We start from the raw sequence: 115,343 nt of genomic DNA on the forward strand, positions 1-115,343 counted from the left end.
GTCCGTCAGAGCCCCGGTCAAGTGGCTTCTATATGCCGATCATCGCTGGCTCTATTGTGGCGGTCAGTGACACCTCATCTGCCGTGTAGTGGTGCAGCTTCATGATTATCCCCAATGTTGTCGATAGCATATTCTAGCGGCCCTCCGCTCAGGATGCAGGCACAGCGGGAAACCTGCTGGAACAGGGCTGTCCGTGAGGTTTTCCACAGGGCAACCCCCAGATTTTGGGGATAACGTGGAAGGATGCCTTCATATCATTCGGCTTTGCTGCCATGATCTGAAATATGACAGCAAGCACCATCCTGCTCTGCCTCGTGATCGCCATCGCTGATGGCGACACGCTGACGTGCTTGGAGAACGGCCATCAGCAGGTCAAGGTCCGGCTTGGCGAAATCGACGCGCCAGAGTCCGGCCAGGCATACGGCGACCGCTCCAAGCAGTCGCTGGCGGCGATCTGTCACCGCAAGCAAGCGATCGTGCGCATCACTGACACTGACCAGTACGGTCGCACGGTCGGGCGGGTAACCTGCGATGGGGTGGATGCCAACGCCGAGCAGGTCCGCACCGGAATGGCTTGGGTCTATGACCAGCATGTGATCGACCGCGGGATGTACCGGCTGCAGGATGAGGCAAGGGCCGCGCGCCGCGGATTGTGGGCGGGGCCGGCGGCAACTCCGCCCTGGTCGTGGCGCCAGCAACAGCGATCCGTCAGCGCCCCGCCTGCCCCTTCGAGGACAACGCCGCCCCGGCAAGCACTCGCCGCCGCGGCATCAGTCGAAGTGCGCGGTAACAAGCGGTCGGGCATCTACCATGTCCCGGGCTGCCGGAACTACCACGACATCAGCCCAAGGAACGTCGAGGCGTTCAGGACTGAGGCCGAAGCACGCGCGGCGGGGTACAGGAAGGCGGGGAACTGTCGGTGAATCGCCCCAGCAGGCCGCAATTTTTATTATTTAAAACAGTTAGTTATAGAGGTTCGTCACTATGCAACAGGCCCCAAAAACAGACGCCTCTAAGCTTGGCGTCTGCGCTGTGCAAACGCACCAGTCTCAACATAAGCACACCTCGGTAGAGTAGACTGTAACAATTGCCAGCCTGTTGATATACCGAAAACGGTATGAGATACTCACCGCCCGATCATTACTCTCTATCTGTTCACAAGTGTGCCGAGGAAGACCTCGATGCTCTCTATGAGCTTGATGAAGATGGCGCAGCGGCGATTGACGTGTTTCTCGAGGAAGCATCCTCGTCACAAGAAATACTCGATCGATTCACTATCCAGGACTACCGCAGTTACTCTACCGATTTCGACTACGACATCAAGAGATGGAAACAGCTGTGGGGTAATTTTGCGTTGTGGAGAGCGCGCCTCTTTGACGTTCCAAACGTCGCTGCAAATCACCGCATCATTTATGCACTTCACCCGATTGAACGCCGCTACTACGTCCTAGGCATCGTTCCGCGAGATTTCGACTATGACTCAGATCATCCGCTCTCGAAGCGCATCATCCGTACTTACGGAGAGCTCGACCTGCCCTGAAGTTGTCCGTCGTATATCAACAAGTGATGCAAGCACAACTTCGAGCCCCAGCACTGTACTGCGGTTCGAAGCCGCCGTAATCCATCCGCGGCAGCGTGAAGGGTGGCGTGACATTCATACCCGCGCTGCTGAACTGGAACAGAATCCGGGCCGGGCGCGTGCGCTCGTTCGCGCGAGACAGCGTCTCGCTGAAACACTGTTCACGGAAACAACGCTTTCCGCACTGAGGCTTCGGAAAGGAATGTCCCAGGCAGAGCTCGCACGTCGGATCGGCTCGTCACAGTCTCGCCTGTCGCGTATAGAAGCAGGTTTGGACGACCCGCGGCGCTCAACTCTTCTCAAGCTGTCCGAGGCGCTCGGCGAAACGCTTGATGTGGTCTCGAGAGCAATCGGTGCGGGCCAAGGAGAACAGAATGGCTGAGCGTCACATTGAGATCGTTTACTGTGATGACATTCGCACGGAGCTTGGAAACAAGCACAGTCTTATGGGCGTGTATCTCGGCGACATGTTTATTGACGTGATGCCGGTCGTTCTACCGAAGCTATGTGCTTGGGTAAATGTCGTAACGCCATTGGAAAGGCCGTTCAGTCGACTACGAGTTCGAGTGTTCCATAACGACGCAGCCATCATCGACTCAGGGGAACTGACCAAGGACGGCGGTCAACTGGAATTCGGCGATGGACTCGACGATTCAATAAAAGGCGAAGATGGGCAGCACTTCATGGCAGTGAACTTCGTTTTCGCGCTTTCCCCGTTCGCAATTGATTCCGAGTCGTCTTTGGTGGTCGTCGCAGAAACAGAAGATGGAGATATGAAGAGCAGGCGGCTGCGCATCAAGAAAGGCGGCGTTGCACCCACTGTCGCAGGAAAGCTCTCAAGCTGATGATGGGCGCCCTGTCGTGCGCAATCAAGAAGCCCGCTCTCGGTGGGCTTTTTTGTCCCTGCTCGGTTTGCCCCGCCCTGCATCTCAGAGTTCCACCCCAACTAAACGCCCCTCGCGGGGCGTTGTCGTTTCTGGGGCCAGCGGCGCAAGCCTACGCGGTCATCTGCGCCTCGCGTGCGGCGGCGTAGCGCCGGGACTCTGCCTTGTCGTCGTGGCCCCATCCAACATCTTTTGCAGTGCAGCCTATGATCTCGTTGGCCTGCTCGGCGATCCACCCAGATGGTGTGGTGCTTCTACCTGGAGGGCGAGGCACTGCAGACATGCGGCGCGCTGCGGTTGCCGCAGGGGTGAAGGTCTACGAGCCGCTTCGCTCGTGAAACTGATATCGCAACCTGAGCGAGGAGACGATCGCCGCCTGACTCACACCACAACGCCCCGCGAGGGGCGTCGTTACGTCTGCCACCGCCAACGAGGTCTCTTTGGTAGTGCGCACCCAGCGGCTGCGTTCATAATCATAGCAAAGCGTGTCATACTTAGCGAAACCATACTTTACTTGGAGATGAACATGGCGGCTGACAAGCTCACCAAAGCTCAGGAATTGGCACAAACCTTTAGTCCAAGCGCCCCCATTGATCAGCAGTCCCTCTTTTCTGGACGGGTCACACAATTGATGGACGTAATCAATGCCGTCAATCAAAAGGGACAACATGCGATTCTGTTCGGTGAGCGTGGTGTCGGTAAAACATCGCTAGCGCGTGTTATCTCCAGCTTAGTGCAGCATTCAGGCTCCATGATCGTCGCTTCGATTAATTGCGATCCAATGATGACGTTCTCGTCGTTGTGGCACAAGGTGCTTGAGGATACATCGGTAACGACGAAGATGTCTCAACTTGGGTTTACTGGAGACATGAAGGTTGAGCGTTCTTCATTGAGTCAGTTTCTTCCGGCAGAGATCACGCCAGATGATGTGAGGCGCCTATTCTCTCGAGTCGGAAAGTGTCTGATCGTAATTGATGAGTTGGATCGCCTTGAGGATGAAGTAGCGACAACACTCCTTGCCGATACAATTAAGACGCTTTCTGATCACGCTATTGATGCCACTCTTCTGTTGGTCGGCGTGGCAGACTCGGTTGACGCACTTATATCAGAGCATCAGTCAATCGAACGCGCCCTGGTCCAAATCCGAATGCCTCGGATGTCGAAGGCAGAACTCTTTGAGATTATTGATAAAGGATTGAGATCCGTAGACATGTCAATAACACCTGACGCAAAGGAGAGAATTGCGGTTATTTCTCAAGGCCTACCGCACTTCACTCACCTGCTATCGCTGTACGCTGCGCAGGATGCCGTCTCAAGTGATGAAAGCAAGATAAAAGTCTCTCATGTTAGAAAGGCGATCGACTCGTCCATGGATAAAGCGCAGCAGTCAATTATCGGCGCATATCACAAAGCAACAAACAGCCCTAGAGAAAACTTGTATCCTCAGGTCCTATTAGCGTGTGCTCTAGCGCCTCAGGACGGACTTGGGTACTTCGCTGCTGTTGAAGTAAGGCCGTACCTAACCAAGATCATGAGAAAGGAATATGATATTCCAGCTTTCTCACAACACCTGAACAAATTCTGCGAGAATGATCGCGGCCCTGTTCTGCAGCGAACAGGTACGGCTCGAAGGTATAGATTTCGGTTTATTAATCCTTTACTACAACCATTTGTGATTATGAATGGGATTAAGAAAGGCCTCATTACAGAATCTGAGGTTGAAACTCCTGTTGCCTAGTGGCAGCAGGATAGTTTTTTGAATGAAGACTGATTGAATTTTGAGCCCGCCGCGCCTTGGGCTCTGATGATGCCTTTTCCATCATCGAAGATTGACGCCATCCAGCACAACTGGATGTGCCGTGAGTTTAATCACACCCCCCCATCTGAGCTACTGCCATAATCATCGCAGGGAAGTGAATTAGACGACGGAGGACTTCATGAACGATGACGATATTTTCAGGGGCATCTCCCCTTCATATGGAGAATCGGCAGATCAAGCAACGGACGACTTCGAGAAAGCAGTGGAAACTCTGATGAAGGAATTTCCTTCTCACGGGGAGGCGTCCATCAAACACCTACTCAAAGCCATATGGGACGATCTGTATCGTGATTCTCGTCAGTTCGTGAATACTGAAAACTTGGTTGAAGAGTACAAAGAAAAATACGGGAGCAGCTAAGTACGCAAGGCGACCGCTGAGTCAATAGCATGCCGTAGCCTTGCACTGCCGGCCCGGTCGCAGTACAAAGCGAGGATGCATAAAGCCATCCTCGCTTTTTCCTTGCTGGCGCCCTTGGCCGCCCACGCCAACTACGCCGAATGCATCCTGGACCGGATGCCCGGAGTTCAGAACGACGCAGCGGCCTACGCTGCCCACCAAGTCTGCCTGTCCGACTTCCCCGGCGGGCTTCAGGCGGTCAAGCAGGGCTCCGGCCGCGGCTTCTTCGGCTTCGACTCAGGCGCCGAATGTACGCTGAAAAAAGCAGGCGACACCCGCAGCCAAAGGGGCGCCGCCATGATCTCGGCGAGTTGCAGGAAGCTGTACGACGAGCCCACGCCAGACTGGGAGAAAGGGGTAATTACCCCTCCTCCCATGCAGCGCTGACCCTAGCTGCGTTCAACCCACTTCACCCCGTCCCATACCGCAACACGGTCACCCACTCGTGATGTGGTGCCGACGGGGCGATTCTGTACAGAAGTCAGAGTCCCCGCCTCCTGCCTCACAAACTCCCCTGTCCTCGTGTTGAACGGTGCCCGCATCGTCACGGGGTTGCCGTCCATGTCGGTTCGCCCGGTATCGTAGTCCGCCACGATGTAGCGATCCTCGCGGGGCGCCTGCTGCCCTCGCAGCGCCTGGAGTTGCGCGATGATCCTGCCCTGGGTCTCCGATCCCTCGGCGCTCAGCAGTTGATCCAGTAGATTGCTTTCCTGCTGATAGCGCGCATTCTGCAGGCGCTGCCCCTCGGCTTCCGCGCCGACACGTTGCTGGTCAAGGCCCAGCCGCTGCCCGGCCAGGTCGGCATCCTGGGTCAGACGCTGCTGGGCGAGCCCCGCCTGCTGTTGCTGACCAATCAACTGCGCAGCAACCTGCCGGCCGCTACGGCTCGGGCCGGTCAGCAGGCCACGGGTAATCTCGTCCTGTGTCGCCCGCCGAGACAGGGCGCCGCCAGCGTTGAAGTTGGCTCCATCGCGGATCGCAGTCATCTCACCGCGAATCGCGTTCGCCCTGGCCATGCGCTCGTTACCGAGGTTCAGGTCGATGCCCCGCGTGAAGGGCTGCGGCAGCGCGTTCGTGCCATCGCCCGAGAACGACATGCGGCCGTTGGCGTCGCGCTGGGCGGTGATGCCGGTACCGCGCACCTGCTGTTCGGCGTTGTAGAAACCCAGGCCCGGCCCGCTGGCGTTGCGCAGGCCGCCGGGCGCTTCCCGCTGCCAAGCCGTGCGATAGGCGTCGCCCGCATCATTGCGCTGCTGCTGGGTCAGGTCTTCGGGCCGGAATCCGGGAAACCCGCGGGCGGGACCGGCTGCAGCCATGCCCTGCGCGGCGCCCCTCCGAGTCTCGTCCGGGTACCCTTGTCGAGCCGGTTCACCACGTCGTTGATCTCGCGGTTCATCGTGCGCATGCGGTTGCGCAGGAACTCGGACTTCGCTTGCGCCTCTTCGACCTTGCGCGCCATGTGCGCGGGCGATCCGTAGAACTCGCGCAGTCCGCGGGCGATCCATGCCGGGCCGACGCGCACGATCGAGTTGGTCAGACCGAGCGGCTGCAACAGCGCAGTGCGAAGGTTCCAGCCCAGGCCGGCGATGGTTGCGCCGCTGCGCAAGTGCCCCAGGGTGCGCTCGAACGCGGTCGTGGCCGGCTGGTCGCCGCGGGCGATGTCTTCCATCGCGCGCTTGATCGCCGTCACCTTCTCGGCGCCGAAGTGCTGGCGCATCGGCGCATCGAGCCGGCGCAGGATCTTGTTGGCGTCGATCAGCCACTCGTGCCACGACAGGTCGTGGATCACCTCGTTCGCGCCTTGGTAGATGCCGTCGAAGGACAGCAGCAGCGGGCGGCTCATCACGCGATCGGCGCGGCCCTTGGTGTAGCTGCGCCGCGTGGTGGCGGCGGTGTAGGCGGCGCGCATCATCTGCTTGGCGCCCTCGGCGTCTGCGTGTGCCGCGGCCTCGCCTGATTGCATCGGGTCGTACTTGATCGGGTAGTAGCCGCCGCGCAGCGACATCGTGCCGCCGTTGGCGGCCTCGATCGTGAAGGGCGCCGGCTCGACCCACTCGGGCTCCTTCCTGATGGGTTTCTTCCCGCTCACGCGCGAGATGACGAGCGCGGTGCAGGCGGCCACCGGCTTCGGCGGCCAGTTCGGCTACAGCGGGCCGGCGGGCCTGCGGTTCTTCTCGGACCTCTACAGGCTCGGCGCGCAAGTCGGCCAGGGCGACTTCGACATGGCCGCCTTCAAGGCCGCGAACAACACCGCGGGCGTGCTCTTCCACTATCCGGCCGGCCAGGTCAATCGCACGGTCGAAGGCACGGCCGCGCTGCTCGAGGGCCGCACCGACAACCCGCTGGCGGTGATCGCCGGCCCGCCGCCACGCAACTAACCCGGTGCGCGTGGTTCGATTCTCCGGGGGTAGCGTGCAGGCTACTCCTGGAGACTCACGCGCATGACCATCTCGACCGAACTCCGCAAGGCCGGCCCTTTCACCGGCAACGGCGTAACGACTGCCTTCCCGTTCTCCTTCAAGGTGTTCGCCGCCTCCGACGTGGCCGTCACGCGAGCCGACACCCTGGGCGCCGAGACTGCGCTCGTTCTCAATTCCGACTTCGCGGTGACGCTCAACCCCGATCAGGACGTCGCGCCCGGCGGCACCGTCACCCTGGCCGCGCCGCTCGCCACCGGCTACCGGCTCGCTGTCACCAGCGTGGTGCCCAACCTGCAGCCGACCGACATCACCAGCAACGGAGGTTTCTATCCGCGCGTCATCGAGGATGCGCTGGACCGGCACGTAGCGCAGATCCAGCAGATCAACGAGAAGGTCGACCGCGCGTTAAGGGTGGCGATTACCTCCCCACTTGGTGACAAAGCGTTGCCATCGCCCATTGCAGGGATGCTAATTGGCTGGAACGAGGGTAACGACGGACTGAAAAACTACGCGCCGATCGGAGGCACCCTGCTTGGGCAGCAACTCGCTGAGGCAGACGGTTCATCGCTCGTCGGGTTTCGGCAAAACGGCGCTGGGGCAGTGCTGCGCACATTGCAGGATAAAGCCCGGGAGCAGGTGAGCGTCATGGATTTCGGCGCGGCGGGGGATGGGGTATCTGATGATACTGCCGCTATTCAAGCTGCAATTGATTTCGCCGCGCCTAAAGGACTCGAAATTCATGTCCCGGCTGGTGCGTTCCTGGTATCTAGCCCGTTGGTATACGAAACTGAAGGGTTCTCCCCCGGATTAAGGATATCCGGAGCCGGGATGCAACGCACCACGATTGTGGCGAATTTCATCGCCCCCGACATGTCCCCTGTCCTTGATATATCAGGGGCGGAAAAAGCGCCATACCTTTATCAACTTGGAGGGCTAATCAGAGGCATCACTTTTACCAAGAAAAATGAGGCGACCAATGTAGCAGGAATCCGGCTTCTCGGATGCTGGTATCTAACAATCGAGGACGTCAGAGTTTTTAACCTCGATGGGGATGGAATTTATACGGAGCTTCGGGATGATCTATCCAATGACTGGGGAGAGCCGAACAATCCGGACGGCTACTCCGTTATTGGGTTGCGCCTAAATAACTGCCTAATGGAAAGTGTCCGATACGGCATCGTACAAGGCAGCGGAATCGGCAGTTCGCAGTGGCACATATTCCAAACCAGAGTCGCAGGCGCGCGACTCGGAGGCATTGTCGTCGCAGGCTATAACTGCAAAATAGAAAAATGCGGATTCGGGCTTAATTCCTTACAGGCGCCTGAGGGGGAAGGATTCAACGTAAAAATAACAAGAGTTGTATCTGCTGCCCCCACAGGAGTAACCATCAGCGACACGGAGTTTGATGCATCAAAAGACAACCACATTATTATTGATCGAACGTCGGGGCTGACGCTAAAGAATAACAGATTTATTACAAGTGATAGGTTCGGCATATCCGTGCCTACACCGAAGGTCCATATCCTGGCTCAAAGCATCAATCGGGAAATGGTATCGTATGGGTGCATGCACCGGATAGATGATAATTTCGGGGCAGTCACACTTTACAGCGGATCCAGTTCGTGCGAAAACTGCGAAATATCTGGCGTCAGGATTGAAAACAACGGCAACCCCTACGTAGGAGTTACCGGATTCCCCGCAGATAGAGGAAACAGGGTTTCTCTCGGAAGTACGCTGCTGCGTTATGGCAACAGAAAACCCACAGTAATTGCTGGATTTAGTAGCTCTGCTTTAACGGCCGGGGTAAACATTGGCGGGAGCTCCGCTGCGCTTTCTTTTGACTCTCTCCTTAATAACGGAGGCATTTATTCAGTAAATTCGTCTTACGACCCCCTGACCGGAGTTTTTACCGCTCCGCTTGATGGCTGCTACATATTCGATGTTTTTATCTGCATCACCATTAGCGCCGATGCTACCGTTAATTTGATTCTTTCCAAGAATGGGAGCGGGGCTGCTTCAAGTAGCGGATTTTCTCGATCTGGATTCAGAACTACGTTTTCGCTCCGTGCAGCTATCGAATTAAAGTCAGGTGACGCTATCCGTGTTCTGGCCAGTCAGTCGCACGGGGGCAATGTAGCACTCCATAATGATCGAAATACGCATGGCTTTTCTGTTTTCCTAGCATAACCCCAGGACTACCGCGGAAATCGCATGAACGCCCCGCCAGTTCCCGCTCCCTCCTGCGGCCAGCACTGGGGCATGGGCGTCGCTCTACCGGGGGCGTCAAGGCCAAAAAACATGCAAACAGGCTTAGTAAGATCAATGAGTATGCCCCTGCCACTGGTGGTGACCAAGGGCGACCAAGTTACAAAAAACATATAACAACACATTGATTTTTATTAATTTCCTCTTAGATTGTGGCTCCAGGTGTCACCGGTTCGATCCCGGTATGTCGCCCCAAATAGAAAAGGGCTGTGGATAGACTTCTATCCACAGCCTTTTTTCGTGCGTCTCATGGCCGCGGCACTACAGCCATCATTGCGGGAGCACCCGCATCCCCCGCCCCAATGCATCCCCCGGAACCCGACTCGCACCCCACCGCGACACTGCTGCCAGCCAGGCACCGGTTGACCGAACGAATTTCTATGCGTCGGGGCGAACAGATGCGAATATGACACGACTACATTGAACATCAGAAAGAAGCAATGACGCGGCCGACTCGATCGTTTACCCGTGTGTTGGTGCAGAACGTGGCCGGGCTGGCGCTGGGAATTGGTGCGGTCGCACTGGCCGCGCTTGCATGGCAGGCGGTGTCCAGTACGCGGGAGGTGGCCGAACGCGATCTCGCCCGCTCGCTGGACCAATCGGTCGAGCGGCTGCGCATATTGATCGATGCGGCGGAAATGACGGTCGACTCGGCCGAACGCGCCGCCAGGACGCTGGCCGTCACCGCCGATACCTTGCGCCCGGCGCTGGAAAACTCGCTGGCCGCCTTCGAGCAGCGCCCGGAACTGAGCTATCTGAGCATCGCATTGCCGCAGAACGGCGAGTACGGCAACCTGGAACGGACCGCCGACGGCCGGGTGCTGCTCTGGCTTCATCCGGGAACGCGGTCGGAGGATCGGGTCACACGCAACTTCATCCTGACGGAGAACGGATTCGCCGCGCATGACCAGCATGCAGCCAATGGCTACGATCCGCGCGAACGCCCTTTCTATCTCGAAGCCTTGGCGGAGCCCGCGCAAGGACGCTGGATACCGGCCTATCAGTGGATCGTGCACAACGGCGATAGCGGCCCGCTCTGGGGATTGAGCTACGTGAAAGCACTGCGGGATCGCGACGGCCAGTTGCTCTGCGTCCTCGATGCCGATTTCGATCTCCCCGCGCTCAACCGCTTTCTGGCCGCCATCGCCACCTCGCAGACGGTACGGCTCCAGATCGTGGAACTGGGGCCGATACCGCGCCTGATCGGCGATCCACTCATCCAGGGAGCCCCGTTGCCGGTGCCAGACGAATTCGCTCCGCTGATCGACTTTCAGGGGAAAACCACCGTCACCCGTCTCGAATCGCAGAACGGCGACTACTGGGCCGCGGCCAATCGCCTCGAACTGGCGGGCGGGCTCACCTGGGTCGTCATCGCGACACACAAGGCCTCCCTCATCGAGGAGCCGCTGCGCACCCAGCTGTACCAGGTCGCGTGCCTGGGCTTGCTGATGGCGATCGGCCTGACACTGATCTCGGCACGCATGGCGAGACGCTTGAGCCGGCCGCTGGCGGAGCTGGAACGCAGCGTCGCGCGGGCGGGACAGGCGGGGACGCCGAACGCGCTCGTCATCGCCCCCGCCTCCAATCACTTCCGCGAAACCCAGCGGCTGGGCGAAGCCCTCAACCACATGGCGATGGCGGTACGGCAGCGCGAGGAACAACTCGCCGTCCAGAACGTCGAGCTGCTCGAAGCCAAGGAGCAGCAGGTGGCCTCGCTTGCATTGAAGGGCGCGATCTTCGACTCCACCGACGTGGCGGTCATCAGCCTGGACCAGGACCTCGTGGTGATCGAATGGAACGCCGCCGCCGAACGCCTGTTCGGCCTGGACCGCGAGCAGGTGCTGGAGCAGCCGGCCCGGCAGGCCATCGCCGCGCCGGACGGCCCCGCGCACTGGGACGAAATGCTGGCCACCAAGGATGCCGGCATGTTCCGCCTGGCAGGCGCACACCACGCATTCGATGCCGAGCTGCGCGCCCTCACGGTGAACCAACACGGACGGCCGATCCATACGCTGTTCATCAACGACATCTCCGCACGCCGCATCGCAGAGCGGCGGCTGCAACAGGAACGCGACTATGTCGACGCGGTGCTCAACAGCCTGCCGGGCGTGTTCTACCACTATGACGAGAACGTGCGCCTGGTGCGCTGGAACCGTAATCTGGAGCGCATCGCAGGCTATACGGCCCAGGAGCTGGCGGGCGCGGACCCGATGATGTTCTACGCCGACGAGGAAAAGGCGCGGGTCGCAAGCGGCATCCGCGAGGTGTTCGAAAAGGGCGAATGCGCGGTCGAGGCCGACTATCTGCTCAAGGATGGACGGCGGATTCCGTACCTGTTTACCGGCGTCCGCTTCGAATACGGTGGACAGCGCGGCTTCGTCGGCGTCGGCTACGACATCGCCGAACGCAAGCGGGCGGAAACCGCGCTGCGGGAAAGCCTCGCCCGCTTCCATGCCGCCGCGCGCGCGACCCGTGACGCGGTGTGGGAATGGGATCTGGTCACGGACGACTTCTGGGTAAGCGACAACGTCCAGACGCTGTTCGGCTACTCCGCAAAAGACATCTCCACGGTCTCGGCATGGGAACGCCACATCCACCCCGACGACCTGGAACGCGTGTCCACGCACATCCGCGCCGTCATCGCCGAGGGCGGACAGACGTGGGAGGATGAATACCGTTTCCGCCGCCTGGACGGCAGTTACGCCGACGTGCGCGACTGCGGCATCGTGCTGCGCGACGTCGCAGGACGGGACGTGCGCATGGTCGGCGCGACGCAGGACATCACCGAACGCAAACAGGCCGAGGCACGCATTCGCCGCCTGGCGATGCACGACGACCTGACGGGCCTTCCGAACCGCAACCTGATCCAGGACCGCATCGCCCAGGCCATCTCCCACGCCCGCCGCAGCGGCAGCCTGCTTGCCGTGCTCTACCTCGACCTGGACCGTTTCAAAGTGGTCAATGACGGCTACGGCCACCTGTTCGGCGATGCCGTGCTGAAGGCCGCCGGCGAACGGCTGCAGCAGCTCGTGCGCGAGAGCGACACCGTGGGCCGCCTCGGCGGCGACGAGTTCCTGATCCTGCTGGCCGACCTGCGCCAGCACACCGATGCCGAGGCCATCGCGCGCAAGATCATCGACGGCCTCGACCGTCCGATCATCGTCCAGGGCCGGAACATCCACCTGTCCGGCAGCATCGGCGTGAGTGTGTTCCCCTGCGACGGCGAGACCGCCGAGGCGCTGATCGAGCACGCCGACATGGCGATGTACCGTGCCAAGGAACTGGGCCGCAATACCTGCCAGTTCTTCACCCACGAGATGAGCAAGGAAACGCAACGCCGCGTCGACCTCGAGACCCGGCTGCGCAATGCCGCGGCGGCGGAGCAACTGCGGCTCGTCTATCAGCCCAAGGTCAACCTGCAGGATGGCCGCATCACCGGCTGCGAGGCGCTGCTGCGCTGGCAGCACCCCGAACTGGGAGCCGTTTCTCCCGGGCATTTCATTCCCATCGCCGAGGACTCCGGCCTGATCGTGCCGATCGGCGACTGGGTGCTGCGCACCGCATGTGCCCAGGCCCGCGCCTGGCTGGACGCCGGCCTGCCGCCATCCAGCGTCGCGGTAAACATATCGGTACGCCAGTTCCTGCAGCAGGACGTGGTCGCCTGGGTGAAGCGCACGCTGCAGGAAACCGGCCTGCCGCCGGCCTGGCTGGAGCTCGAGATCACCGAGAGCCTGATCGCCCAGGACATCGAAAACGTCACGGACACCATAGACCGGCTCAAGGACATCGGCGTGAAACTGTCGATCGACGATTTCGGCACCGGCTATTCGAGCCTCAACTATCTGAAGCGCTTCCGCGTGGATACCCTGAAGATCGACCAGTCCTTCGTGCACAACATGCTTACGCAGACCGAGGACGAAACGATCGTGCGCGCTGTCATTGCGCTTGCTCACAACCTGAAGTTCAAGGTGATCGCCGAAGGCGTCGAGACGAGCGAGCACTGCCACCTGCTGCGCGAACACGGGTGCGACGAGATCCAGGGCTATTATTTCAGCATGCCGCTCTCGGCCGAGGAGTTCGCAGCACTGCTGCGCAGCGGGCGGCGCCTCGAGATGGGCCCACGCGACTGAGGCGCGGGCGGAAGACTCCGCCCGCGCCTCAGTCTCTTTTCCGTCCGATCAGCGCCGGCGTGCCTGGAGCGGGCTGATTTCCTCCTGCTCGATCACGACCTGGTGCCCCGGCCCCACGTCGAACAGCACGTAGAAAGGCTGCTCCGGACGCTTGAACGTCAACGTCGAATCCTCGCCGAGCTTGCCCGCCAGCAGTACCGTTCCATCATGGCCGATCACGTCCATGATCGCGTCCGGCGCGCCTTCGCCATGACCGTAGCCGCCCCGGCAACGCACCGTCGCCTCATCCACGAGTTCGCACTTGGCGATGGGTTCGTGCGCCAAGGCGCCCGAACCCAGCATGGCCAGCAAACCGGCCACCAGCCATTGCCGCACCACGGCGGAACCACCTGCATCACCGATTCGCATGTCCACTCCTTTGCCGATCGAACCACGCCACCGTGGCGGGGGACACCCGCTCCATGCTCCAGGCTGCCTGGTGCACGCTTCCGTCCTTGCCCACCACGGTCAGCCACAACTCGCTGTCGGCCTGAAGATTGGCGGGCAACTGGATCTCGACCTCGCGTTCCCAGCGCGCGCCTTCGAAGGCCATGCCCGCCGCACGCATGGAACGGGGCTTGTTCACCTTGAGGTAGGCATGGCGGATATCCGCATCGCAAGCCTCGCAGAAACGCAGCCGGAAAGCCTTGATCGGCACGTCCATGTCGACCACCTCGGGCGCATTGCGATCCGCCTCGGCCAGGGTGAAGGACCAGGGGCCGAGCGTTCCCTGGATGGCATCCTCGCGCTGCAGCGGCTGGGGCTCCACGCGCAGCAGCGCAATGGCGAACACCGCCACCGTGGCGGCCAGCAACCCCGCCGCCACCCAGCGGCGGGAGCGCGACACGGCAACCGCAGGGGACTGACCGGCATCGTCGCGCGGCCTGTTGCGCGCCGGATTCTCACGCACCGGCGGCTGCCAGGGCCACTTCGGCAGTGCGAACACCAGCGCCAGCGCGGCGATGCTCAGCCAACCCAGCCACAGAGTGATGCCCACCCCGCTGCCCAGCGCTGCGATGCCCTGCGCCAGCGCGACGAACAGCAGCAGCCAGCCCGCCACCCGTGCCATCCGCCGCCAGCCCGGCGCCGGCATCCTGCCCAGCAGGTGCTTGGCATGTCGCTCGGTGGCGAAGGCCAGGGCGCAGAAACCCAGCAGGCTCAGCACCAAAATGGACAGATGCATGCCGCTCAAGGCAAAAACGGGGCTCATGCGCCACCTCCCTGCCCTGCCAGCCAGACCACATATGCAATGCCTGACGTCAGCAGCGTGCCGACGAGCATGCCGCTCCAGGCGCGGCCGTTGCTGCGGGCATGGAATGCCCAGATCACCGCCACGGTATAGGCGGTGAAACTGAGCATGCTGGCCCACAGTAGGGCCTGGGCCTTGGGCGCGGGCCACAACAGCGCCAGCAGCACCGTGGCGGCGGACGCGAGCGCGTAGCCACCCAGCGCGGCAGCCGCCACGCGCGAAGCCACGGACCAGCGATAAGCCGCCGTCAAACTCGTGGATTTCTTCATGCGGCCTCCTTGCCGGGCACGGCCCGGGCATGAATCTCGGTGGGCCGGGCGGCAGGAGCCAGCCGGCGCTGTACCTTGACGGCCATCACGGCGAGGATCGCCGCCAGGCCCCACATCGTCAGGTCGAACCCCGCCAGCCCCCAGTCGCCCGCGGGCAGGGTCTGCCCCAGGTGGCGGTCGGTGGTCAGGGCGTTGAGCACCGGCACGAACGCGTAGGCGGCGCAGGCGGCCCACAGCAACTCGACCCAGGCCCGCCGCAGCGGGCGCGCCTGCGCATAGAACCAGGTCCCCAGCCACACCGCGAACAGGCTGTGCAGTTCCCACGCCGCGCGCTCTGCCAACTCGACCGGCAGCAAGCGGTTGGCGCAGAAATAGGCCGCCACGGCCAGCGGCAGGCCGGCGATGGTGGCGACGTTGAGCGTTTCCACCAAGCGCACCCCCGGATGCTCGCCGCCTTCGCTGCCGCTGGCCAGGTGGTGCCTGCGGCGCTTGACGGTCCACAACACCAGGCCGGTGCCGATCATGGCGCACCCCAACAGCCCGGCGATGAAATACAACCAGCGGCCCCATATGTCGGCGAACAGGCCTTCATGCAGGTTGAGCATCACGCTCTGCGTCAGGGCGGCACTCCCCCCTGTCGGGGGTTCGGGCCCGAGCGATTCACCCGTTTCGGCATGAAAGCGCAGCGTGGGCGGATTCCAGAAATCCACACTGCCGCCAGGCACCCGCGCGACCACGATCTCCGGCGGCTCGCCTTCATGGCGCTCGATGACGATCGATGCCACCTGCCCCCGGCCCCACGCCTCTTCGGCCTGGGCGACGAGAGGCGCAACGGGTACCACAGGCCGGCCGATCGGCGCGTGCGCGTGCTCGCCATGTTCGTGCAGTTCGTCGAAATACGCCGTCCGCGCCGTGGGGCCCGTGCCGTACAGCACATCGCGCCCCGCGGGCATGTAGGTAAACAAGAAGAACACCAGGCCGCTATAGGTGATCATCAGGAAGAAGGGCAAGGCCATCACGCTGATCGCATTGTGCGCATCCAGCCAGCTCCGCTGCCCCTTGCCGGGTCTGAACGTGAAGAAATCCTTGAAGATCTTCTTGTGCGTGATCACGCCACTGACGATGGCCAGCAGCATCAGCATCGTGCAGGCACCGACGATGCGGATCGCCCACTCGTAGGGCAGGTAATGCAGCACATAGTGCATGCGGTACAAACCCCCGCCCCCGGCGGTGTCGCGCGGCTCGGGGCCGGCTGGCAGCATTGCGCCGGTCGCCGGGTCCAGCCGCTCGCTACCGCTCGCGCCCCATTCGTGGCCTGGCTGGGGCATTTCCTCCCAACGGATCGAGAACTCCTGCCAGCCACGGCCGGCGAAGGACTCATGGGGCAGCGTGATGCGCCAGCTGGCGGCCACCGGCGCCACCGTTTCCAGGCGGTTCAGGGCATGGTCGAGCATCGCCGCCCGGTCTTCGGAAACCGGCGCCCGGACCACCAGCCGCTCGGGCTGCATCCACTGGGTGATCTGGTACTGGAAATAGCCTGCCGTGCCGGTGACGAACACGAAGAACAGCACCCACCCCACGATCAGGCCGGACCAGGTGTGCAGCCAGGCCATCGACTGGCGGAAATGTTCCTTCATGCTTGCCCCCATCCATGCGGGGCGCACGCACATGGGAAGAAGAGTTGTCTGTCCATCGATGAATGTCTGAAAAAAGGATGCCGCGGTCGACCACGGCTCCGGGCCAAAAAGGGAACGGGCGGCAACAAGGCCGCCCGTCCGTATGGTGGCTGGCCCCGAACCACAGCAAGCGGCATTCGGGGCCAGTCGTCCTGCACGAGACACCGGGGAGGAAAGCCGCCCTGGCGTTTTTTTGCGTTCTCATAGGGTATGTCGTTTGAGGCGGCAAAAAGCGGACATTTCTTACACGATGTTACATATCTGAAGATATTGACGGCCAGGTGCCGCTCAAATAAAAATAAGAAATATTATCGATAACGAAACAGCAGCACTGGCTGGCCAGCACACCTGCAGTTCTCGAGTTCCGGAGCGTTCCGTGCCCGCAACAGCCCATCCCATTGCCGACCTGTACGCCGAACATCACCGCTGGCTGCGTTCCTGGCTGCGCCAGAAGCTCGGCTGCTCGGACCACGCAGCAGACCTGGCCCAGGACACCTTCGTAAGGCTATTGACCCAGGAGCAACGCGGCACCCCCGTAGAGGCCCTGCGCCAGCCGCAGGCCTATCTGGCCACCGTTGCCCACGGGCTGGTGGTCAATCACTGGCGGCGCCTGGAGATCGAGCGCGCCTGGCTGGAAACACTGTCCAGCCAACCCGAGCCGCTCGCCCCCTCGCCCGAAGAACGCACCCTGCTGCTCGAAGCGCTGTGCGAGCTCGACGCCCTACTCGACCGCCTCAACCCCAAGGCCCGCAGCGCTTTCCTGATGGCGCAGCTGGAAGGCCTGAGCTACATCGAGATCGCCGGGCACCTGGGCGTCTCCGAACGCATGGTCAAGAAATACATGGCCCAGGCCATGCTCCACTGCCTGCAATCGGGCCTCGCCCCGGCATGAAGACCAACCCTGCCCCCGCGCCCGACTTCCAGGTACTGCAACAAGCGGCCGAATGGTTCGCCGTCCTCGGCTCATCGTCGGTCAGCGCCGACCAATGGCAGCGCTGGCAAGCTTGGTGCGAGGCCGACGAACGGCACCGCGCCGCCTGGGCCAGGGTCCAGGCCATCAGCGGCGCCTTCACCAGCCTGCCAACCACCGACAAGAGCGGCGCCCGCCAGACGCTCGACACGGCCTCCGAACGCCAGCGGGTCCGTCGCCAGGCCGCCAAGATGCTGCTCCTGCTGTGCGGTACCGGCAGCCTCGGCTGGATGGCGGCCAGCCGCGCGCCGTGGGCCGAATGGAACGCGGGCTACACCACCGCCACCGGCGAACGGCGCGAAGTCGAACTCGCCGACGGCGGCCGCATCTGGCTCAACACCGCCAGCGCCATGGACGTGGACTACGACACCGGGCGGCGACGCATCCGCCTCCATCGCGGCGAAATCCTCGTCGAAACCGCCCTCGACACGGTCCAGCCGCCGCGCCCCTTCATCGTCGACACCGCCCACGGCCGCCTGCGCGCCCTCGGCACCCGTTTCAGCGTCCAGCGCCGCGAAGACAGCACACAGATCACCGTCTTCGCAGGCACCGTCGAACTCAGCCCCGCCAACGGCGGCTCCCCGCGGGTTCTTGCGGCCGGCCAGCAGAGCCACCTCAACGCAGCCGGCGCCACGCCCGCCGAAACGGCCGGCCACGCCCGCGAAGCCTGGCAACGCGGCCTGCTGCTGGCCGAAGACGTACGCCTGGAAGATTTCATCGCCGAACTCGCCCGCCACCGCCCCGGCTATCTCGGCTGCGCCCCGGAAGCCGCCAACCTGCGCCTCGTCGGCGCCTACGAACTCGCGGACACCGACCGCGTGCTCGCCGCGCTGGAAGCCACCCTGCCCGTGCGCATCCGGCGCATCCTGCCGTGGTGGGTGGTGGTGGAAGCACGGCAGAAAGAATCCGCGCCTCAAGACAGGACGGGGTGACGCGCCATCCGCCGGACCGCTCATCGATGACATCCTGGCGCGCACGCCTTCCGTCGGATTTCTCCATGCACGTCGCCGAAACCATCCTGGGCGGGCTCCAACGCGCGGCGGCAACGCTTGGGCAATCATCCGGCAGGGCGGGCCGGCGCAACGGATGATGGAACATCGGGCCGCAGAAAGCCCCATGCCTGCCGGCCTGGGACGGCCCGGCGAAAAAAATCGCGATCAAGGTTCCCTTTTCGCCTGCCTCGATTGGCTTACCGGATGAAACCCCTTTCATCCAACCGATCCGAGCAAGGCATCCCCATGACTGACTCCCGCCCCGCCGCAGTTCCTGCCCCGCGTACCAAGACCCGCCCCACTCTGATGGCCCTGGCCGTGCGCGGCGCGCTGCTCGGCCTGCCGCTGATCGCCGGCCTCCCCCATGCGATGCCTGCCGCCCAGGCTGCCGAAACCGCCGAAGCACGCCGCTACGACGTGCCGGCCGGGCCGCTGGCGGGCGCCCTGCTCGCCTTCGCCACGCAGGCCGGCATCCAGCTTTCGGCGGATTCCGGCTTCACCAGCGAGTTGAACAGCCCCGGCGTGCGCGGCCGGCACACCCTCGCCGCCGCCCTGGCCACCGTGCTGGCCGGCACCGGGCTGGAGGCCGTTAACCGGGGCGGCAACGAATACACCTTGCGCAGGCTGCCGGCGCGGCAGGGAGAAACGACCCTTGCACCGGTGAAGGTAAGCGCCGGCGCGCTGCTCGACGCCACCACCGAAAACACCGGTTCCTACACCACTGGCAGCATGAGTACGGCCACCAAGCTGCCGCTCTCCATCCGCGAAACCCCGCAGACGGTGACCGTCCTTACCCGCCAGCGGATAGAAGACCAAGGCCTGAACACCCTCAGCGATGCAGTGAAATATACGCCCGGTCTGACAGTGAATAAGTGGGGCGGAGAAAGAGATCGTTTTATTTCACGCGGTTTCGATATCGACAACCTGATGCTCGATGGCCTTCCCGTCACCTATAACTTTGACACTATGTCCACGGGACTATCCATGTACGACAGGGTCGAAGTGGTGCGCGGTGTTTCAGGGCTGATGGAAGGGGTAGGCTCTCCTGGTGGCTCGATCAATCTGGTGCGCAAACGCCCCACCCGGGAATTCCAAGGCTCTGCTAACGCCGCCGCTGGCAGTTGGGACAATTACCAAGTCGGGCTGGATGTCTCCGGGCCACTGACAGCACAAGGCGGCCTGCGAGGCAGGGCGGTAGTGTCCTACCAGGACAAGAACTCCTTCATCGACTACGCCGAGAACAAGCGCAGCCTGCTCTACGGTGTGCTCGAAGGCGATATCGGCGAAAACACGCTGCTGACGCTTGGCGCTTCTTGGAGTCGGGAAGATAACCCCGGAACCTCCTGGATCGGCCTGGGCACCTATCTGGACGGAAGCTTCCTTCCCATCTCTCGCTCGACCCGAATGAGCCCGAGTTGGTCATTTCATGACAAAGAAAGCATGACCGTGTTCACCGAACTGGAACATCGACTCTCGGAAGACTGGAAATCCAAGGTCTCCGCCACATACATGCATAGTGAGCATGATTTTTTATCAACTTCTCTCGGATATTCGGCAGACCATAACCCTTATTTCCGGCTGGCCGGTGCCGGTCAGGCTTATCGATATGATGAAAAGCAGTACAGCCTTGACGGCCTGCTTTCAGGGAATTTCTCGCTATTTGGAAAAAACCACGACCTGCTGCTGGGCGCCAGCCATAGGAAAGTGAAGAATCGTAATCTCGGGGCAAATACCGACTTTTCCGGTAGCAGTTTCGACCCTACCAACTGGGATCCCAGCTCCGTTCCCAAGCCCTCCATTATCTCTGATTGGCACGCCTGGCATCAGTATGTAGACACTGAACAATCTGCCGCATACGTGACAAGCCGATTCACCTTTAGCGATCAGCTAAAACTGATTCTGGGCGGACGTCTGGACTGGTATGAATATGAGGTAGATAATGTCATTATAACCAATAACGCCAGCTACAAAGCCACTCGTGAGTTCACACCCTATGCCGGATTGGTGTACGACCTGAACGATACTTACACGGCCTATATAAGCTGGACTAGGATATTCAAACCTCAAAACTATCAAACGCCAAGCAGTAGCCTGCTCGATCCGCAGGAAGGCTCCAACTATGAAATCGGCCTAAAAGGCGAGTACTTGGACGGAAGGTTGAACGCCAGTTTGGCTGTTTTCCAGTTGGACTTGGAGAACCTTCCCATTTCCTTGTCTACTGCATCTTGTATGGCCGGCCAAGTCTCCTGCTATGTACCTTCAGGAAAAGTAAGAAGCCGAGGCATAGACATAGAACTGAACGGAAGCCTGACCGAAAACTGGCAGATCGGTGCTGGCTACACCTATAACTATGCAAAGGTGCTCGAAAAATCATCCTACAGCCAGACTAACGTCTACATTGCCGGAGATCGCTGGGGGACGAATCTCCCATTGAATCTTTTTAAAGCTTTTACCAACTACAGACTGCCAGGAAAACTGCAAGACTGGAAAATTGGCGGTGGAATCCACACACAAAGCAAGACCCACTCTCCTTATGGAACGAATGGAATAAAGCAAGAAGGCTATACCGTGGCGGACCTATTTGTGAGCCACGCGCTCAACAGAAACACTGAAATATCATTCAAAATCAATAATGTGTTCGACAAAAAATACTATTTCACTATAAGCAGCCCATGGGGATCAAATTTCTTCGGAGATCCGAGAAACTATATAATCTCTGCTAAATATAAATTCTAAGGCCAGTTCCGTAGTTTGGGCTGAACGCAGCGATACCCAGGAAAACACGGCACCGCTCCTGTAGCGCCCCTTCGCAGCCAAAGCCGTCCCGCGCACTGCACACATCAACCACGACGGCACCCGCTTGCGGGCGCCGTTTCCTTCAACACGCGCAGGATGGGGCGCTGCGCGTGTCGCGCCTGCCTTCGTATTCAGACAGACGCCGGACCAGATCGAAAAACGATCCGTCACACGCTCACTATGGCCCATATGCCCACGGATCGATCAGCCCAACGCCGCTGCTCTCGAAATCCCTGGTATTCCCGGTCACGAAGGCAAAGCCATGTTCCAGGGAGATGGCCGCAATCATGGAATCGTTCATGACCATCGGACCGGGAATATGCAATCTGGCGCAAATCAAGGCGGCCTGCTCCGAAAACGGCAGCGCCCGACCGAAAAAATGGCCACCATCAACGCCAGCAAGGATTGCCCGCCTTCTTCCTTTTGCGCGTAGTAGTCCTCTATGGTCTGCAACACGTAGCGCGGCCTTCCCCGGTCCGTGATGAATACCGGTCCGGAAGCAGCCACCGTTTGGTGACCCCGACATCACGGGTGAACTGACGGCTTGAAACAGCGTGGATGGCCATTTTTACCCCCTGCGCATCACCAATGTCTGTACGTTAGGACATTGACTGAATGCATACCTGCGGCCAAGAGAACCGGGATTCGAGCCAGCCGCCTGCACGGGCAACGGTGCTATCATTTGCGAATGATTCTCATGACAAGCCATCTCCCCTCCCGTACCCGAGCGTTGCGGATCGAGCGGCCGGCTTGTCCGGCACGGAGCCTGCCTTGCAGCACAAAGCGACAGAACAAACCCGATTGATCGGCGAACTGTATTCCAGCCATCGCGGCTGGCTGCAGGGCTGGCTGCGCAAGAAGGTCGGCTGCCTGCACCAGGCATCCGACCTGGTGCAGGACACCTTCGTCAAGCTGCTGTCATCCGCCAGCCTGCCGGCGCTGCGCGAGCCGCGCGCCTACCTGCTGGTGATCGCCAGCCATCTGATGATCGATCATTACCGGCGCCGCAAGCTGGAACAGGAAAGCCTGCAAACCATGGCGGTGCTGGCCGAAGATGCGCTGGCCGCCAGCCCCGAGGAGCAGGCCGCGACCCGCCAGTTGCTGGGCGAGACCCTGCGCGTCCTGGCCCGCGAGCTGGACGACAAACCCTACCGGGCCTTTCTGATGGCGCGCGTGGATGGCATGTCCTACGCGGAGATCGCCGCCGCGCTCGGCGTGTCCGAAAGCAGCGTCAAGCAGTACCTGAGCAAAGCCCTGGCGTATTGCCATGCCCGCCTCTACACCCATGACTGACGCGGTGCTGAACGAATCCGCGATCCGCGAACAGGCCGCCGAGTGGATCGTGCGCCTCGACGACGCGCTGGACGACGCCCAGCGCCTGGCCGTGCAGGCGGCCTGCCGGGCGTGGTGCGCGCAGGACGAGCGGCACGCGCGCATCTTCCGCCAGATGCAGCAGATGTGGCAGGCCGCAGCCCAGCCCGCCAAACCGAAACGCGGCCGAAAAACCGCCGCCGCGGCCGGCCTGCTCGCCCTGCTCGTGCTGTGCTGGCTGCTGCCGCTGCAGGCTTGGCTGGCCGACGTGCGCGTAGCGCCGGGCGAACTGCGCCAGGTGACGCTGGAGGATGGCAGCCGCCTGACGCTCGACAGCGGCGCGCGCGTCGATATCCGCTTCGACGGGCAGGTGCGCTCGCTGCATCTGCATGCCGGCCGCGTGCTGGTCGACGTGGCCAAGGACCCGCAAGGCCGCAGCTTCCGCGTCGTCAGCCGCGACGGCACGGCGACGGCGCTGGGCACGCGCTACATCGTCGACCAGCAGGCCGCCGACACGGCGGTCAGCGTGCTGGAATCCTCCGTCGCGGTGGCCAGCCGCGCCCGGCCGGACCATCCGGTGGTCCTGCAGGCCGGACAAACGGTGCGCTATACGCGCGCGGCGCCGGGCAGGCCGGAGGCCCTGGCCCCCGCCGCCACCGACGCGGCCTGGGCAGACGGCCACCTCATCTTCAACGCCACGCCGCTGCCCGAGGTCGTTGCCGAACTGGCGCGCCACCGGCGCGGCATCCTGACCCTGCGCCGGGCCGAGGCGCTGGCCGGGTTGCGTTTCACCGGCATGCTGCCGCTGCAGGACAGCGATGCGGCGCTGCGCATCCTGGCCCGGTCGCTGCCCGTGTCGGTGGAACAGGCCACGCCGTACGTGGTCTGGCTGGCGCCGGAGGAAGCCCGGACGCAAAAATAATTTCACGATGGACTGCCCGATTTTCTCCGGCGCCAGTCATGGAGGTTGAGAAGCGACTTCCATCAACCATCAGGAGTTCATCGTGCATCGTCCTCATCACCACCGGCTGCCCGCGCGGCTGCCGCTGATCGCCCTGTGTCTGGGGCTGGCCGCGCCGGCCTGGGCACAGACCGGCAGCCCCCTGGCGTCCCCGCTTCCCCTGTCCATCTCCGCCCAGCCGCTGGACAAGGCGCTGACCGAACTGGCCGCCAAGACCGGCCTGCTGATCGGCGTGGACAGCAGCCTGCTGGCAGGCAAGCAGGGGCCCGCCCTCGACGGTAGCTATACGCCGGCCACCGCCCTGGACAAGCTGCTGGAAGGCTCCGGCCTGGAGGCGGTGAGCCAGGGCGGCAACGAATACACCTTGCGCAGGCTGCCGGTGCGACAGGGGGAAACGACATTGGCGCCGGTGGCGGTGACGGCCGGGATCGAACGCAGCGCCACCAGCGAAGGCACCGGCAGCTACGCCGCACGGGGCACCACCCTGTTCAAGGGCACCCAGTCGCTGAAGGAAATTCCCCAGTCCGTCACCGTCATCACCCGGCAGCGGATGGACGACCAGGGGCTGGACACGCTGGAAGACGTGCTCGCCAACGCCACCGGCGTCACCTTGCGCCGGCGTGTGGGCGGTGGCAACGACATCATCATCCGCGGCTTCGAGACCAGCACCATCCAGTACGACGGCATGCCGCTGCCGCGCACCTACACCAACGGCAACATGCTGCTGGCCAGTTCCGTCCATCTCGACCGGGTGGAAGTGCTGCGCGGCGCCCAGGGCCTGCTGGAAGGCGCCGGCAGCCCGGCCGGTGCGGTGAATCTGGTGCGCAAGCGGGGCACGGCCGAACGCCGCTTGATGGTGGAAGGCCGCGCCGGCTCGTGGGACAACTACGGCGCCCGCATCGATGCCGGCGGCCCGCTGAACGAAGCCGGCACGCTGCGCGCCCGCGCGGTGCTGGATTACGAGGACAAGAACGCCTACGTGGACAAGGTGTGGGACCGCAACCTGAGCGCCTACGCCGCGCTGGACTTCGATGCCACGCCGGACACCACCCTCGGCCTGGGGCTGGCCCATACCCGCTTCAGAGGCAACAGCAGTATTTACAACGGCCTGCCGCGCCATGCCGACGGCTCCATGCCGGATGTATCCCGCCGCGCCAACATGGACGCCGACTGGAGCGAGTCGACGCGGGAGGAAACCCAGCTCTTTGTCGACTTCGAGCACCGTTTCAATCCGGACTGGAAGCTGAAGGCCAGCGGCATCTACATCGACGAGACCTACGACGGGGCCACCGCCCTGTCCTACTTCCGCCTGATCCCGGTCGGCGGCAACGCGATGACGGCGCCTGGTTTCGCCTACGATTTCGGCGGCCGGAGCAAGGGCCTGGACATCAACCTGAGCGGCGCATTCCAGGCGCTGGGAATCGCCCATGAAATCGTCGTCGGCGGCAGCTACTCCAACCAGGAGCGCGACGACGCCTTCGACGAATACACGAACACCACCATCGACATCTTCGACAGCAAGGCCGACATCACGCCGCTCGGCGCCCGCGCGCTCAACCGCATGCGCGATCTCAGTTCCAAGACCACCCAGCGCGGCCTCTACGGGCTGTGGCGCGGGCACCTCACCGAGCGCGCCACGCTGATCCTGGGCGGCCGTACGAGCTGGTACGACTACCGCAGCGCCATCGTCAATCCGGTCAACGGCGTCATCGTCACCCGTTCCCGGGAAAAGGAAAGCGGCGAATTCACCCCCTACGGCGGTCTGGTCTATGCCCTGACGCCGCAGTGGTCCGCCTATGCCAGCTACGCCGAGATCTTCGAGCCGCAAAGCGTCACCGACGCCGGGCTCAAGGTTCTGCCGCCGATGACCGGCGTCAATTACGAACTGGGCATCAAGGGCGAACTGTTCGACGGCGCGCTCAACACCTCGCTGGCGGTGTTCCGCGTCGACCAGGAAAACCGCGCCATCACCGACTACGAGTCGCCCATGCTCTGCGGCGGCTGGTACTGCTCCCGCGCCGCCGGCAAGGTGCGCAGCCAGGGCGTCGAGCTGGAAGCCCACGGCACGCTGGCGCGCGGCTGGCAACTGAGCGGCGGCTACACTTACAGCCGCAACAAGTACCTCAAGGATGCGGACGAAAGCCTGGTCGGCAAGCCGTTCAACTACGAAACGCCCAGACACATGCTGCGCTTGTGGTCCGACTACCAGTTGGCCGGCGAGTTGGGAAAGTGGCGCATCGGCGCCGGGGTGAACTACCGCAGCAAGCAAGAGACCGACAGCGCCACCATGAAGAACCCGGTGCAGGGCGGCTACGCCGTCTGGAACGCCCGTGTAGCCTACCGGATCGACAAGACCTGGAGCGCCGCGCTCAACGTCGAAAACCTGTTCGACAAGCGCTACTACTCCAACATCAGCGCCAATTACCTGCACAGCTACGTGGGCGAGCCGCGCAACGTCCTGCTGACCGTGCGCGGCAGCTTCTGACTCCCGTTGCGGCAGGCTTGCCCAGATGGCCGCCGCCGGGCGGCCAGTCATGGTGATTTGACACGTTCCGCCCATATCCACAAAAATGAGAACCATTCCCGATATCTGACGCCAGCCACCCCCGCAGGATTCCCCCAGGGGCCAGCCAGCCAACCCCTCCCTGGAGGCATGCTTGAGCCCCCCCAATGCTTCGGAATCCATCTCCGCCCTCTATGCGGAACACCATGGCTGGCTGCAAGGCTGGCTGCGCAAGAAGCTCAACTGCTCCCATCAGGCAGCCGACCTCGCGCACGACACCTTCGTGCGCCTGCTGAGCAAGCAAGAACCCGAAGCCTTGCGCGAACCGCGTGCCTACCTGACGACGGTCGCCCGCGGGCTGCTGATCAACCACTGGCGCCGCCAGGCGCTGGAGCAGGCCTATCTGGAAGAGCTGGCGGCACGCCCGGAAGAAAGCGCGCCTTCGCCCGAGGCACGCAGGCTGATCCTGGAAACTCTGGAAGAAATCGCCCGGCTGCTCGACGGGCTGCCGCCCCGGGTGCGCGAGATATTCCTGCGCTCGCAGCTCGAAGGCGAGACCTATCCAGCCATCGCCACGCAGATGGGCATCAGCGTCAACGTGGTGCAGAAGGCCATGATCCGCGCCACCGCCCACTGCTACAAGGCGCTCTACGGGAGCGGACGATGAACGCCGCGCAGGACGGTCTGCCGGTCGCACCGGGCATCATCGACATTGCCATTCTCTGGTACGTGCGCCAGGCTTCGGGCGAGATGAACGCTAGCGAGCAGGACGAACTCGCCCGCTGGCTGGCCAGGCACCCGGACCACGCCAGGGCATGGCGGCAATTGCAGCGCATGGGCGAGCAACTGCATGGCGGCACGCCGCGCCTGGCGCCTTCCCTCGCCCGCTCCGTCCTCGGACGCCTGCCCGATCTGGAACGGCGCAAGGTGCTGCGCCTGCTGTCCTGGGCCGCGATCGGCGGTACCAGCCTGTATTTCGGCCGCGGCGTGCTGAACGAAGCCGCCTTCCCGGCCGACTACCGCACCGCCGTCGGCGAGCGCCGCGAAGTCCGGCTGGCCGATGGCAGCCTGCTGCAGCTCAACACCGGCAGCGCCGTCGATATCCGCTTCGACGGCAGCACTCGCCGAATCCATCTGCGCCGCGGAGAAATCCAGGTCGTCACGGCCAAGGACCCATCCGGCCGGCCACTCTGGATCGAGGGCCGGGATGGTCGGCTGGCACCGGCCGGCACCCGTTTCACGGTCGATCAGACGGACAGCCACACCTATCTGGGCGTCAGCGAGGGCGCGGTCGACGTCTTCCGCGACGGCAGTGCCGAACCGCAGCGCGTCGGCAGCGGCCAGCAACTGGTTTTCGGCGGCGACGGCAGCAACACCGTCCAGCCCCTCGACGAATCCCGCCACGCCTGGACCGACGGCATGATCAGCGCGGAAAACCGCCGCCTCGACGATCTGCTTGCCGAGCTAGGCCGTTACCGCCCCGGCCACCTGGGCTGCACGCCCGAGGCCGGCGCGCTGCGCATCACCGGTACCTGGCCGCTGCGCGGCGGCGACCCGACCGAAGCCGTGCTCGCCTCACTGGAGCGCCGCCTGCCGATCCGCATCCAGCGCATGACGCGATATTGGGTCAAGGTGTCGCACGGTTGAAAAAGTTGGCAGTTTTTTCCTTTTCGCCGGGCATACCGGATAGAGGCCTGCTGCGCGCCGGCCACCGGTCCAAACCCGACACAAAGGAAAAGCCTTCATGTCCTGCCCGCCCCGCTCCATCCGCCGCACCATGACGCCCGCCGCCCGGGCCTTGTTCGTGGCCTTCCTGGGCGCCTCCGCCGTCCTGGCCCTGCCCACCAGCCCGGCCCATGCCGCCGAAGCCGGCGCCACGGTCGATATCGACATTCCCGCCGGCAGCCTGGACCAAGCGCTGAACCGCCTCGGACGGCAAACCGGCATCCAGCTCGCGGTCAATGCCGAACTCACCGCCGGCCGGCAAAGCCCAGGCGTGAGCGGCCATCACTCCGTCGAAGCCGCCCTGCGCCGCCTGCTGGCCGGCACCGGCCTGGAAGCCGTGCGTGACGGCAGCGGGGAATACACGCTGCGCAAGCTGCCGCCGGCGGTTTCCGGCGAGGCCACGCTGACAGCGGTGACGGTGACGGCCGCCGGCTTCGGCGCCACGACGGAGAATACCGGTGCGTACACCACCGGCAGCGCCAGCACCGCCACCAAGATGAACCTCTCGCTGCGCGAGACGCCGCAGTCGGTCAGCGTGCTGACGCGCCAGCAGATCGACGACCAGAACCTCACCACCCTGGACGACGCAGTGCAGCAGATCACCGGGCTGACCATGCAGAAAGGCTATTACACCGGCGATTCGGGCAGCTTCAGCGCGCGCGGCTTTCCGGTGGCCAATCTGCTGCTCGACGGCGTGCCGACCAGCGCCGGCGCCAACGGCACCTTCAATGCCGACAACGACGCACTGGACATCTACGACCGCGTGGAAGTCGTGCGCGGCGCCACCGGCCTGACTACCGGCGCCGGCACGCCGTCCGCCGCCATCAACCTGGTGCGCAAGCGCCCGACGGCGGAAACCCAGGGCCGTGTCACGCTGAGCGCGGGCAGCTGGGACAACTACCGCGCCATGGTGGATGCCGGCGGCCCGCTCAACCAGGCCGGCACGCTGCGCGGCCGGGTGGTGGCCACCGTGCAGGATGCCGACAAGTTCTACGACGTCGCCCACGACCGCAACCACCAGCTCTACGGCATCCTCGAAGCCGACCTGACGCCCGGGACCACCGCCACCCTCGGTTTCCACTACCGCAAGGTGGACAACGACGGGCTGCTGCCCGGCCTGCCGACCAACCCGGACGGCAGCTTCCTCTCCGGTCTGCGCCGCTCCGCCAATCCCGCCAACGATTTCGACTACTGGAAGCAGACCGACAAGACACTGTTCGCCGAGCTGACCCACCGCTTCGCCAACGACTGGCAGCTCAAGGCGGCGGCGCTGTGGAAGCGCCCCGAGCAGGACATGCTGTTCTCCGGCCTGTACCGCAACGGCGGCGTGCTGCGCCAGAGCACCCAGCACTACCGCCTCGACAACGAGCAGGACAGCTACGACCTCGCCCTCAACGGCCCCTTCTCGCTGTTCGGCCGCACGCATGAACTCATGCTGGGCGCCAGCTACCGCAGCCGCGACAACCTCAATTGGGGCGGCTGGGCAGAGTACAGTTGGACGGCGGCCGGGCCGGCCGTCGATCCGTACGACTGGGATTCGTCGGCCGTGCCCAAGCCGGCCATCGACATGACACGCTGGGCCATCGACAACACCACCCGCCAGAAGGCCGTCTACGCGGCCACCCGGTTGAACCTCGCCGACCCGCTCAAGCTCATCGCCGGCGCGCGCATCAACTGGTACGAGAACGAAAACCACCTGACCGGCGCCAGCTACAAGGTCGACCACGAACTGACGCCCTACCTCGGCGCCATCTACGACGTGAACGACAACCATTCGGCCTACGCGAGCTGGACGGAGATCTTCGAACCCCAGGGCAGCTACGACAGCAGCGGCAAACTGCTCGACCCGATCACCGGCACCAACTACGAAATCGGCCTCAAGGGCGAGTATTTCGGCGGCCGCCTCAACGCCAGCCTGGCCGCATTCCTGATCAAGCAACAGAACCGCGCCACCGACGACCTTGCCGGCCCCAACCCCTGCCCCGGCAGCGCCTGGGGCTACTGCCAGCGTGCATCGGGCGAGGTCGAAAGCAAGGGCGTCGAACTGGAAATCGGTGGCGCCCTGACACCCGACTGGCAGTTGATGGCTGGCTACACCTATGTGTCCGCCAAGTACACCAAGGATGCCGACCGGTCGAACATCGGCAAGCCGTTCGACAGCGACCTGCCGCGCCACCAGCTCAAGCTGTCGTCCAGCTACCGCCTGCCCGGCGAGCTCGCCCGCTGGCGGATCGGCGGCAATCTTTACGCACAGAACCGCATCAAGGCCAGCGACGATTCGCGCATCCGCCACTCCGGCTACACCGTCGTCGGCCTGCATACCGCCTACAGCCTCGACAAGCAGACGGAAATCCGCCTGAACGTCCACAACCTGTTCGACAAGCGCTACTACCAGAACATCGGCTGGAGTACCGGCGGCAACGTCTTCGGTGTGCCGCGCAGCTTCACGCTGACGGCGATGTACAGCTTCTGAGCATGGCGCCCGGCCCCCGCATGCGGAAGCCGGGCCATCCGTATCCGTTGGACCTCCCGCGGCGGCATCCGATCCAAGTTAACGATATTCATTCCTATCTGAAGGAGGTGGCGATATACTCGCGCGGCGATACGCCATCCAACCCGATCACCACGCCCGATGCCCCGTCCGGCGGGCTGACCCGACCGCCATGTATGTCAAGGACGCTTCCTCCTCGCTGGTCTTCACGCTTGCACACCACTACGACGACCTGATCGCCTACCTGTGCCGCAAGCTCGGCTTCGCCCGGGGCAACGCGCGCGCCACCCGCGACCTGGCCCACGAGGCGCTCCACGAAGTCTGCCTGCAACTGCTTCAGGAAGAACCACAGCTCGGTAAGGTGAAGGTGCCGATCGCCTTCCTGCGCACCCTCAGCCAGCGGCGCGCCATCGACGTGCTGCGTCGCGAGGCGGCCTGGAACCGGTTTGCGGCACATGGCGACGACCACCCGGAATTTCTCTCGCACCCCGCGCCGCGCACCAGCGAGGCCGAATGCCGCGTCGAGGCGCGCCAGCAGATCGCCCTGCTCACCCAGGCCATCGAATCCCTGCCGCCGCGCTGCCGCGACGTGTTCGTGCTGCACAAGCTGCACGAATGGCCGCAGGCCGACGTGGCTGCGCACCTCGGCATTTCGGTGAAGGCGGTGGAAAAGCACGTCCGCATCGGGCTGGCCTGCTGCCGGGTCGCCATGGCGGGCTTCCTCGACGATGGCGCCTGAACAGCCATGAACGACACACCAGACAGCCGTCCGCCGCGTAGCGGGGTCGCATTCAAGGCCGGCAACACGGCCCAGGCAGCCCCCCGCGCCGCGCTCGACGACGCGCTCGACACCCACCGCGGCGCCCTGCAGTCGATGTTCCCCATTCCGCCAGCCCGCCCGCAGCGCAAGCGCACGGCCCGCAACGCGGCGGGCACCGCTGCCGCCGTACTGTTGGCCGCCGCCGTGTGGTGGGCCGACCCCGCCTACCGCAGCCAGCGCTTCGACACCGCCATCGGCGAACTGCGCGAAATCGCGCTGGCCGACGGCAGCCGCGTCGTGCTCGATACCGGAAGCGCGGCGCAGGTGAGCTGGCATCTGCGCTCGCGCCGCGTCGAACTGCAGCAGGGCCGGGCTCATTTCGACGTCGCACCCTCCACATTGCGCCCGATGACGGTGGCGGCCGGCGATGCCCGCGTGCGCGTCGTCGGCACACGCTTCGACGTCTGGCGCCATGCCGCGGGCACCCGCGTCACCGTCCAGGAAGGCACGGTCGCGGTGTGGCACGGCGCCCGCGCGCAAGAATCCATCCTGCTGCAGGCCGGTCAGCAGATCCGCCTCGCCAGCGTCCTCCGCCCCGACCAACCCCTGCCGTCCGGCACCCCGGCGGACGCGGCAAGCCTCGGCGCCTGGCAGACGGGCCTGCTCGTGTTCCAGAACACGCCGCTGGACGAAGCCCTGGCCGAAATCCAGCGCTACCGCCAGGCGCCAATCCGGATGCACGGCCGCTTCGGCAGCGACACCAAGGTTTCCGGCGTGTTCGACAGCCGCAACACCGATCAACTGCTCGACCGCCTGCCCGACGTCCTGCCGCTTCAGATCGTGCGCCACCCCAGCGGCGAAGTGGACGTGCTGCGCCGCTGAACGCCCGCGCGGCCCTCCGTCCTTTCCTCTGCTGCGCGAGGCAGAACCCCGTGCCCGCCAGCCTGCGACTTTTTTTCCGAACGAAGGTAGGGGTGGGCAAGCGCCCATACGACATGTGTTCATCACCCACTCACGGCAACGCAGGAGCCTGCATGAACACGGTCCGACCTTTCCACCCCTCGCACCACCAATCCCGCCCGCTGCGCCCGGCGGCGCCCGATCACGCGGCCGCTTTCCGCCTGCATGCACTGGCCCTGGGCTGCGTCATTGCGCTGGGTACGCTGGCCATTGCGCCGCCCGCGCATGCGCAACAGAACGGCGGCACCGAAGCCCGGGCGGTGCTGGCCTTCGACCAGCCCGCGCAGCCGCTTGGCGAAGCCATCAACGCCCTGGCACGCCACGCCCGCGTACAAATCGTCTTTGCCGCCTCGGCCACCGAAGGCTTCACCGCCCCCGCCCTGCGCGGCAGCTACACGCCCCGCCAGGCGCTCGACCGGCTGCTGGCCGGTAGCGGGCTGGTCGCCACGCATGCGGGCGGCTCGTTCATCATCCAGACCCGGCCCCACGCCCCTGAGGCCACGCTCAAGGCAGTGACGGTCAGCGCCCAGCACGACCGCAGCGGCACGACCGAAGGCACCGGCAGCTACACTCAGCGCGGCCCGAGCGGCACCGCCACCGGCCTGGCGCTGAGCCTGCGCGAGACGCCGCAATCGGTCAGTGTGATGACGCGCCAGCGCATGGACGACTTCAAGCTGGAGACGCTCACCGACGTGCTGGAGCAGGCGCCCGGCGTCACGGTGAGCCGGCAGAACGACATGACGACCTTCAACGTGCGCGGTGCCACCGTCAACCTGCAGACCGACGGCGCGCGCCGGACCAGCGCCGGCTGGGGCTGGAACACCCACATCGTGCACACCCTCGACGATCTGGCCGAAATCGACCGCGTCGAGGTCCTCAAGGGATCTTCCGGCCTGATCAACGGCGACGGTGCCTATGGCGCCACCGTCAACCTGATCCGCAAGCGCCCGACGCGTGAGTTCCAGGCCAGCGTCACGGCCGGCGCCGGCAGCTGGGACAACTATCGTCTCGACACGGATGTCGGCGGACCGCTGAATGCCGACGCCAGCCTGCGCGGGCGGCTGGTAGCGGCGCACAAGGAAAGCAAGACCTTCAACGGCAAGGAAACCGACAGCTCGATGCTGTACGGCACGCTGGAGTACGACCTGGGCCCCGATACCCTGGCGAGCGCCGGCCTCACCTGGCGCCAGCGCGAGCAGCGCGGCGCCGGCGGCACCACGCCGATCCAGGGCTTCGACGGCAACGGCAACGCGGTGCCGCGCATGGCCCGCGACTACAACATCGGCGCACCCTGGGCCGGCTACGAGCAGGATTCGCTCAACGCCTTCGCCCGCCTCGAACACCGCTTCGCCAACGGCTGGACGGGCAAGCTGCAAATCACCCACGACGGCATCGAAACCCCCAAGATGCACATCGGCTCGCTGCGCTACGCCCTGCCCGCGGTGACCGGCCAATTCGGGCTGTACAAGGACATCGAGTCGCGCGACCAAAGCCTCATCGTCGATCTGCAAGGCCCCTTCCAACTCTTTGGCCGCGAGCACAAGCTGCTGCTCGGCGCCGGTGCGTCCCGCAGCCGCACCACCTTGCTGCGCGGCGGCCCCCCCGACGCCGCGCTACCGCCAGGTGTCGAGTATGCCCAGGGCGGCAGTGTGATTCCGCAACCCGACGATGCCTTGTCGACCTACTCGAACGACAAATTCAGCAGCAAACGGCGTTATCTCTACGCCGCCAGCCAGCTTTCGCTGGCCGACCCGGTCAAGCTGATCGTCGGCACCCGCGTCAGCAACTACGAACAGAAGGACGTCACCGACATCGGCTGGTACAACTACGATCTGAACGAAAAGGGTGTGGTCACGCCATACGCCGGACTGGTGGTGGACGTGGCCAGGGACATCTCCGTCTACGCCAGCTACGCCAGCATCTACCAGGTGCAGAGCGCCAAGGACGCCAACGAACGCACCCTGGACCCGGAAGAAGGGCTGACCTATGAAGTCGGCGCCAAGGGCGAGTTCTTCGACAAGCGCCTGAACGCCAGCGCCAGCTACTTCTGGATGCGCACCGACAACACGGCCGAGGAGATCGGCCTCAACGACCGGGGGGACTCCATCTACCGGGCGGTCATGGGCACCATCCGGCGCGGCTACGAACTGGAACTGTCCGGCGAACTGGCGCGCGGCTGGCAGGCCCAGGGCAGCTACGTGCAGAACAGCAGCGACCTGGACAGTTCCAGCGCCACACCCAAGCACCAGTTCAAGCTGGGCAGCACCTGGCAATTCACCGGCGGCGCGCTGCGCGGCCTGACGGTAGGCGCCGCCACGCGCTGGCAGAGCGCCATCTCCGTCCAGCGCGGCAACGCCAGGCTCGGCCAGGATGCCTACTGGCTGCTCGACCTGATGGCACGCTACCAGATCGACGAGCGGCTGAGCATCAGCGCCAATCTCAACAACGCGCTCGACAAGAAGTACTTCGCCGGGGTCACCAACTTCAACGCCCAGGGGCTGTTCTACACCTGGGGCGCGCCGCGCAGCTTCACCGCAAGCCTGCGCTACGATTTCTGATGCGCTTGCCGAGGAGCATCCCGGCGCGCGATTTTCCGCGCGCCGCCAAACGCGGCACCCAACCCGGGCAGCAGAAATCTGCCAGCGGCACCTCTTCGAGGTGCCGCATTTCGCCGGACTACGGCGAAGCTTGATACGGCAGGCTTATCAATGATTTAGTCGCATTCAGCATGTGCCGGAGCTTTCCGATGCTCCCGAACGGCAAGGCCACCCACCTCATCAGCGACGAGAACATGGGCAAGCCGCTCCGGCAGCTCGACAAGATCGACACCGAGGGGCTGGAGAGCCACGTCATCGCCTTGGCGATTCACCTGCAATTCGAGTTTTTCACGTTGTACCGGATTCAGGTCATACGTCACGCTGAACAGCTTCTCCCCTCGTGCATCAATACATGTATGTCGCTGTCAGCCCCACGGTCCGGCCCGATGCCACTTGGGCAAAATTGCCAGTCGCTCCGTAGGAGAAACCATAGGTCCGGTAGTCCTTGTCGGTCAGGTTCTTCGCATGGAGCATCAATTCCAGGTCGCTGGTCGGACTCCAGGCCAGCCCGGCATCGACCACGGTGTAGGCGTTCTGGCGCAGGGTATTGGCGCTGTCGAAGTAATGTGCTCCGGTCCGGCGCACTGACAGTTGCGGCCGCAGTACGGTATCACCCACCCGCACATTGCCCTTGGCACCCAGGGTCAAGCCATAGCGGGGAGTCATCGGCACGTCGTTGTGCTTGCAGCCGGTGCAGGCACTGGAATCCTCGAAGCGGCGGAAAGTGGCGTCATTCACAAACCCTCCGGCACTCAGCGTCCACTGCCGGGTGACATCCCATTCTGTGTTGAACTCCACGCCCACCGAACGGGTATCGCCGACATTACGCAAGGTCTGGTTGCCCATATCGCCATCGCCATAGAGCTGCACATCCCTGCTGTCCACACGGTACAGGGCCATGCTGGCGCGCACCGCATCACCGCTAAAGCGCACGCCCGCCTCATAGCTGATCGAGCGTTCTCGGCCATAACCCTTGGCATCGTCCACGCTGGATGGCGCCAGGTTGTAGCCCAACGGCTTGTAGCCCTGAGCCACGTTGATATAGCCGCGCCATTGCGGCGCGAACTGATAACCCGCAGCGATATGACCAAGCCAGGTGTTCTGGCTCGATGACGCCTGGCCCTGGAAGCCATTGCCCATCTGTTCGCCTTCGAAGCGGGTTCTGGCTTCATCACGGGTGAATCGCAGGCCGGTCGTGACATCCGCCTTGGGGGTAAGGTGCCAGGTCACGTCACCGTATGCAGCCAGGGACTCGGTGCGGTTGGTCGATGCGGAATCCACCACCCGGTAGAAGCTGGGCACCACCATGTCGAACTGGTAGCCCCGCGACATATCCACTTCCTGGCGGTACAGGCCGAACACGGCATCCCAAGCGCGTGAAGAGACGCCACCAGTCTCATCCACCCGTGTCGACAGGCGCACTTCCTGGGTATTCTGTTTCCAGTGCTCGGAGAACTGCGGGAAATAAATGTCGATCGGCCAGTGCCGTGACGTATGCACGCGCTGGCTGCTGGCAATCACGTTCAGACGCCACTGGCCGAAATCGTACTGCCCATTGGCAGCAAAGCTGTTGGCGCAACGCTTCTGGTAGTAATCCCGGTAGGCTTCCGGCAGATTCGGCGACACATAGGCCCTGCGGGACTTGTAGTCGTCGAACAGCGTATAGACCTCCTGGTCGCCCGTTGCACAATCTCGCCCGCCACTCAGGCCCAGCTCCCATGGGCTGCCGGTCGGTGCCAAACGCAGCTTGACGTTGCCGGCCCGAGAGCGCACGCCACCCAGCTTGTCGCTGCCGATGACATCGCTGCGAATATCCCCATTGACGTCATTGCCCAACAGCGACACCGAGCCATAGAGCAGATCCTCGACCAGCAGCCCGGATCCCTCGGCCTGCAACTGGTAGCCATCGCGGCTCGATACCCCGGCGCGGGCGGCAAACTGCGCGGTATTGTCCGGCTTGTGAGAAACAATATTGAGGACGCCGCCCTGAGCGCTCTTGCCATACAGCGTACCTTGCGGCCCTTTGAGCAGTTCCACCTGCTCGATGCCCAGTAATGACTGGGCGGCAAAGTTCGGCAGTTGCGGTACGCCATCCACATACACCGTCAGGGCCGGGTTGTAGAAATCCTGCGCCGAAGTCACCCCGCGCAGTGTGATGATCGGGAACAGGAACGTCGCGCTATGCGACATGTACAGCTCGGGAAAGACCCGATCCAGTTCCATGGTCGAACTTACCTGGGCATCATCCAGGGTCAGGCGATCAACCACACCGGCGGCGCCATTGAGTTGATCCAGGGTTTCACCACGCTTGCTGGCTGACACCACGACAGGAGCAAGCGTGCTCACGTCATGTACATCTCGTGCGGCAAAGGCATCAGACTCCTGAGCCTGCGCATGCAGCGGGCCTAGGGTCAGTGCAACGGCCAGGCACACCTGGCGGACTTGCAGGGCAGGCCTCACCCATGCGCCTGAATGTTCCACCGCCACGCCTGCTGACGCTGTGCTGCTGCGATTGTCGCGTGTCGTGATGTCCTTGCTCCCTCCGTGTGTGTGCCGCTTCATCTGAACCACCTTCAATCAATAATAAAAATACGAATGAGATGTAGTCATAAATGAGCTCACAACTACCCCCTGCCAATAGCACTGCGCCGCTTCCTGCCCGGCTGCCCGATACCACGTCCACAACGCAGGCGTGTTCGGAAAAGACCGTGATGGAAACTGACACAGTGACCAAACAGGGGAATGATCACGAAAGCACGCCAGAGCCGCTAACGATTTACGGCAAGAACTTGACGATTCGGGAATATTTTGCGTACCCGCATCCTCAGGCTTGCTGCGCTACAGGCTGGCCTGCAGATCGGCCAATGTTTCGCGCTTACCGGGGGTGGTATTGGTGGACGTGGGCATGGGGCAATCTCCTGACATTGCGTCAATTGCAGCCAGACGTACTGTCAATGTCATTACGCCTTGGCGAATGCCCCAGCGCGCACTGCTTGGGCGAGATGCCGGTATGGCTGCGGAACACCCGGCTGAAGTGGCTGAGGCTGGCAAAGCCACAACTGGCAGCGGTTTCGGTAACGTTGGTGCCGCATTGCAGCAGCGCGACCGCGGCATCCAGGCGGATGCGGGTCAGGCAAGTGTGCACCGTGCAAGCGAACAAGGCCTGAAAACCCGATTGCAGGCGTTTTTCGTTCAGGCCTACGGCGCGCGCCAGGGATTGCACGCTCCAGTCCTGATCGTAGCCTTGCTCCAGCAGCAGGCGGGCTTCCAGCAGACGGGAGCGGTCAGCAGGCACCGGCAGCGGTGTTTGCCGGGGCGCCAGACTGTCACGGAGGAAGCAGGCAATGGCTTCAAATGCCTTGCCACGCAAGTAGATATCTCGCGAGATGCAGGGGCCGGGGCTGGCGCAGCCATAACCCAGTAAATCACTGGCGACACGTTGCAGGCTGCTGGATGCGGGCGTGACCTTGAGCAGTGCGCAAGTGCCACGCGGTTCGTCCGTGCCACCGCAAAGCCGGTGGCGCAGGTCATCCATATGCAGCCCGGTGAGGTCTTCCAGGGCGGTTTGTGGAATGTGGATGCTGAGCATGCGGAACGCGCCATCGGCCTTGGCGTCAAGCACATCCCACCCGGCTGCGGGCTGGGCAGCGGCCATCAGGATGGTCGAGCCTGCCTGGGCGTTGAGTGACGCGCCCTGATCAAAGGCGGTCTGGAGGCGACCTTCAAGCAGGATGTTGAGACTGAAGGCGGCCGGGCCTTCGGCCTCGAAAGCCCATTCACGACGGGGCCGTCCCTGGATGCAGTTGATGTGCAGCCCTTCGCAGGGGCGATACATGTGCATGGCGTGGCGCCAGTCTTCCTGTACGCCTGCCAGCCCTTTCGCTTCGATGGTTCCAGGGTCAAGGGCAGGCTGACCCGAGGCCTTTGCGGTCACTCCCGCCATGAATTTTTCCTGAAAACATCAAATTTTTTCCGTAAACCATTAGCGCAATATGCGCAACAACGGAAATGATATTCGTTCTCAACAATTCTCGCTGATTCCTGCCGTACCGGCAAGACGCAAATCGGCAATCGAGAATGACCCGAACCCTGAACGAGAAGGCCCTGGTGCCGTGGATTGCCTGAAATGTCGAATGCTTCCCACCTGCTGTCACGCCTGAGCGCCTGGCGCGTTCTGCCCGCCATTGCCGGCATCTACATCAGCCAGACGGTCATCACCGCGCTGACCACGCAGGCGCTGCCTTCGCTGCTGCGCGATGCCGGTGCTTCGCTGCAGGTGGCGGGGCTGACCGCGCTGCTGTGGATTCCCTGGGGTATTCGCTTTCTGTGGTCGCCTGCGGTGGAACGCTGGCGCTTGCCTGCCGGACGGCTGGAGCGACGTTCGCGCACACTGGTGCTGGCCGGGCAATGGCTGATCGCTGCCGTATTGCTGCTGCTGGGTGTGGCGGCACTGAACGGGTATTTGTCGCTGGCAGACCATGCCGGGTGGATTCTGGGCGGGCTGCTGGCGGCGGCGCTGGTGGCGGCAACGACGGACGTGGCCAGCGATGGCTTTACGGTCGAGCAACTTGCTGCGCAGCAGCGCGGCTGGGGCAATGTGGCGCAGGTAGGCGGCAGCTATGTGGGCGCCATGATCGGGGCCGGTGGCTTTCTGTTGGTGGCCGGAACACTGGGCTGGCCGCAGGCGCTGTTGGCAGCGGCCCTGGCGATCGTTCTGTTGAGCGTGCCCATGCTGCTGTTGCGCGAACCGCCGCGTGATGCGGCGCTGGCGGTGGATCACCGCCCCGCCCTGCTGCATGCCTTGCGCCGCCCGGAGGTGCGTACGGGGCTGCTGTTGATGCTGTTGTCGAGCATCGGCGTGCGCTTGACGCTGGGCATGTTCGGCCCCTTCCTGCTGGACAAGGGCTTGAGCCTTGAGCAACTGGGCTGGTTGTTCGGTTCGCTGCATATCGGCGCGGGGCTGAGCGGGGCCGTCCTGGGCGGCGTGCTGGTGCGCGCTGTATCCGGCTGGCGAGCGGTATGGATTGCCGTCAGCCTGAAGGCCTGCGTATTGCTGGCACTGACCCTGGCGGCACCTACGGCATCCTTGACGGTGTTGATGGTGCTGGTGGGGCTGATGTTTGCCGCATTGGGTTTTGTCTGGGTGGCCTTGTACTCGGCGCTGATGGGGCTGACCTCACCCTTGCAGTCCGGGGTGGATTTCACCGTGTTCCAGAGCGCCGATGCGCTGCTGGCCATGGCGGGCGGCGTGGCCGGTGGCTGGCTGTCGCAGCATCTGGGCTACAACGTGTGCTTCGCGCTGGCGGCGGCATCGGCCGTGGTGGCGGTGTTTGTCGTGCGGCACAAGGCGCCGGCGCTGGATGCCATGGCAACGAGGCAGGCCGCAGCATGAGCGCAAGCCGTCAACAAACCGTGCCGGGGCCATGGGCCATCATGCGCCCGGTGCGCGGGCAGATCCGCGTTGCCATGCTGTTGTCCGCCCTGGCAGCCACTGCCTCATTGGGTGCATTGTGCGCCCTGGCATGGACCGTACACGCCTTGCTGATGGTGGCGGGTCAATGGCCCTGGCCGGCCCTGCTGCTGGCGGCGGCGCTGACGGTGCTGGCCTATGTGTTGCGGCTGACGGCGTTCAACCAGTCGCACTTTGCCGCCTTCAAGTTGGAAACGCGCTTGCGCAGCGCGCTGTCGGAACACCTGGCACGGGTGCCGCTGGGCTATGTGCAGCAGGCCGGCTCGGGTGCCTTGACCAAGGTGATGATGGATGACGTAAAGGCGCTGCATGTGTTCGTGGCCGACAGCACGCCGCTGTATGCGCGGGCCTATGTGTCGCCGGTGCTGACCTTCGCCTTGCTGTTCTGGCTGGATTGGCGGCTGGCGCTGGCCGCCACGGCGGTGCTGGCCGTCGGCATGGCGGTAGTGTCGCCGGCAACGCGCGGCAGCAGCGCGATGATGCAGCAGTACAACGCGGCGGGCGAGAACGTCAGCCGCGCGGTGGTCGAATACGTACAGGCCATGCCGGTGGTGCGCACCTTCGATATCGGCACCATGACCTTCGGCCGCTATCAGCGGGCACTGGAGGCTTACCGCGACGTGGTGACACGCTGGTATCGCATGGCAGGCGTGTCATCGCGGCTGTCGCAGATCATCCTCAGCCCGCTGCCCACGCTGGCCGTGCTGGCGTGGCTGGGCGCCTGGCTGCTGACGCACGATACGCTGAATGCCGCCACTTGGCTGGCGGTGTTGCTGGTGGGCACCGGCATGGCGGAGTCGCTGCTGCCGATGGTGTCGCTCAAGCATCTGGTCGGCAAGACGCAAATGAGCATTCACCGCATCCATCAAGTGCTGGCGGAGCCGCCTCTGCCCATGCCGGATGAAGCCGCTGCCAGACCGCCCAAGGATGGCAGCGTGCGTTTTGAACAGGTGGGCTTTCGCTACACGGCCGATGGGCCGATGGCGCTGGAAGACGTGAGCTTTGAGGTGCCACAGGGCAGCGTGACGGCGCTGGTTGGGCCGTCCGGCGCGGGCAAGACCACGGTGGCGCGGCTGATCCCGCGCTTCTGGGATGTCAGTGCCGGGCGCATTCTGGTGGGCGGCGTGGATGTACGGCAGATGCTGCCCACCATGCTGATGCAGCAGGTAGCCTTCGTATTCCAGGACACCTTTCTGTTTGCCGACACCATCGCCAACAACATTCGGCTGGGACTGTCGGGCGCAAAAATGGATGAGGTGATGGCCGCCGCCAAAGCCGCCCAGGCACACGACTTCATCATGGCCTTGCCGCAGGGCTACGACACGCAGGCCGGGGAACGCGGCCTGTTCCTGTCCGGTGGGCAGCGCCAGCGCATCACCATTGCACGGGCCATTCTGCAGAACCGGCCCATTCTGGTGCTGGACGAAGCCACCGCCTTTGCCGACCCGGAAAACGAGGCCGCATTGGTGGCGGCGTTGTCGAACCTGATGCGCGACAAGACGGTGCTGATGGTAGCGCACCGGCTATCCACCATCCGCGATGCCGACCAGATTCTGGTATTCGACCGGGGCCGGCTGGCCGAGCGCGGCAAACACGATGCACTGGTGGCGCAAGACGGCGTGTATGCCCGGCTGTGGCGCAACTATGAAACAGCCCGGGACTGGGCACTGACGGCAGGCAAGACAGGAGGGCAGGCATGAGCACACCGCAACCCATGCCGACCATCACCCCCTTGCGCGATACCTGGCGCCAACTGATGACGAGTGCGCGCAGCCGCGCCCCACGATTGCGGGCCAGTCTGATTGGCCTGGCCATCGCTGCCATGCTGCAAGGGCTGGCGCTGGCCTGTCTGATGCCGCTGTTTCAAGCGTTGATGCCCCGGCCGGAGTGGGCAAATGCCCTGCCTTGGCTGGCGGCGATGACGGGCCTGATGCTAGCCAGCATGACCGTGCAATGGTGGTCACAGGGCTTCGACTACCGGGGCGACATGGTGCAGAACACCCATGAGTTGCGCACTGCCCTGGGCGAACAATTGCGCCGGGTGCCGCTGGAGCAGTTGCAGGACAAGCGCGCCGGAGAGGTCAATGCCACCTTGCTCGGCAGCGTGGATGAAAACCTCAGTTATCTGCTGACGGTCGCAGGCATGATGGCCCATGCGCTGATCACGCCGGTGGTCGTGGCGCTGGCGGCACTGTGGTTAGACTGGCGCATGGGTTTGATTCTGTTACTGGTATTCCCGCTGCTGATTCCGCTGTACCGCTGGCGACGCCCGGCCTATGGGCGCGGCATGCGCATGCTGGCCGATGCCAATGCGCGCGCCAGCAGCGACATTCTGGAATACACACAGGGGCTGCCGGTATTTCGTGCGGCCTGTTGCGTGGGCCAGCAGGCGCAGGCCTTGCAGGCCAGCTTCCAGCACCTGGAGACCATCCAAAGCATCGGCCAGAAACGCGGCGCCAAGCCGAACCTGATTCTGGCCTCGGTAATGGAGCTGGCGATCCTGTTGGTAGTGTTTGTCGGCACGCTGTTCGTGGTGCAGGGCTCGATGGCGCTCGCGATTCTGGCGGCGCTGATGGTGATCGTGGTGCGCTTCGCCGAGCCGCTGGCCACCTTCGTGCTCTACGCCAAGGTGATCGACCTGATCGAAGCGGCGTTGGGGAAGATCGACGCCATGCTGTCGATTGCGCCATTGCCACAACAGCAGCCTGCCCAGATGCCGACCACCTTCGAGGTCGCATTCGAGAATGTGACGTTCCGTTACGCCAACACGGATGCGCCCACGCTGGACAGCCTGAATGCCAGGCTGCCAACACACAGCCTGACCGCACTGGTCGGGCCATCCGGATCGGGCAAAACCACGGTGACACGGCTGCTGATGCGCCATGCCGACCCGCAAGCTGGCCGCGTGACCATTGGCGGCGTGGATGTACGCGCCATCGCGCCGGAACAGTTGAATGCCCTGGTGTCGGTGGTATTCCAGGACGTGTACCTGTTCAACGACAGCATCCTGGCCAACATCCGCATGGCAAAGCCCGATGCCAGCGATGCAGAGGTCGAAGCCGCAGCCCGTGCCGCGCATTGTCATGACTTCATCACCCGCCTGCCGGACGGCTATGCCACCCGTGTGGGCGACATTGGCGGGCGGCTATCCGGCGGCGAACGCCAGCGCATCAGTATTGCCCGCGCCATGCTGAAAAACGCGCCCATCGTGATTCTGGACGAGCCGACTGCCGCGCTCGATACCGAAAGCGAAGTGGCGGTGCAAATGGCCATCGACGCACTGGTGCGTGACCGTACGGTGATCGTGATTGCGCATCGTCTGTCCACCATCGCAGCGGCTGACCAGATTCTGGTGATCGATGGTGGCAAAGTGGTTGAAGCAGGACAGCATGAAACGCTACTGGCCCGCGATGGCCGTTATGCCCGGATGTGGCAGGCGCAGCAAAGCGCCAAGCGCTGGCATGCCGCAAGCGTCCAAGCTTAGCTGCTGAAGGCAGCGGGTCCGGCCACAGATTCAAATCGACAAGCCGCGCTGCCTTCCAGCCTCCCATGACACGCCACCGCCGCATATCGTCGCGGCGATCTTCTGTCCCAGCCTCTGTTCGACCACTGGCCGCCACGGCACCACACCGAATCCCTTTGCCCAACCCATTGTCCTGCATGGACCATCAATTCACCGCAGCAGAAAAAATATCTTGATAGCGGACATTTTTCACGGGAACCGTGACCGGCTGCGGACTTCCCCAAGAAATTGACACTTCCTGCAAAAATCCACAACAATGCGAATCGTTCTTAATAGCAAGCCAGTTGCTTGAGTTTCCGGGGACTTCCCTTGAGCCGCACGACCGCATCCGACACGCTTTCCCATCTTTACCGCGAGCACCACGGCTGGCTGCGCGGCTGGCTTCGCCACCGGCTCGGCAATGCCGACGATGCCGCGGATCTCGCCCAAGATGCCTTTCTGCGCGTACTCAAGGCGCGCAACGCCGAATCGATTCGCGAGCCTCGCCATTACCTGACGACCATCGCCAAGGGGCTGGTGGTCGATCTGTTCCGGCGCCGCGCACTCGAAGCCGAGTACCTGGCAGCCCTCGCGCACCTGCCCGAGCCCGAATGGCCCTCGCCGGAAACGCGGGCACTGGCCGTCGAGGCCCTGATCGAGATCGACACCATGCTCGACGGCCTCGGCGAGCGCATCCGTCAGGTTTTCGTGCTTTCACAGTGCGGCGGTTTCACCTATCCGGAGATCGCAATGCGCACCGGCCTTGCCCTGCGCACCGTCAACAAGTACATGGCCGCGGCCATGGAACACTGCTGCCTCTACCGCCTGCGGCAAGCCGCAACGACCGCATGACCCCTGCGGCCGAAACCATCGCCGCCGACGAAGGCGAAGCCATCCGCAGCGCCGCCGCCTGGTTTGCGCGCAAATGCTCGGGCAGCTTCGGCAACGACGAGCATGCCGCCTGGCAGGTCTGGCTGAACGCCTCGGAACTGCACCGCAGCGCCTGGCAGCAAGTCGAAAATGTCCGCACCAGCCTCGGCGGCCTCCCCGGCCATCTCGCAGGTCCGGCCCTGCGCGGCGTCTCCGCCCGCAAGCGGCAGACCTTGCGTACGCTCGCCGTCATCGCCACCGCCGCGCCGCTCGCCTGGCTCGGCTACCGGGCCGCGGCCGCCCAGGGTTTCACCGCCGACCTGCGCACTGCCGTCGGCGAACGCCGGACCCTCGAACTGGCCGACGGCAGCAGCCTGAGCCTCGACACCGACAGCGCCGTCGACGTCGCCTTCGATCAGGAGCGGCGCCTGCTGCGCCTGCGCCGCGGCCGCATCATGGTCACGACCGCCGACGATCCGCAAGCCCGGCTGAACACCAGCGGCCGGCCTTTCCTCGTCGCCACCGCGCACGGCACCTGCGAAGCCCTGGGCACCCGTTTCACCGTGCGCACCGACGCCGTCGGCAGCCAGGTCGCGGTCCTCGACGACATCGTCCGCGTCACACCCAACGCCCACCCCGACCGCCCGCTGATGCTCAACGCCGGCCAGCAGCTGCGCTTCGACGCCACCGGCGGCGGCGCCATCGAGCCCGCCGCCGTGGCCACCGGAACCTGGGCCGGCGGCAGCTTGGTCGCCCTGGACATGCCGTTGGCCGAACTGCTCGCCGAACTCGCCCGCTATCGCCACGGCATCCTCCGCTGCGCTCCGTCGGTCGCCGGCCTGCGGATTTCCGGCGCCTTCCCGCTCGACGACACCGAACGGTCGCTGAAACTGCTGACCGAAACCTTCCCGCTGCAAACCGTCAGCCGCACCCGCTACTGGGTGGAAGTGCATCCAGCCTGACGGCATTGCTTTGCTAGCCGATATCGGGTTGCGGGCGCGCGAACACGTAGCCTGTGCCGCGTCCGCCGCCGGGCGATTTCTTCAGCACGCCCAATTCGAGCAATTGTGTGATGTCGCGCAGCGCGGTGTCAGGCAAGGAACAGCAGGGCGACTCTCTGGCCGGAAAGAAATTTCCGCGCCGCGTGCACTTTTTTTTCCACTGCTTCGGCTCCCCGGTGAACACCCCTGTTTTTCACCGAGGAAAGCCATGTCCATCAACCACCACCAGCCCCCGTTCAAACGCCGCCTCTGCGCCCTGCTCTGCCTCGCCGGCCTGGCCGCGTTGCCACCGGCAACGCACGCCGCCGAACCGGACACGGCCTCCGCTCGGAACGCCCCCCGCGTCTTCGACATTCCTCCTGGCGCCCTCAGCGAAGTGCTTGCCCGCTACGCCGCCAGCGCCGGTGTCGCCCTCTCCTTCGACGCCGCCAGCCTGCGCCAGATCCAGTCGCCGGGGCTGAAGGGGAATTACACCGTGCAGCAGGGTTTCGACCGGCTGCTGGCGGGAAGCAGCCTGGAGGCGGTGCAGACCAGCCCGGGAGACTTTGCCTTGCGCAAATTGCCGCAATCCTGGCCGAGTGAAACCACCCTGTCCACCATCACCGTATCGGGCAAGGGCGCAGGTTCGACGACCGAAGGCAGCGGCTCCTACACCACCTGGTCCACCAGCAGTTCGACGCGTCTGAACCTGACGCCGCAGGAGACGCCGCAGGCGATTACCGTCATGACCCGCCAACGGCTGAACGACCAGAATCTGCGAAATCTCGTTGATGCGCTGGAGGCCGTGCCGGGCATCATCGTCCAGAAAACCTTGATCGGCGAGGGCCAGGACGGTACCGACATCTACGCTCGGGGCTCCCGGCTGCGCAATTACCAGATCGACGGCGTACCAACGTCACTCGCGGTCGGTCCCTTTCTGTCAAACACGGCGGCCTATGACCGCATCGAAGTGGTACGCGGCGCAACCGGCATCATGAACGGGCTGGGATCGCCCGCGGCGACGATCAACCTGATCCGCAAACGCCCGACCGCCACGCCGCAGAAGTCGGTGACCACCCAGGCAGGCAACTGGGATCGCCACGGCGTCGGCATGGACCTCTCCGGCGCGCTGAACGAGAGCGCCACGGCGCGTGGCCGCCTCGTGGCCGACTACGACCGGCAAGGCGCATGGGTGAAGCACTTCGACCAGGAAAACCTCACGCTCTACGGCATCGCCGAATTCGACCTGAGTGATCAAACCCAGCTCACGATCGGCTTCAACCATCTGGACCAGAAAACGGACTCCACCATCCTCGGGAACCCTTTGTTCTATACCAACGGCCAGCGCACCAAACTTTCGCCATCGGACGATGGCACACCCGCATGGAGCTACTACGATCACGAGTCGAACAACCTGTTCGCCTCGCTTGAGCACCGCTTCGGCACGAACTGGGTCGGCAAGGTCGAGTACAGCCAGACACGGTACGAGGACGATGCCCTGACGGTGGGCATCCCGGACTCGGTGGATGCCGCAACGGGCAACGGCGTGGAGGTCTGGCCGTACCGTTGGAGCAGCACAACCCGCCAGAACAACCTGGATGCCTACATGAGCGGCGTGTTCTCGCTGTTCGGGCGCGATCACGAACTGATCGGCGGTGTCACGCTGTCGCGCAGCCGCTCCAGTACCAACCTCTACGACTACGACTGGATGAACTACCCGGCCGACTTCAACCTTCGCGACTGGAAGGACACCGCCCCCGCTCCGGATTTCTTCAGAACAGGCAAGGGAGGTTTCCGCGAACGCCAATACAGTGCGTACCTCAATGCCCGCTTCCAGCTCAGTGATGCCACCAGCCTGTTGCTCGGCGGCCGCAGCGCGCACTGGCAATTGGACGAAGGTTCGGGCAAGCGCACGGAAGACGTGTTTGTCCCGTACGTCGGGCTGGTTCATGCGCTGAACGACATCTGGTCGGTGTACGGCAGCTATACCAAGATCTTCCAGCCGCAGGACGGAGTCGTATTCCTGTACGGCCGTCCCGGTGCCTCGCCCGACCCCGAACAGGGTGAAGGCTACGAAGCGGGCATCAAGGCCAGCCTCAACGACGGCCAGTTGACCACCAACCTTGCAGTGTTCCAGATGGACGTCTCGAACCTGGCCTTCTGGAATCGCGACACCCGCTTTTACGAAGTCCATGGCGAAACCCAGACACGGGGCGTTGAACTCGAAGTGAACGGCAAACTGGCCGAAGGCTGGCAGGCCGGCGCAGGGTACGCCTACGCACGGACCGAGGATGAGAACGGCCAGCGTACGCTCACCCGGCTGCCGCTCCACAACCTGAAGCTGTTCACCACCTACCATCTGCCGGGTGCGTGGAACAAGCTCACGCTGGGCGGGGGCGTCAACTGGCAGAGCACCATCCGCAGTGGCGCCGCCATCGACTACAGGCAGGGCAGCGTTGCGCTGGTCAACCTGATGGCGCGCTACGAGGTCAACCGGAATCTGTCCGTCTCGTTCAACCTGAACAATGCGCTGGACAAGCAATACTTTTCGACGGTCGCCAGCAATTTCGGCACCTTCGGCGCACCGCGCAACTTCATGGCGTCGGCGAAGTACAGCTTCTGATCCAGCCGACCAGAAGACACCCGGCGGCACCTGGCCAAGGTGCCGTTTTTCCTTGGATTCCGGACCATGGTGAAGGATGCGCATCGAACCCGTCCTTCAGCGCAACGTTTCCATACCCTGGCGCCCACCCCATGCACCATGCCCATCGCCTTCCGGAGCGAGCGATTGACTCCCCCGGGCTTCACCAGGAAAATGAGAACGATTATTGATTAAAAAGCCCGCCAAGCCGCCCCTCGGATAGCGGTACAGCCAGCCCCTGCATTTCCCGGAGCGCCCGCTTGAGCACCGCCGCCCCCAACGACCAGACCACCGAGCACACCGTCGCAAGCCTCTACTCCGCACATCACGGCTGGCTGCAGGGCTGGCTTCGGCGAAGGCTGGGCTGCACGCATCAGGCTTCCGATCTCATGCAGGACACCTTCGTCCGTCTGCTCAGGCACGAAACCCTGCCCCGCATCGACGAACCCCGCGCCTACCTCACCACCATCGCCAAAGGCGTGCTGGTGAACTGGTACCGGCGCCAGTCGCTCGAACAAGCCTGGCTGGAAGCCCTTGCCGCGCAGCCCGAGGCGCTGGCGCCGTCCGAGGAAGAGCGCTACCTCATCCTCGATGCCCTGAACGAGCTGGACGCCCTGCTCGACGCCCTGCCGCCGCTCGCCAAGCGCGCCTTCCTGCTCGCCCAGGTGGCCGAATACAAGTACGAGGACATCGCCGCAGAACTCGGCGTTTCGCTCGCCACCGTCAAACGCTACATGCGCCAGGCCTTCCGCCACTGCCTGCAGCACTTCGACGACATCATGGCCGAGCGCTCGTGAAACGCCCGCCCCCCATTTCTCCCATTCCCGCCGACGTGCTGGACGAGGCCGCCGACTGGCTGCTGCTCATGCAGGAAGGCGGCGCCGACCGCGACGCTTTCGAACAATGGCGCGCACGCAGCCCGGAACACGGCCGCGCCTGGGAACGCGCCGAAGCCCTGCTCGGCAAGCTCGGCGCCCTGCCCCCCGCCCTGGCCCTGCCCACGCTCGGCCGCCCCGCTGCGCGGGGGCGCCGGGCCCTGCTGGCCAAGGCCGGCAAACTGGCCGTGCTGCTGGCCCTGCTGCCCGCCGGCTGGAACGGCTGGCGCATGCTGGAGCGCAAGGGACTGGGGGCGGACTACCGTACCGCTGCGGGCGAACAGCGCGAAATCCTGCTGGAAGACGGCACGCGGCTCACGCTCAACACCGCCACCGCCCTCGACGTGCACGCTAGCGACACGGCCCGCAGCATCCTGCTGCGCGCAGGCGAAATCCTCGTCCATACCGGGCACGGCGACACCGCCGGGCGCCCGCTGCACGTCGTCACCCCGCACGGCATCGCCAGCCCCATCGGCACCCGTTTCAGCGTCCGCCTCGACGAGGCCGGCACCCGCGTTGCCGTGCTCGAAGGCCAGGTGCGCATCGCCCCCGCCGCCACGGCGTCCACCCAGATACTGCGACCCGGGGAGCAGCTCCGCTTTGCGCGAGACACGTCCGGCCCCGTCACCCCGGCCGGCGACAACGCCACCGCCTGGACGCGCGGCATGCTGCTGGCCGACGACATGCCACTCGGCGAACTGGTCGCCGAACTGTCGCGCTACCGCATGGGCGTGATCCAGTGCCACGAGGCCGTCGCCGCCCTGCGCATCAGCGGCGCCTTCCCGGTCGGCAGCGCGGCGTCCACCGAGCGCTCGCTGGCGATGCTCGCCGGCACCCACCCGCTGGACATCAGCAGCCGTCTCGGCGGCCTGTGGATCAGCGTCGATCCGCGCAACTGAAGAAAATTTCCGCGTACTGACACTTTCCGCCGCCGTCGGCTGGCAAGCAGGTTGAAGCCCGTTTGCCACCCGAGGAAAACACGCATGTACGCACACCCCCGCAAGCTTGCCCCCACCCCGCTGCAACGCGCCCTGGGCGCCGCCCTGCTGAGCCTGGCCCTGAGCGGCCCCGCGCTCGCGCAAGGCACGCCCGCGGCGCAACCCGCCGCGCAGGCCTTCGAGATTCGGCCCGGCCCGCTGGGCCACAGCCTGGCCACCTTCGCCACCCGCGCGGGCGTGGCCCTGTCCTTCGACCCCGCCCTCACCGACGGCCTGCAAAGCCCCGGCCTGCAAGGCACGCACACCACCGGCGAAGCGCTCGCCAGGCTGCTTGCCGGCAGCGGGCTGGAGGCCATCCTGCGCGCCGACGGCAGCTACACCCTGCGCCACCGCGGCGCCGGCGATACCGCCCTGGCGCCCGTCACGGTGACCGCCGCCGCCGAGCGCAGCGGCATCACCGAAGGCAGCGGCAGCTACACCACGCGCAGCACCGCAGCAGCCACCGGCCTGGATCTTTCGCCGCGCGAGACGCCGCAGTCGGTCAGCGTGGTCACGCGCCAGCGCATCGACGACCAGGGGCTGCAAGACCTGGGCAACATCCTGCTGAACACCACCGGCGTTTCCGCGCAGCAGCTGGACAGCGAACGCACCGTCTTCGCCGCACGCGGCTTCGCCATGTCCGATTTGCAGTACGACGGCATCTCCACCTACTACAAAAGCAATTACGCCATCGGCGAATCGGAACTCGACTCCATTCTCTACGACCGCATCGAAGTCGTGCGCGGCGCCACCGGCCTGCTCGCAGGCTCCGGGGAACCCTCGGCCTCGGCCAACCTCGTGCGCAAGCATGCGGACAGCAAGACCTTCAAGGGCGAAGCGACCCTCGGCCTGGGCTCCTGGAACAACCGGCGCGGCACGCTGGACGTTTCCACGCCGCTCACGCAGGACGGCCGCATCCGGAGCCGGATCGTCGCTGCCCATGAGGACAAGGACGCCTTCTTCGATCGCTACGAGCGCCAGCGCAGCACGTTCTATGGCGTCGTCGATGCCGACCTGACGCCTGCCACCACGCTGAGCGTGGGCGCGAGCTATCAGCACAACGATGCCCAAGGCCTGACCTATGGCGGCGTACCGTCGTGGTACAGCGACGGCACGCCGGCCCGTTTCAGCCGCTCCTTCACGGTGGCCCCCAAATGGAACAGGGAAGAATCCAAGGTGCGCAATGCCTTCGTGAATCTCGATCATCAGTTCGACAATGGCTGGAAAGCCCAATTGCGGCTGATGCGCAGCAAAAGCACCGTGGACAACCAGCGGCTGTTCGTCTGGGGCTTTCCCGACCCGGAGTCGAACCTGATCGCGGATGAGCCGTCCATTGGACGCTTCCCGGGCTACCGCAAGCAAAGCAGCATCGATGCCCGGCTGTCCGGCCCCTTTACGCTGGCGGGGCGCGAGCATGAGGCCATCGTGGGCGTGGCGCATATCGATCACCGGTATGCCTTCGATTGGGTCGGCCCCAGCACCGCCTGGAATTCTCCGCTGGCTATCCATGACTTCGGCTCCGTTGCCGAGCCGAAATGGGACTACAGCACGCGCGAGCTGTCCGAGCGCAATCACACCCGGCAGACGGCGGCCTACGGCGCGCTGCGCCTGTCGCTGGCCGACCCGTTGAAGCTGATCGTGGGCGGGCGCTACACCCGCTACGACCGTGAGGGCGCGGGCTGGGCCTCCAGCGGCGAGTACGACTACAACGCCGAAAAATTCGTACCCTATGCCGGACTGGTGGTCGACCTGAATGCCACGTACTCGGTCTATGGCAGTTACACGAGCATCTTCAACTACCAGGATTACCGCGACCGCAGTGGCGCCTGGCTGGACCCGGTGACGGGCAAGGCCTATGAAACCGGGATCAAGGGCGCATTCCTGGGCGGCAGGCTCAACGCCTCGCTGGCGCTGTTCCGCATCGAGCAGGACAACCTGGCCCAGGAGGATGCCGGCCATCTGATACCGGGCACCGACAGTACCGCCTACTACGGCGCCCAGGGCGCGGTGTCCAAGGGCTTCGAGGCCGAACTGTCCGGCGAATTGAAGCCCGGCTGGCAAGTGGCATTGGGCATTTCCCACTTCTCGGCCAAGGATGCGTCGGACAAGGACGTCAACACCAGCCACCCACGCACGCTGTTGCGCCTGTTCACGACCTACCGCCTGCCCGGCGAATGGCACAGGCTGACGCTGGGCGGCGGCGTCAATTGGCAAAGCCGGGTGTATTACGACAAGGTCGGACCGAATGGCGAACGCCAGCAGCAAGACGCCTACGCGCTCGCCAGCCTGATGGCGAGCTACGACTTCAGCCCGGCACTGTCGCTGCAAATGAACGTGAACAACGTCTTCGACAAGCAATACCAGCGTGCCGTCAACTGGTATGGCCAAACCATCTGGGGAACGCCTCGGGAGTTTCTGGCGACGTTGCGTTATAAATTCTGACTAGCTCCGGGGCCGTCATTCAGGCCGTGTCTCGACCGCCTCATGAACGAACGGCCCCGGCGAAAAACCCGCCGGGGCCATACTGTCCTCCAGTAGCGGCCCCCGTAGCGCTCCTTGACGCCACACCATGTGATGCGCACAATCATGCGCATACTCAGGAGGCTGCCATGGACACCACCAAGCCTTGCATTTCCCCGCGCAAGGGAAGAATTCAGCTGTCGATCAGCCAGGAGGTGCTGGATCGCATCGAGCCCCTGCGCGACGAGGTCAATTTCTCCGCCGAGGCGGAGCATCTGTTCCGCACGATCGCCGAACGCGTCGAGCGCCGGAAATGGGTCGAGCGCAATGCCGGGGCGCTATGCGAACACGGCCGGGCGATTGCACGGACCGGCCTGGCCGGTACCGAGTTCGACAGGATTTGAGCGGGTGCAGTACGGCATCTACCCGAATCCCGGCAGCCATCGCAGGGACATCCCTTTCCTGGTGGTGGTCCAGAATGATCATATTTCCAGCCGGACGGGCGCGTCCGTGGTCATCCCACTGCGCGTCGGCGTAGCGCCCATCGAGGTCATGAATCCCTTGGTCGATGTCCCCGGCCATGGCGCGTTCGTCCTCTCCGCCGATGAAATCTTCGCCATCGACAACACCCGGCTCCGCAACCCTGTGGGCAGCCTTGGCATGGACGACCGGATGAAGATCAAACCCGCAGTCGATCTGGTGATCGGCGATTTCTGAGCCGGCTCGGGCCGGCGGGAGAACCACCGGCCAGGTCCGCTCCTGCAACCCTGAATGCAGCGCAGCCCGCCACCGCTCGCCCTGAGCCTGTTGCAGGCCATGCTCATGCATTCAAGAGCAGCCCGAACGGTATGGGACATCAGCTTCCCGCAGGGCGGGCTCCCAGGCCGAAATCTTCGCGGAAGCGCTCGATCTGGTGCATCCGCTCGTGCAGGATCGTCACGATGCCGATGTCACCATTCGATAACCTGCGCCAGTAGACGAAATGCCGTTCGTAGCGGAAGAAATAACCCTCGATGCCGAACTCGGCCGGAATGGGCCGCGATGGCGTCGCGCGGGTCTCGATGCTATCGAAAACCTCGAACAGGCCGACGATGTAGCGATCGGCCTGCTGAGCGCCCCAGCGGTCGCGTGTGTAGCGGTAGATTTCGTCGATTCGGTAGGACGCCGATTCCTGGACACGGACGGGCACGGTGGCCATGCCGTCAGGCCCGGTTGCGTGCGATCACCTCGGCCGCCGTCAGCGGCTGATAGGACGACTCCGGGGCAGCGTAGGCGTGGGCCAGTTCCGCTTTCAGCCGGTCGAGCGCTTCCCGTTCGGTACGCTCCTTGTCGCGGCGGATGAGGTCCCGCATGTATTCGCTGACGTTCTCGTAGGAACCGTGTTCTCCCACATTCGCGGCGACGAAGTCGCTCAGGGCTCCGCTGAGGCGCACAGTCATGGTCGTAGTCGTAGATCGGGGCATGGCGGCAGTCCTCAAGACCTTGCTGATGTATTCAATATATTCAAAAACGAATACACCGGCAACGATCAGTGGCAATCGGATGCCGGTCGCATCCAGGCAAGGTCTTTGCCTGGAAACTCCTGGAAAATGAGAACGATTATTGATTAAATGTGAGCACGTCAAACCGCGATGCAAAGCACTGGCATCGCCCGCATCGCCTCGGAGAATCCGCTTGAGCACCGCCAGCCCCCAGGATCAGCACGTCGCCGCCCTCTACTCGGCGCACCACAACTGGCTGCGGGCCTGGCTGCGCAAGAAGCTCGGCTGCTCGCACCACGCCGCGGACCTGGTGCAGGACACCTTCGAGCGCGTGCTCAGGACGCAGGCCAACGCCCAAGCGGAGATCCTCCGCGAACCGCGTGCCTACCTGGTCACCGTGGCCAGCCGGCTGGTCGCCAACCATTACCGCCGCCGGACGCTGGAAGACGCCTGGCTGGCCGCGCTGTCACAAATGCCCGAGCCTGTCTCGCCATCGCCGGAAGAACAGTTGCTCATCCTCCACACACTCAACGAAATCGATGCCCTGCTCAACGCGCTGCCGCACAAGGTGCGCACCGCCTTCCTGCTGTCCCAGCTCGAAGGCCTGGGCTACGCCGAGATCGGCGAACGCCTGGGGGTCACCGTGCGCACCGTCAAACGCTACATGGCGCAGGCGTTCGAAGAATGCCTGATGAGCCTCGAATGAGCAGCCCGCCGCTCACCCGCGAGGTCGCGCGCGCCGCCGCCGGCTGGCTGGCGCTGATCCATTCCGGCGAAGCGGGCCCCGCCGATCTGGCGGCCTGTCAGCGCTGGCGCGCCGAGGCACCGGAACACGAACAGGCCTGGCAGCGCGCCGAGCGGCTGGCCGGCATGCTGAGTGGTTTGCCCGGCGCGGCCGGCATGGCCGTGCTGGGCCGCGGCAACCGCGGCGGGCGGCGGCAGTTCGCCAAGACGCTGCTCGTGCTCCTTATCGCCGCCCCGGTCAGCTACGCCACCTGGCGCGCATGGGACGATGGCCTGGTCGGCCAGTTGACCGCCGCCCAGCACACCGCCACGGGCGAGCGCCGCCGCCTGGTGCTGGACGATGGCGGCATCCTGCATCTGAACACCGCTACCGCCGTCGACATCGCCTATGGCGAGGATCGCCGCGAGATCCGCCTGTACGATGGCGAGATCCTGATCGAAACCGCGCCCGATCACGCCCGCACGCCGCCCCGCCCCTTCACCGTGCGCACCGCGCACGGCCGCCTGCGCGCGCTCGGCACGCGTTTCGTGGTGCGCACCGAAGGCGGCGCGGCGGCGGGCAATACTCACCTCACCGTGATCGAAGGCGCGGTCGAGGTTGCACCGCGCCATACCTCGGCCGCCACGCTCGTCGTGCAGGCCGGTGAACAGGCCCGTTTCGGCGCCGCGGCCATCGGCAAGGTCGAGGCCGCCGCCACTCACTCCGGCGACTGGACGCGCGGCCTGCTGGTGGCGGACAAGCTCCGGCTGGCGGATTTCGCCGCCGAACTCGGCCGCCACCGCCCCGGCATCCTGCGCTGCGACCCGGCGGTGGCCGACCTGCGCATCACCGGCGCCTTCCAGCTCGACAACATCGACGCCACGCTGGCCGCCCTGCCCGACACGCTGCCGGTCAGCATCGTCTACCGCACCCGCTGGTGGGTCGGCATCACGGCGCCCAAGGCGGAAAAATAACCCTCGCTTGCCACATCTGCGACGGCAGAAATACCGGCCTTGCCCTCCCCCTGTTCCGCAGGCAGGCCGGAGCAGTATCCCACGGCCCCCTGCCCGCCTCAGGGGGCGCTTTGCCTCCGGAGGTGGGGCGGCGATGAAAAAAGTCTCGGCGGCATGTCCCCTTTCGAAAGTTCGCGTGTCATTGCCCAAGTAGCACCCGGCAAGACTTCACGAAAGGAACACATTCATGCCCCGCAATACCTCGCTTCCCCATGCTCTTCCATTACGCGCCTCTGCGCACCCCCGGCTGCCGGTCAGCCGCCGGCCCAGCCTTGGCGCCTTGTTGCTGGGCATGGCGCTCGCTACCGGCTACGGCACACACGCGGCTGCGCAGACTACCGGCCAGGCGCCATCGTCGCCGCAGACTTACGACATCCCCGCCGGTCCGCTGGCCCAGGCGCTGGCCCGCTTCGCCGCCAGCGCCGGTGTTTCCGTGCAGGCCGACGCACGGCTGGTGGAAGGGCTGCGCACCACTGGCCTGAGCGGCACGCACAGCGCCGCCAGCGGGCTGGCCGGCCTGCTCGCCGGCAGCGGGCTGGAAGCCGTGGAACGCGCCAATGGCACCTATGTGCTGCGCGTGGCCCCCAGGCCCGCACCGGGGGAAGACACCCGGCTGGCGCCTGTGACGGTCAGCGCCGCAGCAGACCGCAGCGGCACCACGGAAGGCAGCGGCAGCTACACCTCCGGCGCAATGAATACCGCTACCCCGCTCAGCCTCTCCATGCGTGAAACGCCGCAATCGGTCAGCGTCGTCACCCGCGACCGCATCGAGGATGGCGGCATGACCACCGTGGAAGATGCGCTGGCCTACACCACCGGCCTCACCATCCTGGCCACCGCCGGCGAGCGCAGCACCTACAGCGCCCGCGGCTTCGGCGTGACCAACATCATGGTGGACGGACTCGCCCTCGGCCACGACTCGGACACCCTGGGTTCGGCCAGCCTGGCGATGTACGACAGGATGGAAGTGGTACGCGGCGCCACCGGCCTGCTCGAAGGCAGCGGCAACCCCTCGGCCTCCATCAACCTCCTGCGCAAGCGCCCCACCGATACCCTGCAAGCCTCGGTATCCGCCTCGGTCGGCCGCTGGGACAACTACCTCGGCACCCTGGACATCGGCGGCCCGTTGAACGAAGCCGGGAGCCTGCGTGCCCGCGCCGTCGTCTCGCTGCAGGACAGCGATACCTTCACCAAGGACTACAGCCATGAACGCCGGCTCTTCTACGGCATCCTGGAAGCGGACCTGAGCGACAGAACCCTGCTGACGCTGGGCGCCTACCACAACACCGAGGACAACCCCGGCGCCGACTGGAACGGTCTGCCCACCCGCAGCGACGGCAGCTTCTACGACTTCAAGCGCTCCGTCCGCGCCAGCCCGTCTTGGTCATACTGGAACAAGGAGAACACCAACGTCTTCGGCGAACTCAAGCACAGCTTCGCCAACGACTGGAGCGTCTCGCTGAAAGGCAGCTACCTCGACAGCAAGCTGGACATGCTGGGTACCTCGCTGATCGCGCGCAGCGCGGCCGATACCTTCACCTACAACGTCGGCAAGTACGATTACCACCACAAGCAGACCTCGGTGGATCTCCGGGCAAGCGGCCCCTTCGCCCTCTTCGGCCGCGAGCATCAACTGGCCATTGGCGCCAATTACCGGCGCAAGGATTACGACGACGGTCCGGGCGGATGGCCCAACGCAGGCTCTTACAACTACAGCTTCGATCCGTCGAACTGGCAGAACACGATTGATCCCCCCGGGCCCGGCATCGACTATGTCTGGAGCCGGGATGTGGAAGAGGTGGAGTACGGCGCCTATGCGACGGCGAAATTCAGCCTCGGCGATCCGCTGAACCTCTTCGTCGGCGGCCGGCTGAGCTGGTTCGAATTGGAGCAGACGATCAAGAGCGGTACCTTCCTCGGCAACACGGCCTACGATGCAAGCTCCGAGTTCACGCCCTATCTTGCGCTGAGCTATGACGTCGACCACCATCACACCGTCTATGGTTCGGTCACCGGCATCTTCAACCCACAGAACTACGCCTCCACCAGCGGCAGCCTGCTGGACCCGGTGGAAGGCACCAACTATGAACTGGGCATCAAAGGGGAATACCTGCAGGGCAGGTTGAACGCCAGTGCGGCGCTCTTCCAGATCAACCAGGAAAACCTGCCGGAAAGTCTGCCGGCCACGAGCTGCCCCACCCTGCCGTCATGCTACGCTGCGGCGGGCGAAGTGCGCAGCCGCGGCATCGAACTGGAACTGTCGGGTAATCTCACCGACAACTGGCGCGCCTTCGCCGGCTACACCTACCAGCAAGCGGAATACGTCGAGGACTCGATGAATGGCAACAGCGGCGACGATTTCAGCACCAATATCCCGCACCGCCTGCTGACGCTCTCCACCCTGTACAAGCTCCCCGGCCGGTTCCAGAATTGGCGCATCGGCGCCTCGGCGCGCATCCAGAGCAAGACCAAGCGCACCATCGCCGGCTACGCCACCGTGCGGCAGAGCGGTTACGGCATCGTCAATCTGATGGCCGGCTACAGCCCGACCAAGAACCTGGATTTCCAGCTCAACATCAACAACGTCTTCGACAAGGAGTACTACCGGTCTGTCGGCTACCCGGACAACGCCAGCCTGTTCGGCGAGCCGCGCAACTTCGTGCTGACCGCCAAGTACAGCTTCTGATTCAGTCAGGGCAGCACAATCAGACGGCGCCGGCCCAGGCGCCGTTTTTCTAATGTGGCTTGCATAGCGGCTCCATGGTCCTCGCGCTTATCGGAGCCACTCACGATTGGTCGCGACGGCGGCTTCGACCCACTGCAAACCACCGCCTCCAGTTGCTGCACGTCGTCGAGGTACCGGCCGATCTCATGGCCGAACGGCCGCTGAACAGACCGCCGCCGGAACGCGGCGTCTTTGACGACGAGGCGGAGACCAGCGACGGCGGAAAGAGATAGCCATGCTGTACATGCTCGATACCGATACCGCCAGCTACCTCATCAAAGGGAAATCTCTGGCGATCGAGAGCCGGCTGGCGGCCCTTGCCCCATCGATGGTCTGCATTTCAGTGATGACCTGATCGAACCGTCTTGGGATATAGCCGCATTGCGCAGGGATTTCGGCTGCCCGGAACAGCCAACAGGGAAATCGCCTGCTTGCGAAGACGATTGACGGTGACAATCTCGACGCATCAAAATAAGAATCGATATCAATACAAAATTACCCTAAGGACCGTTAACGGTCTCCCTGGAGCTTCCCGTGCCCACCGCTCATCCCGTCGCTGAGCTGTACGCCGACCACCACCACTGGCTGCACGCCTGGCTGCGCAAGAAGCTGGGATGCTCGGAGCGCGCGGCGGATCTGGCGCACGATACCTTCGTGCGCCTGCTCGACCGCGAGGGGCTGGTTCGCCCGCAGGAGCCGCGCGCTTTTCTGACAACCATCGCCAAGGGGCTGGTCGCCAACCATTTCCGCCGCCAGAAGATCGAACAGGCCTGGCTGGAAACCCTGGCCCGCCTGCCGCAGGCCGAAGCCCCCTCGCCCGAGGCGCGCACGCTGATCCTGGAAACCCTGATCGCCATCGACCGCCAGCTCGATGCACTCGGCCCGCTGGTACGCCGCGCCTTCCTGCTCTCGCAGCTGGACGGCCTGCCGCAGGCCGAAATCGCCGCCCGCCTGGGCGTCTCCGTGCCGACCGTGAAACGCTACGTCGCCAAGGCATTGGTGGCGTGCTGCTTTGCCGATGCCGACTGAGGCGCAGCGCGCCGGCAACGCTCAGGACATCCGCCTGGAAGCCGCGCTGTGGCTGGTCGAACTGCAGGCCGGCGGCGACGACGCGGAACTGCGCGCGCGCTGGCAGCGCTGGTACGACACTTCCGCCGAGCACCGCCAGGCCTGGGAACGCATCGAAGCCTTCGGTGCCAACCTGCGCCAGCTACCACCCGCACTGGCCCATGCGGCGCTGGCGCCGCGCGCATCGCGCCGGCGCGCGCTGAAGACGCTCGCGGTGCTGCTCGGCGCCGGCGGCGGTGCCTGGATGGTGGCGGAGTCCCACCATCTGCCGGCGCTGGCCGCCGACCTGCGCACCGGTCGCGGCGAACGCCGGCAGATCGCGCTGGAGGATGGCAGCCGGATCCATCTCAACGTCGATACCGCGCTGGACCTGCGCTTCGACGGGCAAGTCCGGCGGCTGGTGCTGCATCAGGGCGAGATTCACATCGTCACCGCGCCCGACCCGCAAGGGCGCCCGTTCTTCGTCGACACCCCGCAGGGCCGCGCCCGTGCGCTGGGTACGCGCTACACCGTGCGCAGCGGCGTGGGCGAGGCGGAAACCCGCGTGGCCGTCCATGCCGGCACGGTCGCCATCGAACCCGCAAGCGGTGAACAGGCCGCCGCCGTCCTGCTTCCCGCCGGCCAGCAGACCCGGTTCACCGCCCAGGCCGTGCAGCCGGCCACGGCCACCCACGAGAAGGACGCCGCGTGGACGCGCGGCATCCTGGTGGCCGAGGACATGCCCCTGCCCGCTTTCACCGCCGAACTGGCCCGCCTCACCGGCCGCGCGCTACGCTGCGATCCGGCGCTGGCGCACCTGACGGTCAGCGGCACCTATCCACTGGCCGATCCCGAGGCCGTGCTCGATCTGCTCGCCGCCGCGCTGCCGGTGCAGCTGGAACGACGCAAGCGCTGGTGGGGGAGCGTGGAAACGCGCCTGTCGCCGGCCTGAGCGCGCACGGGCGATGCCGGCCGGAAAGCGCCGATGGCGGGGGACGCACATTTTTTTGAGCACCTGTGATCCCGATTCCGTTTTCGCGGGGCATGGATAACGAGACCTGCGTTTTCCTGCCCATCCACGAAAGGGGAATTTCATGAAGCAACCCGCGCGTTCCAGCGGCACCGCCCACCACTCTTCCCGCCTGCGCATGCATGCACTGGCACGCACGCTGCGCCACGTAGCGCTGGGCGCAGCCCTGGCTTCCACGCTGCTGCCGGTCGCCCTGCACGCCCAGCAGGAGGAAAGCCGCGCCTACACCATTCCGGCCGGCAGCCTCACCGATGTGTTGAACCGCTTCGGCGTGGAAAGCGGCCTGCTGCTGTCCTTTTCCACCGAACTCACCACGGGCCGCCAGAGCCCCGGCCTGCAGGGCCGCTACACCACGGCCGCCGCGCTGCATGAACTGCTCCGCCAGAGCGGGCTGGAAGCCGTGCCCCAACCCCGCGGCGGCTACCTGCTGCGCCAGGCGCCGGCCTCAGGCAATGCCGAATTGCCCACCCGGCTGGCGGCGGTGCGCGTCCTCGCGCGGCGGGCCGGAGACGGCACCACGGAAGACAGCGGCGCCTACACCAGCCGGGTGACCAGCATCGCCTCGAAGACCGACATGGCCTTCCGCGAGATTCCGCAATCGGTTTCCGTGCTCACCCGCGCGCAGATTGACGACCAGAAGCTGGTCGACATCAACGACGCGCTGAAGCTGATGCCCGGCGTCACCGTGAACCGGATGAACGACAATTCCTTCAACTTCTACTCGCGCGGCTTCCAGATCACCTCGATGCAGGTGGACGGCGGCGCCCCGCTGGCACTCGGCGCCTATACCTATAGCCCATTGCAGGACATGGCGTTCTACGACCGCGTGGAAGTCATGCGCGGCGCCTCTGGCCTGCTCGGCGGCATGGGCGACCCCGGCGGCATCATCAACCTGGCGCGCAAGAAGCCGCTGGCCGAGGCCCGGACCGTGCTGGAACTGTCCGCCGGTAGCTGGGACCACTACCGCGCAATGGCGGACTTCAGCCGCCCATTGACCGAGGACGGCCACATCCGCGGCCGTGCCGTGGTGCTCTACGAGAACCGCGACTACCACCTGGACCACCGCAGCACCGAGCGCCCGGCCTTCTACGGCGTGGTCGAGGCCGACCTGGGTGACGACACCCTGCTCACGCTGGGCGGCAGCTTCAACCGCCGCAAGGAAACCGGCGGTGGCAGCGGCCTGCCGCGCTATGCCGACGGCCGCGCGCTCGATCTCAAGCGCAGCACCAGCCTGACCCAGCCCTGGGCCTACAAGGACAGCGACGAAACCGAGGTATTCGCCCAGCTTGCTCATACCTTCGCCAACGGCTGGGCGCTCAAGCTCAACCTGACCCACAGCGAAACCGACACGGAAGCCAATACCGCCTTCGTCGGCGGCCCGGTCGATCCCGCCACTGGTCTGGGCGTCTGGGCCGGCGGCCACTACGAGTACGAGAACCAGCAGGATCTGGTCGACCTCAACCTCAGCGGCAACTTCAAGCTGTTCGGCCGCACGCACGAACTGCTGGTGGGCGCGGACTGGCAACGTGTGACGAGCCGCTGGGTGGCTTCCACCTTCCCCGGCCACTGGAGCGATCCGGCGGATGTGCTCGACAGTGGCGGCAACTGGAATCCGGACCGCGACGTATCCCTGCGCAACCACCTGCGCTACGGCCCCTGGGGCCAGGAACAGGTCGGTGGCTACGCGGTGCTGCGCCTGCATCCCACCGATCGCCTGCACGTGGTCGCCGGCGTACGCGCCAGCCGCTACGACTTCGACCAGCGCGTTTCCTCCGCGTCCTCGGCCTCGGCGCCGTGGACCACCACCTCCGATCTGCCGTTCACGCTGAAGACCAAGATCACCCCTTACGGCGGGGTGATCTACGATCTGAACGACGCGTGGTCCGCCTACCTGAGCTATGCCGGCATCTACAAGCCCCAATCGCTGATGCTCGCCGGTCCGCCGCCGGGAAGCGGCTCGCTCGATCCGGTCAAGGGCAAGAGCTACGAGGCCGGCCTGAAAGGCGAACTGTACGGCGGCCGCCTCAACGCCACGTTCAGCGTGTTCAACGTCGAACGCACCGGCACCGCCCTGCTCGACGCCCGCTATCCCTCCAACTACGACGCCTGGGCCGGCAACTGCTGCTATCTGCCGCAGGGCAAGGTCACCAGCCGCGGCGTGGACGTGGAGATCGGCGGAGAACTGCTACCCGGTTGGCAGATCGCGCTGGGCTATACCTACAACCGCACGCGCGACGAGAACGCCGGCAACACCTTCAGCACCATCACGCCACGCCATCTGCTCAAGCTGTCCACGGCCTACACGCTGCCGGGCGACTGGTCGCGCTGGAAGGTGGGCGGCAGCGCGCACGTGCAGAGCAGGACCCTGGTCAGCGGCAGCGCCACCATCAATGGCGCCGATCGGGCCTACGACTTCCGTGAGGGCGGCTACGCGGTGGTCAATGCCATGGTGCAGTACCGCCTGGACCCGCAGTGGACGCTGGCGCTCAACGTCAACAACCTGTTCGACCGCGAGTACTACGAGCGCATCGGCGATACCACCAACGGCAACTGGTTCGGCACGCCGCGCAGCGCCATGCTGACGCTGACCTGGCGGCAGTAGGGCACAGGCGGCGGCGCCCGCCGTCCTCCGCCACGTAGAATGGAAGCGCCCCACATGAGCGCGATCAGCATCCGACGCCGGCATACGAGAGGGGTGCCACGGCCTTCACTTGATGCTGCGCAATGCGCGCTGGCAGATGCGCCGGGTGGCGGCAACCGGTTCGTCCCGCAGCCATTGGCCGCAGAGAGCTTGCACCCAGGCGGGCTGGTCCTTTGCCGCGTCGTTGAGCCAGTTCGCCACCGAGTCCTGCACATAGGCCGACGGATCGGCGCGTAGCGGCAGAAGAATCGGCAGGCCGCGCTCGGGACGAAGCTTCAGCGCCGCGATGTGGGCGCACCACACACCGCGCGGGCGCAGTGCCTCGCTGGCGAAGCGGCGCAGGCGCTCGGATGGCGACGCCGTCCACGCCGCCAAGAGCTCGATGGCACCATCCAGTTCCCGCGCCAGATGCGGGCGCACGGCCATCCAGGCCCACTCGCGCACGCCGAAGTGCGCGTCGTCCGCCAAGGGCCGGATGGCGGTCAGCCGGGCGGGCAGATCCAGCCCCGGTTGCATGCCGATCATGAAGCAGGCCCAGCCGCGCACGGTGTCCGACCCATGTTCCCGGCAGCGGTCGATGCCGTTCTCCCCCAAAGCCTGCAGCAGCACTTCGCCGATGCCCGCCATCCGCTTGACGATGCCAAGCCCGCAGGCGGCCTCGGCGACATCCAGCGCCTGTGCCGGCAGGCCGGGAAAGGCCATGCGCAACAGCCGGCCGTGGTCGAGCGCCAGGCATTCGGCCAAGGTGGCGCTCTGTATTTCACCGCTCGACAAGGCATGCAGCACGTCCGCCGGGATGTCCGCCGTCCGGGTCGCGCCCTTGCGTGAAGCCTGTGCGCTCATGCCGCTCTCCCTGCGTTGCCCGCATCCAGGTTATCCGCCACCTTAGCGAGCAGTGCCGCCAGTTGCCCACGCTCGTCTGTCGACAGCTTGCCGAACAGGCCGGCGATCCAGCGGCTGTGCTCGTCGAACAGCCGTCTCGCCATCAGGCTGCCCTTCGCCGTCAGCCGGATGCGCAAGGCACGGCGATCGCCGGGGTCTGCATGGCGCTCGACCAGGGCATCGCGCTCCAGGCCATCGAGCAGCCCCGTGACGGTGGCGCGGGTAACGCCGGCCTGCTCCGCCAGCACGTTCGGAGCCAGTCCACCGCGTGCGGAATCGAGCAGGAACAGCAGCACGAAGCGGCCTTCCGACAAACCATGAGGCGCCAGTCGCGAGGCGCAGTCGCGGTCGATTGCCGCAGTCAGCGAAAGTGCCTGGAAACACAGGCGGATGCCGTCCACATCGGGCAGTCCGCGGCGCTGCGCTTCTCCCAGAAGCGCCTGGTATTTCTGTTCAAGATCCATAATTGAGGCCGGCATATAATATGGCGACTAATCATATTGCGGATACGCTGTGGGGGAAAGGGCCCGCAACACAAGCACGTGCTCTGCGCCGCGCGCCGGCATTGACCCCCGGCACCACACATCGGAGAATGAGAAACATTCTTAACGGCCAGCTACGTCCGCCACCAGCGTCCCAGCCAGAGCCCCACTTCCCGGAGCCCCGCGTGAGTACCGCTGCCCGTCCCGATCCGCTCGACACGCTTTATCGCGACCACCACGGCTGGCTGCAGGGGTGGCTCAAGCGCAAGCTGGGCAATGCCGGCGATGCGGCCGACCTGACGCAGGACACCTTCCTGCGCTTGATGTGCTCGCGCGAAGACACGCCAGAGCGCCAGGCCGGCTGGAAGCTTCGCGAGCCGCGTGCCTATCTGTCGGTGGTGGCCAACCGATTGGTGGCCAATCTGTACCGCCGCCGAAGCCTCGAAGCCGCCTGGCTGGAAGCCCTGGCGCAGCAGCCCGAAGCCCTGATGCCGTCACCCGAGGAGCATCTGCTCATCCTCGAAGCGCTGAACGAACTCGATGCCCTGCTCGACGGTCTGCCGCCCAAGGTCCGCGCGGCCTTCCTGCTGGCCCAGATCGAAGGCCTGGGCTACGCTGAAATCGCCGTGCGCCTTGAGCTCTCGGAGCGCTCGGTCAAACGCTACATGGTGCAGGCCATGGCACGCTGCATCGTGCTCGCGCCATGAATGCCCCGGCACACGTCTCCCCCATGGACGAGCGCATCGCCATTGCCGCAGCGGAGTGGTATTTCCGCCTCCAGGAAGGCGCCTCACCGGACGAGCAGACCGCCTGCGCCGCCTGGCGCGCGGCCGACCCACGCCACGAACTGGCCTGGCAGCGCGCCGAACAGCTGGGCAAGACCCTGGCCGGCCTGCCGCCGCAACTCGCCCTGCCCACCCTCAACCGCAAGCGCGCCAACGGCCGCCGCAACGCCGCCAAGGCCCTGGCGCTGCTGCTGTGCGCCGCGCCGGCCGGCTGGCTGGCGTGGAACAGCCAACCGGCCCGCGAACGGCTCGCCGAACACCGCACCGCCACCGGCCAGCGGCGCGAGATCACCCTGGCCGACGGCACCCGGCTGCACCTCAATACCGCCTCGGCGGTGGACGTGCGCTACGACGCCCACGCCCGCGTGCTGCAACTGCACGCCGGCGAAATCCTGGTCGACACCGCCCTGGACTCCTACAACCCGCCCCGCCCGCTGCGCGTGGAAACCCGCCACGGCGCCGCACACGCGCTGGGCACCCGCTTCACGCTCCGCCAGGAAGCCGATCACACCCGGGTGAGCGTCCTGGCCGGCGCGGTGCGCATCCAGCCCGCCGGCAGCCAGGAACACCTCATCCTGCAACCCGGCCAGCAGGCCCGCTTCACCCAAACCACCCCCGGCACCCCGCAGGACGCCGACCCGCAGGGCGCGGAGTGGACGCGCGGCCTGCTGATCGCCCGCAACATGCGCCTCGGCGACTTTGCCGCCGAACTGGCGCGCCACCGCGCCGGCCTGCTGCGCTGCGATCCGGCGGTGGCCGACCAGCGCATCTCCGGCGCCTTCCAGTTGGACGACACGGACGCCATCCTGGCCAGCCTGCCCCGGGCCATCCCGATACAGGTGCACTACCGCAGCCGCTACTGGGTCACGCTGACCCCGGCCGGCACCAGGCACTGAAAAAAATTTTCTGCGCGCTGTCCCTTTTCGCGGTGCTCGCGTGTGAATGAACGGAAACCCTTTCATCCACACACAGGAAACACCGCAATGCACCAAGCACACGGGCCCGCCTGCCCCACCCGGCTCACCCGCTCCGCACACGCCGTCCGCCACGCTCTGCTGGCGCTGACGTTGCTTACCGCTGGCAGCAGCGTCTTCAGTACCCCGGCCAGCGCCGCCGACACCCGACCCACGGCCGGCCAGGGCCGCATCGCCTACGACCTCGCCGCCGGACCGCTGGAACAGGTGCTCACCGCATTCGCCGCGCGCGCCGGCATCAGCCTCACCATCCCGCCCGCGCTCGTCGCCGGCAAGGCCAGCAACGGCCTGCAAGGCAGCTACGCCATCGAGGACGGACTCGCCCGCATTCTCGCCGGCTCCGGCCTCGAAGCCAGCGGCAGCGGCCGGGCCTATGTGGTCACCGCCCGCCCCGGCGGCGAGGTGCGGCTGGCGCCGGTGACCGTCACCGCGCAAGGCAACCGCGGCGGTGCGACGGAAGGCACCGGCCGCTACACCCCGGCCGGCCCCATCGGCACCGCGACCCCGCTGGGTCTGACGGTCAGGGAAACACCGCAGTCGGTCAGCGTGGTGACCAAGCAGCGCATGGATGATCAGGGGCTGACAACGGTGTCACAGGTCATGGCGCAGGTGCCGGGCATCACCCAGTATTCGCTCGGCACTGAGCGGGCCGGTTTCAACGCGCGCGGCTACGCGATCGACAACTATCAGTTGGATGGCGTGAACACCGCTTCCCATAACGAAGGGCTGGCATCACAAGCCTCCCAGAGCGCGGCCGACATGGCCATCTATGATCGCATCGAGGTACTGCGCGGCGCCTCAGGCCTGATGAGCGGCGCCGGCGATCCGTCGGGTACCATCAACATGGTGCGCAAGAAACCGACCGCCGAATTCCAGGGAGCCATCGAAGGGAGCCTGGGCTCGTGGCGCAACAAACGCGGGATGCTGGACTTGTCCGGCCCGGTCAACCAAGGGCGCAGCCTGCGCGGCCGTTTCGTCGCCGCATGGCAGGACGGCGACAGCTTCATCGACCACTACGGCAACGAGAAAAAAGTATTCTACGGTGTGCTGGAAGCCGATCTGACGGACAGCACTCGCCTCACCGTGGGCGTCGAGCACCAGCGCGGCGAAACGCAGGGTTCTTTCGCCTACCTCGGTTTTCCCTTGTGGTACAGCAACGGCGCACGGACGGACCTGCCACGCGCCTTCAGTCCCGCCAGCCGCGACAATCGCTTCGACAGCCGGACCACGGCCGCCTTCGCCACGCTGGACCAGGCACTGGGCGGCAACTGGAGGCTCAAGGTATCCGCCAACCGTCTGCGCTCATCGCAGTTGGAGGAAGCGATCTACCTCAGCAGCAATTCCAGCTTCGCAGACCCTGTGACTGGCGATGGCCTTTCACTCAACGCAGACCGCCGCAACCACCGTCTGGAGATCGACAGCCTCGACGTGAACGTACGCGGCCCGCTGTCCCTGTTCGGCCGGCAGCACGATCTGGTGTTTGGCGCCGACTACCAGGATTTCACCAACTACACCAAAGGCAGCTTCGACGAAAGCGGACGATACGGCGCAGCAAATCTGCACACCTGGGACCGTTCCGGTACGGGACAGTATGAAGAAACTTTCGTTACGTTCGACAACCCGAGGCGGCAGAAGAGCCTGTATGCTGCGGGCCGCTTCCAGTTGAGCGACCGGCTCAGGCTCATCGCCGGGACCAAGGTCTTCAGCTACGACTCGAACGCCATCACGCAGAACATCGCCGGTTATTACAGCGCCACACCGGCCTCCGAAAACAGCGTATGGACGCCCTACGGCGGGCTGGTCTACGACATCGACGGTACGCACACGGCCTACGCGAGCTATTCGACCATCTACAAACCCCAGACCGCTCAGGATCGATACGGTGCGCTGCTCGACCCACGCGAGGGCGCAAACCATGAAATTGGCCTCAAGAGCGGCTGGCTCGGCGGCCGGCTAAACAGCGCCGTGGCGCTGTACGAGATCAGGCAGGACAACCTGTCCGAGTCCGACCCCGGCTACTTCGTCCCCGGTACCACGAACCGAGCCTCTCGCGCCGTCAAAGGTGCCAAAACCCGAGGTGTCGATGTCGAAGTTTCTGGCGCCCTGACCCATAACTGGAATATCTCGGCCTCGTGGACCTACAGCGAGACGGAAAACGCCAAGGGCGAACGCATCCGCACCATCTTCCCGCGCCACCTAGCTAAGCTGTGGACCACCTATCGCCTGCCCGGCGAGCTCAACAGCCTGACCGTGGGCGGCGGCGTGAACTGGCAGAGCAAAGTGTATTCGACAGTCAGCGCCTGGCAGATCGGCCGCAATCTGTACTGGGAGCAGAAGCCGTACAGCGTTGTCAGCCTGATGGCGCGCTACGACTTCGACGACCAGTTGTCGGCCACGCTGAACGTCAACAACGTGTTCGACAAGAAGTACATCGCCTCGGTATCCGACTGGTGGTACTCCGGCATGTACGGCGCGCCGCGTAGCGTGGCGCTGAATCTGCGTTACAACTTCTGACCGACATACGCGGCACTCCCTTGACGGGTTTCTCACCAACGTGAAGCCCGTCAAGGGTCACACTGCCGCACTTACAAATCCGCACCCGCCCCCCTGCAGACGCCCGCGCCGGCTCCGGCGCCACATCCCGGCACTACTACGGCCCCGGCGCTTTCTCCATCCGCTCCAGCGTATACAGCTCCCCCACCGGGCAACTCACCGGGCGCCCCGCGTCGCGCGCCAGGATGCGCTCCATGCGGCTGAAGGTGCCCGCCGTGGTGGTGTAGCCGATGCGGTCCGCCCAGGCCAGTTCCGGGCATGGCGACGTGAACTTCACCAGGTAGACGCGTCCGGGGCCGTCGTCGATCTGGATGTGATGCTCGTCGATGTAGCTCCAGCCGGACAAGGCGAACGACGGCAGCGAGCGAAGCGTCTCGCCCAGCCGATAGCCGCGCTGCTGCAGCGCCTGGGCGAGATCGACGGGCCCGTCGGCCTTCTCCATCGACGTGCAGGCAGACGACAGCACCAGCAGGACCGCGGCGGCGGCCCTGCCGGCGCGGATCGGGAAGCTCGTACGCATTTCCGCGCTCCTTTGCGTCGGCCGCCCGGTGTTCGACCTGGCAGCCGTTTGACGCTTCTGTTCAAAACATGAAAAATGAGAAGCTTTCTCAATTATAGCCAGCAATGCCTAGACGGCTCAGCCAGCGCCTGCCCGGAGCCTCCGTTTGAGCACCGCCATTCCACCTTCGGACCGCCTCTTCGCCGAACTCTATGCCGACCACCACGGCTGGCTCAACGGCTGGCTGCGACGCAAGCTGGGCAATCAGTTCGACGCCGCCGACCTGGCCCAGGATACCTTCCTGCGCGTGCTGGCCTCCCGCAACGCGGCAGCGATCGAAGAACCGCGCAAGTACCTGGCCACCATCGCGAACGGCTTGGTCGTCGACCGCTTCCGCCGCCTGAGCATCGAAGAGGCCTGGCTGGAAACCCTCGCTGCCCGGCCCGAACCGCTGGCGGTGTCGCCGGAAACCCGCGCCCTGATCCTCGAAACCCTGGTCGCCATCGACCGCATGCTCGACCAGCTCGACACGCGCGCGCGGGAGATCTTCCTGCTCGCGAAGTTCGAGGGCTTGACGTATGCGGCAATCGGCAAGCAGCTCGGAGTCTCGGTAACCACCGTCAAGAAGCACCTGGCCCGCGCCCTGGCGCAATGCCTGATCCTGAGCGAGAGCTGAGATGAGCCGCTGCGCGCTGCCGCGCGACGTACTCGAAGCCGCCGCCCATTGGTACGTCCAGTTGAACGATGAAGCAGCGCGGCCGGACGAGCACGCCGCCTGGGAACGCTGGCTGGCCGCCGACGCCACCCATCGCGAAGCCTGGGAACGCATGCAGGCGCTGGAGCAGCGGCTGAACAGCCTGCCCGGCGACGTCGCGCAAGCCACCCTTGGCACGGCCTCGGCCGCCCGCGCCAAGCGCCGGCGCACGGTCAAGCTGCTGACGCTGCTGCTGTCGGCCGGCACCGTCGGCGCCTTGCTGCCGGACATCGAAACCGGTTGGCGCATCGCCCGTGCCGACCAGCGCACCGGCACCGGCGAGCGGCGGCGCATCGAGCTGGCCGACGGCGGCACACTGGACATCAATACCGCCTCCGCGGTCGACATCGACTACGGCCCCGATCTGCGCCTGCTGCGCCTGCTGAGCGGGGAAATCATGGTGCAGACGGCCAATGACCCGCGCCCCTTCGAAGTGCATATCGAACACGGCGCGATCCGCGCCCTCCGCACGCGCTTCAGCGTCCGCCGCGACGATGGGCAAACCCACATCGCCGTATTCGAACACGCGGTCGAAATCCGCCCCCATACCGGTCCCGTCGTACGCATCGACCACGGGCAACAGACGGCTTTTTCCGCACACGGCGTATCCGCCCCGGCACCGCTCGAACCCGGCGCAGGCGCCTGGCGCGACGGCAAGCTCATCGCCCTTGACCGCCGGCTCGACGACTTCCTGGCCGAACTCGAACGCCATCGCCCCGGCCGCATCGCCTGTGCGCCCGAAGTCGCCGGCCTGCGCCTGTCCGGCACCTTCCGCCTGCACGACACCGATGCCGTGCTCGAAACCATCGCAGAATCGCTACCCGTCAGACTGCGCCACCTGACCCGCTATTGGGTCAAGGTCGAAGCGGCGCGAGAAAAAACGGGATAAGCACTATTTCTTTTCGAGGGGGTTGCTCTTTTTCCATCTCGAACGGCCAACCAGATGGAGGCGCTTTCCGCGCCTTTTTCTATGGCCAATCCGGAAAAGAGGAAATTCTCGTCATGGCACATCCTTTCCCGTCCCACCCGCGTCCGCTGGTCCATGCCCTGCGCGCCGCGCTGCTGGGCCTCGCTCTCGCCGGCCCCACGGCGGCACTGATGAGCACATCGGCCCAGGCACAAACGGCGCCGCGCAACTACCACATTCCAGCCGGCCCGCTCGACCGCGCGCTCACCACCTTTGCCGCCCAGGCCAACATCACCCTCTCCTTCGACGCGTCGCAGACGCGAAACCTGCACGCCCCCGCGCTGAATGGCGGCTATACGCCGGACGCCGGCCTGGCCCGCCTGCTCGCCGGCAGCGGGTTGGAAGCGATTCACCGCGGCGAAGGCAACTACGTGCTACGCAAAGCGACAAGCCCCGCCGCCGCGCCTCCCGATACGCAACTGTCAGCCGTCGTCATCTCCGGCAAGGCGCCGGGCGCCATCACCGAGGGCACCGGCCTCTACACCACCTACTCTTCGAGCAGTTCCACCCGCCTGAACCTCGCGCCGCAGGAGACGCCGCAGTCGCTGACGGTCGTGACGCGCCAGCAGATCGAGGACCGCAACGTGACCACACTGACCGAACTGCTGGACACGGTGCCCGGCGTCCATGTGGCCAAGGAAGGCGTGGGCGACGAGATCTACGGCTACTACGCACGCGGCTTCGAGATCCGCAACTTCGAGATCGATGGTGTGCCGACAAACGACGGGCTGCAGCTCTTCAGCCAGAACCTGGCGATCTATGACCGCGTGGAGATCGTGCGCGGCGCCACCGGCCTGATCAGCGGCATGGGCAACCCGGCCGCCACCATCAACCTGATCCGCAAGCGCCCGACGCTCAAGCCGCAGGCCAGCCTCAGCGTGGAGGCCGGCAACTGGAGCCGCCGCGGCGCAGCTTTCGATGTCTCGGGCAAGCTCAACGACAGCGGCAGCGTGCGCGGCCGGCTGGTGGGCGACGCCAAACGCAGCGGCAACTGGCTGGACCGCTACAAGGAGGAGTCGGGCACGCTCTACGGCATCGCCGAGGCCGATCTGGACGACGCCACGCTGCTGACCGCGGGCTTCAGCCACCAGCGCACTGACATCGACTCCCCGCTGCGCTCCGGCCTGCCAGGCTTCTATGCCGACGGCGGCAGAACCCGCCTTTCCCGCTCCACGAACGCCGCGCCGGGCTGGTCCTACAACGATCAGAAGACGACCAGCGCTTTCGTCTCCGTGGAGCGGGAATGGAGCAATGGTTGGAGCGGCAAGGCCGAGTACACCTACACCGAGGTCGACTACGACTTCGTCGCCACCTACCTCAATGGCGCACTGCAGCGCGACGGCAGCGGCCTCAGCCTGCTGCCCACGCGCTGGAAGGGCAAACCCACGCAGCACAACCTCGATCTGTACCTGACCGGCGCCTTCCGGCTGTTCGGCCGCGAGCATGAGTTGATCGGCGGCCTCACGCTCTCGCGCTACAAAACGAGCGGGCCATCCTACGGCGGCTGGCAGTACGACTACGCCAGTTCGCCCGCCGGCGCCATCGACAACCTGTTCACCTGGGACGGCAGCAATGCCGCGCCGGCCTTCACCGCCAGCGGTGGCTCGTCCACCAAGACCCGCAACAACGCCGCTTACCTGAGCAGCCGCCTCCACCTGTCCGACGACCTCAAGCTCATCCTCGGCACCCGCGTCGTGCGCTGGGAGCAGGACGAACGCAATTGGGGCGACGACGGCAGCGCGAGCCTGGAGTCGTTGCGCGAAAATGTCGTCGTGCCCTACGTGGGCGCCGTGTATGCCCTGAACAAGGAATGGTCGGCCTATGCCAGTGCCACCAAGATTTTCAACCCACAAAGCTCCTGGGTGAAGGACGAGAGCGACAGCACGCTGGACCCGCTCGAAGGCACGGGCTACGAAATCGGCATCAAGGGCGGCCACTTCGGCGGCCGGCTGCAGTCCAGCGCGGCGCTGTTCCACACCAGGCAGGACAACCTCCCCGTGTGGACGGGCGTGGGACTCATCTACTCCGCCGAGCAGGACACCACCTCCAAGGGCATCGAACTCGAAGTCAACGGCGAACTGACCGAGGGCTGGCAACTCGCCGCCGGCTATGCGCATACACGTACCACCGACGCGGACGGCGAGCGCCTCAACACCTTCCTGCCGCGCAACAGCCTGAAGCTGTACACCCGCTACCGCCTGCCCGGCGCCCTCCGGGGCCTGACCGTGGGCGGCGGCCTGCGCTGGCAAAGCAAAACCGGCAGCTACGATGTCTGGCAGGGCAGCCAGACCATCGCCAGCCTGATGGCACGCTACCAGATCGACCGCCACCTCAGCGTCTCGCTCAACGTGGATAACCTGTTCGACCGCACTTACTACAGCTGGCCCGGCAGCTACAGCAACTATGCGGCGCCGCGCAGCACCATGCTTTCCATGAAATACGCCTTCTGATGCGCCGCAGGGGACCGCGCCGAGGGCGGCACCCCCTGCGTCGACACGGTGCATGAACCGCGCAGTGCCAAGCCGGCGGCACCTTCGTCCGTCACTGGATGCAGAGCGAGGGGAAGTGAGCTTCCGGGCAAGAGCGCTTGGTCTAGCTGCTGGGCTGGGAGCCAAGGTCATCCCCGAAACCGTGAAGGTCCGGTGGAACAGCACGAATATTGACTATATCATTACATTTAATGACAATTGGCTTGCGATCCCACGCACGGCCCGTCCATGTCCCCCGTCAGCCACGACCAGAACTTCAAGAACCTGATCCTCGACTACCCGCGCCAGGCACTCGAACTGTTTGCCCCCGAGGAAGCCCGGCATCTCGACGATTCGGTCATCATCACCCCCATCCGCCAGGAACAGCTGAAGGAACGCCTGGGCGACCGCTTCCACGAACTCGACGTGCCGCTGCTCGTCGAATGGCCCGACGGCCGGCGTGAGGCGCTGCTGTTCATCGTCGAGGAAGAAAGCGACCCGGCCCGCTTCTCCATCCACCGCCTGGTCATCTACTGCGCCAGCCTGGCCGAACTGTACGCCACCGACCGCATCATCCCGGTGGTCGTCTTCCTGCGCGGCAGCAAACGTATCTGCCGCCGGCTCGAACTGGGCAGCGAAGAGTTCTCTTTCCTGTCCTTTACCTATCTCAGCTGCATCCTCGGCGACCTGCCGGCCGAAGCGCACCTGCACAGCACCAACCTCGTCGCCCGCCTCAACCTGCCCAACATGCGCCACCCCAGGCGCCTGCGCGTCGAGGTCCACGCCCAGGCCGTGCGCGGCCTGCTCGACCTCGAACCGGACACCGAAAAACGCCTCAAATACATCGACTTCGTCGACATCTACGGAGTGCTCGACGATAATGAAAAACGGATTTACGCGGAACGTTACGCGCAGGAGGATCACACCATGGCCGGATTGACACAACGACTGAGCGAGCGGTTTCTTACCGAAGGCCGGCAGCAAGGGATTCAGCAGGGCATCCTGCAAGGCATGCAGATGGGACGCAGCGAAGGCGAGCTCATCGTGCTGACCCGCCAGCTCACCCGCCGCTTCGGCCCACTCGATGCCGCCGTCAGCGAACGCCTGCAAAAAGCCACGTCCGCCGAACTGGAACAGTGGGCCGACAACTTTGTGGACGCCCGCACGCTGAACGAGGTGTTCGACCAGGGCTGAGCGCCGGTCCAGGCATCGCGGCGCCCTGTGTCTGGCTGCGGGACGCTGCGCAAGAAACGGCCCCGGCGGGTTTTCCGTCCGGGGCCGTTGCGTTCCGGCTCTGGCGTGCCGTCAGAAGTCGTAGCGCAGGCTCACGCTGTAGCTACGCGGTGCGCCCCACATGTAGGTGTTGTACGCAGGGAAGAGCGTGTAGTACTTCTTGTCGAACAGGTTGCGGATGTTGAGCGAAGCCGTCACCTTGTCGTTCACGCGGTAGCTGGCCATGGCATCGAACAGCCAGTAGGCCGGCATGGTGTGTTTGACCGTGCCCTGCACCGGGTTGCGGACGTTATCCCAGGTCTTTGCCTGCCACCGCGCCCCGCCGCCAACGGTCAGACGGTTGAGCACACCGCTGGGCTGGTAGCTGGCAAAGAACGAGAACTGGTCTTCCGGGCTGGTCGTACCGACCTTCTCGTCATGCCTGCGCGAGACGCGGTGCGTGAACCCGCCCTGGAGGCGCCACTGCGGCGTCAGTTCGCCTGACAACTCCAGTTCGTATCCCTTGGTGACGACGCCATCGATGGCGCGGTAGGCGCGCCCGCCGCTGGGGGTGAGCCCACCCGAAAGCTGGGCGTAGTTGTCCTGCTTGAGCCTGAAGATGGCAGCACTGGCGTTCAAGCGCCCGCCAAAGAACTCGCCCTTCAGCCCCGCCTCGTAGTTTTTGCCGACGAGTGGATCGAGCGTCTTTCCCTGCTCGTCCTGAACGGACTGCGGCTTGAAGATATCCGTGTAGCTGGCGTAGGCGGAGAAGGTGTCGTTGATGTCGTACACGACGCCCAGGTACGGGGTGGTCACGCCGCGCTCGCGCATGGTCGTGTCTCCACTTCTGCTGTAGTTGGACACGCGCAGGCCGGTGATGAGCTTGAGGTCATCGCGCAGGTTCCAGCGTGCGGTGGTGTAGAGGCCGTTGTCGCGGGTGGTTTCCTGACGGTAGTCGTAAGGCACCCGTTGCGTCAATTCGGGCACGTCACCGTCCCAGTCGTAATAGTTTGGGAGATTGGTGTAGCCAGCAGGGTCGTAGCTACCCGTGTCTGACCAGCGCCGCTTATTGATACTGGCCCCAAGGACCAGTTCGTGCCGCCGGCCAAGTAGTTGAAATGGCCCGCTTGCGTAGATATCCGCTGCATTGCTGCGTGTTTTTCCAACGTGACTCTCATCCAGAAAATTCGCGCCAGAACCGTCGGCAGGATTCGGATTACCGAAACTGTAAGTGCCCAGGTGAGCCTCTTGGCTGTTGATCTGGTGGTTCAAATGCAGCCTGGCTGACCATTCGTTGTCGAATTGGTGCTCCAGTTTGACGAATGCGGAGCGCGTTTCCTGGATCCACCGGCTCCAGCGCGTGGCTGGATTGAATGAACGCGGCCGGTCGTTGAAATCGCCATTGCTGTCGAAAATTTGGATGCCGGACCAGGTGGAGCCGCGCGGGTCGGTATCCTGATAGTCCGCACCAACGGTCAACAGGGTGCTGGGTGTGAGATCGGCTTCCAGAACGCCATAGAAAACCGGCACCTTGCGCCGGTGGTGGTCAAGGTGCGATTCCGTGTCCTGGTAGGCCGCCACGGCCCGACCGCGCAGACTGCCTGCCTCATTGAGCGGGCCGGACACATCGAGCTCACCCCGGTAGTTGTTCCAGCGCCCGACACTCAGCGCCGCATGGCCCTGAAAGTCGCGCGTGGGCCGCTTGCGTATCAGGTTGATCGTGGCACCGGGTTCGCCGCTGCCATTCACTAGCCCGGTAGAGCCCTTGACCACCTCCACCCGGTCATAAATCGCCATATCGCTGAGCGTATTGCCTGCCGCGTAGGCCGAGTTATAGGGAACAGAAATGCCGTCGTACTGGAAGTTCGCGGAAAAGCCGCGTACGGAATAATCGGGACGCTCGCTGTCGAGTGTGTGAATGGTCAAGCCCGGCGTGTGCTCGATCACCTGGTTGATCGAGTTCAAGCCGAAATCGTCCATTTTCTGCCGGGTGACCACGCTGATGGATTGCGGCGTCTCGCGCAGCGTCAAGCCCAGCTTGGTGGCGCTGCTGCTGGGGCCGGTCTGGGCGTAGCTGCCGGTGCCTTCTGTCGCGCCGTCCCGTGCGGCGGTCACCGTCACCGCCGCCAAGGCCGACTCCTGTCCGGTAACAGTCGAAATCCGGCGCAGCACGAAACCGCCGCCCGGCTGGCGCTCGGCGGCCAGGTCGGTGCCGCGCAGCAGGGTGGCGAAGCCGGTTTCGGCCGAATGGCTGCCTTGCAGTCCCCGCGATTGCAGGCTGGCCGTCCACGCCGGGTCGAACGACAGGGCGACACCGGCCTCGGCGGCGAAGCGGCCAAGCGCGTCGGTCAGCGGGCCGGGGGGAATCCGGTAGCTGCGGGGGGTGCCGGCCGCTTCGGCAGCCGCCGCCGTATCGGCGGCCAGTGCCGCATCCGGCGTCATGGCGCTGATGGCCAGCGCCGCCGTGGCAAGCTGCACGGCCAGCACCAGGGGGCACAGTCCGGGGCGGGCGGGATGGGCCGGGTGGACGGAAAGGGAGGAACGGCATACTGACATGGGAGCCCTCGATGGAACGTTGAACGGGATGCTTCTGTCAGGTAGGCCGAACGAAACGCGAAAAGATGAAAATGATTCTTGTCTTTCTGCGGAGCGCGGGTTGCTGGCCGGGTGGAAGGCGATGGCCGCGCGGCTTTCTTTTGCGCCCTGCCCCCTCTCCGCGAGGGGCGAGGGGCGGATGCGGATGGACTCAGGCCGGCCCGATCCGGACCCAGTAGCGCGTGATGCGGGTCATGCGCAGCGGGAAGGATTGCAGCAGCACACGCAGGGCCTGGTCGGTGTCGTCGATGGGGTAGGCGCCGGAGACGCGGAGGTCGGCTACGGCGGGGTCGCAGACGAGGCGGCCGGGGCGGTAGCGGGCCAGTTCGGCGATGAGGTCGCCGAGGCGTGCGTTGCCGACCACCAGGCTGCCGTGCTCCCACTGTGCGGCGGCGTTGCCGGCGCTTTGCGGCGGCGAGATGGCGGTGGCGGTGAAATGGGCGGATTCGCCGGCCCGCAGTACCTGGGCCTGTTGCCCGTCCCGCGGGCGCAGCTCGACCGCGTGTTCGAGTACCGAAACCTGCGTGCGCTCACCGTGGTGGCGCACGACGAAGCGGGTGCCCAGCGCGCGTACGGTGCCGTGCGCGGTGTGGACGAGGAAGGGCCGCGGATCGTTGGCGGCCTGCAGGTGGGCGGCGGTTTCGACGAGGATTTCGCCGGCCCACAGGGTGATCGTCCGCGCCGCGTCGGTGAAGGCGACGTCCGCCGCGCTGTCGGTGTTGAGGACGATGCGCGAGCCGTCGGCCAGCGCCACGCTGCGCCGTTCACCCACGCCGGTGCGGTAGTCGGCCAGCCAGGGCTGGAGCAGGGCCTGGTCTTCCGCCGCGCGGTACGAGAGCCAGCCGGCGGAGCCGGTGGTGGCGAGCAGGAGGATGCCGCGCAGTATCGTGCGGCGGCCGCGCCCGGCTGCCTGCAGGGTGGGCAGCGCGATGTTGCCAGGCACCCGCTGCATGGCCTGGCGGATGGCGCCGATGCGTTCCCAGGCGCGCTGGTGGTCGGGATGTTGCTGCAGCCAGTCGCGCAGGCCCTGGTGGTCGGCCTCGGTGGCTTCGCCGGAGCATAGCCGCGCGTACCAGGCCACGGCTTGCTTGCGCAGGGTTTGTTCGTCGCGCTGGGAAAGGCCGTTGCCGCTGGTGGCGGGCCCCGCCGTGGCCGGATCGGAAGAGGATTGCGTCATGGCGCCAGCAGGTAGCATTGTTCGATGGCCTGGCACATGTAGTTGCTGACAGTGCGCTTGGTGACGCCGAGCTGGGTGGCGATCTCGGCGTAGGTCAGCCCTTCGAGCTGCGACAGCAGGAAGGCCTGGCGCACCGCCGGCTTCATGCCGTCGAGCATGGTGTCGATGGCGATCAGCGCCTCCAGCATGATGCTGCGTGTTTCCGGGCTGGGTGCCTCCGGTTCCGGCAACGTGGCCAGCACGTCGAGATAGGCTTGCTCCAGGCGCTGCCGGCGGAAGAAATCGGCAACCAGCCCGCGCGCGATCGTGCTCAGGTAGGCGCGCGGCTCCCGCAGCGTTTCGGCTTCGCGCCTCTGCAACACCCGCATGAAGGTGTCCTGCGCCAGATCGGCCGCGTCGCAGGCATTCCCCAGCTTGCCGCGCAGCCAGCCCTGCAGCCAGCCGTGATGGTCTCGATAAAGGGTCTGCAAGTCCTGTGGCGGAGAGGCGTCGACGGGAAGCATGGTTGTGAATGAGCACAAAATGAGAACTGTTCTCATGGTATAGGATGGGCGCCATAAGGCGAAACAGCGCAGCGCGGGAAAAAACCGCCGGGCATTGTCCTTTTTCGAGTCTCGTTCGACCCCCAAGGGAAAACCTGCCCATCGAACGAAAAGGAAAAGCCCATGCAGCACTCGAACCGCCCTCCTCGCCATCACGGCCAGGCCCTCACCCCGCTCCTTGCCGCCTTGCGCCGGACCTGCGTCGGCCTCGCCCTGGCCATGCCTGCTGCACTGCCCGTCCCCGGCCATGCCCAGACGCCGCCGCAGGCCACCAAACGGGCATACGACATCCCCGCCGGCCCGCTCGGCACGGTGTTGAGCCGCTTCGCCGGCGCCGCCGGTGTCGTCCTGTCCTTCGACGCCGGCTTGACGGCAGGCCGCTTGACGGCAGGCCAGGAGAGCCGCGGGCTGCAAGGCAGCTATGGCGTAGCCGAGGGTTTTGCGCGGCTGCTGGGCGGCAGCCGCCTGGAAGGGGTTCGATGTCGAAGTTTCCGGCGAGGTGCTGCCCGACGTGCAACTGACGGCGGGCTACACTTTCAACAGCAACCGGAACGACGTCACCAGCGTGCGCTACCATTCGGTCACGCCCAAGCACCTGTTCAAGCTATGGGGCAACTGGAAGCCGCTGGCCGGCCCCTGGAGCGTGGGCGGCGGGGTGACGGCGCAAAGCAGGCACTACGTCAGCGGCACCGTCAATGCCCTCGACACGGCAACGGGCGAATTCGACGGGCCGAGCCAGGCATTTGCGTTCACGCAAAGCGGATACGCCATATGGAGCGTGCGCATCGGGTATCAGCTCCACCAGAACGCCAGCCTCGCGGTCAACATCAACAACGTATTCGACAAGACATACTACAAGCACGTCGGCAACACGATCGGCGGGAACTGGTATGGCGAGCCGCGCAACGCCATCGTGTCGCTGAGGCTCAAGTACTGAGCCGTCCACAGCGCGACGGGCCTGGCGGAAAAGCCAGGCCACACCGGATCAGCCTGCCGTTCCCGGCTTCATCTGGCTCTGCAGGTAGTTTTGCAGGCCGACCATGCCGATCAGCCGCAGTTGCTGTTCGAGCCAATGGATGTGGTCCTGCTCGGTGTCGAGCAGCAAGGGCATGAGCCTGTCGCGCGTGACGAAATCCTGCTCCTGCTCGCACAGCACGACGATCTCGCGCAACTGCCGGATCACCGCCATCTCCGTGTCCAGGTCGTGCTGCAGCATCTGGGGAACGTCGCGGCTGGTGTTAGCCGGCAGGCGCTGGCCGAGGTCGGGCGTTCCTTCCAGGAACAGAATCCGCTCGATCAACACCTTGGCATGGGTGAGCTCTTCCTGGTGCTCGTGATAGATGCGGTCATAGAGATACAGCAAGCCCATGTCCTGATAGACGTGGGCATGCACGAAATACTGGTCGGATGCCGTCATCTCGTAAGCCAGCATCGTGTTGAGCGCATCGATGATCTTGGTATTGCCTTTCATGGACTCTCCGCCTTGCGTTGTGGCCGGACGCATCGCCCGCACCTTTCCGGGTGCGGAGTTTGAAGCAGAGCAATGCCGTGATCAAGGCAAATTTTCCTTATCCAGCAATGCCTTATGGCGATTTATCGAGATTGCCTCTCATTCCTCGGTCGCGCCTTGGGGAACGCTTATCATTGCCCTCGCCTTCAGCCACCGGTCCTTGCCCTCATCGGGGTGCCAGCCCGCCTGCCTCATGATTGGGCAACACCGTCGAATCCTTTGCCATCATGGGCAGCAGCCACTTATCCACAGTCCCGCTCACAAGTCTGTCCCCATCGGCTGGGGAAAACCCGCACTTCCACCCTGAAGCCGCACGGCATCCGTGCCTGACCGCTTCATTCCCTCCGCTGGCCAAAAAGCGCCATCTCAGGCGATAAAAAAATTTGCTCATGGAATTGTTGCGTTGCACAACAAAGATCGCTATTATTCGAACCGTCTCCTCCACCCTCCTCCTTTGGTGTGGATTTAGGCCCGGACCCTCACGGCGTCCGGGCTTTTTTCTTTTGCGCGTCGCAGCATCCGCTGCATCTCACTCTTCCAGCAGCATCTGCTTCAGATAATCCGGCAGGCCGGACAGCACGAGGGAATCGGTCTCGCGGTCATAATGCACCGCCCCCGAATGCAGCCCGCTGCGATCGAACTCCACCTTCCACTGCTCGCCGCTCGCGCTGAAACGGACCAGCGGGCGAATGGCACGCCTGTTGGGCACAAAGCCGCTCGACAGCCTGGTTTCCGCCGCGTTCAGTACGGCATCCAGGCGCTCGGGCCGCTCGGGGAAGACCTCCTGCGCGAGTTCGCCGAACACCACCGGCTCACCGTTCTCGCCCAACGCGTCGAGATGGGCGTGGGCGCGTTCGAGCAAGGCATCGCGCCGCGCCGGTTCGAGTTCCTGGCGGTCGGCGAACTGGCTCAGCGCCAGTACCAGCTTCTTCGTTTCCTGAACCGCCACCACGACGTCGCTGCAGCCCAGGAAGCGCTTGAAATAGCTGCCGGCCTTGCCCCGCCCGCGCAGGAAGCTCAGGTAGCGCCCATCGCCGCGCTGCCAGGCGCTCAGGTCGATGCGCCCTGCCGCCTGCAGGGACGACAGGTCGAGATGGAGGCTGTCGACGACATCGAGCGATCCCGACACCATACTGCCTTCGGCCTCGCCGATCAGCGCAACCCACAGGCAGTCGGCCTGCGGCTCCTGTACTTGGGCGACCACGATCACGCCGCTCTCTTCCGCCTCTTCCTCGTCGGCGACCGCCTGCAGCCGCTGCGCCAGTTGGTGCGACAAGGCAACGAAATCCGGGCTTTGCCCCAGCAGGTGTTCCCGCAGCCATCGCGGCAAGGGAAAGCGCTCCTCGTCTTCCTCGAAGCAGCCGAAGCCCTTGGCGGAACGGTTCGAGTACTGGCGGCTCAGGCTTTCGACCAGGCGCAGGCCCGCATCGTCGAGCGGGCACGCCACGGCGCGCAGGCCCAGCATGGCGGGGGCGCCCGACGCCTTGCGCAGACGATGGACGATGAGATGGCGAAGCGTGTGTTCGACGGAGGACATGGAGGTGGCTCGCTGCAATCGGGGGCCGCGATTCTCGCATGCCTGCGGCGCTTTCACCGCCCCGGCAGGCCACCTGCCCCGATGTGCCGACATCGCCGGGCATGTGCCGCGCGCACCGGCAGCGCAGGCCGCTCGGCTTGCTGCCTCCCCCCGATTCTGCTATTAAGACGCCTCCACTATTCACCAACCTACGGAAGTTGATTCATGGCTGACGATACACTGCACAAACAATTCCCGCCCTACGTTCCCGCCGCTGGCGAGGAATACATGAGCGAGAAGCAGATCGCCCACTTCCGCGAGATCCTGGGCTCGCTGAAGGGTGAGCTGATGGAAGACATCGAGCGCACCGTGCACACGATGCAGGACGAGGCCACCGTGTTCGCCGACCCCAACGACCGCGCCAGCCAGGAGTCCGACATCGCGCTCGAACTGCGCAACCGCGACCGCGAGCGCAAGCTCATCAAGAAGATCGACGAAGCGCTCGGTCGCCTCAATGGAGGCGAGTATGGCTACTGTGACAGCTGCGGCGTCGAGATCGGCCTGAAGCGCCTGGAAGCCCGTCCGACGGCCACCATGTGCATCGATTGCAAAACGCTGGAAGAAATGCGCGAGCGCCAGGTCGCCAAGTAAGGCCAGCGCCGCAGCACACGACAAAAAAGGACGCCTGGGCGTCCTTTTTTGTCGTTGCCGCTCAAGGCGGGCCGAAGCCCGCCACCAGGCATCAGCCGGCGTTCTCGTTGAGCAGCGCCTTCATGCTCAGGCGGATCTTGCCGCGCTCGTCGGTCTCGAGCACCTTCACGCGCACGACCTGGCCTTCCTTCACATAGTCGGCCACGTTGTTGACGCGCTCGTTGGCGATCTGCGACACGTGCAGCAGCCCGTCACGGCCCGGCATGATGTTCACGATGGCGCCGAAGTCGAGCAGGCGCACGACCGGCCCTTCGTAGACCTTGCCGACTTCGACTTCGGCGGTGATCGCCTCGATCTTCGCCTTCGCGGCCTGGGCGCCCTCGGAGCTGACCGAGGAAATCGTGATCTGGCCGTCGTCCTCGATCTCGATCACGGTACCGGTCTCTTCCTGCAGGCCACGGATCACCGCACCGCCCTTGCCGATCACATCGCGGATCTTCTCGGGGTTGATCTTCATGTTGATCATGCGCGGCGCATACTCGGACACTTCGCCGCGCGAGGTCCCCAGCGATTCCTTCATGATGCTGAGGATGTGCAGCCGGCCGGTCTTGGCCTGCTCCAGCGCAGCCTGCATGATGTCCTTGGTGATGCCCTGGATCTTGATGTCCATCTGCAGGCCGGTGACGCCGTTCTCGGTACCCGCGACCTTGAAGTCCATGTCGCCGAGGTGGTCCTCGTCACCGAGGATGTCGGTCAGCACGGCGAAGCGGTTGCCGTCCTTGATCAGACCCATCGCGATGCCCGCGACGTGGTCCTTCAGCGGAACGCCGGCATCCATCATCGCCAGCGAACCGCCGCAGACGGAAGCCATCGACGACGAACCGTTGGACTCGGTGATCTCGGACACGACACGCACGGTGTACGAAAACTCCTCGGCCTTGGGCAGCATCGCCACCAGCGAGCGCTTGGCCAGGCGGCCATGGCCCACTTCGCGGCGCTTGGTAACGCCGAAGCGACCGGTTTCGCCGGTGCAGAAGGGCGGGAAGTTGTAGTGGAGCAGGAAGCGCTCCTTGTACTCGCCGGCGATGGCGTCGATGATCTGCTCGTCACGGCCGGTGCCCAGCGTGGCGACGACCAGCGCCTGGGTTTCGCCACGCGTGAACAGTGCCGAGCCGTGGGTGCGCGGCAGCACGCCGGTGCGGATCGTGATGGGGCGCACGGTCCGGGTGTCGCGGCCGTCGATGCGCGGCTCGCCGTTCAGGATGCGGCTGCGGACAATGCCCGACTCGATGTTGAAGAAGATATCCTTCACTTCGGTGGACGACAGCGGGGTTTCGCTCTCCTCGGCCAGCGTGGCCGCCACGCGCCTGCGGATCTCGGCCAGGCGGGTCGAGCGCTCCTGCTTGCTGGTGATGCGGAAGGCTTCTTCCATGTCGGCCTTGGCCAGTTCGGTGACGCGGGCGATCAGCGTCTCGTTGGCCGGCGGCGCCTGCCAGTCCCACTCGGGCTTGCCGGCGACTTCGACCAGCTCATTGATGGCCTTGATCGCGACCTGCATCTGCTCGTGGCCGAACACGACCGCGCCCAGCATGACCTGCTCGGGCAGTTCCTGCGCTTCGGATTCGACCATCAGCACCGCGGCCTGCGTGCCGGCGACCACCAGGTTCATCTGGCTGGCCTGCAGTTCGGTCACGGTCGGGTTGAGGATGTACTGGCCGTCGGCATAGCCGACGCGGGCGGCACCGATCGGGCCGTCGAACGGAATGCCGGAGATCGCCAGGGCGGCGGAAGCGCCGATCATCGCCGGGATGTCGGCATCGACTTCCGGATTCAGCGACAGCACGGTCACGATCACCTGGACTTCGTTCATGAAGCCTTCGGGGAAGAGCGGGCGGATCGGACGGTCGATCAGACGCGAAGTCAGGATTTCCTTCTCGGTCGGACGGCCCTCACGCTTGAAGAAGCCCCCGGGGATGCGGCCCGCGGCATAGAACTTCTCGACGTAATCGACGGTGAGCGGGAAGAAATCCTGGCCCGGACGCGCCTCCTTGGCGCCAACCACCGTGGCCAGCACCACGGTCTCGTCCATGTTCACGATGACGGCACCGCCGGCCTGGCGGGCGACTTCCCCGGTTTCGAGGGTGACGGTATGCGCGCCGTAGGCGAAAGTTTTCTTGATAGCGTTCAGCAAGGGAATTCCTTTAACGATGAATGCAGCGAACGACAACTGCGGGCGGCTGCGGATCGAATCATCCCGCCGCAGAACGACCAGCCAGCCCTGGAGGCTTCAAACGACACGAAGCCGGCCGTGCCGCAGGGGCACGCACCGGCTTCGATCGATTACTTCGCCCTGATCGGCGCTGTCGGGCTGGTCATGGACGCAATTACTTGCGCAGGCCCAGACGCTCGATCAGATTGCGATAGCTTTCGGCGTTGCGGCCCTTCAGGTAGTCCAGCAGCTTGCGGCGCTGGCTGACCATCTTCAGCAGGCCGCGGCGGGAGTGGTGATCCTTGCCGTGGGCCTTGAAGTGCGGAGCGAGCCCGTTGATGCGGGCGGTCAGGAGCGCAACCTGGACTTCCGGCGAACCGGTGTCGCCTTGGGCGCGCTGGAAGTCGGAGACGATCTGCGACTTGGATGCGGTGTCAAGAGCCATGTGTGTCTTTACTCGTGTTTTTCTGCCAATCAGAAGCGGCGGATTATACCCAAAGCCGCACCAAAAACTCAATCGATATCATGCGGATGCGCCAAACGCACCCCCGTCGGTGGCAATCAGCCGGCGCGCGGCAAGTCTGCCGCCCTCCTGCCACTGCCCCAGGCCGAGGAAGCCCCGCGGCCCATAGACGCGCACCAGCCCTTCGACGCCCGTCCGGTCCAGCGTCAGGACCCTGCCCTGCAACAGCCCCCGCGCCTGCTCGGCATCGAGACGACACTCGGGGTAGACCGCCACCAGCGCATCGGCCGGCGCCAGCATGCCGTCACGGGCCTCGGGCGCACAGCCTTCCAGTGCATCGAGCGTGACGGCGCCGTCGAGGCCGAACGGCCCGATGCGCGTACGGCGCAAGGCGCACAGATGCGCGCCACAGCCCAGCGCCGAACCGATGTCCATCGCCAGGCTGCGGATGTAGGTGCCCTTGCTGCAGGCCACCCGGATGGTGAAGCGCGTGTCGGCGAAAGCGAGCAGGTCCAGCGCATGGATGCTCACCCTGCGCGCCTCGCGCTCGATCTCGACGCCCGCACGCGCGTATTCGTACAAAGCCTTGCCGTCGCGTTTCAGCGCCGAATACATCGGCGGCACCTGTTCGATGTCGCCGCGAAACCGTCCGAGCACGGCGTCGAGCCGGGCGCGGTCGACGTCGACCGGATGCGTGGCCAGCACCGTGCCGTCCGCATCGCCGCTATCGGTTTCGATACCCAGTTGCACGACCGCCTCGTAGGTCTTGTCGGCATCGAGCAGCATCTGCGAAAACTTGGTCGCCTCGCCGAAGGTCAGCGGCAGCAGCCCGCTGGCCATCGGATCGAGCGTGCCGGTATGCCCCGCCTTGGCGGCATTGAACAGGCGGCGCGCCGCCTGCAGCGCACCGTTCGAACTCATGCCCTGCGGCTTGTCGAGCAGCAGCACACCATCCACGGCACGCCGGACGATCTTGCGCTGCACCTGCTTCGGCCGGCGCGGACGCGCACCGGGCGCGGCGCCCTGTGCCTCAGCGCCTTGCGTTGCCGTCATCGTCCGCCGACCCGGCGGTGTCCTGCCCGGGCTCGTCCCCGTCCTGATGGCGCGCTTCGTCCTCCCGCACCACTTCGTCGATCAGGCGGGACAGGCGCGACCCCTCTTCCACCGAGCGGTCGTAATTGAAATGCAGTTCGGGAATCGTATGGATGCGGATGCGGCGGCCGAGCTCGCGGCGCAAGAAGCCGCTGGCCCGGCGCAAGCCCTTCAGTATCTCGGGCACGTCGCCTTCGCCCGTCATCGAGGTGAAGAACACCTTCGCATGGGCATAGTCGGGGGTGATCTCGACGTCGGTGAGCGTGATGAAGCCGACCCGAGGGTCCTTGACCTCGAGCCGGATCAGCTCGGCCAGCTCGCGGCGGATCTGCTCCACCACGCGCTGGCTGCGGGAGTACTCCTTTGGCATCGCTTACAGAGTCCTCGCCACTTCCTTGATCTCGAACACCTCGAGCTGGTCGCCTTCCTGGATGTCGTTGTAGTTGCGGAGCTGCAGGCCGCACTCGTAACCGAACTTGACTTCCTTGACGTCGTCCTTGAAACGCTTGAGCGATTCGAGCTCGCCGGTCCACAGCACCGTGTGGTTGCGCAGCAGGCGGACGTGGGAACCGCGCTTGACCATGCCTTCGAGCACGTAGCAGCCGGCGATCGAGCCCACCTTGGAGATGGTGAACACCTGGCGGATCTCGACCATGCCGATGACTTCTTCGCGCTTCTCGGGCGCCAGCATGCCGGACAGCGCCGCCTTAACCTCATCCACGGCGTCGTAAATGATGTTGTAGTAGCGGATGTCCACACCGAAGGTTTCGGCCAGCTTGCGCGCACCAGCATCGGCACGGATGCTGAAGCCGAGGATGACCGCCCCCGATGCCTGCGCCAGGTTGACGTCGGATTCGGAAATCGCGCCCACCGCGGCATGGATGACGTTGACCCGGACCTCGTCGGTAGACAGCTTCTGCAGCGACTGCACGAGCGCTTCCTGCGAACCTTGCACGTCGGCCTTGATGATCAGCGGCAGGCTCTTGACCTCGCCCTCGGCCATCTGCTCCATCAGCGTCTCGAGCTTGGCGGCCTGCTGCTTCGCCAGCTTGACGTCGCGGAACTTGCCCTGGCGGAACAGGGCGATTTCGCGCGCCTTGCGCTCATCTGCGAGCGCGATCGCCTCGTCGCCCGCGGCCGGTACGTCCGACAGGCCGAGGATCTCGACCGGAATGGACGGCCCCGCCTCGTCGATCTGCTTGCCGTTCTCGTCGAGCATCGCGCGGATGCGGCCGAAGGTGGCGCCGGCGAGCACCACGTCGCCCTTGCGCAGGGTGCCGGACTGCACCAGCAGCGAGGCCACCGGACCACGCCCCTTGTCGAGGCGCGCTTCGATGATCAGGCCCTTGGCCGGGGCCTCGACCGGCGCGGTGAGCTCCAGCACTTCGGCTTGCAGCAGGATGGCTTCGAGCAGTTCGTCGACGCCCGTGCCCTTCTTCGCCGACACCGGCACGAACATGACGTCGCCGCCGTATTCTTCCGGCACCACGCTTTCGGCGATCAGTTCCTGCTTCACGCGCTCGGGGTTCGCCTCGGGCTTGTCGATCTTGTTGATCGCCACTACCAGCGGCACGCCGGCCGCCTTGGCGTGGTGGATGGCTTCACGCGTCTGCGGCATCACGCCGTCGTCCGCCGCCACCACAAGGATGACGATGTCCGTCGCCTTGGCGCCACGCGCGCGCATCGCCGTGAAGGCTTCGTGGCCCGGGGTATCGAGGAAGGTGACCACGCCGCGCGAGGTCTCGACGTGATACGCGCCGATGTGCTGGGTAATGCCGCCGAATTCGCCCGACGCCACCTTGGCGCGGCGAATGTAGTCGAGCAGCGAGGTCTTGCCGTGGTCGACGTGGCCCATGACGGTGACCACCGGCGCGCGCGGCAGGACTTCGACGTCCTTGTGCTCGTCGCTTTCATCGAGGAAGGCATCCGGATCGTCCAGCTTGGCCGCAAGCGCGGTGTGCCCCATTTCCTCGACGATGATCATCGCCGTATCCTGGTCCAGCACCTGGTTGATCGTGACCATCGTGCCCATCTTCATCAGGGCCTTGATGACCTCGGTGGCCTTCACCGCCATCTTGTGGGCGAGATCCGCCACAGTGATGGTCTCGGGCACGTGCACTTCGCGCACGATCGGTTCGCTCGGCGCCTGGAAGTTGCTGCGGTCGTCCTGCTGGTGGCGGCCATGACGGCCGCCGCCCTTGCCCGCACCGCGCCAGTTGTTGCCGTTCGCGCCCACTTCGCCACGGGTCTTGAGACCGCCGCGGCGCTTGCCGCCGTCCGCATCGCGCGCGGGCGCAGCCGCACCCCGCTTGGCATCCTTGGCCCCCGACTTGTCCTCGGTCTTGGCCGGACGGTGCAGCGTGCCGCTACCGGGCTTGGCCGCAGCCGGTTTGGCGGGCTCTTCCTGCTTCTTCAGCGCCGCGGCGACGCGCGCTTCTTCTTCGGCGCGGCGGGCATCGGCCGCGGCACGCGCCGCTGCCTCGCGCTCCTGGCGAGCGCGGAGGTCGGCCGCCTGGCGCTCTCTGAGCGCGCGCAGGCGATCCTCGTCGCGCTTGCGCGCGGCGACTTCTTCGTCGCTCAGGATTTCGCTGATGGGCAGGGGCTTGGAACGCACGAGCGTGGTTGTGATCTTTGCCGGCGGCGCAGGTACGGCCGCGGCCGCCGGGGCGGATGCTTCGGATTTCGGCTCCGGTTCGGCGGCCTGGACGGGCGCCTGCTCCGGTTCGGGTTCGGGCGCCGGCTGTTCGGCCACCGGCGGCGGAGCGGGCTGCTCCACAGCAGCCGGCTCGGCTTCCTCGGCAGCGGCCTGCTCCACCACTTCGGGCTCGGCCGGCGCAGGTGCCGCGGCGACTTCAGCCACGGGTTCGAGCAGCGGCACTTCGATCTGTTCAGGCAGCTCGGCCGCTTCTTCCACACTTTCTGCGGCATCGAGAACCGGAATGTCGGCAACGGCCTCGTCACGCTTGACGAAAGTGCGCTTCTTGCGCACTTCGACCTGCACCGTACGCGCGCGGCCGGTCGAATCGGTCGCGCGGATTTCCGTCGTCTGCTTGCGGGTCAGGGTGATCTTGCCCTTGGGCTCGGTATCGCCGTGCGAACGGCGCAGGTATTCCAGCAGTCTCGCCTTGTCCTGTTCTGTCAGCAGATCGGTCGGGCCGGATTTGTCGACGCCGGCACGCTTCAACTGCTCGAGCAGCGCCGCGGCCGGCATCTTCAGTTCGCCGGCAAACTGGGTCACGCTCATGTTTTCCATTACTGCCCTCCCATCATTCCTGGAACCAATGGGCGCGCGCAACGGAAATCAGCGCCTTGGCTCTTTCTTCGTCGATCCCGGCCATCTCGACCAGTTCGTCGACCGCGAGGTCGGCGAGGTCGTCGCGGGTGCGGACACCCTGCTGGGCCAGTTTGGCGGCAAGGGACTTCTCCATGCCGTCGAGATTGAGCAGATCGTCGGAGACGTTCTCCAACTGCTCTTCGGTCACGATCGCCTCGGTCAGCAACACGTTGCGTGCGCGGTTGCGCAACTCGTTGACCGTCTCTTCGTCGAAGGCTTCGATCTCGAGCATTTCGGCCAGCGGCACGTAGGCGATTTCTTCCAGGGAGGAGAACCCCTCCTCGATCAGGATGTCGGCGATTTCCTCGTCGACATCCAGTTTTTCCATGAACAGCGCGCGCAGGCCCTGCTGTTCCTGAGCGGTCTTCTCGGCCGACTCCTGCTCGCTCATCAGGTTGATCGTCCAGGCGGTGAGCTCGGAAGCGAGCTTGACGTTCTGGCCGTTGCGGCCTATGGCGATGGCGAGGTTGTTCTCGTCCACCACCACGTCCATCGCATGGGCTTCTTCATCGACCACGATCGACACGACTTCGGCCGGCTGCAGCGCGGCGACGACGAACTGCGCCGGATCGGCGGCCCACACGATGATGTCGATCTGCTCGCCGCCGATCTCGTTGCGCACCGCGGTCACGCGCGAACCGCGCAGGCCGACGCAGGTGCCGATCGGGTCGATGCGCGGGTCGTTCGACTTGACCGCGATCTTGGCGCGCAGGCCGGGATCGCGGGCGCAGGCCTTGATTTCGAGCAGGCCGTCCTCGATCTCGGGCACTTCGAGCTCGAACAGCTTCATCAGGAACTCGGGCGCGGTGCGCGACAGGATCAGTTGCGGGCCACGGGCGCCGCGGTCGATGCGCACCAGGAAGGCCTTGACGCGGTCGCCGACGCGCAGGTTTTCGCGCGGGATCTGCTGGTCGCGCGGCAGCACGGCCTCCATGCGGCCGACCTCGATGATGGCGTTGCCGCGCTCCATGCGCTTGATGGCGCCGGAGACGAGGAATTCCTTGCGCTCGAGGAAGTCGTTCAGGACCTGTTCGCGCTCCGCGTCGCGGATCTTCTGCAGGATGACCTGCTTGGCGGCCTGGGCGCCGATGCGGCCGAAATCGATCGGTTCGAGCGGTTCGGTGACGTACTCGCCGAGCTGGATGCCGGCGTCGATGTCACGCGCATCGATGATGCCCATCTCGGCCTCGTCGTTCGTGACCTCCTCGTCGAGCATGACGATCCAGCGCCGGCACGAGGTGTAGTCGCCCGTCTCGCGGTCGATCGAAACCACCACGTCGGCGTCGTCATGGATGCGCTTCTTGGTTGCGGAGGCCAGCGCGGACTCCAGCGCGGCAAAAACGATGTCCTTGGCGACGTTCTTCTCACGCGCCAACGCATCAACAAGCAGCAGGATCTCGCGGCTCATTTCAGGAAAACCTCCACATCCACAGTCTCAGAATTTAGGTACAAGGCGTGCCTTCTCGATGTCCTCGAAAGGCAGCAGGCGCTCGCCCTTCTCGGTCGTGAGCACCACGGCGCCATCGCGCACACCGCCCAGCACACCGGCAAAATTACGTTGGTTGTCGACCGGCAGCGACAGCCGGATCTGAGCCTCTTCGCCGGCAAAGCGCTCGAAATCCGCCAGTTTTTTCAGCGGACGATCCAGCCCGGGAGAAGACACTTCGAGACGGTCGTAGTCGATGTTCTCGACTTCGAACACGCGCTGCAGCTGGTTGCTCACCGTGGCGCAGTCATCGACGGTGATGCCCCGCTCGATATCGAGGAAGACACGCAACAGACGCCCGCGCGGCGAAAACTCGATGTCCACGAGTTCGTAGCCGAGGCCGGTCACCACCTGTTCGATCAGATTCTCGATTCCTGCTCGCATGCCTTTCTTCCACCCTGCGCGCGATCGCCGCGCACAAATAAAAAATGGGCCTAACGCCCATCAACCCATCGCCCCTGTCCGGAACATGCCGCTGGTCACAACCGAATGGCGGCGCTCGCCCGGCACACCGCCGAAAGACGCGAACGGGCAGAAGCCATCCACCAAAGCCGCAGGATTATAGCGCCAAAACCGACAGCCGGGCAAACCGCCGCAATGCGGCGATCCGGCCCGGCCTGTCACTGAATGTGACGAATCCGCGGCGAAATCAGCGCGCCACGGGCGTGGTGCGATGCATCTTGGGCGGGCGTTTCGCGCGCTCGTCCTTCTGCACCTGCCGCTGCGGTACCGGCAGACCGGCGAGCCGACAGGCGTCGTCCTCGGGCATTTCCATCCACATGCCGCGCTTGAGGCGGGTCGGCAGCTCCACCGCGCCATAGCGCACGCGCATCAGGCGGCTCACGGTCAGCCCGACCGCCTCGAACATGCGCCGCACCTCGCGGTTCCGCCCTTCCGAAATCGTCACCCGATACCAGTGATTGGCCCCCTCGCCGCCTTCGTCCCGCAAGGTATTGAAGCGGGCCGGGCCGTCGGCGAGCTGGATACCCTCGGTCAGGGATGTCGTCTGCTCCTCGCTCAATTCGCCAAGCAGCCGTACCGCGTACTCGCGCTCCAACTCGTAGCGCGGATGCATCAGGCGGTTGGCGAGGTCGCCGTCATTGGTGAACAGCAGCAAGCCGGACGTATTGAAGTCCAGCCGCCCGACCGCCAGCCAGCGCCCCTTGCGCAGCACCGGCAGGCGCTCGAACACGGTCGGACGCCCCTCGGGGTCGTCGCGCGACACGATCTCGCCTTCGGGCTTATGGTAGATGAGCACGCGTGGCGAGCGCTGGGTAAAGCGCAGCGGCACCAGCTTGCCATTGACCTTGACGCGGTCGCCCGGCCCGATCTTCTGCCCGAGCGAGGCCGGCAGGCCATTGACCGAGATACGGCCGGCGATCACCCAGTCCTCGATTTCCCGCCGCGAGGCGACACCGGCCTGGGCCAGCACCTTCTGCAGGCGCTCGGGCTCGGTCAGCGTCGTCGGTGCGTTGCGTCCGCCGCCCTGCCCCTGAGGCCGGGGCCTCGGCGCGCGCTCGCCGCGTTCGGGCTGCCCCAGCGCGGACTTGTGCGCATCCGGCCTGCGCGCGGGATCGCCGCCGCCCGGCCGCCCTCCCGGCTTTCCGCCCCGCGGCGCACGCGGACCGCGCGGATCGGCATTGAGGTGGGCATCGGGATCACGCGGCTGGGCATCCTCGTCGCGTGCATCGCCGTCTCGCGCGGCGCGCGGCCGACGTCCGGGACGGTCGAGAATCTCGATCGCGTCAGATTTCTTCTGCGGGGGGCGGAACGGGCTGTTCGGTTTGCGAGGCATCGACGAGGTCCATGATTTTTTCGATCTCGGTCAGCGCAGGCAGCTCGGTGAGGCTGCGCAGACCCATGTCATCGAGAAAGCGCCGGGTGGTGGCGAATAATGCCGGGCGGCCCGGCGTGTCGCGGTGGCCGACCACATCGACCCAGCCGCGCGATTCCAGCGTCTTCAGTATGTTGGGCGACACCGCCACGCCGCGCACATCCTCGATGTCGCCGCGCGTGACGGGTTGCCGGTAGGCGATGATCGCCAGCGTTTCCATGACCGCCCGCGAGTAGCGCGGCGGCTTTTCTTCCTTCAGCCGGTCCAGATAGACCTGATATCCGGCGCGCGTCTGGAAGCGCCAGCCACTGGCCAGTTGCACGAGCTCGACGCCCCGATCGGCAGCCATCCATTCGGCGCGCAGCTCTTCCAACAGCTTGCGCACCAGTTCCGGCCCCGGATCCTCGTCGAACAGGCGACGCAGCTCCGACACCGGCAACGGTGCCGGCGCGGCAAGCAGAGCGGCCTCGATGACCCTCGACCAGGCCTCAGGCGTCGTCGCGTGCTGCATCGGCCAACTTTACGTAGATCGGCGCAAAGGCCTCGTTCTGGCTCACGTCCACCAGCCTTTCCTTGACCAACTCGAGCACCGCCAGAAAACTCACGACGAGCCCCGCCGCGCCGAGCTTCGCGTCGAACAGCGTATCGAACACGATGAAATTACCACTGCCCAATTTGCGCAGGATAGCCGTCATGTGCTCTCGTACCGAAAGCTGTTCGCGCCCGACACGGTGATGCTGCGTCAGGCGGGCGTTCTTCATGATCCGCAGCCATGCGAGCTGCAAGTCGTGCAGGCTGACCTCGGGCAGGCGCTCGACCACCTTCTCGGCGACGAACACGCCGACCCACTCGAAATCGCGTTCCACGCGCGGCAACATGTCGAGCCGCGCCGCGGCGAGCTTCATACGCTCGTATTCCAGCAGGCGGCGGACCAGTTCGGCGCGCGGGTCTTCCTCTTCCGCATTTTCGCGCGGCGGCCGCGGCAACAGCATGCGCGACTTGATCTCGAGCAGCATCGCCGCCATCAGCAGATACTCGGCCGCGAGTTCCAGATTCGTCGCCCGCATCGCGTCGACATACTCGAGATACTGCGCCGTGAGCGGCGCCATCGGAATGTCGAGCACATCGAGGTTGGCCTTGCGGATCAGGTACAGCAGCAGATCGAGCGGCCCCTCGAAGGCGTCGAGGAACACCTCGAGCGCATCGGGCGGAATATACAGGTCTTTCGGCAGTTCGAGCAGGGGTTCGCCATAGATGCGCACCACGTGCTCGAGCACCCCGGGCGCTTCGACCGGCGCCAGATCCAGCGTCAGGCTCATGGAAACATGCGCCTCAGATACCGACCAGCACGCCGATCAGATACCGGAACCCCGCGATCAGCGGCCACAGGATGGTACCGAGCACCCCTGTGACCAACAGGACGAGCAGGATCGGAAAGCCATAAGGCTCGAGCCGCGCAAAGCCCCAGGCCAGGCGACTCGGCAGCAGGCTGACGGCGATGCGCCCGCCATCCAGTGGCGGAATCGGCAACAGGTTCAGCACCATCAGCACGGCATTGATCTGCATTCCGGCATCGGCCATTTTCATCATCGGCAAGGTGTAAGCGCCGGCCTCGCCCGCCATCGCGATCCGGAACAGGATCGCCCAGCCCAGCGCCATCAGCAGATTCATGAACGGCCCGGCAGCGGCGACCCACAGCATGTCCGCCTTCGGGTTGCGCAGGCGGCCGAAGTTGACCGGTACCGGCTTCGCCCAGCCGAACAGAATGCCACCCGCGCCGAACAGCGCGCTCAGGGCCAGAATGCCCGCCGGCACCAGCACCGTGCCCACCGGATCGATATGGCGCAGCGGATTGAGCGTGATGCGCCCGGCCAGGTCCGCCGTAGGGTCGCCGAAATGGCGGGCGACATAGCCGTGCGCAGCCTCGTGCAGGGTAATGGCGAGCACCACCGGCAGCGCCCAGATCGCCAGCGTCGAAATCAGAGAATCCATGGAAGCATCGGCAGCAAAGCGCGCATTCTAGCAGAGCGCCATCCTGGCACCGTGCTTGCCGGGGCGCTCAATCCGCCTCCAGCCCGAAGGGGCCGAGCGCGCCACAGCCCGCACGCACCAGTTGCGGCGTGCCCGTGGTCAGGTCGATCACCGTCGTCGCCTCGGGGCCGCAATAGCCGGCTTCGATCACGAGATCGACCAGCTTTTCGAGACGCTCGCGGATTTCGTCGGGATCGGTCAGCGGCAGCGCCTCGTCCGGCAGCAGCAGCGTCGAGGTCAGCATCGGACCGTCCAGTTCGGCGAGCAGTGCCGACACCACCGCATGCTCGGGGATGCGCAGGCCGATCGTCTTGCGCTTGGGGTGCAGCACGCGCCGCGGCAGTTCCTTCGTGCCTTCGAGAATGAAGGTATACGCGCCGGGTGTGGTCGCCTTGAGCAAGCGGTACTGGCTGTTGTCCACCCTCGCATAGGTGGCGATCTCGGACAGATCCCGGCACATCAACGTGAAATGATGCCGCTCATCGACGCCGCGAATTCGGCGGATGCGGTCGAGCAGGCTGGCGTCGCCGACCATGCACACCAAGGCGTAGGCCGAATCGGTCGGCAGCACGACCAGCCCGCCACCGCGGATGATCTCGGCGGCCTGGCGGACGAGCCGCGGCTGGGGCTGCTCGGGATGGAGGGAAAAGAACTGGGCCATGGCGATCGTTTTTTCTCAGATGAAGCGCGACCACACTGGCGTGAGGTCGGGCGGAAGGGGATTGCAGCGCCCGACGTCGACCGGGCTTTCTTTTTCGCCGTGGAAATCGGACGCGCGCGATGCGAGCAGACCGCGCTGCCGGGCAACAGTGGCGAAGCGGCGCATCTCGTCTTCGCTGTGCGCACCCGACACGACTTCGATGGCCTCGCCGCCGGCCGCGACGAAGCGGTCGAGCAGGCGGCCCATGTCGGCATTGGACAACCGGTAGCGCGCGGGATGGGCAACAACGGCGATGCCGCCCGCGCCGACGATCCAGCCCACTGCATCCTCGAGCGACGCCCATTCATGCTCGACGAAGCCGGGCTTGCCCCGCACCAGATAGTGATCGAACACCGTCCTGACATCCGGCATCACGCCGCTGGCGACGAGGTGGCGCGCGAAATGGGCGCGGCTGACGAGTGCGGGATTGCGCGCAAACCGGCGCGCGCCTTCGAGCGCGCCGCCGATGCCGGCCGCGGCCAGCGCCTCGCCGATGCGTACAGCGCGCGCGTCGCGCCCCGAGCGGATCTGCCGCAGGCCGGCGACAATGCCGGAGTTCTGCGGATCGATGCCAAGGCCCACGATATGGATCGTTTCATCGGCGAAGGACACCGAGACCTCGACGCCGGGGATGAAGCGCAGCCCGAGCTCGGACGCGGTCGCCGCGGCAACGGCGAGCCCGCCGAGTTCGTCGTGATCGGTCAGCGCGAGCAGTTCGACGCCGTTCGCCTTGGCCCGCCTGACCACATCGGCGGGCTCGAGCCAGCCGTCCGACACGGTGGAATGGCAGTGAAGGTCGGCGTTGAGCGCATGCAACTCGGCGAGTTCCATCTGAAGGCTCCGGAGAAAAGATGTCATGCCCTGTCAGACAGGAAGAACGCCTCGACGATCCCGGCGATCCGCCGGGGCTGGTCGTGGTGCAGATTGTGGCCGGCATCCGCGACCGTGCGCACCTCGATCGAAGCGAAGCAGGCCAATGCCGCCGCATGGTCGTCGTCACTGACGCCGATGCGCTCGCGCAGGCCGGCGTCCTGAGGCTCAATGGCGAGCACCGGTGCCGTCACTCGCCGCCAGCAGGCCTGTGCTTCGGCGCGGCGATAGAGCACCGGATTCACCCGACGGTGCCCGGGGTCGCCGGCAATCCGCCAGCCCTCGCCGTCGGGCTGCGACAGTTCGCCTGCCAGCCAGGCCGAACGGGCATCGTCGAGGCGCGGGTTATCGCGCCGCAGGCGTTCGGCCAGCGCTTCCCGGCTTGGGTAGATGCGCGGCCGTGGTACTTCGGTCAACTCTTCCAGCCATTGCTGATAGCGTCCGGGCGCCTCGGCCGCCTGCCGGTCCGGCAAGCCGAATGCGTCGAGCACCGCCACGCGCTCGACGCGCGAAGGGCGGATGCCCGCATACATCAGCGCGACATTGCCCCCCATGCTGTGCCCGACGAGGCGCACCGGCGCTTCATTCTCCCCTTCGGTGATGCGCAGGATCGCATCGAGGTCGGCGAAGTAATCCGGGTACCAGTAGCCGTCGGCGCCACTCCACGCGCTGCGGCCGAAACCACGCCAGTCGGGCGCGATCACGTGCCAGTCGCCGGCCAATGCATCGACCATGAACTGGAACGAGGCCGACGCATCCATCCAGCCATGCAGCATGTAAAGCCGTGGCGCGCCGTCGCGGCCCCATTCGCGCAGATGCAGACGCACACCACGGATAGACAGGAAACGGGAACGGGAAATCTTCATGGACGAATCATAGCAAAGCCCCCTGGCGCCCCGCCCGGGGCGCCACGATTCGCGACGGCTTGATTATCATTGCCGGACACCCCCTTTTCCGGTCCGACAGGCCTGCCCGATCGATGACTTCTCCGCCGCTTGCCGCCACCCCGATTGCCGAATTTCGCCGCTGCCCCACCTGCAACCGCTGGAGTGGAAAGCGCACGCTCGACGACGACGGCAGCACCGTCCGCCTCGACCCGGCGAACAGCCGCGGCGCGTGCAACGAAGGCCCGTGGCATGGCTCGCTGCGCGGGCCGCGCAACGCTTGCGGACAGTGGCTGCGCTGGATCGAGATCACGCCGAAGTAAGAACGGCTCGCCCCCGCCTCCGCGCAACGTTGCCCTCTAGGCTTCTTCGCTTCCTGCGCTCGCCCCGGCCTCTGCCCGGGCGGCCTCGACCTGGGCGATCATGCGCGCCCGCGATTCCGGTGTTTCCAGGCTGACGCGCCCGAGCGCACCGTCGCGATAATCCTGCAACAGGATCAGAGAAGCCTTTTCCAGATCCAACCCGCCGCCTTTCACGAGGCAGCCTCGTCTGCGCCCGATCGCCTCCACCAGGGCCGGGGCATCCAGCGTCGCGGGGTCGATTCGGTAACGGGCGGCGAGGAGGCTCGGGTAGCGTTCCAGCAGGATGCCGCCGAGAAAGGCCGCGACCTCTTCGTCGATGACCGCGTTGCGGCCAATCGCGTGGCTCGCCGCCAGCATGTAGCCGTCCAGATCGTAGTCGATCTTCGGCCACATCATGCCCGGCGTATCCGTGAGCGTCATGCCCGGCCCCAGGTCCAGCGTCTGCTGGTGCTTGGTGACGGCCGGCTCGTCTCCAACCTTGGCCACCTTGCGCTTGAGCAAGGCATTCATCAGCGTCGACTTGCCCACGTTGGGAATGCCCATGATCATCATGCGCAAAGGCTTTGTGCCATCGTCGCGGTGCGGCGCGAGCTGCCGGCAGAGCGCCGGCACGCGCGCGGCCTCGGACGGATTCCTGGCCGAGATGGAGACCGCCCTCACGCCCGGTTGCCGATTGTAGAAATCCATCCATGCTTGGGTCGCCGCCGGGTCGGCCAGGTCGGACTTGTTCAGCAGTTTCAGGCAAGGGCGGTTACGAAAGCGCCGCAATTCGGCAATCATCGGGTTGCTGCTCGCCTCGGGCAGGCGCGCGTCGGTCACCTCTATGACGACATCGATGGCCGCCATGGCCTCGGCGGCCTTCTTTCGCGCCGAGGCCATATGGCCGGGAAACCACTGAATGGGCATGCTGGAACCACCATGTTTGAAGTGCTCGCATTATCCCACCGCCCGCCCCTTTTCACCGCCTTCCCGCGGCACGGATCCGAGCGATGGAATATTGTGCAACGCACCACGCTTTCCCGCGCCCGTCCTGGCAATCGGCGGCAAGGATTTTTTTCATCTTTCACGCGAAATAAATTCCCCACGCTTCGGAAACCGTGTATCGTGCGGCTTGCAGTCGATTCAAGCAGTGGTTGTTCTGGTGGTTGTCCAGCGTGTTCTACGAGAACGCGTGCCGGTCTGATTCCTCTGGATTACGTTTCTTGATCGTTCCTGCATTTTGGGGCACTACGCCCAGTCATTTTTTATATGGAACGCAAATGAGCACTCAAACCGGTACCGTCAAGTGGTTCAACGACGCCAAGGGCTTCGGCTTCATCACTCCGGAAAACGGTGGCGACGATCTGTTCGCGCACTTCTCTGAAATCCAAAGCAAGGGTTTCAAGAGCCTGGCCGAAAACCAGCGCGTCGAGTTCGAAGTCAAGACCGGCCCGAAGGGCCTGCAGGCGGCCAACATCCGCCCGCTGTAATCGATCCGGCGCCATCGGCGCCGATTGATTCGAATCAGAAACGCGGCCTTGCGCCGCGTTTTTTGCTTTTTCTCTGCGGCTTCTTGTGCCGCCTTCCGCCTGCCCGGCTCCCCCGCCGCTTCCATTCCGCTTCCCTCCCCGCGGCCACGAGCCGCTTTATTCGTTTGCTGCGCCGGAATCGCCGATAATCGCGACTTCGCAGCGCTGCTGCACATCGCCGCCTCCGCGGCCCGACCGCCATGACCGAATCCGCCCGTAACGAACCCGCCAGCCCCGAAGCTGCCCTGCGCTTCGCCGACCTCGACCTGCCCGCCCCTCTTCTGTCCGCACTGGCCGAAGTCGGCTACGAAACGCCGTCGCCGATCCAGGCCGCCTGCATCCCGCAATTGCTGGCCGGGCGCGACATTCTGGGCGAAGCCCAGACCGGCACCGGCAAGACGGCGGCCTTCGCCTTACCCATGCTGGCGCGCCTCGATCTGTCCGACACGCGGCCGCAAGTGCTGGTACTGACGCCCACGCGCGAGTTGGCCATCCAGGTCGCCGAAGCCTTCGCCAAATACGCCCACCACCTGAAGAACTTCCACGTGCTGCCGATCTATGGCGGCCAGAGCATGGTGGTGCAACTGCGCCAGTTGTCGCGCGGCGCCCAGGTCATCGTCGGCACGCCCGGCCGCGTCATGGACCACCTCGAGCGCGAAAGCCTGAAGCTCGACGCCTTGAAGGCGATCGTGCTCGACGAGGCCGACGAAATGCTGCGCATGGGTTTCATCGACGACGTCGAATGGATTCTCGAGCACACGCCGGCAGAGCGCCAAACCGCGCTGTTCTCGGCAACGATGCCGCACGCGATCCGCGACGTCGCCCGCCGCCATTTGCGCGAGCCGGAAGAAATCAGGATCCGCGCCGCCACCGCCACGGTGTCGAAGATCAGCCAGCGCTACTGGCTGGTTCGCGGCGTCGACAAACTCGACGCGCTGACCCGCATCCTCGACGCCGAAGAGAGCTTCGACGCCGCGATCGTCTTTGTGCGCACCAAGATCGCCACCGAGGAACTCGCCGACAAGCTCGCGGCTCGCGGCTATGCGGCGGCGGCGCTCAACGGCGACATGACCCAGGGCCTGCGCGAGCGCGTGATCGAGCAGTTGAAGACCGGCGCGCTCGACATCGTGATCGCCACCGACGTCGCCGCCCGCGGCATCGACGTGCCGCGCGTCAGCCACGTCATCAACTACGACATTCCCTACGATACTGAGGCCTATGTGCACCGGATCGGCCGGACAGGCCGTGCCGGCCGCGAAGGCGTCGCGATCCTCTTCGTCGCACCGCGCGAGACGCGCATGTTGAAGATGATCGAGCGTGCCACGCGCCAGCCGATCACGCCGATCGCCCTTCCGAGCAGCGAGGAAGTCACCAACCTGCGCGTGGCACAGTTCAAGCGCCAGGTGGTCGAGACCGTCGCCGAACAGGAGCTCGGCTTCTACATGGACGTGGTCAATAACCTTGCCGAGGAAAACGAACTCGACGTTCACGAGATCGCTGCCGCGCTTGCCTACCTCGCCCAGCGCGAACGTCCGCTGCAGATCGAGCAATCCGGCCGCGGCTGGGATCTGGCCACCGCCCAACCCGGCAGCGGCGGCCGCGCACCGCGCGAAGAGCACTTCACCACCGGCGCGCCACGGGAGCGCACGCCGCGCCCCAACCGCGACGAAATCCTCGCACGGCGCCGCTCGTTCGCCGACGGAGCGCTGGTACGCTATCGCATCGAGGTCGGTCGCAACCAGGGCGCCAGCCCGAAGGAAATCGTCGGCGCAATTGCGAACGAAGGCGGGATCGAGGGCAAGTTCATCGGCCAGATCCACCTGTTCGACGATTTCTCCACGGTGGAACTCCCCGCCAACCTGCCCGCCGATCTGATGGAAATCCTGAAGCGCACCCGGGTACGGCAGATGCAGTTGAACATCCGCGCGCTCTCGGCAGCGGAAGCCGCGGCAACCCCAGAACGCCGCCGCCCGCCGCGCGACGATGCGCGCGGCAGCGAACACCGCGACGGCGGCTGGCAGAAGAAGCCCGGATCGAAGCCCGCCGAGCCGAAATCTGGTTTCGATCGCCGCCCGGGCCGTCCGGATGGTGGCAGCAGCTACGGCGGCTGGGAACGCGACAGGCCGAAACCGGGCGGCAGCGCGCGCCGCGACGATCGTAGCGGCGCAACTGCGGGCAAGCCTTTTCCACGCTCGCCGGGCGCCTCTTACTCCGCCGGCAAGCCGCGCAAGCGCAGGGACGACTGAAGCCCCGCCCCCGGGCCGTGACCGGCCATGCCGGTCACGTTGCCATATCCGCTGACTGCTTCGCCCTTGCCAATGGCAAGAGGCGCGTGGAGAAACACTCAGGCGCGATCTGCGCCCTGCAGCCACCCCGGCTGGATCTGCACCGTATCCTGGCCGTTGGTCACCCAGACATGGCCATCCTGGATACTGAACTGCAGACGCATCGTGCGCTCGGCCAGTCTGGCCAGCTCGCTGCTCGATTCACGCGCCAATTCGATCACCTGCAGCGAGGACTGGCGTGCCAGCTTCTCCCGCACGCCGTTCCACCACACATCCAGCGCCCGGCCATAGGCCAGCACGACCACCTTGCCGGCACGGCCGCAGGCTTTGCGCACCCATTTTTCGTCGGGCTGGCCGACATCGATCCAACGCTCGATCGCGCCGGTAAGGTCCTTCTGCCACAGGTCCGGCTCATCATCGGCACATAGTCCCTTGCCGAAACCCAGCGCAGGATCCGCGAACAGCGCGAAGGCCAGCAGGCGCACCATCATGCGCTCGTCGGTTTCGGACGGATGGCGGGCAAGCGTCAGGCTGTAGTCGGCGTAGTGGCCGCGGTCCATGTCCGCGATCTGGATCTCCGCCTTGAAAATCGTTGCTTTCAGCGCCATCAGTGCACCTGCCCCTGCGAACGGCTGGCCTGCTGCCAGGCGATGACGGCACGTGCGGCATGCGCCATCACCCTGTCACGCTGCGCCTGTGGGAGTTCACGCGCCAATGCCCCGAACAGGGCCTGGGTCGCCTCCTGCCCCACGCCTTCGGAGGCAAGGCCGTCGGCAAGGCAGCGGATCTGGATGAATGCAAGCGCGTCGGCCACCAGCCGCCAGCCAATCACCGGCATCTCGCGGGTCATCAGGCCGAGCAGGCGCCCGCCGAGTTGGGAAGCCAGACGCAGGGCTTCGTCCCGATCCTGGGTGGCGATGGACGAGTGCCAGAGCGCGAGGTGAACACCCCGCCGCAGCTCGACCTTGAAGTCGATGGCGTTCTCCTCGGCCTGGCCGATGGCCTCGAACTGGCGCAGGAAACGCGCTTCGTCAGGCGCATCCAGCCCGGTTCGCAAGGCACCGATGAGTTCGGTCAGCCCCGGGATGGCAAGAAGGCCGAAAGCCTGGCTCCATGCCACGCCCCACTGATCCATGCCGGACAGCAGCAGCGCGCGGCGCAAGGCTCGAGCCTCGTCATCCGCGCCTGCACAGGCCCAGTCATCGAGTTCGCGGTGCAATTGCGCCACGCCCCGCAGGCGCGCTTCGTCGGCCTCGCCGACACTGAGGCGGAAGACGCGGGCAAAAGCCTCCTGCGCCATGTGCGCGGCCTGGCGCTGGGTCTGGCTGTCGGCATGGACAGCAAGCGGGTCGGGAGAGATCGCGGTATCGTGCGCGCTCATGGTGGCACCGTCGTCGGAAATGGGCGCCCATTGTGCACAGCGACACCGCTCGAATCAATGCGGGCCCGGTCATCGGGCCAGCGCGCCTCAGGCGCGTTCAGGCAATGCTGCGCGCCCACAGAGAGGCCGCCGCGGCGGCCTCCGGACGGGACTCCGCCCCTTCACGGAAGCCATGCAGCATGCGGCGCAAGGCCACGGCATCCTCATCGGTGAAGCCGCGCTTGAAATCGGTCAACAGCAGGCGCGAACGCGTCATCCAGTTGCCCGGCGCATCATCAAGCGCACACCATGCGGCATTGCGATGGTCCGCCTCATGCTGGGCGAGCCACAGCATGGCCTCACGCTCGCGCAGGCCATGCAGCTCCGCGCCATGCTTGGGCAGCATGTGCGGCGTGGCACCGACGATCCGGTGGCGGACATCCTCGGAGAAACGGGCAACCAGTTTCTGCATCGAGAACAGCATGCGCCAGTCCGAGGCGATCACGACGCGGGCCTCTTCGAACTCTCGCACCACTGCCTCGATCAGCGGCAGACAGCGAAAATCTTCGACCTCGCCCCACGGGTGGGTGACGCCGTCGAAATCCATGAAGATGTATGCGTTGTGTGTCATGTTGCACTCTCTATGCCGGTCAGGCGAACGACAGCGGTTCTGAAATGCTGCATTGCAGAATATACTCTAATCCAACAGATCGGCACCTGTCGCTTTCGTCACGAATTGTCGAAAGAATGTTGTCGCAACATGCGCTGACGGATGCGCACGCACCGCACAAAAACCCAACTGCGAGGACTACAGCATGGCCCCCATCATCAATCTGGAAGGCAAGGTCGGCCTGATCACCGGCATCGCCAACGAAAAATCCATTTCCACCGGCGTGGCCGAAGCCTGCGCCCAGGCCGGCGCCAAGCTGATCATCACCTACCAGAACGAAAAGACCCGCGCGTTCATCGAACCGGTGATCCACCGCCTCGGCGTCGAGGATGTGTTCCTGCTCGACGTCACCCAGCCCGAGACCATGGATACGGCCTTCGCGCAGATCGAGGCGCGCCATGGCAAGCTCGATTTCGCCGTGCACAGCATGGCTTTTGCCAAGCGCGACGATCTGCACGGCCGCGTGGTGGATACCTCGGCCGACGGCTTCGCGCTGGCGATGGACGTGTCGACCCACTCCTTCGTACGCCTAGCCAAGAAAGCCGAGCCTCTGCTCGAAAAGGCCGGCGGCGGCGCCCTGGTGACGATGACCTACCTCGGTTCCGAGAAGGTCATCCCCAACTACGGCGTGATGGGCCTGTGCAAGGCCGCGCTCGAGGCCGCCACGCGCTACATGGCGGCGGAGCTCGGCTCCAAGGGCATCCGCGTCAATGCCGTCTCGCCCGGCCCGCTGATGACGCGCGCCGCCTCTGGCATCGCCGGCTTCGACGGCCTGATGGCAGCCGCCGTCGAGCGCTCGCCGATGCACGCCCTCGTCACCCCCGAGGACATCGGCGCACTGACGGCCTTCCTCGTCTCCGATGCCGGCCGGCTGATCAGCGGTGGGGTGCATTTCGTGGATGCCGGGTATAACATCATGGCGTAAGCACGGAGCACGCACATGATCGATCTCGCCGCCGCCAGATCCCAGGTAGGCCGGGCCAGTATCCTGCTGCCGGACCCGGTTCCGGCGCATCCACTGCTCGACGGCAAGCAGGAAATCGGCCGCGGCGAGTATTCGATCGTGCTCGACAAGGGCGACGGCGAGCGGGTCTACAAGATCGTCAGCTCGCCGGCCGACTACTTTCTCTATACGGCGGACGACCGTCCGTGCGGCGAGCATTTTCCGGTCATCCATGCCGATCATGGCATCGTCGGACGTGCGCAGTCGGGCTACCCTCTGCACCTGATCGAAATGGAAAAACTCTACCCGCTGGCCGACGGCTCGCCGGCGGAAGAGCTCGCCCTGCGCCTCATCGACACCTACTGGTCGGCATGCCAGCAGTGGAGCAGGCTCGGCATGGACATGGGGCGAATCGCCCTGTACGACATGGCGATGAACCCCCTGGCCGCGAGCGACAACCTGCAGAAGGCGCTCAAGGCCTTGTCGGACTTCGTCGAGGACTACCAGGTCCTGCCCGACATCCTCAATGCCAACAACCTGATGATGCGAAAGGACGGCACGCTGGTGTTCTCGGACCCCGTCTTCATCGCCTGAAGTCCTGCCGGCACGGGGACGGACCGGCGCGATCCGCGTATCATGGCGCCCCAGCCAGCGCCGACGCGCATGGAGCACGGCCATGCCCCGACACGATCACGACACACATCCTGCCCAACCGCAACCAAGCACGATCGGCATTGCGCGGACGGGCAGTTTCGACGCCCCAGCTTTCGAACGCGCCATCGGCGACCTGCTGCGTGCCAGCGGCATCGATGCGGACTCCTCTCACACCGGCCGCACGGCGCAACGGGTGCGCGAACTGTGGCAGAAACGGCTGCTGGGCGGCTACGATCTGGACCCCGCCGAAGTCCTTGGCGACGGCTTCGCCGATGAGCGCCGCGACATGGTCGTGGTGCGCGGCATCGCCGTGCATGGCGTCTGCCCCCACCACCTCGTGCCCTTCCGCGGCGTCGCCCACGTCGCCTACATCCCGGGCGGGCGCCTGCACGGCTTCGGCCGCATCGCGCGTCTCGTGGATGCGATCGGCCATCGCTTCACCTATCAGGAGTGGATGACGCGCGACATCGCGGATGCGCTGATGCAGCACGGCAAGGCTGCCGGCGCAGCCTGCGTGATCGAAGCCGAACAGCTCTGCCTGCTGCTGGGCGAAGACAGGCGCGGGGATGAACGCGTGGTGACGCAGGCCTTCAGCGGTGAATTCGAGCGTTCCGCCCAGGCACGCAACGAATTCATGCGCGCGATCTCGGGCTGAAGCCGGCAGGCGCCGCCTTCAGAGCGGGCGCAGATCGCGGATACGATGCTGCGCGGTGTCGACCAGCACGACATCGCGCCCTTCGATGACCACCGCGCCACGATAGCGGTCGTCCCCCGACAATGAGTACTCGAAGTCGAAGCCACGGCGAAACACCACATGGCCCAGATCGTCGCGGGCGAGCCGGAGCCCATGCCCGACGACGGTTTCGTCGAGAAACTGCAGGCCCTCGCGCTGACAGGCGCGCCGCGCCGCTTCCAGCCCGGCCTCGCGCGCCTTGAGGCTGTCGAACCAGAACCAGACAATACCGCCCAGCCCCAGCACCGCGATCAGTTCGACGAAAGTCATGTGGCACCTGCCCCGGATCAGGGCAGCATCATGCCACGGATCATGAAGAACAGCATTGCCGCCATCAGCGCCGAAGCCGGCACCGTGACCACCCACGCCGCCGCGATGCGCATCAGCTGCGAGCGCTTCACCAGTTCGCGGCGATACACCTTGCGCAGCCCCTTGCGCTCGACCTTCGAGAAATGCGCCGGGTCCTCGGCCTTTTTCGCGCGCTCCTTCAGGTCGCGCAGCATCTCCCCCTTCTCCTCGATCGAGGCTTTCTCGAAACGGGCGACGAAAGCCTCGATCGCGGCGAGATCCCCTTCGGGGTGATGCGCCTTGATCTCGGCCAGCATGCGGTCGTAGTTGCTCTTCAGGTATTCGCGCAGGAAGCCCACCCCGAGCACACCCCCGACCGCGATATGCGTCGAGCTGACGGGCAGGCCGAACTGGCTCGCCACGATCACGGTCAGCGTGGCCGCCATGGCGATGCAATACGCCCTCATCTGATCGAGCTCGGTGATCTCGGAGCCCACGGTGCGAATCAGCTTGGGGCCGAACAGCGCAAGCCCGAGCGCGATGCCGAGCGCCCCCACCATCATCACCCAGGTCGGGATGAGCGCCGACTTGTGCACCATGCCGTCACTGGTGATGACGTCGACGATCGCGGCAAGCGGCCCGACCGCATTCGACACGTCGTTGGAACCATGCGCAAAACTCAGCAGCGCCGCCGCGGAGATCAGCGGCACGGTGAACAGGCGATTGACGCTCTGCTTGGTATTCGCAAGCTGAGCGCCGCGCGCATTCATCGAACGCCTGGTCAGCATGAATACCGGGATCGCGATCAACGCCCCGTAGATTGCCGCCGCCCCGAAACCGACCGTCCAGACGCGGCTCAGGCCCTTCAGGATCAGGTAGGTACCGAAGGTCCACGCCATCAACCCGACCAGCATCGGCACCGTCTTGCGCGCGGCGGCGGCCATGTCGGGCTGGTAGGTGATGCTGCGCTTGACCAGGTACAGGAAAGCGGCAGCGAAGATGCCGCCCAACACCGGAGAAACGATCCAGCTGGCGACGATGCCCGTCATCGTCGACCAATCGACAATGCGCGTGCCTTCCGCGGCAATGCCGGCGCCGAGCACGGCACCGACGATCGAGTGCGTCGTCGACACCGGCGCACCGACCGCAGTGGCGATATTCAGCCACAGCGCCCCCGCGAGCAGCGCCGCCAGCATGATCCACACGAAAGTATCGGCGTCCGAGATGAGATCGGGATCGATGATGCCGCTGCGGATGGTGCCGACCACCTCGCCGCCGGCGATGAGCGCGCCCGCCGCCTCGAAGATGGCGGCGATGACCAATGCGCCTGCCAGGGTCATCGCCTTGGAACCGACCGCGGGACCGACATTGTTGGCAACGTCGTTGGCCCCGATGTTCATTGCCATGTAGCCGCCCACCATGGCGGCCATGACGAGGATCAGGCTGCCCTCACCGCCGCCGCCACGCACGGCGGCATAGAACATGACCCCGACGATGAAGAGGAGACCGATGCCGAGGCGGAGCACTTCCCCCCGGCCCCGGTGCGTTGCACGTTCGATCTCGCTGATGTGCTGCAGGTCCACGTCGAGTGTTCCGGAATTTGGAAAGGCGCTATTGTTTCAGAAAATTGACAAGCCCCCAAATTCGTATGCTGCGCTGCACATCGGGTTGCGCACTGCAGCGGAACAGCAATCCCGGACCGGCTACAGGCGGTCATACTTGTCCGCCCGGCCACGGGCCAGATCGGCCGGATAGCGTTCAGCGTTGATCGCCATCTTGCGCTGCGCGGCCTCGGCGAGATCCACCTCCAGCACGTCGGCCAGGCGGACGAGATAGAGCAGGACATCCGCCAGTTCCAGCGCCACCGCGTCGCGCACCTCGGGGCTCAGCGCGGCGGACTGCTCGGCCGTCAGCCACTGGAAATGCTCGATCACCTCGCCGGCCTCGCCAGCAAGCGCCATTGCAAGGTTCTTCGGCGTATGGAAGCCGCCCCAGTCACGTTCGGCCGCGAAACGGCGCAGATGATCGCGCAGGACCACGAGCGAATCCGGCTTCATTCGATGCGATGCTCCAGGTCGAAGCCGGCCCCGTCATCGGTGCCGAGCACCTCCACCAGCCACGGCAGCACAGCTTCCAGGCGCTCGGGAAGCACCCAGGGCGGGTTGACGATGAACATGCCGCTGCCGAACATGCCAAAGCCGTCGCGCGGCGGCCGGCGCACGGCCAGGCGCACGTCGAGCCAGCTTTCGGCGCCCAGGTCCGCAAGCCGCGCCGGCAGGCTACGCGCTTCCGGGCGCGCAAGCATGGGATACCACACCGCATAGGTCCCGGTCGGAAAACGCCGAATCGCATCCTTCAGGCAATCGACGACATGGCGGTAGTCATCCTTGACCTCGTACGGCGGATCGATCAGCACCACGGCACGGCGCGACGGCGGCGGCAGCAGCCCCTTCAGCGCGCCGAAGCCGTCCGCCTTGCGGCACTGCACGCGCTCGGATTCGGTGGCGAAAGTACGCACGAGTGACTCGAAATCGGCCGGATGAAGCTCGAACAAGCGCAGGCGGTCCTGGGGCCGGGCCTGCGTCATCGCCAGCGCAGGCGAACCCGGATAGAACAGCAGCCGCCCATGTGGGTTGAACTGGGCGAGCGCCGCACGGTAGGCCGCCAGCGGCTCTGGCAATTCCGTCCGATCCCAGATGCGCGCAGCGCCGGACGCGTACTCGGCAGTCTTGCCGGCCTGCTCGCTATCGAGCGCATAACAGCCGCTCCCCGCGTGGGTATCGATGTAATGCCAGGGCTTGTCCTTGCGGTTGAAGTACGACAGCAGCTCGAGCAGGACGGTATGTTTCAGGACGTCGGCATGATTGCCGGCATGGAAGGCGTGGCGGTAGCTGAGCATGAAGGATATCCGGTTGCGGCACGCATGCTAGCACCGCCCTCGGCAAACCGCTAAACCCAACGGCGAATTCCCCGCCAGATCAGCGACATCGCCGCCTCCAAATGGGTTTGCCCGTGGTTTGCAGGGCATGTCGCACTTGCTATGATGCGCCCCCCAAGCACCGGCGCGCGCCGGCAGGCAGAGACAGCGAGAACACACATGAGCATCTACGCCCTGGGCGATCGCACGCCCCGTTTCGGCGAAGGATCCTGGGTCGCCCACAACGCGACGGTCATCGGCGCGGTAAACGCCGGCCGCGACGTCAGCATCTGGTACAACGTCGTCATCCGCGGCGACAACGATCCGATCACGATCGGCGACGGCAGCAACATCCAGGACGGTTCGGTGCTGCACACCGACACCGGCGTCCCATTGACCATCGGCGCGGGCGTAACCATCGGCCACATGGCGATGCTTCATGGCTGTTCGATCGGCGACGGCAGCCTCATCGGCATCAATGCGGTGATCCTGAACAAAGCGGTGATCGGCAAGAATTGCATCATCGGTGCCAACGCGCTGATCCCCGAAGGCAAGGCCATCCCCGACCGCTCGCTGGTCGTCGGCTCGCCCGGCCGGGTGATCCGCCAATTGTCGGACGCCGAGATCGAGCACCTGAAGTGGAACGCCGGCCACTACGTCGAGAATGCGCGCCTCTACGAAACCGAACTGCGGGCGATCGATCCCGCAACGGTACTCGACAAGCCGTCTCCCTGATCATCGGTGCCGACAAGTAATCCCCGCTTACAGCCCACCGAACCGCGGGCGCGCGAATTGCGGTATATCTGGCGTCCTTTCGAACACGGTCCGGCACTTCCGGGCCGTGCCGCAAACCTGCTCCGGGAGTTCGTCCATGTCGATTCGCCTCTGGCCCTGCATCGCCCTCAGCACCGCCCTCGCCTCGCCCCTCGCGACGTTCCCTGCCCTTGCTGCCGCGCCACAGAACAGCGACACGCAGCAGACGATCGAGTTTTCCGCCAATGCCAGCCAGGCCGCGCCGAACGATCTCGGCGTCGCAACGCTGTATGCCGAGAGCAACGGCAAGAATGCCGCCGCGCTGTCGAAGGAAATCAACCAGCGTATCGGCAAGGCGCTCGACCTTGCACGCGGCTTTGCCAGCGTGAAGGCCCAATCGGGCGGAGTATCGACCTGGCCGGTCTATACGAAAAACGGCCAGGGCCGCATCGACTCGTGGCGCATGCGCTCGGAAATCCGCATCGAGAGCCAGGATCTCGGCGCCTTGTCGGAACTGATCGGCAAGCTGCAATCGGATCTGGCGCTGTCCGGGGTCGCGATGCAGCCTTCGCCGGAAACCCGGCGCAAGATCGTCGACGAAGCCACAGTGAGCGCAATCCAGGCTTTCGACCAGCGCGCGGCACTGATCGCAAAAACGCTGGGCAAGCGCTACCGCATCGTGAACATGTCGATCGGCGATAGCGGCTTCCATCCGCCCATGAAAGTCCGCATGCAGGCGGCGCCCGCGATGATGGCCGATTCCGCCTATGCTCCAGCGCCGCTCGAAGGCGGAGAAAGCGAGCTGGCGGTCAACATCAGTGGCCGCATCGAACTGCTCGACTGAACATCGCCGGCAAAAGCGCGTCGCAATCCAGCCACGAAAGAGGGTCGCAGGCCCTCCGCCGGGCTGGACTCGCCGCACATGCTGAACTATGTTTGCACGCATGACGAAATCGCCGACCCCCAGCATGCGCATGGCCGCCCGTACGGCCAACGGCCGCATGCCGCTGCGGCGCCAATGCGGCGCACTCGCCATCGCCGCATTGGCGGCCGCCATTCTCGCCGGCTGCGGCTCGACGCCGGCACCCCGCTCCCCGGCCGACACGCCGCCGGGCCAGGCACGCAGCAGCACCCCGTATTTCGCTCTCGACGATGAGGCCCATGCACGCGAGATGGTGTTGTTCGCCCTCGGCCTGCTCGACACCGGCTACCGCTTCGGCGGGCGCAATCCCGAAGCAGGCCTGGACTGCAGCGGCATGGTGGCGTGGATCGTGGAGAACATCAGCGGCAAGCGCCTGCCGCACAATGCCGCGCAGATCGCCGACCGCACGCGCCCGATAAAAGTCAGCCAGCTCCAGCCCGGCGACCTGGTGTTCTTCAATACCCTCAAGCGCCGCCACTCGCACATGGGTATCTACATCGGCGAGGGGCGCTTCGTCCATGCGCCGTCCAGCCGTGGCAGCGTCCGCGTGGAGCGGCTGGACAACCGCTACTTCGCGCCGCGCATCGACGGCGCGAGAACGCTGGTCGCATCGAACTGAGATCCGGCGGGGGCCGATACGGCGCCCCCAATCGCATCGTTTTCGTCCTGGCACGCACGGCGGAATGTGTCCGGCGCCGTTCGGACGGGCGCCGAAACACGGCTTACTTCTGCGGCACCTGCACGTAGATTTCTTCCGGCCGCGTCAGGCCGAGCTCGAAACGCGCCCGTTCCTCGATCGCTTCGTTGCCCGACTTGAGATCGCGCACCTCGGCGTCCAGGCCGGCGTTGCGTTGCTCGAGCCGCAGGTTCTCCGCGCGCTGCGCCTGCAGCAGGCGGTCGACCTCCCACACCCGCAGCCAGCCGCCCTTCCCCAGCCAGAGCGGGTACTGCAGCACGACGACGAGGGCGAGAAGAATCAGGATGGGCCAACGCATGATCGGAAAACGGTCTGTGCATGCACGACAAAGGCCGGCGGATCGTCCGCCGGCCTTGCACGTGTCTCAGGTCGGATCGGAACCCGGCTCAGCGCAGGTTGTAGAACGCACGCTTGCCCGGATAGAAGGCCGTGTCACCCAGGTCTTCCTCGATGCGCAGCAGCTGGTTGTACTTGGAGATGCGGTCCGAGCGCGACAGCGAGCCGGTCTTGATCTGCATCGCGCGCAGGCCGACGGCGATGTCGGCGATGGTCGAATCGTCGGTCTCGCCCGAACGATGCGAGATCACCGCGGTGTAGCCGGCCAGCTTGGCCATCTCGACGGCGGCGAAGGTTTCGGTCAGGGTGCCGATCTGGTTGATCTTGATCAGGATCGAGTTGGCCACGCCCTGCTCGATGCCCTGCTCCAGGATCCTGGTGTTGGTCACGAACAAGTCGTCGCCCACCAGTTGCACCTTGTTGCCCAGGCGCTCGGTCAGCAGCTTCCAGCCCGCCCAGTCGCCCTCGGCCATCGCGTCCTCGATCGACACGATCGGGAACTTGTCGCACAGGGTCGCGAGGTAGTCGGTGAAGCCTTCGGCACTCAGCGACAGGCCTTCGCCCTTCAGTTCGTACTTGCCGTCCTTGTAGAACTCGGAAGCGGCGCAGTCCAGCGCCAGCAGCACGTCCTGGCCGGGCACGTAGCCGGCGGCGATGATGGCCTCCTGGATCAGGTTGAGCGCTTCTTCGGTGCCCGACACGTTGGGAGCGAAGCCGCCTTCGTCGCCGACAGTAGTGGGGTAACCCTTGGCATCGACGATCTTCTTCAGGTGATGGAAGATCTCCGCGCCGCAGCGCAGGGCCTCGCGGAAGCTCGTCATGCTGACCGGCATGATCATGCATTCCTGGATGTCCAGGCTGTTGTTGGCGTGCTCGCCGCCGTTGATGACATTCATCATCGGCACCGGCATCACCATCGGGCTGGAACCGCCGAAATAGCGGTACAGCGGCAGGCCGGCTTCCTCGGCAGCGGCCTTGGCCACCGCCATCGACACCGCCAGCATCGCGTTGGCGCCCAGGCGCGACTTGTTCTCGGTGCCGTCGAGCTCGATCAGCGTGCGGTCGATGAAGGCCTGGTCTTCGGCGTCGAGGCCGATGATGGCTTCGGCGATCTCGGTGTTCACGTTCTCCACCGCGCGCAGCACGCCCTTGCCGAGGAAGCGCGACTTGTCGCCGTCACGCAACTCGATCGCCTCGCGCGAACCGGTCGAGGCGCCCGAAGGCACGGCGGCACGGCCCATCACGCCGGACTCCAGCAGCACGTCGGCCTCGACGGTGGGGTTGCCGCGGGAATCGAGAATCTCGCGGGCGATCACATCAACGATTGCACTCATATGTTTGTCCTGTTGCAAGTTACGGATGATTCGAATCGATCACGCGGGGACGTGAACCGGGAGGAAGAATGCTCGCGCCCGATGACCGCCTTGTGAGCGGCGCCAGGCGATAGCGCTTATCAGTCCGTCCGGTACCACCTCCCCTCAAAAGCAGCTCTCAGAGCGTCGCCTCGAGGAAACCTGCGCGCTTCACCAGCGCGTCGATGTCCTTCAGCGTCGCCAGCAAGGCCTTCATCTTCGGCAGCGGCCAGGCGTTAGGGCCGTCGGACAGCGCCTTGGCGGGGTCGGGGTGCGTTTCCATGAACAGGCCCGCCACACCGACCGCGACCGCGGCACGCGCCAGCACCGGCACAAATTCGCGCTGGCCGCCGGAGGCCGTGCCTTGCCCGCCCGGCAATTGCACCGAATGGGTGGCATCGAACACCACCGGACAGCCGGTGTCGCGCATGATCGCCAGCGAACGCATGTCGGAGACGAGGTTGTTGTAGCCGAAGGAGGCGCCGCGCTCGCACACCATGATGGTGTCGGCGCCGCCGTTCGCTTCGCGTGCCTTGTCGGCGACGTTCTTCATGTCGCCCGGGGCGAGGAACTGGCCCTTCTTGATGTTGACCGGCCTGCCGCTGGCGGCCACGGCATGGATGAAATCGGTCTGGCGGCACAGGAAGGCCGGCGTCTGCAATACGTCGGCCACCGCCGCCACCGCCGGGATTTCCTCGATGGTATGCACGTCGGTCAGCACCGGCAGGCCGAGCTGCTGCTTCACCGCTTCGAGCATCTTCAGCCCGGCATCCATGCCATGGCCGCGGAAGCTCTTGCCCGAGCTGCGGTTGGCCTTGTCGTAGGAAGCCTTGAAGATGTACGGGATGCCCAGCTCGCCACAGATCTCCTTCATCTGCCCGGCGATATCCAGGCACATCTGCTCGGACTCGGCCACGCACGGGCCGGCGATAAGGAAAAGGGGCTTGTCGAGACCGGCTTCGAAGCCACACAGGTTCATGCTTCGCTCCTTCAGGCCGCAGCCTGCTTGCGGACAATCGCAGCCTTCACGTAGGCGGTGAACAGCGGGTGCCCTTTGCGCGGATTGGAGGTGAATTCAGGGTGGAACTGGCAGCCCACGAACCACGGATGCACGTCGGCGGGCAGCTCGACCATCTCGCACAAGTCCGTGGCCGGCGCGCGGCCCGCCACCACCAGCCCCTTGTCTTCGAGTGTGGCCAGCAGTGCGTTGTTCACCTCGTAACGGTGGCGGTGGCGCTCCACGATCTCGGCCTCACCGTAGATCGCACGCGCGAGCGAGCCTTCCTTCAGGCGGCATGCCTGGCCGCCGAGGCGCATGGTGCCGCCCAGGTCCGACGCTTCGGTACGCTTCTCGATCTTGCCGCTGCGGTCCTTCCACTCGGTGATGAGACCGATGACCGGATACCGGGTATCGCGCTCGAACTCGGTCGAATGGGCGCCTTCCATGCCCGCCACGTCGCGCGCGAACTCGACCACCGCAAGCTGCATGCCCAGGCAGATGCCCAGGTAAGGCACCTTGTTCTGGCGCGCATGGCGGATCGCGGCGATCTTGCCTTCGGTGCCTCGCTTGCCGAAGCCGCCAGGCACCAGGATGGCATCCATGGCCTCGAGCACGCCGCAGCCGTCTCGCTCGATGTCCTCGGAGTCGATGTAGTGGATGTTGACCTTCGACTCGGTATGCATGGCGGCGTGGTTCAGCGCCTCGATCAGCGACTTGTACGACTCGGTGAGGTCGACGTACTTGCCGACGAAGCCGACGTTGACCGTCTGCTTCGGGTTCTCGAGCGCATGGATCAGCTTCTCCCATACCGACAGATCGGCTGCGCGGGCAAGGATGTCGAGCTTGTGGCAGACGATCTGGTCC

General features: G+C 65.0%; 104 protein-coding genes (1 of these 104 running past the window's edge). 57 read left to right on the plus strand and 47 right to left on the minus strand.

Features of this window, described 5'->3' with window-relative positions:
- Positions 1 to 284: 284 nt before the first annotated feature.
- The 7 genes from C666_RS20255 (at position 285) to C666_RS00990 (ending at position 5,066) form a co-directional block, all read left to right on the plus strand.
- Positions 285 to 923 carry a thermonuclease family protein gene (locus C666_RS20255; protein ID WP_004332624.1) on the plus strand — a complete coding sequence of 213 codons (639 nt, stop codon included), beginning with the start codon at positions 285 to 287 and terminating at the stop codon, positions 921 to 923.
- A gap of 194 nt (positions 924 to 1,117) precedes the next feature.
- On the plus strand, positions 1,118 to 1,540 hold the full coding sequence (locus tag C666_RS00970) for a hypothetical protein (protein WP_004332626.1): 423 nt from the start codon (positions 1,118 to 1,120) through the stop codon (positions 1,538 to 1,540).
- Positions 1,476 to 1,961, plus strand: a complete 486-nt coding sequence (locus tag C666_RS21150; RefSeq protein WP_004332627.1) for a helix-turn-helix transcriptional regulator — start codon at positions 1,476 to 1,478, stop codon at positions 1,959 to 1,961. The genes C666_RS00970 and C666_RS21150 overlap by 65 nt, the downstream gene beginning before the upstream one ends.
- Positions 1,954 to 2,424 (plus strand): hypothetical protein, encoded by a 471-nt coding sequence (locus C666_RS19270; protein ID WP_004332629.1) that lies wholly within the window; start codon positions 1,954 to 1,956, stop codon positions 2,422 to 2,424. The genes C666_RS21150 and C666_RS19270 overlap by 8 nt, the downstream gene beginning before the upstream one ends.
- 565 nt (positions 2,425 to 2,989) lie before the next feature.
- Positions 2,990 to 4,201: an AAA family ATPase gene (locus C666_RS19475; protein WP_157280476.1), complete on the plus strand. Its 1,212-nt coding sequence runs from the start codon at positions 2,990 to 2,992 to the stop codon at positions 4,199 to 4,201.
- A gap of 199 nt (positions 4,202 to 4,400) precedes the next feature.
- A complete protein-coding gene (locus C666_RS00985; RefSeq protein ID WP_004332630.1) occupies positions 4,401 to 4,640 on the plus strand; it encodes a hypothetical protein in 240 nt (79 codons plus the stop codon).
- 75 nt (positions 4,641 to 4,715) lie between these two features.
- Positions 4,716 to 5,066 (plus strand): hypothetical protein, encoded by a 351-nt coding sequence (locus C666_RS00990; protein ID WP_004332631.1) that lies wholly within the window; start codon positions 4,716 to 4,718, stop codon positions 5,064 to 5,066.
- Positions 5,067 to 5,068: 2 nt separating this feature from the next.
- On the opposite strand, the gene C666_RS00995 is transcribed toward C666_RS00990, so the two are convergent.
- Together C666_RS00995 and C666_RS01000 are read right to left on the minus strand one after the other, a co-directional pair.
- A complete protein-coding gene (locus C666_RS00995; protein ID WP_004332632.1) occupies positions 5,069 to 5,995 on the minus strand; it encodes a hypothetical protein in 927 nt (308 codons plus the stop codon).
- Positions 5,941 to 6,768 (minus strand): hypothetical protein, encoded by an 828-nt coding sequence (locus C666_RS01000; protein ID WP_154666191.1) that lies wholly within the window; start codon positions 6,766 to 6,768, stop codon positions 5,941 to 5,943. Before C666_RS01000 ends, C666_RS00995 begins: the two co-directional genes overlap by 55 nt.
- Between C666_RS01000 and C666_RS01005 the strand changes: the two genes are divergently transcribed.
- From C666_RS01005 to C666_RS01020, 3 genes are all read left to right on the plus strand, one after another.
- Positions 6,749 to 7,057: a hypothetical protein gene (locus C666_RS01005; protein ID WP_154666192.1), complete on the plus strand. Its 309-nt coding sequence runs from the start codon at positions 6,749 to 6,751 to the stop codon at positions 7,055 to 7,057. The genes C666_RS01000 and C666_RS01005 overlap by 20 nt on opposite strands.
- A 63-nt stretch (positions 7,058 to 7,120) precedes the next feature.
- Complete coding sequence (locus C666_RS19480; RefSeq protein ID WP_081593351.1) at positions 7,121 to 9,286, plus strand: glycosyl hydrolase family 28-related protein; 2,166 nt, start codon at positions 7,121 to 7,123, stop codon at positions 9,284 to 9,286.
- A 518-nt stretch (positions 9,287 to 9,804) separates the two neighbouring features.
- The gene (locus C666_RS01020; protein ID WP_081593352.1) at positions 9,805 to 13,494 is read left to right on the plus strand and encodes a bifunctional diguanylate cyclase/phosphodiesterase; all 3,690 of its coding nucleotides are present in this window, start codon (positions 9,805 to 9,807) and stop codon (positions 13,492 to 13,494) included.
- Between the two features lie 48 nt (positions 13,495 to 13,542).
- Here the strand turns inward: C666_RS01020 and C666_RS01025 are convergent, their stop codons facing one another.
- Genes C666_RS01025 through C666_RS01040 form a run of 4 tightly spaced genes read right to left on the minus strand, consistent with a single transcriptional unit; the run spans position 13,543 to position 16,688 of the window.
- The gene (locus C666_RS01025) at positions 13,543 to 13,902 is read right to left on the minus strand and encodes a hypothetical protein (RefSeq protein WP_004332639.1); all 360 of its coding nucleotides are present in this window, start codon (positions 13,900 to 13,902) and stop codon (positions 13,543 to 13,545) included.
- Positions 13,889 to 14,743, minus strand: coding sequence for a DUF3325 domain-containing protein (locus C666_RS01030; RefSeq protein ID WP_004332642.1), 855 nt, complete (start codon positions 14,741 to 14,743; stop codon positions 13,889 to 13,891). The genes C666_RS01025 and C666_RS01030 overlap by 14 nt, the downstream gene beginning before the upstream one ends.
- Complete coding sequence (locus tag C666_RS01035; RefSeq protein WP_004332644.1) at positions 14,740 to 15,051, minus strand: hypothetical protein; 312 nt, start codon at positions 15,049 to 15,051, stop codon at positions 14,740 to 14,742. The genes C666_RS01030 and C666_RS01035 overlap by 4 nt, the downstream gene beginning before the upstream one ends.
- Entirely contained in the window at positions 15,048 to 16,688 is a 1,641-nt protein-coding gene (locus tag C666_RS01040) for a PepSY-associated TM helix domain-containing protein (protein ID WP_004332645.1), read from the minus strand. Before C666_RS01040 ends, C666_RS01035 begins: the two co-directional genes overlap by 4 nt.
- A 415-nt stretch (positions 16,689 to 17,103) precedes the next feature.
- Here C666_RS01040 and C666_RS01045 point away from each other — a divergent pair, with 415 nt between their 5' ends.
- The 12 genes from C666_RS01045 to C666_RS01105 all read left to right on the plus strand — a co-directional run bounded on the left by C666_RS01045 (position 17,104) and on the right by C666_RS01105 (position 34,754).
- Positions 17,104 to 17,619: a sigma-70 family RNA polymerase sigma factor gene (locus tag C666_RS01045; protein ID WP_004332647.1), complete on the plus strand. Its 516-nt coding sequence runs from the start codon at positions 17,104 to 17,106 to the stop codon at positions 17,617 to 17,619.
- A complete protein-coding gene (locus tag C666_RS01050; RefSeq protein ID WP_004332648.1) occupies positions 17,616 to 18,629 on the plus strand; it encodes a FecR domain-containing protein in 1,014 nt (337 codons plus the stop codon). Before C666_RS01045 ends, C666_RS01050 begins: the two co-directional genes overlap by 4 nt.
- A 306-nt stretch (positions 18,630 to 18,935) precedes the next feature.
- Positions 18,936 to 21,425, plus strand: coding sequence for a TonB-dependent siderophore receptor (locus C666_RS01055; protein WP_004332650.1), 2,490 nt, complete (start codon positions 18,936 to 18,938; stop codon positions 21,423 to 21,425).
- Positions 21,426 to 22,256: 831 nt separating this feature from the next.
- Complete coding sequence (locus C666_RS01065; RefSeq protein WP_051019853.1) at positions 22,257 to 22,778, plus strand: sigma-70 family RNA polymerase sigma factor; 522 nt, start codon at positions 22,257 to 22,259, stop codon at positions 22,776 to 22,778.
- Complete coding sequence (locus C666_RS01070) at positions 22,753 to 23,718, plus strand: FecR family protein (protein ID WP_028792244.1); 966 nt, start codon at positions 22,753 to 22,755, stop codon at positions 23,716 to 23,718. Before C666_RS01065 ends, C666_RS01070 begins: the two co-directional genes overlap by 26 nt.
- 82 nt (positions 23,719 to 23,800) lie before the next feature.
- Positions 23,801 to 26,242, plus strand: a complete 2,442-nt coding sequence (locus C666_RS01075; protein ID WP_004332657.1) for a TonB-dependent siderophore receptor — start codon at positions 23,801 to 23,803, stop codon at positions 26,240 to 26,242.
- A gap of 172 nt (positions 26,243 to 26,414) precedes the next feature.
- Positions 26,415 to 26,927 (plus strand): sigma-70 family RNA polymerase sigma factor, encoded by a 513-nt coding sequence (locus C666_RS01080; protein WP_004332659.1) that lies wholly within the window; start codon positions 26,415 to 26,417, stop codon positions 26,925 to 26,927.
- Positions 26,924 to 27,907, plus strand: a complete 984-nt coding sequence (locus C666_RS01085) for a FecR domain-containing protein (protein ID WP_004332662.1) — start codon at positions 26,924 to 26,926, stop codon at positions 27,905 to 27,907. Before C666_RS01080 ends, C666_RS01085 begins: the two co-directional genes overlap by 4 nt.
- Before the next feature lie 97 nt (positions 27,908 to 28,004).
- Entirely contained in the window at positions 28,005 to 30,458 is a 2,454-nt protein-coding gene (locus C666_RS01090) for a TonB-dependent siderophore receptor (RefSeq protein ID WP_004332664.1), read from the plus strand.
- Between the two features lie 190 nt (positions 30,459 to 30,648).
- Positions 30,649 to 31,215: an RNA polymerase sigma factor gene (locus C666_RS01095; RefSeq protein WP_004332666.1), complete on the plus strand. Its 567-nt coding sequence runs from the start codon at positions 30,649 to 30,651 to the stop codon at positions 31,213 to 31,215.
- Positions 31,216 to 31,221: 6 nt separating this feature from the next.
- Positions 31,222 to 32,118 carry a FecR family protein gene (locus C666_RS01100; RefSeq protein ID WP_004332668.1) on the plus strand — a complete coding sequence of 299 codons (897 nt, stop codon included), beginning with the start codon at positions 31,222 to 31,224 and terminating at the stop codon, positions 32,116 to 32,118.
- Positions 32,119 to 32,270: 152 nt separating this feature from the next.
- Positions 32,271 to 34,754 (plus strand): TonB-dependent siderophore receptor, encoded by a 2,484-nt coding sequence (locus tag C666_RS01105; RefSeq protein ID WP_004332670.1) that lies wholly within the window; start codon positions 32,271 to 32,273, stop codon positions 34,752 to 34,754.
- A 155-nt stretch (positions 34,755 to 34,909) separates the two neighbouring features.
- Here the strand turns inward: C666_RS01105 and C666_RS21270 are convergent, their stop codons facing one another.
- The 3 genes from C666_RS21270 to C666_RS19275 all read right to left on the minus strand — a co-directional run bounded on the left by C666_RS21270 (position 34,910) and on the right by C666_RS19275 (position 38,736).
- The gene (locus tag C666_RS21270) at positions 34,910 to 35,113 is read right to left on the minus strand and encodes a hypothetical protein (RefSeq protein ID WP_154666194.1); all 204 of its coding nucleotides are present in this window, start codon (positions 35,111 to 35,113) and stop codon (positions 34,910 to 34,912) included.
- A gap of 25 nt (positions 35,114 to 35,138) precedes the next feature.
- Positions 35,139 to 37,139 carry a TonB-dependent receptor gene (locus tag C666_RS01110; RefSeq protein WP_211206695.1) on the minus strand — a complete coding sequence of 667 codons (2,001 nt, stop codon included), beginning with the start codon at positions 37,137 to 37,139 and terminating at the stop codon, positions 35,139 to 35,141.
- Positions 37,140 to 37,722: 583 nt separating this feature from the next.
- Positions 37,723 to 38,736, minus strand: a complete 1,014-nt coding sequence (locus C666_RS19275; RefSeq protein ID WP_004332674.1) for a helix-turn-helix transcriptional regulator — start codon at positions 38,734 to 38,736, stop codon at positions 37,723 to 37,725.
- 183 nt (positions 38,737 to 38,919) lie between these two features.
- On the opposite strand from C666_RS19275, the gene C666_RS01120 reads away from it, so the two are divergent.
- Genes C666_RS01120 through C666_RS01130 form a run of 3 tightly spaced genes read left to right on the plus strand, consistent with a single transcriptional unit; the run spans position 38,920 to position 43,747 of the window.
- Positions 38,920 to 40,185, plus strand: a complete 1,266-nt coding sequence (locus C666_RS01120; protein ID WP_004332676.1) for an MFS transporter — start codon at positions 38,920 to 38,922, stop codon at positions 40,183 to 40,185.
- Positions 40,182 to 41,963, plus strand: a complete 1,782-nt coding sequence (locus C666_RS01125; protein ID WP_211206696.1) for an ABC transporter ATP-binding protein — start codon at positions 40,182 to 40,184, stop codon at positions 41,961 to 41,963. The genes C666_RS01120 and C666_RS01125 overlap by 4 nt, the downstream gene beginning before the upstream one ends.
- Entirely contained in the window at positions 41,960 to 43,747 is a 1,788-nt protein-coding gene (locus C666_RS01130; protein ID WP_004332681.1) for an ABC transporter ATP-binding protein, read from the plus strand. The genes C666_RS01125 and C666_RS01130 overlap by 4 nt, the downstream gene beginning before the upstream one ends.
- A 30-nt stretch (positions 43,748 to 43,777) precedes the next feature.
- Here the strand turns inward: C666_RS01130 and C666_RS19485 are convergent, their stop codons facing one another.
- Positions 43,778 to 43,915 carry a DUF3363 domain-containing protein gene (locus C666_RS19485; protein WP_211206697.1) on the minus strand — a complete coding sequence of 46 codons (138 nt, stop codon included), beginning with the start codon at positions 43,913 to 43,915 and terminating at the stop codon, positions 43,778 to 43,780.
- A gap of 180 nt (positions 43,916 to 44,095) precedes the next feature.
- Between C666_RS19485 and C666_RS01135 the strand changes: the two genes are divergently transcribed.
- Together C666_RS01135 and C666_RS01140 are read left to right on the plus strand one after the other, a co-directional pair.
- A complete protein-coding gene (locus C666_RS01135) occupies positions 44,096 to 44,617 on the plus strand; it encodes a sigma-70 family RNA polymerase sigma factor (RefSeq protein ID WP_004332683.1) in 522 nt (173 codons plus the stop codon).
- Positions 44,614 to 45,597: a FecR domain-containing protein gene (locus C666_RS01140; RefSeq protein ID WP_004332686.1), complete on the plus strand. Its 984-nt coding sequence runs from the start codon at positions 44,614 to 44,616 to the stop codon at positions 45,595 to 45,597. The genes C666_RS01135 and C666_RS01140 overlap by 4 nt, the downstream gene beginning before the upstream one ends.
- Positions 45,598 to 45,610: 13 nt before the next feature.
- Here the strand turns inward: C666_RS01140 and C666_RS20770 are convergent, their stop codons facing one another.
- Positions 45,611 to 45,820, minus strand: coding sequence for a hypothetical protein (locus C666_RS20770; protein WP_081593355.1), 210 nt, complete (start codon positions 45,818 to 45,820; stop codon positions 45,611 to 45,613).
- Positions 45,821 to 45,844: 24 nt separating this feature from the next.
- Between C666_RS20770 and C666_RS01145 the strand changes: the two genes are divergently transcribed.
- The 6 genes from C666_RS01145 (at position 45,845) to C666_RS20280 (ending at position 53,285) form a co-directional block, all read left to right on the plus strand.
- On the plus strand, positions 45,845 to 48,238 hold the full coding sequence (locus C666_RS01145; protein WP_004332689.1) for a TonB-dependent siderophore receptor: 2,394 nt from the start codon (positions 45,845 to 45,847) through the stop codon (positions 48,236 to 48,238).
- Between the two features lie 278 nt (positions 48,239 to 48,516).
- Entirely contained in the window at positions 48,517 to 49,053 is a 537-nt protein-coding gene (locus C666_RS01150) for a sigma-70 family RNA polymerase sigma factor (RefSeq protein ID WP_004332691.1), read from the plus strand.
- Positions 49,050 to 50,030, plus strand: a complete 981-nt coding sequence (locus C666_RS01155) for a FecR domain-containing protein (RefSeq protein WP_004332694.1) — start codon at positions 49,050 to 49,052, stop codon at positions 50,028 to 50,030. The genes C666_RS01150 and C666_RS01155 overlap by 4 nt, the downstream gene beginning before the upstream one ends.
- Positions 50,031 to 50,114: 84 nt before the next feature.
- Positions 50,115 to 52,550 carry a TonB-dependent siderophore receptor gene (locus tag C666_RS01160; RefSeq protein ID WP_004332695.1) on the plus strand — a complete coding sequence of 812 codons (2,436 nt, stop codon included), beginning with the start codon at positions 50,115 to 50,117 and terminating at the stop codon, positions 52,548 to 52,550.
- Positions 52,551 to 52,717: 167 nt separating this feature from the next.
- Complete coding sequence (locus tag C666_RS20275) at positions 52,718 to 52,972, plus strand: type II toxin-antitoxin system CcdA family antitoxin (RefSeq protein ID WP_004332697.1); 255 nt, start codon at positions 52,718 to 52,720, stop codon at positions 52,970 to 52,972.
- A gap of 4 nt (positions 52,973 to 52,976) precedes the next feature.
- A complete protein-coding gene (locus C666_RS20280; RefSeq protein ID WP_004332699.1) occupies positions 52,977 to 53,285 on the plus strand; it encodes a CcdB family protein in 309 nt (102 codons plus the stop codon).
- Between the two features lie 139 nt (positions 53,286 to 53,424).
- Here the strand turns inward: C666_RS20280 and C666_RS01175 are convergent, their stop codons facing one another.
- Both C666_RS01175 and C666_RS01180 read right to left on the minus strand, forming a co-directional pair.
- Positions 53,425 to 53,766 carry a type II toxin-antitoxin system RelE/ParE family toxin gene (locus tag C666_RS01175; RefSeq protein ID WP_004332701.1) on the minus strand — a complete coding sequence of 114 codons (342 nt, stop codon included), beginning with the start codon at positions 53,764 to 53,766 and terminating at the stop codon, positions 53,425 to 53,427.
- Between the two features lie 4 nt (positions 53,767 to 53,770).
- Complete coding sequence (locus tag C666_RS01180; protein ID WP_004332703.1) at positions 53,771 to 54,007, minus strand: ribbon-helix-helix domain-containing protein; 237 nt, start codon at positions 54,005 to 54,007, stop codon at positions 53,771 to 53,773.
- A gap of 235 nt (positions 54,008 to 54,242) precedes the next feature.
- On the opposite strand from C666_RS01180, the gene C666_RS01185 reads away from it, so the two are divergent.
- The 6 genes from C666_RS01185 (at position 54,243) to C666_RS01215 (ending at position 63,190) form a co-directional block, all read left to right on the plus strand.
- Positions 54,243 to 54,755 (plus strand): sigma-70 family RNA polymerase sigma factor, encoded by a 513-nt coding sequence (locus C666_RS01185; protein WP_004332705.1) that lies wholly within the window; start codon positions 54,243 to 54,245, stop codon positions 54,753 to 54,755.
- Entirely contained in the window at positions 54,752 to 55,747 is a 996-nt protein-coding gene (locus tag C666_RS01190; protein ID WP_004332707.1) for a FecR domain-containing protein, read from the plus strand. Before C666_RS01185 ends, C666_RS01190 begins: the two co-directional genes overlap by 4 nt.
- A gap of 226 nt (positions 55,748 to 55,973) precedes the next feature.
- Positions 55,974 to 58,472 carry a TonB-dependent siderophore receptor gene (locus C666_RS01195; RefSeq protein ID WP_211206698.1) on the plus strand — a complete coding sequence of 833 codons (2,499 nt, stop codon included), beginning with the start codon at positions 55,974 to 55,976 and terminating at the stop codon, positions 58,470 to 58,472.
- 573 nt (positions 58,473 to 59,045) lie between these two features.
- Positions 59,046 to 59,540 (plus strand): sigma-70 family RNA polymerase sigma factor, encoded by a 495-nt coding sequence (locus tag C666_RS01205; protein WP_004332714.1) that lies wholly within the window; start codon positions 59,046 to 59,048, stop codon positions 59,538 to 59,540.
- Positions 59,530 to 60,510, plus strand: coding sequence for a FecR domain-containing protein (locus C666_RS01210; protein WP_004332716.1), 981 nt, complete (start codon positions 59,530 to 59,532; stop codon positions 60,508 to 60,510). Before C666_RS01205 ends, C666_RS01210 begins: the two co-directional genes overlap by 11 nt.
- A gap of 142 nt (positions 60,511 to 60,652) precedes the next feature.
- Complete coding sequence (locus C666_RS01215) at positions 60,653 to 63,190, plus strand: TonB-dependent siderophore receptor (RefSeq protein ID WP_004332718.1); 2,538 nt, start codon at positions 60,653 to 60,655, stop codon at positions 63,188 to 63,190.
- 105 nt (positions 63,191 to 63,295) lie between these two features.
- Here C666_RS01215 and C666_RS01220 read toward each other — a convergent pair whose 3' ends face one another.
- A complete protein-coding gene (locus tag C666_RS01220; protein ID WP_004332720.1) occupies positions 63,296 to 64,072 on the minus strand; it encodes a hypothetical protein in 777 nt (258 codons plus the stop codon).
- Positions 64,069 to 64,575, minus strand: coding sequence for a MarR family winged helix-turn-helix transcriptional regulator (locus tag C666_RS01225; RefSeq protein ID WP_004332722.1), 507 nt, complete (start codon positions 64,573 to 64,575; stop codon positions 64,069 to 64,071). Before C666_RS01225 ends, C666_RS01220 begins: the two co-directional genes overlap by 4 nt.
- 203 nt (positions 64,576 to 64,778) lie before the next feature.
- Here C666_RS01225 and C666_RS01230 point away from each other — a divergent pair, with 203 nt between their 5' ends.
- The 3 genes from C666_RS01230 to C666_RS01240 all read left to right on the plus strand — a co-directional run bounded on the left by C666_RS01230 (position 64,779) and on the right by C666_RS01240 (position 68,866).
- Positions 64,779 to 65,300 (plus strand): sigma-70 family RNA polymerase sigma factor, encoded by a 522-nt coding sequence (locus tag C666_RS01230; protein ID WP_004332725.1) that lies wholly within the window; start codon positions 64,779 to 64,781, stop codon positions 65,298 to 65,300.
- Positions 65,297 to 66,274, plus strand: a complete 978-nt coding sequence (locus tag C666_RS01235; protein WP_038000724.1) for a FecR domain-containing protein — start codon at positions 65,297 to 65,299, stop codon at positions 66,272 to 66,274. The genes C666_RS01230 and C666_RS01235 overlap by 4 nt, the downstream gene beginning before the upstream one ends.
- A gap of 87 nt (positions 66,275 to 66,361) precedes the next feature.
- A complete protein-coding gene (locus C666_RS01240; RefSeq protein WP_004332727.1) occupies positions 66,362 to 68,866 on the plus strand; it encodes a TonB-dependent siderophore receptor in 2,505 nt (834 codons plus the stop codon).
- Positions 68,867 to 69,002: 136 nt separating this feature from the next.
- Here C666_RS01240 and C666_RS01245 read toward each other — a convergent pair whose 3' ends face one another.
- A complete protein-coding gene (locus C666_RS01245) occupies positions 69,003 to 69,425 on the minus strand; it encodes a DUF6491 family protein (RefSeq protein WP_004332728.1) in 423 nt (140 codons plus the stop codon).
- A gap of 145 nt (positions 69,426 to 69,570) precedes the next feature.
- Between C666_RS01245 and C666_RS01250 the strand changes: the two genes are divergently transcribed.
- The 4 genes from C666_RS01250 (at position 69,571) to C666_RS01265 (ending at position 74,787) form a co-directional block, all read left to right on the plus strand.
- Entirely contained in the window at positions 69,571 to 70,080 is a 510-nt protein-coding gene (locus C666_RS01250) for a sigma-70 family RNA polymerase sigma factor (protein WP_004332729.1), read from the plus strand.
- A 1-nt stretch (position 70,081) separates the two neighbouring features.
- Complete coding sequence (locus C666_RS01255) at positions 70,082 to 71,047, plus strand: FecR domain-containing protein (RefSeq protein WP_004332730.1); 966 nt, start codon at positions 70,082 to 70,084, stop codon at positions 71,045 to 71,047.
- 113 nt (positions 71,048 to 71,160) lie between these two features.
- Positions 71,161 to 73,575, plus strand: a complete 2,415-nt coding sequence (locus tag C666_RS01260) for a TonB-dependent siderophore receptor (RefSeq protein ID WP_004332731.1) — start codon at positions 71,161 to 71,163, stop codon at positions 73,573 to 73,575.
- 267 nt (positions 73,576 to 73,842) lie between these two features.
- Positions 73,843 to 74,787, plus strand: a complete 945-nt coding sequence (locus C666_RS01265) for a DUF4351 domain-containing protein (protein WP_004332732.1) — start codon at positions 73,843 to 73,845, stop codon at positions 74,785 to 74,787.
- 111 nt (positions 74,788 to 74,898) lie between these two features.
- Here C666_RS01265 and C666_RS01270 read toward each other — a convergent pair whose 3' ends face one another.
- The 3 genes from C666_RS01270 to C666_RS01280 all read right to left on the minus strand — a co-directional run bounded on the left by C666_RS01270 (position 74,899) and on the right by C666_RS01280 (position 79,080).
- Positions 74,899 to 77,292, minus strand: a complete 2,394-nt coding sequence (locus tag C666_RS01270) for a TonB-dependent siderophore receptor (RefSeq protein ID WP_004332733.1) — start codon at positions 77,290 to 77,292, stop codon at positions 74,899 to 74,901.
- A 259-nt stretch (positions 77,293 to 77,551) separates the two neighbouring features.
- Positions 77,552 to 78,577 carry a FecR domain-containing protein gene (locus C666_RS01275; RefSeq protein WP_004332734.1) on the minus strand — a complete coding sequence of 342 codons (1,026 nt, stop codon included), beginning with the start codon at positions 78,575 to 78,577 and terminating at the stop codon, positions 77,552 to 77,554.
- Positions 78,574 to 79,080, minus strand: a complete 507-nt coding sequence (locus tag C666_RS01280; protein WP_004332737.1) for a sigma-70 family RNA polymerase sigma factor — start codon at positions 79,078 to 79,080, stop codon at positions 78,574 to 78,576. Before C666_RS01280 ends, C666_RS01275 begins: the two co-directional genes overlap by 4 nt.
- Positions 79,081 to 79,558: 478 nt before the next feature.
- On the opposite strand from C666_RS01280, the gene C666_RS01285 reads away from it, so the two are divergent.
- On the plus strand, positions 79,559 to 80,056 hold the full coding sequence (locus C666_RS01285) for a TonB-dependent receptor domain-containing protein (RefSeq protein WP_004332740.1): 498 nt from the start codon (positions 79,559 to 79,561) through the stop codon (positions 80,054 to 80,056).
- A gap of 48 nt (positions 80,057 to 80,104) precedes the next feature.
- Here C666_RS01285 and bfr read toward each other — a convergent pair whose 3' ends face one another.
- Together bfr and C666_RS01295 are read right to left on the minus strand one after the other, a co-directional pair.
- Positions 80,105 to 80,590 (minus strand): bacterioferritin, encoded by a 486-nt coding sequence (gene bfr / locus C666_RS01290; protein WP_004332743.1) that lies wholly within the window; start codon positions 80,588 to 80,590, stop codon positions 80,105 to 80,107.
- A gap of 568 nt (positions 80,591 to 81,158) precedes the next feature.
- Positions 81,159 to 82,166 (minus strand): nucleoid-associated protein, encoded by a 1,008-nt coding sequence (locus C666_RS01295; protein WP_004332746.1) that lies wholly within the window; start codon positions 82,164 to 82,166, stop codon positions 81,159 to 81,161.
- A 204-nt stretch (positions 82,167 to 82,370) separates the two neighbouring features.
- On the opposite strand from C666_RS01295, the gene dksA reads away from it, so the two are divergent.
- Positions 82,371 to 82,796: an RNA polymerase-binding protein DksA gene (gene dksA / locus C666_RS01300; RefSeq protein WP_004332748.1), complete on the plus strand. Its 426-nt coding sequence runs from the start codon at positions 82,371 to 82,373 to the stop codon at positions 82,794 to 82,796.
- 91 nt (positions 82,797 to 82,887) lie between these two features.
- Here dksA and pnp read toward each other — a convergent pair whose 3' ends face one another.
- The 14 genes from pnp to C666_RS01370 all read right to left on the minus strand — a co-directional run bounded on the left by pnp (position 82,888) and on the right by C666_RS01370 (position 97,681).
- The gene (gene pnp / locus C666_RS01305; protein ID WP_004332750.1) at positions 82,888 to 84,987 is read right to left on the minus strand and encodes a polyribonucleotide nucleotidyltransferase; all 2,100 of its coding nucleotides are present in this window, start codon (positions 84,985 to 84,987) and stop codon (positions 82,888 to 82,890) included.
- A 193-nt stretch (positions 84,988 to 85,180) separates the two neighbouring features.
- A complete protein-coding gene (gene rpsO / locus C666_RS01310) occupies positions 85,181 to 85,450 on the minus strand; it encodes a 30S ribosomal protein S15 (protein ID WP_004332752.1) in 270 nt (89 codons plus the stop codon).
- Positions 85,451 to 85,528: 78 nt separating this feature from the next.
- Entirely contained in the window at positions 85,529 to 86,521 is a 993-nt protein-coding gene (truB, locus tag C666_RS01315; protein ID WP_004332755.1) for a tRNA pseudouridine(55) synthase TruB, read from the minus strand.
- A complete protein-coding gene (gene rbfA, locus C666_RS01320) occupies positions 86,499 to 86,930 on the minus strand; it encodes a 30S ribosome-binding factor RbfA (RefSeq protein WP_004332756.1) in 432 nt (143 codons plus the stop codon). Before rbfA ends, truB begins: the two co-directional genes overlap by 23 nt.
- Positions 86,931 to 86,933: 3 nt before the next feature.
- The gene (gene infB / locus C666_RS01325) at positions 86,934 to 89,813 is read right to left on the minus strand and encodes a translation initiation factor IF-2 (protein ID WP_004332758.1); all 2,880 of its coding nucleotides are present in this window, start codon (positions 89,811 to 89,813) and stop codon (positions 86,934 to 86,936) included.
- Positions 89,814 to 89,826: 13 nt separating this feature from the next.
- On the minus strand, positions 89,827 to 91,302 hold the full coding sequence (gene nusA / locus C666_RS01330) for a transcription termination factor NusA (protein WP_004332760.1): 1,476 nt from the start codon (positions 91,300 to 91,302) through the stop codon (positions 89,827 to 89,829).
- Between the two features lie 27 nt (positions 91,303 to 91,329).
- Positions 91,330 to 91,764, minus strand: coding sequence for a ribosome maturation factor RimP (rimP, locus tag C666_RS01335; RefSeq protein WP_004332761.1), 435 nt, complete (start codon positions 91,762 to 91,764; stop codon positions 91,330 to 91,332).
- Between the two features lie 265 nt (positions 91,765 to 92,029).
- Positions 92,030 to 93,175 carry a 23S rRNA pseudouridine(2605) synthase RluB gene (rluB, locus tag C666_RS01340; RefSeq protein WP_004332763.1) on the minus strand — a complete coding sequence of 382 codons (1,146 nt, stop codon included), beginning with the start codon at positions 93,173 to 93,175 and terminating at the stop codon, positions 92,030 to 92,032.
- On the minus strand, positions 93,126 to 93,725 hold the full coding sequence (gene scpB, locus C666_RS01345) for an SMC-Scp complex subunit ScpB (RefSeq protein ID WP_004332765.1): 600 nt from the start codon (positions 93,723 to 93,725) through the stop codon (positions 93,126 to 93,128). Before scpB ends, rluB begins: the two co-directional genes overlap by 50 nt.
- On the minus strand, positions 93,703 to 94,533 hold the full coding sequence (locus tag C666_RS01350) for a segregation and condensation protein A (RefSeq protein ID WP_004332767.1): 831 nt from the start codon (positions 94,531 to 94,533) through the stop codon (positions 93,703 to 93,705). Before C666_RS01350 ends, scpB begins: the two co-directional genes overlap by 23 nt.
- Before the next feature lie 13 nt (positions 94,534 to 94,546).
- A complete protein-coding gene (locus C666_RS01355) occupies positions 94,547 to 95,206 on the minus strand; it encodes a site-2 protease family protein (RefSeq protein WP_004332770.1) in 660 nt (219 codons plus the stop codon).
- A 67-nt stretch (positions 95,207 to 95,273) separates the two neighbouring features.
- A complete protein-coding gene (locus tag C666_RS01360; protein ID WP_004332772.1) occupies positions 95,274 to 95,906 on the minus strand; it encodes an L-threonylcarbamoyladenylate synthase in 633 nt (210 codons plus the stop codon).
- A 15-nt stretch (positions 95,907 to 95,921) separates the two neighbouring features.
- Positions 95,922 to 96,776 (minus strand): 3',5'-nucleoside bisphosphate phosphatase, encoded by an 855-nt coding sequence (locus C666_RS01365; protein WP_004332775.1) that lies wholly within the window; start codon positions 96,774 to 96,776, stop codon positions 95,922 to 95,924.
- A 23-nt stretch (positions 96,777 to 96,799) separates the two neighbouring features.
- Positions 96,800 to 97,681 carry an alpha/beta fold hydrolase gene (locus C666_RS01370; RefSeq protein ID WP_004332777.1) on the minus strand — a complete coding sequence of 294 codons (882 nt, stop codon included), beginning with the start codon at positions 97,679 to 97,681 and terminating at the stop codon, positions 96,800 to 96,802.
- Between the two features lie 113 nt (positions 97,682 to 97,794).
- On the opposite strand from C666_RS01370, the gene C666_RS01375 reads away from it, so the two are divergent.
- Positions 97,795 to 98,022, plus strand: a complete 228-nt coding sequence (locus tag C666_RS01375) for a hypothetical protein (protein ID WP_004332778.1) — start codon at positions 97,795 to 97,797, stop codon at positions 98,020 to 98,022.
- A 36-nt stretch (positions 98,023 to 98,058) separates the two neighbouring features.
- On the opposite strand, the gene ylqF is transcribed toward C666_RS01375, so the two are convergent.
- Complete coding sequence (gene ylqF / locus C666_RS01380; RefSeq protein WP_004332780.1) at positions 98,059 to 98,967, minus strand: ribosome biogenesis GTPase YlqF; 909 nt, start codon at positions 98,965 to 98,967, stop codon at positions 98,059 to 98,061.
- A 353-nt stretch (positions 98,968 to 99,320) separates the two neighbouring features.
- Here ylqF and cspE point away from each other — a divergent pair, with 353 nt between their 5' ends.
- Positions 99,321 to 99,530 carry a transcription antiterminator/RNA stability regulator CspE gene (cspE, locus tag C666_RS01385; protein WP_004260632.1) on the plus strand — a complete coding sequence of 70 codons (210 nt, stop codon included), beginning with the start codon at positions 99,321 to 99,323 and terminating at the stop codon, positions 99,528 to 99,530.
- Between the two features lie 239 nt (positions 99,531 to 99,769).
- A complete protein-coding gene (locus C666_RS01390) occupies positions 99,770 to 101,815 on the plus strand; it encodes a DEAD/DEAH box helicase (RefSeq protein WP_004332782.1) in 2,046 nt (681 codons plus the stop codon).
- A 98-nt stretch (positions 101,816 to 101,913) separates the two neighbouring features.
- Here C666_RS01390 and C666_RS01395 read toward each other — a convergent pair whose 3' ends face one another.
- The 3 genes from C666_RS01395 to C666_RS01405 form a co-directional block, all read right to left on the minus strand.
- Positions 101,914 to 102,462, minus strand: coding sequence for a YaeQ family protein (locus C666_RS01395; RefSeq protein WP_004332784.1), 549 nt, complete (start codon positions 102,460 to 102,462; stop codon positions 101,914 to 101,916).
- Entirely contained in the window at positions 102,462 to 103,235 is a 774-nt protein-coding gene (locus tag C666_RS01400; RefSeq protein ID WP_004332786.1) for a hypothetical protein, read from the minus strand. The genes C666_RS01395 and C666_RS01400 overlap by 1 nt, the downstream gene beginning before the upstream one ends.
- 97 nt (positions 103,236 to 103,332) lie before the next feature.
- Positions 103,333 to 103,845, minus strand: a complete 513-nt coding sequence (locus C666_RS01405) for an HAD domain-containing protein (RefSeq protein WP_004332787.1) — start codon at positions 103,843 to 103,845, stop codon at positions 103,333 to 103,335.
- A 184-nt stretch (positions 103,846 to 104,029) separates the two neighbouring features.
- Here C666_RS01405 and fabI point away from each other — a divergent pair, with 184 nt between their 5' ends.
- The 3 genes from fabI to folE all read left to right on the plus strand — a co-directional run bounded on the left by fabI (position 104,030) and on the right by folE (position 106,136).
- Positions 104,030 to 104,809 carry an enoyl-ACP reductase FabI gene (gene fabI / locus C666_RS01410; RefSeq protein ID WP_004332789.1) on the plus strand — a complete coding sequence of 260 codons (780 nt, stop codon included), beginning with the start codon at positions 104,030 to 104,032 and terminating at the stop codon, positions 104,807 to 104,809.
- A 15-nt stretch (positions 104,810 to 104,824) separates the two neighbouring features.
- Positions 104,825 to 105,421, plus strand: a complete 597-nt coding sequence (locus C666_RS01415; RefSeq protein ID WP_004332792.1) for a hypothetical protein — start codon at positions 104,825 to 104,827, stop codon at positions 105,419 to 105,421.
- A gap of 82 nt (positions 105,422 to 105,503) precedes the next feature.
- A complete protein-coding gene (gene folE, locus C666_RS01420) occupies positions 105,504 to 106,136 on the plus strand; it encodes a GTP cyclohydrolase I FolE (protein WP_004332794.1) in 633 nt (210 codons plus the stop codon).
- A gap of 18 nt (positions 106,137 to 106,154) precedes the next feature.
- Here the strand turns inward: folE and C666_RS01425 are convergent, their stop codons facing one another.
- The 4 genes from C666_RS01425 to C666_RS01440 all read right to left on the minus strand — a co-directional run bounded on the left by C666_RS01425 (position 106,155) and on the right by C666_RS01440 (position 109,401).
- Positions 106,155 to 106,484 (minus strand): DUF3301 domain-containing protein, encoded by a 330-nt coding sequence (locus C666_RS01425; protein ID WP_004332797.1) that lies wholly within the window; start codon positions 106,482 to 106,484, stop codon positions 106,155 to 106,157.
- A gap of 17 nt (positions 106,485 to 106,501) precedes the next feature.
- A complete protein-coding gene (locus C666_RS01430; RefSeq protein ID WP_004332799.1) occupies positions 106,502 to 108,085 on the minus strand; it encodes an inorganic phosphate transporter in 1,584 nt (527 codons plus the stop codon).
- 120 nt (positions 108,086 to 108,205) lie between these two features.
- The gene (locus C666_RS01435; protein ID WP_004332801.1) at positions 108,206 to 108,559 is read right to left on the minus strand and encodes a nucleotide pyrophosphohydrolase; all 354 of its coding nucleotides are present in this window, start codon (positions 108,557 to 108,559) and stop codon (positions 108,206 to 108,208) included.
- Positions 108,556 to 109,401, minus strand: a complete 846-nt coding sequence (locus C666_RS01440) for a 23S rRNA (adenine(2030)-N(6))-methyltransferase RlmJ (protein ID WP_004332803.1) — start codon at positions 109,399 to 109,401, stop codon at positions 108,556 to 108,558. Before C666_RS01440 ends, C666_RS01435 begins: the two co-directional genes overlap by 4 nt.
- 198 nt (positions 109,402 to 109,599) lie before the next feature.
- On the opposite strand from C666_RS01440, the gene C666_RS01445 reads away from it, so the two are divergent.
- From C666_RS01445 to C666_RS01455, 3 genes are all read left to right on the plus strand, one after another.
- The gene (locus C666_RS01445) at positions 109,600 to 110,154 is read left to right on the plus strand and encodes a gamma carbonic anhydrase family protein (RefSeq protein WP_004332805.1); all 555 of its coding nucleotides are present in this window, start codon (positions 109,600 to 109,602) and stop codon (positions 110,152 to 110,154) included.
- Between the two features lie 136 nt (positions 110,155 to 110,290).
- Complete coding sequence (locus C666_RS01450; RefSeq protein ID WP_004332806.1) at positions 110,291 to 111,016, plus strand: SIMPL domain-containing protein; 726 nt, start codon at positions 110,291 to 110,293, stop codon at positions 111,014 to 111,016.
- 124 nt (positions 111,017 to 111,140) lie between these two features.
- Positions 111,141 to 111,713 (plus strand): C40 family peptidase, encoded by a 573-nt coding sequence (locus C666_RS01455; RefSeq protein ID WP_004332808.1) that lies wholly within the window; start codon positions 111,141 to 111,143, stop codon positions 111,711 to 111,713.
- A gap of 103 nt (positions 111,714 to 111,816) precedes the next feature.
- On the opposite strand, the gene ftsB is transcribed toward C666_RS01455, so the two are convergent.
- The 4 genes from ftsB to pyrG form a co-directional block, all read right to left on the minus strand.
- Positions 111,817 to 112,089 (minus strand): cell division protein FtsB, encoded by a 273-nt coding sequence (gene ftsB, locus C666_RS01460; protein WP_004332810.1) that lies wholly within the window; start codon positions 112,087 to 112,089, stop codon positions 111,817 to 111,819.
- Positions 112,090 to 112,177: 88 nt separating this feature from the next.
- Complete coding sequence (gene eno / locus C666_RS01465) at positions 112,178 to 113,461, minus strand: phosphopyruvate hydratase (protein ID WP_004332811.1); 1,284 nt, start codon at positions 113,459 to 113,461, stop codon at positions 112,178 to 112,180.
- A 157-nt stretch (positions 113,462 to 113,618) separates the two neighbouring features.
- A complete protein-coding gene (kdsA, locus tag C666_RS01470; RefSeq protein WP_004332813.1) occupies positions 113,619 to 114,458 on the minus strand; it encodes a 3-deoxy-8-phosphooctulonate synthase in 840 nt (279 codons plus the stop codon).
- A gap of 11 nt (positions 114,459 to 114,469) precedes the next feature.
- Positions 114,470 to 115,343, minus strand: the 3' portion of a protein-coding gene (pyrG, locus tag C666_RS01475) for a CTP synthase (RefSeq protein WP_004332815.1). It continues 764 nt past the right edge of the window; 874 of the gene's 1,638 nt are visible here — the last part of the coding sequence; its start codon lies off the right edge, out of view — the gene reads right to left on this strand; it ends in the stop codon at positions 114,470 to 114,472.

The organism is Thauera linaloolentis 47Lol = DSM 12138 (genome assembly GCF_000310205.1).
GTDB lineage: Bacteria > Pseudomonadota > Gammaproteobacteria > Burkholderiales > Rhodocyclaceae > Thauera > Thauera linaloolentis.

Bases quoted from the DNA above. Each gene is read 5' to 3' on its own strand.
- C666_RS20255 (WP_004332624.1), top strand. From the start codon at position 285: ATGACAGCAAGCACCATCCTGCTCTGCCTCGTGATCGCCATCGCTGAT.
- C666_RS00970 (WP_004332626.1), top strand. From the start codon at position 1,118: ATGAGATACTCACCGCCCGATCATTACTCTCTATCTGTTCACAAGTGT.
- C666_RS21150 (WP_004332627.1), top strand. From the start codon at position 1,476: ATGACTCAGATCATCCGCTCTCGAAGCGCATCATCCGTACTTACGGAG.
- C666_RS19270 (WP_004332629.1), top strand. From the start codon at position 1,954: ATGGCTGAGCGTCACATTGAGATCGTTTACTGTGATGACATTCGCACG.
- C666_RS19475 (WP_157280476.1), top strand. From the start codon at position 2,990: ATGGCGGCTGACAAGCTCACCAAAGCTCAGGAATTGGCACAAACCTTT.
- C666_RS00985 (WP_004332630.1), top strand. From the start codon at position 4,401: ATGAACGATGACGATATTTTCAGGGGCATCTCCCCTTCATATGGAGAA.
- C666_RS00990 (WP_004332631.1), top strand. From the start codon at position 4,716: ATGCATAAAGCCATCCTCGCTTTTTCCTTGCTGGCGCCCTTGGCCGCC.
- C666_RS00995 (WP_004332632.1), bottom strand. From the start codon at position 5,995: ATGGCTGCAGCCGGTCCCGCCCGCGGGTTTCCCGGATTCCGGCCCGAA.
- C666_RS01005 (WP_154666192.1), top strand. From the start codon at position 6,749: ATGGGTTTCTTCCCGCTCACGCGCGAGATGACGAGCGCGGTGCAGGCG.
- C666_RS19480 (WP_081593351.1), top strand. From the start codon at position 7,121: ATGACCATCTCGACCGAACTCCGCAAGGCCGGCCCTTTCACCGGCAAC.
- C666_RS01020 (WP_081593352.1), top strand. From the start codon at position 9,805: ATGACGCGGCCGACTCGATCGTTTACCCGTGTGTTGGTGCAGAACGTG.
- C666_RS01025 (WP_004332639.1), bottom strand. From the start codon at position 13,902: ATGCGAATCGGTGATGCAGGTGGTTCCGCCGTGGTGCGGCAATGGCTG.
- C666_RS01030 (WP_004332642.1), bottom strand. From the start codon at position 14,743: ATGAGCCCCGTTTTTGCCTTGAGCGGCATGCATCTGTCCATTTTGGTG.
- C666_RS01035 (WP_004332644.1), bottom strand. From the start codon at position 15,051: ATGAAGAAATCCACGAGTTTGACGGCGGCTTATCGCTGGTCCGTGGCT.
- C666_RS01040 (WP_004332645.1), bottom strand. From the start codon at position 16,688: ATGAAGGAACATTTCCGCCAGTCGATGGCCTGGCTGCACACCTGGTCC.
- C666_RS01050 (WP_004332648.1), top strand. From the start codon at position 17,616: ATGAAGACCAACCCTGCCCCCGCGCCCGACTTCCAGGTACTGCAACAA.
- C666_RS01055 (WP_004332650.1), top strand. From the start codon at position 18,936: ATGACTGACTCCCGCCCCGCCGCAGTTCCTGCCCCGCGTACCAAGACC.
- C666_RS01070 (WP_028792244.1), top strand. From the start codon at position 22,753: ATGCCCGCCTCTACACCCATGACTGACGCGGTGCTGAACGAATCCGCG.
- C666_RS01085 (WP_004332662.1), top strand. From the start codon at position 26,924: ATGAACGCCGCGCAGGACGGTCTGCCGGTCGCACCGGGCATCATCGAC.
- C666_RS01090 (WP_004332664.1), top strand. From the start codon at position 28,005: ATGTCCTGCCCGCCCCGCTCCATCCGCCGCACCATGACGCCCGCCGCC.
- C666_RS01095 (WP_004332666.1), top strand. From the start codon at position 30,649: ATGTATGTCAAGGACGCTTCCTCCTCGCTGGTCTTCACGCTTGCACAC.
- C666_RS01100 (WP_004332668.1), top strand. From the start codon at position 31,222: ATGAACGACACACCAGACAGCCGTCCGCCGCGTAGCGGGGTCGCATTC.
- C666_RS01105 (WP_004332670.1), top strand. From the start codon at position 32,271: ATGAACACGGTCCGACCTTTCCACCCCTCGCACCACCAATCCCGCCCG.
- C666_RS19275 (WP_004332674.1), bottom strand. From the start codon at position 38,736: ATGGCGGGAGTGACCGCAAAGGCCTCGGGTCAGCCTGCCCTTGACCCT.
- C666_RS01120 (WP_004332676.1), top strand. From the start codon at position 38,920: ATGTCGAATGCTTCCCACCTGCTGTCACGCCTGAGCGCCTGGCGCGTT.
- C666_RS01125 (WP_211206696.1), top strand. From the start codon at position 40,182: ATGAGCGCAAGCCGTCAACAAACCGTGCCGGGGCCATGGGCCATCATG.
- C666_RS01130 (WP_004332681.1), top strand. From the start codon at position 41,960: ATGAGCACACCGCAACCCATGCCGACCATCACCCCCTTGCGCGATACC.
- C666_RS19485 (WP_211206697.1), bottom strand. From the start codon at position 43,915: ATGGGTTGGGCAAAGGGATTCGGTGTGGTGCCGTGGCGGCCAGTGGTC.
- C666_RS01140 (WP_004332686.1), top strand. From the start codon at position 44,614: ATGACCCCTGCGGCCGAAACCATCGCCGCCGACGAAGGCGAAGCCATC.
- C666_RS01145 (WP_004332689.1), top strand. From the start codon at position 45,845: ATGTCCATCAACCACCACCAGCCCCCGTTCAAACGCCGCCTCTGCGCC.
- C666_RS01160 (WP_004332695.1), top strand. From the start codon at position 50,115: ATGTACGCACACCCCCGCAAGCTTGCCCCCACCCCGCTGCAACGCGCC.
- C666_RS20275 (WP_004332697.1), top strand. From the start codon at position 52,718: ATGGACACCACCAAGCCTTGCATTTCCCCGCGCAAGGGAAGAATTCAG.
- C666_RS01175 (WP_004332701.1), bottom strand. From the start codon at position 53,766: ATGGCCACCGTGCCCGTCCGTGTCCAGGAATCGGCGTCCTACCGAATC.
- C666_RS01180 (WP_004332703.1), bottom strand. From the start codon at position 54,007: ATGACTGTGCGCCTCAGCGGAGCCCTGAGCGACTTCGTCGCCGCGAAT.
- C666_RS01190 (WP_004332707.1), top strand. From the start codon at position 54,752: ATGAGCAGCCCGCCGCTCACCCGCGAGGTCGCGCGCGCCGCCGCCGGC.
- C666_RS01195 (WP_211206698.1), top strand. From the start codon at position 55,974: ATGCCCCGCAATACCTCGCTTCCCCATGCTCTTCCATTACGCGCCTCT.
- C666_RS01210 (WP_004332716.1), top strand. From the start codon at position 59,530: ATGCCGACTGAGGCGCAGCGCGCCGGCAACGCTCAGGACATCCGCCTG.
- C666_RS01215 (WP_004332718.1), top strand. From the start codon at position 60,653: ATGAAGCAACCCGCGCGTTCCAGCGGCACCGCCCACCACTCTTCCCGC.
- C666_RS01220 (WP_004332720.1), bottom strand. From the start codon at position 64,072: ATGAGCGCACAGGCTTCACGCAAGGGCGCGACCCGGACGGCGGACATC.
- C666_RS01225 (WP_004332722.1), bottom strand. From the start codon at position 64,575: ATGGATCTTGAACAGAAATACCAGGCGCTTCTGGGAGAAGCGCAGCGC.
- C666_RS01235 (WP_038000724.1), top strand. From the start codon at position 65,297: ATGAATGCCCCGGCACACGTCTCCCCCATGGACGAGCGCATCGCCATT.
- C666_RS01240 (WP_004332727.1), top strand. From the start codon at position 66,362: ATGCACCAAGCACACGGGCCCGCCTGCCCCACCCGGCTCACCCGCTCC.
- C666_RS01245 (WP_004332728.1), bottom strand. From the start codon at position 69,425: ATGCGTACGAGCTTCCCGATCCGCGCCGGCAGGGCCGCCGCCGCGGTC.
- C666_RS01255 (WP_004332730.1), top strand. From the start codon at position 70,082: ATGAGCCGCTGCGCGCTGCCGCGCGACGTACTCGAAGCCGCCGCCCAT.
- C666_RS01260 (WP_004332731.1), top strand. From the start codon at position 71,161: ATGGCACATCCTTTCCCGTCCCACCCGCGTCCGCTGGTCCATGCCCTG.
- C666_RS01265 (WP_004332732.1), top strand. From the start codon at position 73,843: ATGTCCCCCGTCAGCCACGACCAGAACTTCAAGAACCTGATCCTCGAC.
- C666_RS01275 (WP_004332734.1), bottom strand. From the start codon at position 78,577: ATGACGCAATCCTCTTCCGATCCGGCCACGGCGGGGCCCGCCACCAGC.
- C666_RS01280 (WP_004332737.1), bottom strand. From the start codon at position 79,080: ATGCTTCCCGTCGACGCCTCTCCGCCACAGGACTTGCAGACCCTTTAT.
- bfr (WP_004332743.1), bottom strand. From the start codon at position 80,590: ATGAAAGGCAATACCAAGATCATCGATGCGCTCAACACGATGCTGGCT.
- C666_RS01295 (WP_004332746.1), bottom strand. From the start codon at position 82,166: ATGTCCTCCGTCGAACACACGCTTCGCCATCTCATCGTCCATCGTCTG.
- dksA (WP_004332748.1), top strand. From the start codon at position 82,371: ATGGCTGACGATACACTGCACAAACAATTCCCGCCCTACGTTCCCGCC.
- rpsO (WP_004332752.1), bottom strand. From the start codon at position 85,450: ATGGCTCTTGACACCGCATCCAAGTCGCAGATCGTCTCCGACTTCCAG.
- truB (WP_004332755.1), bottom strand. From the start codon at position 86,521: ATGACGGCAACGCAAGGCGCTGAGGCACAGGGCGCCGCGCCCGGTGCG.
- rbfA (WP_004332756.1), bottom strand. From the start codon at position 86,930: ATGCCAAAGGAGTACTCCCGCAGCCAGCGCGTGGTGGAGCAGATCCGC.
- infB (WP_004332758.1), bottom strand. From the start codon at position 89,813: ATGGAAAACATGAGCGTGACCCAGTTTGCCGGCGAACTGAAGATGCCG.
- nusA (WP_004332760.1), bottom strand. From the start codon at position 91,302: ATGAGCCGCGAGATCCTGCTGCTTGTTGATGCGTTGGCGCGTGAGAAG.
- rimP (WP_004332761.1), bottom strand. From the start codon at position 91,764: ATGCGAGCAGGAATCGAGAATCTGATCGAACAGGTGGTGACCGGCCTC.
- rluB (WP_004332763.1), bottom strand. From the start codon at position 93,175: ATGCCTCGCAAACCGAACAGCCCGTTCCGCCCCCCGCAGAAGAAATCT.
- scpB (WP_004332765.1), bottom strand. From the start codon at position 93,725: ATGCAGCACGCGACGACGCCTGAGGCCTGGTCGAGGGTCATCGAGGCC.
- C666_RS01350 (WP_004332767.1), bottom strand. From the start codon at position 94,533: ATGAGCCTGACGCTGGATCTGGCGCCGGTCGAAGCGCCCGGGGTGCTC.
- C666_RS01355 (WP_004332770.1), bottom strand. From the start codon at position 95,206: ATGGATTCTCTGATTTCGACGCTGGCGATCTGGGCGCTGCCGGTGGTG.
- C666_RS01360 (WP_004332772.1), bottom strand. From the start codon at position 95,906: ATGGCCCAGTTCTTTTCCCTCCATCCCGAGCAGCCCCAGCCGCGGCTC.
- C666_RS01365 (WP_004332775.1), bottom strand. From the start codon at position 96,776: ATGGAACTCGCCGAGTTGCATGCGCTCAACGCCGACCTTCACTGCCAT.
- C666_RS01370 (WP_004332777.1), bottom strand. From the start codon at position 97,681: ATGAAGATTTCCCGTTCCCGTTTCCTGTCTATCCGTGGTGTGCGTCTG.
- C666_RS01375 (WP_004332778.1), top strand. From the start codon at position 97,795: ATGACTTCTCCGCCGCTTGCCGCCACCCCGATTGCCGAATTTCGCCGC.
- ylqF (WP_004332780.1), bottom strand. From the start codon at position 98,967: ATGCCCATTCAGTGGTTTCCCGGCCATATGGCCTCGGCGCGAAAGAAG.
- cspE (WP_004260632.1), top strand. From the start codon at position 99,321: ATGAGCACTCAAACCGGTACCGTCAAGTGGTTCAACGACGCCAAGGGC.
- C666_RS01390 (WP_004332782.1), top strand. From the start codon at position 99,770: ATGACCGAATCCGCCCGTAACGAACCCGCCAGCCCCGAAGCTGCCCTG.
- C666_RS01395 (WP_004332784.1), bottom strand. From the start codon at position 102,462: ATGGCGCTGAAAGCAACGATTTTCAAGGCGGAGATCCAGATCGCGGAC.
- C666_RS01400 (WP_004332786.1), bottom strand. From the start codon at position 103,235: ATGAGCGCGCACGATACCGCGATCTCTCCCGACCCGCTTGCTGTCCAT.
- C666_RS01405 (WP_004332787.1), bottom strand. From the start codon at position 103,845: ATGACACACAACGCATACATCTTCATGGATTTCGACGGCGTCACCCAC.
- fabI (WP_004332789.1), top strand. From the start codon at position 104,030: ATGGCCCCCATCATCAATCTGGAAGGCAAGGTCGGCCTGATCACCGGC.
- C666_RS01415 (WP_004332792.1), top strand. From the start codon at position 104,825: ATGATCGATCTCGCCGCCGCCAGATCCCAGGTAGGCCGGGCCAGTATC.
- folE (WP_004332794.1), top strand. From the start codon at position 105,504: ATGCCCCGACACGATCACGACACACATCCTGCCCAACCGCAACCAAGC.
- C666_RS01425 (WP_004332797.1), bottom strand. From the start codon at position 106,484: ATGACTTTCGTCGAACTGATCGCGGTGCTGGGGCTGGGCGGTATTGTC.
- C666_RS01435 (WP_004332801.1), bottom strand. From the start codon at position 108,559: ATGAAGCCGGATTCGCTCGTGGTCCTGCGCGATCATCTGCGCCGTTTC.
- C666_RS01440 (WP_004332803.1), bottom strand. From the start codon at position 109,401: ATGCTCAGCTACCGCCACGCCTTCCATGCCGGCAATCATGCCGACGTC.
- C666_RS01445 (WP_004332805.1), top strand. From the start codon at position 109,600: ATGAGCATCTACGCCCTGGGCGATCGCACGCCCCGTTTCGGCGAAGGA.
- C666_RS01450 (WP_004332806.1), top strand. From the start codon at position 110,291: ATGTCGATTCGCCTCTGGCCCTGCATCGCCCTCAGCACCGCCCTCGCC.
- C666_RS01455 (WP_004332808.1), top strand. From the start codon at position 111,141: ATGCGCATGGCCGCCCGTACGGCCAACGGCCGCATGCCGCTGCGGCGC.
- ftsB (WP_004332810.1), bottom strand. From the start codon at position 112,089: ATGCGTTGGCCCATCCTGATTCTTCTCGCCCTCGTCGTCGTGCTGCAG.
- eno (WP_004332811.1), bottom strand. From the start codon at position 113,461: ATGAGTGCAATCGTTGATGTGATCGCCCGCGAGATTCTCGATTCCCGC.
- kdsA (WP_004332813.1), bottom strand. From the start codon at position 114,458: ATGAACCTGTGTGGCTTCGAAGCCGGTCTCGACAAGCCCCTTTTCCTT.